Source organism: Rhodococcus sp. YH3-3 (assembly GCF_001653035.1).
GTDB classification, from domain to species: Bacteria; Actinomycetota; Actinomycetes; order Mycobacteriales; family Mycobacteriaceae; genus Rhodococcus_F; species Rhodococcus_F qingshengii.
Genome location: NZ_BCWH01000002.1, coordinates 1,387,275 through 1,471,071 on the forward strand (window position 1 = coordinate 1,387,275; position 83,797 = coordinate 1,471,071).

Genomic DNA, 83,797 nt, shown 5'->3' on the forward strand with positions numbered 1-83,797 from the left:
GCCCATGCAGTACCGCGAACGTGAAGTGGAAGGAATGGCAAACCTGGCGGCGTTTGCAGCATTTGTCACCGTACCCAGTTTTGGTGACAGACTCCCTGCTACGGAGATCGCTGCAATCAGATCCCGGATTCCCTCTCTGAGATCGGTGTTCGCCTACGCTCCCGCATCCGAGCTTCCGGCCCAGTTGCCCGCCGGTGTCGTGGGGCTGAGTCCTCGGGCGGCCACCGAAACACAGCGCAGTGAATTGGATGTACGAATCACCGAAGATCCCAACGACCCCAACGATGCGATGACGATCTGTTGGACCTCCGGGACCGAAAGCGAACCGAAGGGGGTCCCACGTTCGCACTACGAGTGGCTGGCCATCTGCTGGGCCACGATCGACGCTCCCGACATCGGAGTCGGCGACGTCTTGTTGAACCCGTTCCCGATGGTCAACATGGCCGGAATCAACGGAATGTTCCTGCCGTGGCTCCGCACGGGATGTGTACTGGTACAGCATCACCCGTTCGACCTTCGAGTATTCCTCGGGCAGATCGAGGCCGAGCGCGTGACGTACACGGTAGCGCCGCCTGCGCTGTTGTGGATGCTGCTCGCCGACGAGTCGATGCTCGCGGCGGTCGACCTGTCGAGCTTGACTCGGATCGGTTCGGGTTCGGTGCCACTGCAACCTCCGATGGTGCGGGGATGGCAGGAGCGATATGGAATCGGAGTCATCAACTTCTTCGGCTCCAACGAAGGCATCAGTCTGCTCTCCTCGCCTGCGGACATGCCGGATCCGGACGACCGCGCACGGTACTTCCCTCGTTTCGGTGTCGAGAACTTCCGCTGGAGCACCAGAATCTCGGACTGGATGGACGTTCGCTTGGTCGACGTGGTCACCGGCGAGGACATCACGGAAGTCGGGCACCCGGGTGAGTTGCGAATCAGCGGACCGACGGTCTTTGCCGGCTATCTCGGCGATCGGCCGTCTCCGTTCGACGAGCGCGGATTCCTCTGCACCGGAGACATCTTCGAGATTGCCGGTGATCACGGGCAGTTTCTCCGCTACCTGGACCGGGGTAAGGACCTCGTGATCCGCGGCGGAATGAACATCGCCCCAGCCGAACTGGAGGGATTGATCGCCGAGCATCCGGCCGTTGCGGACGTGGCCGTCATCGGCGACCCCGACGAAGTACTCGGTGAGCGCGTCGCAGCAGTGGTCACGCTGCGGCCCGAGACGGAACTCGAGCTGGACGCTCTGGTCGCGTTCCTGAAGGACAAGCGCATCGCGTCGTACAAACTTCCCGAGCGGCTGGAGATTCGGAAAGAACTGCCGCGCAATTCGACCGGAAAGATCCTCAAGCGTGAGCTTCGACAGAAGAGTGTGGCATGAGTGTGATGAACGACAGTGACAAGCTTGCGTTGGCGCGTGAGATGTTCCAGGCGTGGGACGTCATGGACTGGGCACGCGTCGTCGACCTGTTCGCCGAAGACGGTGTGCTCCACAGCGTGATGCAGGAACCTCTTGTCGGCAAGGAGGCTGTAGCGGGCCGAATTGCGTTACTGGCAAGCAAGTGTGAACGGATCACACTGAAGATCGAGTCTCTCGGCGTGATCGACGGAAGGGTATTTGTGCAGCGAGTGGACGACTTCCACTTCGACGGTACCCATGGCGTCGTTCCTGTTGTCGGAATCCTCAGCATGGCAAACGGACGGATCACCGAGTGGCTCGAGTACTACGACCGTCCGACACTGTTGGAGGGAATGGGTCTTGTCTCCGACTTCGAGTAGAGGTTTGCCGACCATCGACATCTCCCTGGGGTTGTGGCAGGACCGTCCGCCGCAGGAGGTGACCACTACCGCGCGCCTCGCCGACAAACTCGGGTTCGGCCGAGTGTGGGTGGGGGAGATGGCGACGTACGACGCCTTTGCGCTGGCGACGTCGGTCGGCGTCGGCTTCGAGTACTCCGAACTGGTGGTCGGCCCCCTCGCGGTGACGGTTCGTGATCCGGCGATGATCGCGATCGGGGCGGCGTCGGTGGCCGATCTCACCGGGCGCCACGTGTCGATCGCCTTGGGTACGTCCAGCACTGTCGTGGTCGAAAAATGGCATGGACGAAGCAGGTCCGGGGCAGCTCGGGCGCTCGCGGAGTCCGCCCGCGGTGTGCGAGCGCTCATGAACGGCGAGCGGGGCGAAGTCGCCGGAACGGTGATGCGCACCAGCGGATATCGGCTGCGACTTCAGCCGCCAGGTGGGCGGCTGATCGTTGCGGCATTCGGAGACAAGGCTCTTCGGGCCGCCGTGGAGTTGGGTGACGAACTGGTGCTCAATCTGGTGAGTGCGGAGCAGGCCGGTCGTCTGATCACTCGGTGCAAGGAAATCGCTGCCGAGTTGGAAACCGGCATGCCTTTCGTGTCGGTGTGGGCACCGGCTGCCGTCGCCGAGAATGGACCGTCACAGGTGTCGATCGATCAACTTCGACGCGGGCTCGTACCGTATCTGGCTGCTCCGGGGTACTCGGACATGTTCGTCCGCGCGGGCTTCGCTGATGTGATCGAGGCAGCCAGGGCCGGGGCCGCGCCGCGCGAGCTCTTGAGCCAGGTCTCGGACGCGATGGTGGCAACGGTGGGAATCGTCGGGACTCCGGCCGATGCCCGCGAGCAACTCGAGGCGTACCGAGCGGCGGGAGTGGACTCCGTCGTGGCCGTGCCTTCATCCACTGATTCGGATCCTGCCGGCAAAGTGACCATGGAACTTCTTGCGGAGATGGCATGACGGACCCCCGACGAACTTACTCTCAGGTAAGTTCGTCGGGGGTATGTCTAACCGAAGGAGTAGCCGTGAGTGATCGCGTTCGTGTCGAGGTAGTGCAGTCGGTGGCGTACGTGACGCTCAGCCGACCGGAGAAACTCAACGGTCTCGATCTGGACATGCTCGACGCCCTGGTGGACGCCGCTCGAACTATCGAAGCCGATCGTTCGATCCGGGGCGTGATTCTTCAAGGCGCGGGTGACGCGTTCTCGGCCGGGTTGGACTTCGCTTCTGCGGGCAAGCAGCCGAGGCGGATGGCAAAGGCCTTCGCGAAGTTTCCCGGTCAGAAGACCAACCTCTTCCAACGCGCGTGCTGGGTGTGGCGCGAATTGCCCGTGCCGGTCATCGCGGTCGTTCACGGGCACTGCTTCGGTGGGGGACTGCAATTGGCGCTCGCCGCAGACTTTCGATTCACCACCCCCGATTGCACGTTCTCGGTGATGGAGGCGAAGTGGGGATTGATCCCCGACATGACCGGAACGGTCACGATGCGCGAACTCGCGGCAATGGACGTCGTGAAACGCCTCGCCATGACTGCTGAACTGTTCGACGGAAATCAGGCTCTCGAGTGGGGGTTCGTGAGCGGAGTCAGCGACAATCCGATCAAGCCGGCGCAGGAACTGCTGTCGCAGATCGCGGTTCGCTCGCCGGACGCCGTCGCAGCGACGAAGACGTTGCTGCACAAGACCTGGAACCGCTCGCCTCGCGGCGCGTTCTGGATCGAATCGCGGATCCAACTGGCGCTGATGCGAGGCAAGAACCACAAGATCGTGCGTACAGCGAATGCTGCGAAGAAGTTGCCGGAGTTCGCCTTTCGAAAGTTCGGCTGACAAACTCCGGCATCGCGACGCCGTTGGGCGTCCACATTCAGGTCGATCACACCATCAGGTCTCGTCCTGATCGATCCTTGATGAGCATCGTGGCGACGAACGAGACCGCGGCCAGCAGGGCGAGGTAGATCGAGATGGCAAGGGTGCCACCGGTCTTGCCGAGGAGCCACTGTGCGACGGTGGGAGCAAAGGCGCCGCCGAAGATGGTGCCTACCGCGTAGGAGATCGACGCACCGCTGTAACGGATCGAAGCCGGGAACAGTTCGGCGAACAACGCGGGTTGAGGTCCGTACGACAGCCCGAGTCCGACCGAGAACAGGATCATCGCCACGTAGATCCAGCCGAGATTCCCGGTGTCGATGAGGAGGAAGAACGGCACCGCGAAGAGGACCATTGCGAGGTTGCCCACGTTCATCACCGTGGTGCGGCCGCGTCGATCCGACCAGTAGGCGCCGATCATGGTGAAAACGCCCCACGTGACGGCACTTGCGAGCGTGGCAATCAGTAGTTCGGTCTTACCCAGGCCATAGGTCTTGGTTGCGTACGCGACGATGAATCCGCCGATCACCATGTAGCCGTTGCCGTTTGTGCCGATGAAGGACAGCGCCGCGAGTACGACCTGCTTCGGGTGTTTCTTGAACAGAGTTCGGATAGGCGTGTTGCTCTCGGTGCGGCGTTCCTTGAGTTCGGCGAATACGGGTGACTCGCTGACCTTGCTTCGAATGTAGAAGCCGACGCCGATCAACACGACGCTGAGCAGGAACGGCACTCGCCATCCCCAGGTGGTGAACTGTTCGTCCGTGAGGGTGAACGTGCACAGTGCCAAAACGCCGGTGGCGAGCAACATTCCGAGCGGTACTCCCATCTGTACGAACGCTCCGAAGAATCCTCGACGCTTGGTGGGTGCGTGTTCGACGGCAAGAAGAGCGGCCCCGCCCCATTCGCCGCCCGTCGAGAATCCTTGGACGACGCGAAGCAGGATCAACAGGATCGGTGCCCAGATTCCGATCGATGCATACGTCGGCAGTACGCCGATGAGAACCGTCGCGGCACCCATCATCGCCAACGTCGCGACCAGGACACGTTTGCGGCCGATCCTGTCGCCGAGATAGCCGGCCACGATGGCACCGAGAGGACGGAAGACAAAGCTGATGCCGACCGTGACGTAGGAGACGATCTGGCCGGCCGAGCCCATCGGCTTGAAGAACAGGTCGGCAAAGATCAGGGCTGCAGCTTGGGCGTAGATGAAGAAGTCGTACCACTCGACGGTGGTGCCGACCATCGACGCCATCGCGGCGCGGTCGTATTCCTTCGCGGCGGGCTTGGTGCCAGTTCTGGTTGTGGTCATCGAGCTACTTTCTGCCAGTCACGTGGTTCACCGACACGGTGAAACTGCGAAGTCGGAACAGGGGAGAAACGCTGTTCGATCTGCGACGTTGCCGGTGTGCTCGGTGCATGCTTTTGGCTGACTCGGAGCGTTCCTGCGCGATCTCATCGTCGATATCGGCAACCGAATGATCGGTAGGTAATGAATTATGCAGAAGTGTGAGCGTCAACACAAGCGATGCCGGAAAAGTCTGATTGTTTGATGCGGAGCGTGCGAGAAGTCAGCGACTCACGTGTGGAGTGACGCCGCGATCCGCAGGTCGATTTCCCTGGCGCTGAGCAGATGGTCGAGGACGAGAACCGCACAACCGAGGATGCCGGATTGTGCGCCGTGGCTGACCGAAGCGATCTGAAGCTTTCGGGTGGCAAGCGCCGTTGCGTTGCCGTAGACGGACTCCCGAAGCCCGGCGAGGAAGAGTTCGTCCGCCTCGGCCATGTCGCCGCCGATGATCAGGACCTCGGGATTGAGGAGATTGACCGCGCCGGAAATGACGTCGCCGATCAGTCGGCCGCTGCTTCTGATGAGCCGGCGGGCTTCGCTGTCGCCGTCCAGGGCGAGGCGGACGACATCACGCACGTGACCGACGCTTCGGCCCTGATCTCGGAGGGCGTGCACGAGAGCCCAACCGCTGGCGACAGTTTCGACGCAGCCGACGTCGCCGCAGCGACACTTCATGCCCCGCGCTGCAGCGGTTTTGGTATGCCCGATCTCGCCGGACGCTCCGAGTGAACCGCGTTGGAGGACTCCGCCCATGACGATTCCTGCGCCGAGGCCGGTTGACGCCTTGATCATCAGGAGGTTGGGCGCACTCTCGCGTCGCTCGCTCAATTCGGCCAGAGCCATCACGTTGGCATCGTTGTCCGCGAACAGCGGAGCCGTGGTCACCGATGCCAGATAGGGGGCAAGCGCGACTCCGTCCCACCCCGCCATCATCGGAGAGTCGAGGCTTGCTCCCGCGGCGACGTCGACCGTTCCGGGAATGCTCAGTCCGATTCCGATGACCTCGGTAGACGCGCGGTGGACCTGGGCCAGTAGTGACGAAAGATGCTCGGCAATTTCGGGCATCAGTTCGTCGGGGCCGACCCCGACCGACTTGTCGATGTCTTCTGCCGCGAGGATCGTGCCCGCCAGGTCGGTGACGGCAAGTTGTGCCCGCGATCGACCGATTGCCACGACGAGAACCACGCCGGACGAGTTCGCGAAGGTGAGAGTGGACGGCGGCCGGCCGCCCGTCGACGGGCCCTCGTCGTCATCGGCGATCAAACCAAGCGATTGAAGTGCTGCAACCCTGGCCGATACCGCCGTCCTGGACAGGCCGGTGAGCTTCCCGATCTCGCTGCGCGTGGTTGCGGAACCGCTGCGTATCAGCGTGAATACCTCTCCCGCGGTAGCCGGAGTCGTGGACGGTCGGGTCATTGTCCTATTCAAGCATTCCTCGTCGGTAACTTCAGCGTGCGAAAGTTCGCATACTTTGTCCACAAAAAGACGTAAGTAGGTCTTGTGAAAAAGCAGAAGTAGGCATAGTCTGTGTCTTGACTCACTGCCACGGGCGTCCGAGGAGACGAGTCGCAGTTTCTGTGAAGCAGGGCGCACAAACAGGGGAGAACCTGATGAGCCGCACCGATACACAAGAGATCGTCGAGTTCGCACGTAAGTGGCAGCAGTTCGACGGTGGACCTGACGAAGAGATCTTTGTAACCTTCGGCCTCGCCCCGGACGAGTATTTCCGCAGGCTGCAGGCAATTCTCGACGACGGCGTCGTAGCGCTGACTCCGCCGGTCACCGGCGAACTCGCAACGGTCTGTGCACATCGACTCGGCCAATCGGTCAGGCGTCGATAAGTCCGACCCGGCGTCAGCCCAGAGTCACCCGAATCCGTGTCACCCGAGTAAGGAATTGAGGTCGCCATCATGCACAAGCACCTTCCGATGCCGTACCCGACCGCCGAAGTGTGGGACTGGCAGCTGCAGGGAGCGTGCCGCGGGCACGATTCCGCGGTGTACTTCCATCCGGACGGCGAGCGTGGACACGCCCGCGAGAACCGTGAACGCAACGCCAAGAAGGTCTGCGCGACGTGCCCTGTACTCCAGCAGTGCCGCGAACACGCACTCTCCGTCCACGAGCCGTACGGCATCTGGGGTGGAATGACGGAGACCGAGCGCGCAGAATATGTGCGATCGCTGCGTAAGCGCAGCAACCGGATGCCCGCGGTCGCCAACGCGAGCTGACGGTCCTTCGGAAAGGACGCCAGTGTGGCCCTCGTAGCCGGTATCGATTCGTCTACCCAGTCGTGCAAAGTCATTGTCCGTGATGCCGATTCGGGAGAGCTGGTACGAGAAGGGCGGGCGGCGCATCCCGTCGGTACCGAGATAGATCCGGCATGCTGGCTCGAGGCGATGGACAGTGCAATCGCCGCAGCGGGTGGGCTCGGCGACGTCGCAGCCGTATCGGTCGGAGCTCAACAGCACGGCATGGTGTGTCTGGACAGTGGCGGCGAGGTCGTCAGACCGGCGTTGCTGTGGAACGACACTCGCTCGGCGAAGGCTGCGACCGATCTGGTCGAAGAGCTCGGCGGACCCAAGGCGTGGGCCGACGCAGTTGGTGTAGTTCCGGTTGCCGCGGTCACGGCAAGCAAGCTTCGATGGCTCGCAGATCACGAACCCGGCAACGCCGATCGCACTGCCGCGGTGTGTCTTCCGCATGACTGGTTGTCCTGGAAGTTGGGTGGGTCCGGCTCAATCGAGGAGCTTGCCACCGACGCGGGCGACGCCAGTGGAACCGGCTATTATGCTGCCTCGACGCGCGAATATCGTAAAGATTTGCTGGCGTTGGCATTTCGCGGTCGAACCCCGCATGTTCCCCGAGTTGCATCGCCGAACGAAAAGATCGGAAGTACACGTTCCGGAGGTATTGTCGGGCCTGGCACCGGTGACAATGCCGCAGCCGCACTGGGTTTGGGGGCAGTTCCCGGTGACGTGATCATCTCGATCGGAACATCCGGCGTCGTCTCGGCTGTATCGGCCACCCCCACGCATGATCCCGGCGGGAACGTGGCAGGATTCGCGGACGCAACCGGCCTGCACTTGCCGCTGGTGTGCACTCTCAACGGCGCGCGCATTCTTGATGCGACGGCGTCCATTCTCGGTGTCGATCACGCCGAACTGTCGCGGTTGGCGTCGACGGCGCCCCTCGGAAACGACGGGCTGGTCATGATTCCGTACTTCGAGGGTGAACGGACGCCCAACCGCCCTGACGCCACGGGGGCCATGCACGGATTCCGGCTGCAGAACTCGACGCCTGCGCACTTTGCACGAGCCGCAATCGAAGGGCTCCTGTGCGGCTTGGCCGACGGCGTCGACGACCTGGTTCGTCAAGGCGTCGAGGTGAAGCGAGTTCTCCTCGTGGGAGGCGGAGCGAAGTCGCGCGCTCTCTGTGAGATCGCGCCGGCAATTCTCGGAGTGCCGGTCGTGATCCCTGCTCCGGGTGAGTACGTCGCCGAAGGGGCATGCAGGCAAGCAGCATGGGCACTGTCCGGGGACACGCAGCCGCCGGTGTGGCCGAAACCGGAAGAGCGACGATTCGACGCCGAACCAGCTCCCCACGTGCGCGAGCGCTACGCGTCGTTGCGCGAACTCACCGAAGGTGTCTGAGCGCTCCCTACAGAAGCCCGAACTTCCGCACTGCGTCGAGTAGCGCGTGCGGGCGTTCGGTCGTCGGCAGGGGATCGACGAGTGCGAACTGGCAACCGACGTCTCGGGCAGCGCCGTCGGCGATGTCGCTGTCACCGACCATCAGGGTCTGCGCCGCATCCACATCGAGTTGTGCGAGGGCGTACTCGAAGATCGCCGGTTCGGGCTTGACTGCACCTACCTCGAACGAGAGAACGAACTCGTCGACCCAGACGTCCCAGCCGCGGTCGGCGAACGCCGGACGGATGTCGAAGGCGATGTTGCTCAAGACGGCAGTGCGTATGCCCTTCTCCGACAGTGACTTCAGGACCTCGCCGGTATCCGGGTACGGCGACCACTGATCCGGATCGACCAGCAGGGCGTAGAAAGCTTCGGCCCGAACCGGATCGGGCACCCCAGACTTACTCAACACGTCGAGGTAAGCCTGACGATGCAACTTCGGATCCCGGTCGCGGTTCTCCCACGCGTAGATCCCCGCTTCGTCCATCTCCACGGTTCTGCCCACCGGCGCGGTCATCCGACGCATCAGCTCGGCTTGAGCGTGCACGTCGAGCGGATCGCCTTGGTGATCGACGAGGTGCTCGGTCCAATCGTCGCTCTCCTCCAAACGAAAGAGGGTTCCGGAGAAATCGAACAGCGTCGCGGCGATATGTCCGTCTTGATGGGCCGTGCTGTCAGTGTTCACCTCGACAGGTTATCGGCGTCCGCTTTCCGATGCGTGATGTGAGCCAGTGCACGCGTACTTTGAGAGAGCACATTTTCCGAGGTTCCCCCGACGGGCACGATTTCGATGCCCCGGATGAACCGTATTACGAGGGGGATCCTCCGTGTCCGACCACGCGAATACACCAGACCTGACGAAGCCGTCCGGCGAAGACCCCCACCTCTCACGTCAGCTGTCCAACCGGCATATCCAGCTGATCGCCATCGGTGGTGCCATCGGCACCGGACTGTTCATGGGATCGGGCAAGACGATCTCGCTCGCCGGGCCCTCCGTGATCTTCGTGTACATGATCATCGGATTCATGCTCTTCTTCGTCATGCGGGCGATGGGGGAGCTGCTGCTCTCGAACATGGCGTACAAGTCGTTCTCCGACTTCGCCGCGGATCTGCTGGGCCCCTGGGCGGGATTCTTCACCGGCTGGACCTACTGGTTCTGCTGGATCGTCACCGGCATCGCGGACGTCATCGCGATTTCCGGGTACTTCAAGTACTGGTGGCCAGGGCTCGCGGCGTGGATTCCTGCTTTGCTGACGATCGCGGCGCTGCTGCTCCTCAATCTCCCGACCGTTCGCGCCTTCGGTGAAACCGAGTTCTGGTTCGCGCTGATCAAGATCATCGCCATCGTCAGCCTGATCGTCGTCGGCATCGTCATGGTCGTCTCCGGGTTCACGGCGCCGAACGGTGCCACCTCCGGTATCGACAACCTCTGGAACGACGGCGGGATGTTCCCGACCGGATTCATGGGCTTCGTCGCCGGCTTCCAGATCGCCGTGTTCGCCTTCGTGGGTATCGAGCTCGTCGGTACGACGGCAGCCGAGGCGAAGGACCCGGAGAAGAACCTGCCGAAGGCCATCAACTCCATCCCCATTCGTGTCCTGCTGTTCTACGTCGTTGCACTGACCGTGATCATCGCGGTGACTCCGTGGCGTGAAATCAGCGCAGACAAGAGTCCGTTCGTCGCCATGTTCACACTCGCCGGCCTCGGCATCGCTGCTTCTGTCATCAACTTCGTCGTGCTGACCTCCGCTGCATCTTCGGCCAACTCGGGTATCTACTCCACCTCGCGCATGGTGTTCGGCCTTGCGCAGGAAGGCGACGCACCGAGGGCCCTCGGCAAGCTGAACTCACGCAAGGTCCCCGCGAACGCCCTGATGTTCTCGTGCATCTTCCTGCTGGCTTCGTTGATCCTGCTGTTCTCGGGCGATTCCGTGATCGAGGCCTTCACCGTCGTCACGACCATTTCGGCGCTGCTGTTCATGTTCGTATGGACGATCATCCTGGCGAGCTACATGGTGTACCGGAAGCGTCGTCCGCACCTGCACGAGGCGTCGAAGTTCAAGATGCCCGGCGGCATCGTGATGTGCTGGGTCGTGCTCGCGTTCTTCGTCTTCATTCTCTGGGCACTGACAACCAAGGACGACACCCTGCAGGCACTTCTCGTCACGCCGATCTGGTTCGTGGTTCTGGGCGTCGCGTGGGCGATCATCCGGCGTCGACCCGCTCACCGGGCACGATACGACGCATTCAAGTCAGAACTGGACGCCAGCCGACAGAACGGCGACAAATAATTTTGGTCAAGATCGGGTAACGGTGGCGGCCGCCTTGATCAAACTGTTACATTCTTCGGCAGACAGAGGAGCGGGCTTCATCAGAAGGACGCTGCACGCCGACGACTGACGGAGTACACACTGTGGGAAACCACCACCGCACGGGCAATGACGATGTTGTCTTCGAGATCGATCCCGAGGCAGCAAGCGGCCGCCACCGCACCCCGTCGGCTGGCCCTGGTGCCGGTGTCAAGGCAGGTGTCGTAGCTGCGGCTACCGGTGCACTCCTCGTCGGTGCAGGCCAGATGGGCGCAGGATCCGCTGCTGCGGCGCCGGCAACACAGACCATCGCCGGCATCGAAATCCCTCAGGGTCTGCTCCCCGAGGGCGTTGTCGTTCCGGCTGAATTGGCGGCACTTCCGGCTCTCGACATCCCCGAGCTTCCCGATTTTGCTGCCGACCTCAACACGCAGGCACAGCAGTTCCTCGCTGGGATCAACCCCGGCACCTCAGCTCGTACCGTGCAGCCGGTGTCCGGAACGCTGACCTCAACCTTCGGTTCGCGCTGGGGAGCACACCACGGTGGCCTCGACATCGCGGCTCCGATCGGTACGCCGATTCTGGCTGCAGCCGACGGCCAGGTCATCGACGCCGGCCCGGCGTCAGGTTTCGGCCTCTGGGTCCGCGTCCAGCACGACGACGGCACGGTCACCACGTACGGCCACGTCAACGACTACCAGGTCAACGTCGGCCAGCGCGTCAACGCCGGCCAGCAGATCGCCACCGTGGGTAACCGTGGCCAGTCCACCGGCCCGCACCTGCACTTCGAGGTTGCCGAGAACGGCGCAAAGGTCGATCCCGCAGCGTGGCTGCAGGCTCGCGGCGTAGCTGTCACCTGGGTCGACAACTCGTAGAAGAAACTTTCGGAGAACTGCGGTGGCGTCGGGAAATTCTTCCCGGTGCCACCGCAGTTCTCGTTTGTCGGTGACACCGGACGGATAGCCTTCAGTGACGTTGATCGTCGAAGGGGGAATGCGCAATGGGTGCAGAGGTCACGGCGCGAGAATTCACCAGAGCCGACCGTAGGCTCTTTCGTAAGAAGGTGCGCTCGTGCGTCGACGCCATGAAGCAGATGCTCGACGGTGGTGACTTCCGAGACGCCGTCGACAAGCCCGCTCCGCTGTTGGGCATGGAGATCGAGTTCAACCTCGTGACCGGCGACATGACGCCCGCGATGTCCAACCGTGAAGTGCTCGAATCCATCGACGACTCTGCGGTTTTCCAAACCGAGCTCGGACAGTTCAACGTCGAGATGAACGTCGAGCCCGGCCCACTCACCGGTGATGCGACTTTCGAATTGGAGAAGAAACTGCGGGCGTCCCTCGACGTCGCAGACGCGCGAATCCACGCGCACGACGCCGAGATGGTGATGATCGGGATGCTGCCGACCCTGCAGCTCGAGCATCTCGATCGTGAGTGGATCACCGCCAACCAGCGCTACGAATTGCTCAACGAGCAAATTTTTGCCGCGCGAGGAGAGGACATCGAACTCGACGTCGAAGGTGTCGCGCTACCCGGTGGCGACGTGGAAATCCTTCGGGCCGACACCAATTCGGTGGTGCCGGAGGCGGCTTGTACGTCCATGCAGTTGCACCTGCGCGTCGCGCCGGAAGAATTCGCAGCGCACTGGAATGCCGCGCAGTGTCTGGCCGGAGTACAGGTGGCGCTTGCGGCCAATTCTCCTTTCCTGGCAGGGAAGGCGCTTTGGCACGAATCACGCATTCCGATCTTCGAACAGGCAACGGACACCCGAACTTTCGAGCTCAAGAACCAAGGTGTGCGACCGCGAGTGTGGTTCGGTGAGCGGTGGATCCATTCGGTTCTCGACCTGTTCGAGGAGAATTCACGGTACTTCCCGGCGCTGCTCCCTGATGTCTCGGACACGGATCCGCTGGAAGTGCTCGCGGCGGGCGGGGTTCCGGAGTTGAGCGAGCTTCAGATGCACAACGGCACGGTCTATCGCTGGAATCGGCCCGTCTACGACTGCTCGGATGGCAAGCCGCACTTGCGTATCGAGAATCGGGTGTTGCCGGCCGGGCCGACCGTCGTCGACATCATGGCCAATGCGGCCTTCTACTACGGAACCGTCCGCGCATTGGTGAACGCGGAGCGGCCACTGTGGTCGCACATGTCGTTCCATGCGGCAGAAGAGAACCTGCACATCGGCGCCAAGTACGGACTCGACGCCACCCTGTACTGGCCGGAGATCGGTTGGGTCGGTGCCGACGAGTTGGTCCTGCGAAGGCTGCTGCCGTTGGCGGACGAGGGTTTGGCCGACTTCGGATTGTCTGCCGCGGCCCGCGATCGGTACCTCGGCGTGATCGAAGGGCGGTGCATGAATCGGCAGACCGGTGCCGCCTGGCAACGCGAGCAAGTGGCGCACGCGGAGGCCTCGGGCGCGGACCGCTCGACTGCGCTCACCGGAATGCTCCGCGGTTACGTGGAGAACATGCGGACGGGAGATCCTGTTCACACCTGGTCCTGATTGCTCTGCTAATTCTCCTATCCGTCAACAGTTTCGGGGACCTAAGTCCCCGAAATGAAGAGGGGGCGACCCCAAAAAAGCCGGACAAGTGGGATGGTTAGAGTGAAGGTGGCTCGGTTACTTCTTCAGGAAGGTGGGCACATGAGTTCACGCGAACATAACAGTGTTGTTGTCGGAGTCGAGGGTTCGGACACTGCGTCCACAGCGCTCCGCGAGGCCGCGAAAATCGCCGCCCAGCGCGAATTGCGACTCGACATCATCCACGCTCTCGACTTCGCGCCTTACGGTTTCGGCGGACCGTACGTCGACGCGGGTGGGGTGTACGAATGGGTCGAAGAGGCCGGAAAAGCGATCTTGGCGGAGGCGGAACAGTTCGCCCGTGAGATCGATCCGAAACTCGAAGTTCACACCGAAATCGCCATCGGCAGCGCAACTCAGTGGCTGATCGAGAGTTCGGCACAAGCCAGGCGGGTAGTCGTCGGAGCGTCGGCGTCAGGCAAGGCGGCGACAGCAGTCCTCGGCAATACCGCGGTCGGTGTGGCCAGTCACGGCAAGTGTCCGGTCATCGTCGTTCGGGACCGCGATGGTGCGGTGCCCTCGGAAGGACCCGTAGTGGTCGGCGTCGACGGCAGCGCGTTGAGCGCCCAGGCCGTCGGTGCGGCTTTCGAGGAAGCGTCGTTCCGCGGAGTCGAGTTGGTGGCGTTGCACGTGTGGAGTGACCTCGGCAGTGCGGCATTCGAAGACCCGAGGGCCGCTGCGCTTGCCCCGCAGTCTCTCGAAGAGGAAGAGCACGCGGTACTCAGCGAGAGCTTGGCTGGATGGTCCGAGCAATACCCGGACGTGAAGGTCCGGCGCGAGGTATACCTCGACAACCCACGCGGACGGCTGTTGGACTGGTCGGCAAAAGCGCAGCTCGTCGTAGTCGGAAGCCGTGGTCGCGGTGGATTCCGCGGCATGTTGCTCGGCTCGACCAGCAACACCCTGATCGCTTCGGCCAAGTGCCCCGTCATGGTGGTTCGCCCCGAAGAATCCTGACCCTCGACAGGCTCTCCCACTACCCCGTTCATTTCGGTCATCGAATATGAACGGGGTAGTCACATGAATGCGGACTCAGGTTCCGTAGTGTTCGATGTGAGTAAGTGTTCGATGGGAGTACCACTGCTCGTGTGCGCATCGCACACGGCAGCAATCGTCAGGATTGGGGTTACAACGTGCGTATCGGTATGGGTTTGAACTACAGCGGCGGGTTCGCCGAAACCGTCGAAGAGGTCGGTGACCTGGAGAAGGCGGGCCTCGACATCGCCTTCGTCCCGGAGGCGTATTCCTTCGACGCCGTCAGCCAGCTCGGTTACCTGGCGGCCAAGACGTCGACCATCGAACTCGCTTCGGGGATCTTTCAGATCTACACCCGTACCCCTTCGTTGACCGCCATGACGGCGGCGGGCCTGGACTTCGTCTCCAACGGTCGCTTCGTGATGGGACTGGGCGCTTCCGGACCGCAGGTGATCGAGGGGTTCCACGGCGTCAAGTACGACGCTCCGCTGGGACGCACACGTGAGGTCGTCGAGATCTGCCGTCAGGTATGGCGCCGCGAGAAGGTCGAGTACCAGGGCAAGTACTACCAGGTTCCCCTCCCCGCCGAGAAGGGCACCGGACTCGGAAAGCCGCTCAAGCTGATCAATCATCCTGTGCGTGAGCGCATCCCGATCCTGATCGCTTCGCTCGGACCCAAGAACGTCGAGCTGACGGCGGAAATCGCCGAAGGCTGGGAACCTATCTTCTTCCATCCGGAGAAGGCAGCAAGCGTGTGGGGTGAGCCGATCGCCAAGGGCAAGGCCAAGCGCGATCCGAGCCTCGGTGAGCTTCAGGTGTACGCGTCGCCGGCACTGGCCATCGGTGACGACGTCGACCACATGCTCGACTGGGTACGCCCGAGCCTTGCGCTCTACATCGGTGGCATGGGCGCCAAGGGCAAGAACTTCTACAACGATCTCGCGGTGCGCTACGGCTACGAAGAGGCCGCCGAGAAGATCCAGGATCTCTACCTCGCGGGCAAGAAGGACGAAGCCGCAGCAGCAGTGCCGGACGAACTGGTTCGCGCCGTGTCGTTGATCGGTCCCGAGAGCTACGTCAAGGAACGCGTCGCAGCCTTCGCCGAAGCCGGTGTCACGACGCTCAACGTCACGCCGTTGGCGGCCGACCGCAACGGCCGAGTGCAGCTGATCGAGAAGTTCCGCAAGATTTGTGACTGACCCTGCTGTGCGCCTTTATTAACCGCCGGCGGTTAACAAAGGCGCACAGCAGAGCAGGTGGTTCAGGATCTCCTGCGTACGAAACCCGATTTTGGGCGCTTGTTGACAGGACTTTTTTCACTTCTGACCGGTCGGGTTCTTCGCCTAACGTGGATCGAGTAGCCAGGGTTTGCGTGCGAATCCGGCACCGGTGGCCTCGTTGACGCCCGAAAGGGATGTTGGCGGGGCCGTTGCCGCAGTCCACCCGAACACCCAATGTCCGATTCGGGACTCGCGTCGGCTGATGAATCCTTTTTGCCGTCATTGGGCAATAGTGTGAGGGCGAAGAGATTCTGTGGTCGATTGTGGAGGGACGAACATGAGTGCAACCAAACCCGTCGTCGTAGCGGTAGACGGTTCGGAATCGGCGTCGTCGGCTGTCGTCTGGGCGGCGAGGACCGCGGTGGCGCTCGGTCGACCGCTCCACATCGCGACGGTGGTGCACATCCCAGCCTTCTACTACTCCGAGCCTTACCTCGCCGAGAGCTTCAAGGACGAACTGCGGCGCACTGCCACCGCTCGTCTGGACAGCGCACAGATTCTCGCGCGGCAAAGCATCGACGACGACCTCGAGATCGTCACCGAACTACTCGACGGCAGCGTCTCCGATCGCCTGATCGAATTGTCCAAGGGCGCGTACATCATTGCGCTCGGCCCTCGCGGGCACGGCGAATTCACCGGATTGGTCGTCGGTTCTGCGACGGTCTCGGTTGTCTCGCACGGCGAATCTCCGGTTGCAGTTGTCCGAGGACGGACGCTCGACGGTCGGCCGCCGACCGAGGGCCCCGTCGTCGTCGGTGTCGATGGATCCGAAAGCAGCATCGAGGCAGTCGAGCACGCTTTCGAGCAGGCCTCCGCGCGGGGCGCCACCTTGATTGCCGTCAACGTGTGGAGCGACGTGAGTGTGCAGCCCTCGTTGGGTGCCACCCCCGACGACCCCCTGTGGAGCAGCATCCAGACGGGTGAGGAAGTTGTCCTCGCCGAGCAATTGGCCGGATTCACCGAGCGTTACCCGGACGTCGTCGTCGAAAGAGTCGTCGCGCGTGACCGTCCGGTCCGAGTCCTGAGCGAATACGCGGAGACGGCGCAGTTGATAGTCGTCGGCAGTCGCGGGCGCGGCGGATTCGCAGGAATGCTCCTCGGATCGACCAGTCGGGCGCTCCTGCACACCGCGGATTGCCCGGTTCTCATCGTCCGGCACGTCAACAAGTGAAGAGAATGCATTCCATGAGTTCTGAGTCCACCGTCTCCGGTACCGTTCGACGTGAGATGTCTTTTGGAGGGGTTCGATGACAACGCGGATATTCCTGGTCGACGATCACGAGATCGTCAGACGCGGATTGTTCGACCTACTCGGTGGGGTCGAGGACTTCGTGGTGGTGGGCGAGGCGGCGTCCGTGGGGGAAGCGCTGGCCGCGGTACCGCAGAGCAACGCCGACGTCGCTGTTCTGGACGTACGCCTGCCTGACGGCAACGGCGTCGAACTGTGCCGAGAACTCCGCTCGATGCTTCCCGACCTCCGCTGCCTGATGCTCACGTCGTACGCCGACGACGAGGCGTTGCTCGACGCGATCATGGCGGGCGCCTCGGGATTCGTCCTCAAGCAGATTCTCGGAACCGATCTGGTCGCTGCAGTCCGCACAGTCGGGCGCGGCGGTTCACTGCTCGACAGTCGTGCAACCGAGGCGCTGATGCAGCGGATCCGCAGCGACCGTACAGCTGATCCGTTGGCCGAACTTTCCGATCAGGAGCGAGCAGTCTTCGACCTCATCGGAGAGGGGCTCACCAACCGGGAGATCGGCGCGCGATTGTTCCTCGCGGAGAAGACGGTCAAGAACTACGTGACGCGTCTGCTCTCGAAGCTGGGCATGCAGCGTCGTACTCAGGCTGCGGTGCTGGCGACCGAAATCCGTAGCGGCAGTCGCTAGGATCTAACGACCGGATTTCGGTCGATTCGAGTTGGTGCGACCGAGCGGTACTCGCCAGAGCAGGCGTGCACCGCTCGGATCGTGATTGACGATCGTGCACGTACCGCCGCAATGTTCGGCGCGGCGCTCCAGATTGTGCAGTCCACTCTTGTGGAAGTCGGAGGGGAGTCCGACGCCGTCGTCCTCGATCGTGATCGCAAATTCGAGGTCCGCGGTGACAGCGATGGTGATGTGGCGTGCGTGTGCATGCCGAAGGACGTTGCTCAACCCCTCACGCAGCACGGCTTCGGCGTGCTGGTGGATCCCGGGATTCACCAGAGTGTCGATGGCGCCGGAGAATTGGACGCTCGGGGTCACCGCGGACTGTGCGGTGGCGTCGCCGATGACATCGAGGAGGCGCCGGCGCAGGCTCGACGAATCGGTGGCTGTCGGAGTCTGCAGATCGAAGATGGTTGTCCGGATCTCGCGGACTGTCTTGTCGAGCTGTTCGAGAGATCGTTTGACAATCGCGCGCGCCGACTCCGGGAGGGTCTCGTCCGGAAGCGTGCTCTGCAGGCTCATTCCGCTCGCGAACAGTCGCTGGATGACGTTGTCGTGCAGGTCTCGTGCGATGCGGTCGCGGTCGGCGAGAACGGACAACAGGCGTTGCGCCTTTTGTTTCTCGTCGAACTCGATTGCAACGGAGCCGAGTTCGGCCATCGACTCGATCCGGGTCAGTTCGTCGTGATCCCAGTGTGTGTTGGTGGAATTCGACGCCACGATGACCGCGCCGACTACACCCGAGGCGACGCACATCGGTGCCACGACCGCACTCCCAGCCGACGGCACCAGTTCGGTGAGTGCGCCTAAAGTGGTGAGTACCTGTAGCTTTCGAGTGCTCCGCACCACGTCGAACGGATAAGTGGTCGCCGGGATTCTGACTCCACGTGACGTGGTCCGGGCGCTGGCCGCGGCGTGAACCTGTGCGTAGCCGTTCTCGCAGATCACCACGATCACGTCGTCGACGCCGGTCAGGTCCCGAACGCGACTGGCAAGAAGTTGCAGGCCGTCCTCGAGCGAGTCACCGGCCAGCAACCGCGAGCGGATGGCAGATGTTGCAGTGAGCCATCTTTCACGAGTTCGTGACTGCTCGAACAGTCGGGCGTTTTCCACAGCGATACCGGCTGCGATGGCGAGGGCTTCGAGAATGACCTCGTCTTCCTGGGTGAACTCGGCTTGTCCCCGTTTCTCGGTCAGGTAGATGCTTCCGAACACCTTTCCCCGCATCATGATCGGCGCTCCGAGGAAGCTCTCCATCGGTGGATGATTTGCGGGGAATCCCACCGATTCGGGATGGTCGCCGAGATGGGCCACACGCAAAGTCTGCGGGTGATTCATCAGAACACCCAGCACGCCATGACCTTCGGGGAAATGTCCCATGGTCGCGCGTTGGGACCCGGAGATTCCCTCGTACACGAATTCCGAGAGCCCGCCCCCCGGCGCCGCGACCCCCAGGGCGCCGTAGCGGCAATCCAGAACCGTTGTCGCAGAGGTGATGATCCGTTGAAGCGTCAGGTCGAGGTCCAGGCCGGAGCCGACCACCAGGACCGCCTCGAGCAGGCGGTGGAGTGTCGGTATGTCGGCATTGGAATCGCCCAGGCGGTCGAGCAACTCGCCGAACGTACGTGCCGGACTGTGACCCGAAGCTTCGACCATGGTCGAAGCATATCGCCTCACCGAACGTCAGCTCTCCTGGCGGCGACCTTCCCACCACGACGACCAGTGATGCTTGATCTCGTCGAACTCGTCATCGCTCAGGTCGTAGGTGGTCAGCAGGATGGACATGCCTCCGTCGGGCCGCTGCGCCGTCACCGACTGGGTGGCGACAGACAGCAGGCCAGGGCCGAGATCCTCGACTGTCAGCCCGAATTGGTGGTCGGTGACGTAGTCGACGACGCCTTCGAAATAGTCGCCGGGAGCGATTGTCACCGCGTACCGACTTCCCGCTTCCAATTCGATTTCGGTGAGCCCGAGGACGCTTGCCACGTTCTCACCGGGGAGCAGAAGGCCGTCGAGATAAATGGTTTTACGCTCGGCCAGTCCGTGGTGCTCCACTGCGAATCTGAGCAGCTGGAGGAATGTCGTCCAGCCCTCGGTGATGTCGTCGTACCAGTCGTCGTCGGCAGATTTGGCCGGCCGATCGATGCGGACGACCGTCTTGCCGTCCTGTTCGCGAAGTGAGAAACGGTCACCGTTTCCGAGTTTCAGCGTCAACGCTTCGGGGTCGGCCTCAGCGGTGGAGTAGATCTGGGTGATTTCGTCGTCGAGTCCGTCGTACTCCCAGCCGAACCAACGTCGAATCAGCGACGGGTCGCGCAGCGCGGGCCAGAGTACGGACGGGGCTGCGACGACGGACACTTCGATCACGGTTTCGCTCACGCGGAAGACGCTACCGATTTCAGCCCTTCATGGCGACGGTCAGTAGAAATGCAACGTCTTCGAGCGCTTCGACGCTGTGCCGGTCGGCCGGGACGGTCAGGAAATCACCCGTGGATCCTTTCCACTGGTCGCTCCCACATACAAGATTCAGCTTCCCGCTCAGTACCAACAACGTGGCTTCGCCCGGACTGTCGTGTTCGGCGAGGCTCTTGCCGGCGCTCAGCGCGATCACCGTTTGTCGCAGGCTGCGCTGGTGGCCGCCGTAGACGGTTTGTGAACTGCGACCGCTGGTCGCCGAGCCCGCCAGTTTCAACTGTTGGCGAGCGAGAGCGGTCAGTGACTTCTTGTCCATCGAAGACCTCTCGGAAGCGGTGAATGTCCTTCTTGGAGTATGACCGACTCACTCGCGAGGTGCCTCGTTATCGGCGGAAGTCGGTCAGCGCGTGTACTCCAACCAGCGGAAGCGCAGGCCGCTCTTCTCCGAGGTCTGCCAGGGCTCGTCGGATTTCAGGTTCCATTCGGGGCCGATCTCGGGAGCAAAAGCATCGCCGGCGATGTCGAGGTCGATCTCGGTCACCAGTAGATGCGTTGCGAATGGCAGTGCAGCCGAATAAATTTGCCCGCCACCGACGACGAAGACGTCACCGTCCGGCAACGCCAGGGCGTCGTCCAGCCTGTGGACTACCTCGGCGCCTTCGGCGTGCCATTGCGGATCGCGTGTGACGACGATGTTCCGACGCCCGCTGAACGGACGGAACTTCGATGGAATGGAGTCCCAGGTGCGCCGCCCCATGATTACCGGATGGCCCATGGTGACGCGTTTGAAGTAAGCCATGTCCTCGGACACGCGCCACGGGATCGAGTTGTCGGCGCCGATGACGCCGCCGTGGGCCTGCGCCCAGATGAGGGTGACTGTGCGATCGGTCATCGTCAGACCGCTACCGGTGCTTTGATCGCGGGGTGGTGCTGGTAGTCGACGATCTCCACGTCCTCGAAGGTGTAGTCGAAGATGGAGTCGCGCTTGTTCAGCTTCAGGGTCGGCAACGGCAGCGGTTCGCGGCCGAGCTGCTCGGTCACCTGGTCGACGTGATTGTCGTAGATGTGGCAGTCGCCGCCGGTCCAGACGAACTCGCCGACGTCGAGTCCGGCCTGCTGGGCCATCATGTGGGTGAGCAGCGCGTAGCTGGCGATGTTGAACGGAACGCCGAGGAACATGTCGGCGCTGCGCTGGTACAGCTGGCAGGAGAGCTTGCCGTCGGCGACGTAGAACTGGAAGAAAGCGTGGCACGGCGCCAGGGCCATCTGCGGAATGTCGGCGACGTTCCACGCCGAAACGATGATCCGCCGCGAATCGGGGTTGGAGCGCAGAGCCTCGACGGTCTGCGCGATCTGGTCGATGTGCTCGCCCGAAGGGGTGGGCCAGCTACGCCACTGGACGCCGTAGACGGGGCCGAGTTCACCGTTCTCGTCGGCCCACTCGTCCCAGATGGAGACGCCGTGCTCGTGCAGCCACGCCACGTTGGAGTCGCCGCGCAGGAACCACAGGAGTTCGTTGACTATCGACTTGAGGTGGACCTTCTTGGTGGTGACGAGCGGAAAGCCGTCGGCAAGATCGAAACGCATCTGGTGACCGAAGATGCTGCGGGTGCCGGTTCCGGTTCGATCGGATTTGGCGGTACCCGTCTCCATGACGAGCCGGAGGAGGTCTTCGTAAGCAGTGGAGACAGTCACGGGAATCAGTCTAGGGCCTGCCTTGCCGTGCGCCTTTATTAACCTCCGGCGGTTAATAAAGGCGCACGGCAATATAGCCTCGGCACATGCGCGAACTCTTGGTGATCGGTATCGGTGCTGGTGATCCCGACCAGGTGACGGTTCAGGCGATCAAGGCTATGAACAGGGCCGATACCTTCTTCATCATCGGAAAGGGTGACGAGAAGCAGGCCCTGGTCGACTTGCGCACCGGCATTCTCGACGAGCACGTTCACCTCGACTACAAGGTGGTCGAGATCACGGACCCGCCGCGGGACCGAACCCCCACCGATTACGAGGGGGTTGTCGAGGACTGGCACGAGCGTCGGGCCGCGAAATTCGAAGCGGAATTTGCGGCCGAACCTGGCGTCGGCGCGATTCTCGTCTGGGGTGATCCCTCCCTCTACGACAGCACTCTGCGGATCGTCGAGCGCGTGCTCGCTCGCGGGAGAGTTTCGTTCGACTACTCCGTCATCCCGGGAATCACCAGCGTGCAGTCGCTGGCTGCACAACACCGAATCGTCCTCAACCGAATCGGCGAACCCATCCACATCACGACCGGCCGCAAACTGGCCGAGGGATTGCCCGACGGCGTGGACAATGCCGTCGTGATGCTCGACGCGCATTGCACCTTCACTCAGGTAAGCGAAAACGACGCCGAGATCTGGTGGGGCGCGTACCTCGGGACCCCGGACGAGGAGTTGATTTCCGGCAAACTGCGTGACGTCGAAGATCGGATCGTCGCTCGCCGGGCGGAGTTGCGTGAGAAGCACGGTTGGATCATGGATACGTACCTCGTTCGGCGCTGACAACCGACCCTGGATTTGCCGCCTCGATCCTGCACTCTTGATCCCGAACGGCGGTCTGCGCACCTATGATCTGCGCATGACATCGTTCGGGCAGGACCGACTGCAGTCGATTCTGCCCGCGCCGCGTGGCCGTGAAAAATCAGCTGTGAAGTCGGCTTTCGACCTTCTGGTTCAGTGGTATCGGCGTCCTGATCAATTCGACAGTTTCAATCGATACCTCGCCACGAAGGGCCTGGAGCTAGCTGTCCGATTGCTGGTCATCGGCTCGCTGACGACGGTCATCATTGCGATGACTCTGCTGCGCTTCAGCGACGCTGGCGTGCACAACCACGTCACCAGCGTCGTCAACGCCGTTATCATCGCCGTCACGATTGCGGTGATCGTGCTCTTCTGCCTTCTGCCCGAAATCACGCGTCGGTGGTCGTACTTCTTTGTCGCCTACTGCGAGGTCGGCGTATTCGTCGGTGTGTTCTTGAACAACGACCCTTTCATCGGGTTGATCCAGTGTGTGCTCTTCGTACTGATCGGTGGTTACATCGCGTACTTTCACAACGCGAGACTCCAGGCGGTTCACATCGCGCTGTCCATCGTGGTTCTGGCAGTGGTCGGCCGAAAGGTTGCGGTCTACGCGGATCTTGCGTTGGCCACAGCACTGTGCCTGATCATCGCCACCGGGATCGTGGTCATCCCGTTCGCCTGCCAGTTCGTCCTCTCACTTCTCGGCTCCGACGCGGACAGTTCGGATGTGGATCCGTTGACAGGGCTTCTGAATCGGCGCGGGCTGCAGCGAGCTGTTGTCGAAATGGGGGCGACGGGGCATGCGTCGAGCAAGTCGTCGTATGTCGTCGCGATTGTCGATGTCGATTCGTTCAAGAGCGTCAACGACTCACAGGGGCACGAAGAAGGCGATCTCGTACTTCGCCAGATTGCTGATCGACTGCGGTGGTGCGGCGGCGAGAAGGCGCTCTTCGCCAGATTCGGTGGGGACGAGTTCGTGTTGGTAGACACGATAGACGTCGGCGCAGCGCCTGCGTTCGAAGACAATCTGCGAAGGCACTTGCGAATCGACGATCGTGATCCGGTAGTGACCACCAGCGTCGGAGTCGCGATCACCTCTGCCGAATGGTCGTCGATTATTTCCGACGAGGAGTTGACGGAATTGTTTCGAGTAGCCGATGCCTCGATGTACCGCGCGAAGGCCGCCGGCGGCGATCAGGTTGTGATGTGGGACGGCAAACAGTGAAAATTGTCTGATTGCGGGGAGTTGACTGGATTACCCTGACCCTATGGAATCTGCCGAGAGTGTTGAGCGTTCGGACGCCGTGGCGTCTCGACGACCGCTCTCGGGTCCCGCGTTCCGGCTGATCTCTTCTCAACTTGTCGATTGGTATCGGCGTCCGGACCAATTCGACACCTTCAATCGCTATCTCGCGGACAAAGGGTTGACCGTCGCCTCGCGGTTTCTCGTCGTCTGCTCGTTGGTGCTGGTCACCGTGATCATGTTCCTCACTCGCTTCAGTCCACAGGGACCGACCACTGCGCACGCGCGCACCGCGAACGCAGTCATCATGGTCATAACCGTGATGATGGCCGTCGCCCTCTCGACGAGGCGCAATCTCTCCCGTTCCTGGTCTTACGCCTTTGTGCTCTACTCGGAAGTGGGAATAGCGGCCGCAATGCTGCTGTACTCCAATCCACTTGCAGCACTGGCACACGCCGTGATGTTCTCGGTGATCGGCGGATACATCGCGTTCTTCCACAATGCTCGAATACAGAGCCTTCACATGTTGTGGGTATTCGTCGTGGTCATCGGCATCGTGACACGTACGGCCGTGGTCGAAAACGATGTGGATACTCCGGTTCTGGTCGCGTTGGTAGTACTGGTCGGCGCGGCAATCTACGTGATTCCCTTTGCCTGTCAGTTCATTTTCTCCATCCTCGGCACCGACGCGTTGAACTCGCAATTGGACCCACTGACGGGACTGCTCAACAGGAGGGGACTGGCCGACGAAGTGCGACTGTTGCTGGAGCGGTCGTACACGCACTCGGCGCTCTTGGTAGTCGCCGCCGTCGACATCAATCGATTCAAGGCCATCAACGACGAGTACGGACATACCGTCGGTGACGCTGTGATCGAAAAAGTCGGATCGAGACTGGTCGAATGCGCCGGCCCGGCGGCCTTGATCGCACGGATAGGCGGCGACGAGTTCGTCATCGTCGATTCGGTCGATCAACGCTCGTTCCATCGACTCGAACATGAGCTACTCCGTTCGACGATCACCTCGCCCGATCATCCCGAGGTGGCGATGAGCGTCGGAATCGCGAAGATCGCAGGGCCTTTCGAATCAGCGGATGATGCGCTGGTCGCCTACCCGACTCTGCTGCGGCGAGCGGATCGGGCGATGTACTCCGCGAAGGCACGCGGTGGGCATTCGGTGGTGCTGCAGACGGAAACGGACTGAGCGCGCTGTGAGTGTCCGTGGTCGGCGTTAGTCTGTTGCCATGCCTGAACTACCCGAGGTGGAAGCGCTGGCAGGGTTCCTTCGTCAGCACGCGGTCGGCGCAGTGGTGGGACGCGTCGACATCGCTGCATTGAGTGTGCTCAAGACCTTCGATCCGCCGATCACTGCTCTGCAGGGGCGTGACGTCACGGGCGCCGCCCGCTTCGGGAAGCATCTGGCTCTGGATTGCGACGGGTTGTGGTTGGTCACGCATCTCTCCCGTGCCGGCTGGATGCGCTGGCTGGACAATCCATCGGCGACGCCGCCGAAGCCGGGGAAGGGGCCGTTGGCGCTGCGCGTTCATTTCTTCACACCCGAAGGGTTGACGCCGGCATTCGATCTCACCGAAGCCGGCACCAAGAAACGCCTCGCCGTCTGGGTCGTGAACGATCCGCAGGAGGTTCCGGGCATCGCCCGGTTGGGGCCGGACGCGATGGCCGTGACCGAAGCCGAGTTCGCACAGATTCTGGGCGGAACGTCGGCGCGGATCAAGAACTCGATAGTCGAGCAGTCGTTGATCGCCGGTATCGGGAACGCGTACTCGGACGAGATCCTCCACACCGCGAAACTCTCGCCTTTCGCGACCTCGTCGCGGCTGACGCCGGATCAGATTTCGACGCTGTATGCCGTGATGCGATCCACGCTGGCCGACGCGATCGAGCGTTCGGAAGGTCAGGACGCGGCCCGGCTCAAAGGTGAGAAACGCTCGGGGATGCGAGTGCATGCTCGTACCGGACTTCCGTGCCCGGTGTGCGGTGACGTCGTACGCGAAGTGTCGTTCGCGGAGCGTTCTTTTCAATACTGCGCGACGTGCCAGACCGGCGGTAAGCCGTTGGCGGACAGGCGAATGTCGAAACTGCTCAAGTAGCGAACTGTGCTGCGAGTAGTTCGACGAACTCGCGGGCGAGTGCCGACGAATGGGTGGGTTCGGTTATTGCGTGGACGATCCGATGCGGCGCATCGGTGATCGGAATACAGACCAATTCGGGGTGCAGGGCGCTCATGGACTGGGGGAGCAAACCTACGCCCAGGCCGTTGGCGGTCAGTGAACAGATCAGGTCTACCGAGTTGGCTTCAAGTGTTTTTCCCCGAGGGACCTGTGATTCGGCGAAGGCTTGGTCGGTTTGGACACGGGCCTCGCTGCCGGAGGCGAAGTCCACGAGAGTGTGATCGCGTAGGTCTTCGAGCCTGATCGACGAAGCCTGGGCAAAGGGATGGTCAGGAGCAACGAACGCTGCGGTGGGTTCACTCCACAGCGGCGCGGCGGCAAAGCTCTTGGGTAGGCGACCTGCGGCCAATCCGACAATGCCGACGTCGATTGCACCGGACCGGACTCCTTCGATAACTACTTCACTGCCGTACGGTCGCGCGGTGATGTTGATTGCAGGGTGGCGCCGTGTCAGATCTGCCAGCGCGCGTCCGACGTCGACGCGCCCCGCCGAGGTGATGGTGCCGACCGTCAACCGCACTTGCTCGTTGCTCCGTGCGGAGACATCACTGACGAGTCTCGACACGGCGCCGAGTACCTCGCGGGAGCGGGCGACAAAAACCTCGCCTGCAGCAGTCAGGCCGACGTTTCGGCTGTTCCGGTTGAACAATTCGACTCCCAGTTCCTTTTCGAGGTCTCTGATCTGGGCACTCAAGGCGGACTGGGAAACGTGCAACCGCGACGCTGCTCGGCTGAAGTGTCTGTCTTCCGCGACTGCCAGGGCGTAGCGGATGTGACGTAGTTCCATCGCACCAATCTATCGTTTCTGGAGATAGATCATGCATATCTATCTATTGGACGCGCGTCGGTGTAGGCGGTCATGCTTGACGACATGATTTCAAGCGACGCGCGTCCGAGGCTCGGACTACCGATAGTGCTGCTGATGGCTGCAGCGACGGGCCTGTGCGCGGGCGGTAACTATTTCAACCAGCCACTCCTCGATTCCATCGCAGATCACCTGAATGTGTCGGCCTCCGCAGCGGCCGCGACGGTGACCATCGCGCAGGTCGCGTATGCACTCGGATTGATACTTCTGGTTCCGGTGGGCGACATGGTGGACCGACGCAAGCTGACGGTAGGGCTCATGCTGCTGGCGGCGACCGGTCAAGCGGTCAGCGGATTTGCGCCCAACTTTGCCACGCTTGCAGTGGGAATCGCTGTCGCTGGAGTCTTTTCGGTCGCCGCCCAGGTGTTGATTCCGTTTGCCGCCTCACTGGCCGAACCTGAGAGGTCCGGTCAGGTGGTCGGCACGATCATGAGTGGACTGCTGATCGGAATCCTGCTGGCGCGCAGCGTTGCCGGCGTCCTCTCCGGACTGGGAGGTTGGTCGACGGTATACAAGGTTGCGGCGGTGCTGATGGTGGTGATGGCCGTGGCATTGTGGCGATCTCTGCCTTCCGATTCCGCAGATCGCCCGAAGGCAAGCTACCGCGCAACGCTCGCTTCGGTAGGGAAGTTGGCTGCGACCTTGCCGCGCCTGAGAACCCGATCGGCCATGGGCGGACTGGCTTTTGCTGCTGTCAGCACCGTCTTCACGACGATGGCCTTTCTTCTGTCCGGCGAATTCGGCTACAGCGACACTCAAATCGGCTTGGTCGGACTACTCGGTGTGGCGGGAGCTTTGATGGCGACGGTGGCGGGCAGGCTGGCCGATCGGGGATTGGGTCAGCTGGCGACCGGCGGCGCCATCGCGATTCTCTTGGTGTCGTGGCTTCCCTTTGTCGCCGGTGCCACCCACGTGGTGTGGTTTCTCGTTGCCATCGTCCTTGCCGACCTCGCGCTGCAGGGAGTGCACGTCAGCAACCAGAACGTGATCTACGCCCTTGTCCCCGAAGCACGTTCGCGTGTGAATTCCGTGTACATGACCACCTACTTCGTCGGTGCTGCCGTGGGCTCGGCGGTGGGGTCAGTGGTGTGGAAGTCGTACGGCTGGAACGGAGTATGCATCGCCGGGTTGGTCTTCTCCGTTGCAACGGCGATGGTGTGGGTGCATGATCGCCGACTGGAGACGGCTGAACTGCGAATCCCGCAATCCCCTGTTGCAGTGGGGTAGGCACCCACACCTTCTCGGCTCCAGCACCTTTCAGATTTCGGCACCGTCCACCAGGATCTTGCCGATGCGTTCGGGATAGAACGACACGTGGTCGTCGATCCCGGACGCTTCGGCGGTAGTGAACGGATAGAACCACGCCAGATCCTCGATCGGAGCGAGTTCGGTTGTGCCGGTGAACGACAGATACGACGCAGTGCCCTTGTAGGGGCAGGCCGTGGTGGTCGGGGACGGCGCAAAGTACTCGCTGCGAACGTCGATTCTCGGAATGTAGTACCGCGTGGGCAGTCCGGTTTCGAAGAGCAGTCTGGGTCGTCTCGTCTCGGCGACCAGTACGTCGCCGACAAAGACCTGGACGTGGCGGGACGAGGGGAGTGCGTCGATACGTACGTATGGATCGCGGGCGTGGACAAAGACCTGTTGATCCTCCTCGTACCAGGCGTCCATGCGATCCCAATAGAAAGCGACGTACTCACTCAGATCCAGGGAACCGTCGAACTGTTCAGGGTAGGTCCAGACGGCGTCCTCGGCCCGGCGATCCCCGATCTCGATCGTCCAGTAGGTGGCGTCACCTTTCCATGGGCAATGGGTGGTCGTCGACGTCGGGACGAGGAATTCGGTACGAACGTCCGCGAGGGGGATGTAGTACATCGGCAGGCGGCCGCGTTCGAAAAGGTATACCGAACGAGTGGTGTCTGCGACGGCGTGACCAGCGAAGAAGGCTCGAATTCGGCGGGGGTTCGGCTCCAGTGCGATCCGCCCGTTGGAAGCTGTGATCTGTGTGTCTTCTGCGTGAGTCAGTGCTGTGGACATTCGCGAATGCTCCTGAGATCGGCAGGGTGGTCCTTCCCATCCTGCGCCCGGCAGCAGTTATTTGACAGGTTGGAGTCGAAATACGCGGATCTGGCGCCCGAATGCTCGATCGGCGTAGGTTTCGTACGGCGGCCACGTGGTGGTCGCGAGCTCCCACAGCTTCTTACGCGTGGCGCCCTCCGCCAGACTCGCACCGACCGGTATTTCGACGCCCTTCACTGTCACGATTGCGGTGGGGTTTGCCATCAAATTGAGTGTCCATGCTGGATGCGTATCCTGCCCCCAGTTCGAACCGACGACGACAAACGCATCGCCGTCAGGTGCGTACAGGAGTGGCGTGGTGCGAGAACGGCCGGTCTTACGGCCCGTCGTGGTGAGCAGTAGCTGAGTCACGGTGTTCTCTCCGACCAGCGAGAGCTTGCCTCCCGACACTCTCTGCACTGCTCGATCGAGCGGAACCAGATCCTTGCCGAGATCCGAGAACCATTGTGTATGGCCGACATTGCGCATCAATGACCGGTAGATATTGCGCATCGGACCCCTCGCATTCTCGGCACTGTTTCGAGGCTGGTGCACCTCGACTCGAAAGAGTCTGCCACGTCTGGTCACAGATACCTGAGTCCCAAGGTCCCGAAAGGAATGAAGCGGTCAGCCGAATTCGGTTTTGGTGGAGTAGAATTGGGGCATACCGCCGAAACCGTTCGTTTGTGCGCGTTGGACGGTCGTTGGAAGATCAACCCTCCGAGGTCAAGACATCAGGCTCTAGCCACTCGACGCCGAGCAGTTCGGACAGCGACCGCAGACCGGATCGATCACCACCTTTCAGACCTGTGACCGAATTGAGATTGCGCAACATGACCGTGGCGACGTCCTCTTCCTTGGTGCCCACGCCGAAGGGTATGACCCACGGGCACGTCTGGTAGTCGCGATGCGACCGACCGAACGTCTGTTCTGCCGCGATCCCTGAGTATCGCGGTTGATGAAAGATTCCCGTCCGTGGCAACGGGGACGCGTGAGTGCCGTCCGGGAGTGCTTCGTTGGCATGGAGCGAGATCGAGGTCGTGACATTGAAGACGATGACCGGTGCGTCCCCGCGTTGAAACCGCAGACGTTGACCCTCCTTGTCCGGCACCGCACCGAACAGTTTTGCCACCGAGATCCCGGCGTCTTCGATCATCTCGACCAGTGGATCACCTGCCGTGGAGACGAATTCGACGGCCACCAACACCTGCTTGCCTGCCTTGACCTGCGCCTGCGCCCACTGGGCCGTCGACTCGGCGCGGATCATGCCCGCTTTCTGTCGGTAGCGCAGAACCAGCGCACGGCCGCGCGCGATGTTGCGACTCTTGCGGGCCAATCCCATTTCGTAGGCGTACTCGGCCCACTCCGTCTCGTACTCGGCGCGCTGGGCATGGGTGAGGTCGATCGGCATACCGTCGAGCGGAACAGGTCCCCACGGAGTCGGTCGATGAATCATCAAGGGCGGTTTGCTGTTCGACATCCACCCACGCACGGTCTCGAGCGCTCGAGATTGCAGCGTAGGTGATTCCTTCGCCTCTGCGCTCCACGTCCACTTCCCGTAGGACTTGTCCAGCGGAAGGCCGGACTCGACCAGCCTGGCGCCCAGGTCGGACCAGTACTCCGAAGGTTCTGAATGCAGCTGCGCGAAAAGCGGTGCCAGGTAACGCTGATCGGCCGGCGTGTGTCCCGGTGTTGCCGTCACGGACAGGACGAACGGCGCTTGCTCGTGAGCATTCGAAAAGCGCGCGACCTTCTCGAATGCCGCCGTGCGCTGTGTGTCGTTGCTGTACAGCTGGGCCTCGTCGGCAATCACCACACCGAACGTGTACTTGGGGCGGCCGTTTCGCGCGATCAGCTTCTTCAATTGGTCAGGCGACATGATCAACCAGCGGAATCCACCGTCGCCCACCGAGGCGATGGAATAGCGCCAATGCGGAATGGTGATCTGTGCGGGTCGATCGACGAGGACGAGGATGTTGGTTTCGCCGCGCTCCTCGGCAATCGTCTTGGCAGACATCACTGCGATCAGCGTCTTACCCAGGCCTGCATTGTCTGCCAACAGAAATCCGCGTTTGCCGGCGCGAGCGGCATCGACGACGGCTGCAGCCCCCGAAACCTGCTCGGGCCGAGGAATTTTGGGTGCAGCAACGGGACGTTCACCGGTGCTGTCATTGATGTCGTCCTCTACCCACTGCTGATAAGAGTAGGGGAGTGCCTTGAATGGAGCGAGTTCTACGGGCAACTCCGTACCGACCCACGCGTAGCTCTTCCATTTCTTGACGAACTGCGCACCAGGCGCCGGCGTCCGAAAGGGAACGTCGAGGAGCCAGACTCTCTCACCAGGGCCGGCAGTCGGCACATCCGGCATCGTCGCGCGTGAGCTCTTCTTTGCGACAGTCTTCTTCGGGGCGGTCTTTCTGGTCGTGTTCCTCTTGGGTGCAGCCTTCTTCGGTGCAGCCTTCTTTGCGGCAGCCTTGCGTGCCGTGGTTGCTTTGCGTGGTGGCATCAGGCGGTTTCTGCTGTGAGGAATTCACGCAGCGTGAGCGCAGGCCGGCCGACAAGGTCCTCCACGGTGCCCGTGATCAGCGCCAATTCACCCTGCGCGATTGCGGTGTACGTCGACACCCATGCGTCGAGTTCCCAAGCGGGTGCGTTGTACGACGCCCGCGATTCGTAAGCTTCCTCGAGCGTTTCCTCGACGTACGTGGTTCGCTTGCCGGTGACTTCGGTGATGATGCTCGCGGCCTCGGAGAGCGTCAGTGCCTCCCGTCCGGTCAGGTTGTACGTCTGTCCGACATGAGAATCCAGATCCTGCAGAACCGACACAGCGACGGCAGCAATGTCGGAGCGCGCTACCGCGCCGACGAGACCGTCCCCTGCGGGTCCGCGGATCACACCGTCTTCACCGGCGAGAGCGGGTAGGAAATCGAGGTAGAAGCTGTCGCGCAGGAAGGTGAATGCGAGCCCGGAAGCGCGGATATGTTCTTCGGTGACCCAGTGATCGCGAGCGAGCGTGAACGTCGCGTCCGGAGCAGCGCCGAGGAAAGACGTGTACACGATGTGCCTGACCCCGGCCTCCGCTGCGGCGTCGATGAAGGTGCGGTGCTGATCCAGACGATCTGCGCTTTCGGCCGCCGAGACCATGAAGAGGGTGTCGATTCCGGCCAGAGCCGCGAGAGCGCGCTTCTGATCCCCGTACGTGGTCTCGGCCGAATCGGCACCGGGGAGCTGCGGTAATCGGTTGACCGACCGTGCGATCAGCCGCTGTGGGACACCGGCGTCGGCCAACGACCGGGCCACCAGTCCGCCGATATGACCGGTCGCGCCGGTGACGGCGATCCTCGCAGACCGTGAATCTACGGACATGGTGCCCCTCCTTCGGTCGGTGTGCATCCCATCTTGCCGGAACCCACTCCCACGTCAGGTCACGACGCGACGATTACACCGCGAGCCACCGACAGAGCGTCGGACAAAGCTGTCCTGGTGTTGTCGTCGAGGGACAGCAGGGGCCGGCGGGGAAGGCCGGCGTCGATGCCGAGAGATTCCAACCCGGCTTTGACCGTCGACGGCAGTCCGCGACTGACGAGGACCTTCAGTAGCGGCTCGATCTGTTCGAACACAGCGGCGGCACCCGACCGATCACCGGATTCGAGTAGACGCCAGAAGTGCACCACCTGTTCGGGGGCCAGACACGGGGCTGCCGTGCACCATCCGCTTGCACCGGCAGAGAAAGATTGCAGTGCAAGAGGATTGCTGCCGTTGAAGAAGGGGATCGTGCCACCGCTCAGTTCGTTGATGCGGTTCATCCGGGTGATGTCGCCGGTGGATTCCTTGATCATCGTGACGCCGTCGACGGTGGAGACGAGATCGACGAGAAATTCCGGCGACATGTCGATCCCGGTGGTGGCCGGATTGTTGTAGATCATCGTGGGAATGTCGACGGAATCGGCCACCGCGGTGACGTGTTCACGAATCTCCTGCTCACCCAGATGCCAGTACGACGTGGGGAGGATCATCATTGCGTCGGCTCCGGCGTCTGCCGCGATCGATGCTCGGCGGAGTGCTCCCGCCGTCGTCAGATCCGACACTCCGACGACGGTGGGGACTCGGCGGTCGACGTAGTCGACAGTCTCCCGAGCGACCGTCTCCCACTCTGCATCGTCGAGATAGGCGCTCTCGCCGGTACTGCCGAGTGGGGCTATCGCGTCGACACCACTGCTGATCATGCTGTCGAGGAGCGTGTGTAGCGGCTTGGGGTCGAATGCTCCGGTGTCCCGGTCGAACGGGGTGATGGGATAGGCGACGATTCCCTTGATGGTGCTGCTCATGAGGCTCTCAGTTCTGTTGGTGGGAAACAAAAGTCAGTTGGTCAGTGTGTCGGGATGATTGCGGAGAGCGCGACGGGCGTAGTAAGCGAAGTTCGCCTCGCTGCGCCGAGGAGTCAGTGTCCAATCGTGTGCCTCCTTCGCCAGGCGAGGCGGTAGCGGCTTGATGTCTCCGGCAGCCATCGCCAGCAACTGCAGTCTGGCCGCTCGCTCGATCAGATGCCCGAGAGAGCATGCCTCTTCGACCGTGTTGCCGACGACGAGTTGGCCGTGGTGGGCGAGCAGAATTGCCCGCTTGTCGCCGAGTGCAGCCGAAATGATCTCGCCCTCCTCGTTTCCCACGGGAACCCCGGGCCAGTCGGCGAGAAATGCGCAGTCGTCGTAGAGCGGCGCGATGTCCATTTGGGAGACGACGAGGGGAATCTCGAGCATCGACAGCGCCGTCGCATGTAGTGGGTGTGTGTGGACGATGCAGTTGACGTCGGGTCGTGCGCGGTAGATCCAACTGTGGAACCTGTTGGCGGGGTTCGGCATGCCCTCCCCGTCGAGGACTTCGAGATCCTCGTTGACGAGCAGGAGGTTGTCCTCGGTGATCTCGTCGAACCCGAGGCCGAGTCGCTGTGTGACAAACGTTCCTGGCTGCCCACCGCGGGCGGAGATCTGTCCGGCAAGGCCGGAGTCGTGGCCGGCGTCCGACAGTGCCCGGCAGGTCAGTGCGATCTTCTGTCGAAGAGTCCAACTACCTGTCGTTACTTCGGTGAGCATCTTCGTCTCGGCGGTGGCCATGAGTTCCTGCTTGCTCGCATGCATCGTGTCGGTCATGGGGTGTGCCTTTCTCGGGACCCGGAAATCAATGACATTCAGTCACCTATAAGACACAAAGTGTCATATAGGACGGAAATGCGCAACCCTCGATTCCTGCATCGCTGATCGCCGCAGGTCAATGTATTGGTAGGGTGATGACACAAAGTCTCGTGAGGGGAACCGAATGGCAGCGTTTTTGCGAACACATCGGCGTCGCGCCGGTCTGACGCTCGAGGGCCTGGCCGAGCAGACCGGTCTGACGAAGAGCTATCTCTCCAAGGTCGAGCGGGGTATCAGTACCCCGTCGATCGCGGTGGCACTCAAGATTGCGCGTGTGCTCGACGCCGATGTGGGGCAACTGTTCTCGGACAGTATGGAGGGAAATGCCATGACGATCGTGCGCGCGAAGGACCGCGTGATCGACCCGGCCAACTCCGTGCAGTCTTCCGTCTACGATCCGATCGCGCCCTCACTGGTCGGAAAGGCCATGCAGCCGTTCGTGGTTCATCCGGCCTCGGTGATGGGTCCCAAGTTCATGGACCACACGGGAGAGGAGTTCGTGTTCGTGCACTCCGGATCCGTAGAATTCGAAATCCCCGGGCAGACGATGCACCTCGACGCCGGCGACAGCTTGTACTTCGACGCGAATACGCCGCACCGGATGCGGTCGGTGTCGGCGGATCGTGCGGTGGTGCTGGTTGTCGTCTACGACAAGCCTTCGGCTGGATCACCCAGCGGTGACTCGCTGGAAACGCACTGCGGGGTGGGCAGATGACGCTGGGGATCGACACGACACTGACGCTTCTCGCGGCCGGTCTGATCTTCCTTCTCTCCCTGTGCCTGGGAATCTGGAAATACCGACAGATGGCCACTTCGGACAATCACCTCGCCCATCCGTATGTCGACATCGCACACCGCGCTGCCCTGATGTACTCGTTTGCGACGCTGCTGATCGCGGTGTTCGTCGAAATCAGTGCGTGGCCGACGTGGATCAACCTGACCAGTGCCGCAGTGGTCGTGTTCTTCTTTCTCGCAGCGATATTCAGCTACATCGCTCACGGTGCGATGAAGGACACCGACAATCAGTTCGAGTCCGCCGGTCCGCCCCTGCACCTCGGGATGTTTCTGCTGATTCTCGGCGAGGTGGGCGGATTTGCCGTCCTACTCGCAGGTTTCGTGAAAGGCCAGTTCTTCTGATCGGGCTTCAGCGCCTGTGCTCGTAGCCGATCCAAGCCCGTCGACGCTCACCCATCGGGTCGTTCTCCACTCGGGACGTCTCGTCGAAGATCATTGTTTGCCGCTCCGGTACGGAGTAGGCGGGCCAATCCCGGTCCGGCACTCCGTGGCGGGCGAAATGGATCCAGTGGCGCTGCATGGTGGAGGTCACCGCAGTCAGTCCGCGGCGCCCACCGACCGCTGTCAAGGCCGCGGTGAGTGCATCCGAACGCCCGAAGACCGCAAGCAATTCGGTGGCGTGGGTAGCGCCCATGCCGATGAGTCTGAGCAGGCGAGGCGCAAAATCGTAGCGGTAACTGTAGGTAGGAGCTACCTGGCAATGACCCTGTGCGCAGAGTATCGCGGGCTCCCAGAACGTGATGTCGCCGCCGAGATCTGCGGCAGCAAACCGGTGCGGATACGTGGGATACGCCGCGAGCGCACGTGCTTTCACTTCAGGGGTGGTGTGGGAGAACATCTTCTCGATCCGAACCGGGTCGGTAGGCAAGATGTCGAGAACGCGCGGGAAGATTCTTCCCTCGTGGAGATTCGAACCGACGAGCAGCGGAACGGGGTGGGCGCGTCCGGCGGCGAACACGTCGAGCGGGTGTTCGGGAAGGACGTCGTCACCCACCACGGGGGCAAATGCCCGCGTTCCGGGTTCTTCGTCCGCGCCGCGGCGCGCAAGTTCTTCGCCGGCATCGACCAGGTCCTTCACCGAAGCGGAGCGCAGCCACGATGCCGGATCGGCATCCGGAGCCTGTGCGATCTCGAGGAACTCGCGTGCCCAACGGTGCGCTCGCTCTTTTCCGTATGCCGAAGCAGCCGGCGGACTTTGAGCGATGGCCCGGGCGAACAGCCCTCGTGCCGCCGGCGTTGCCATCAGAGTGGTGACCGCGTTGGCGCCGGACGATTCACCGAAGACGGTGACGGCGTTCGGGTCGCCACCGAAAGCGGCGATGTTGCGTTGGACCCACGTCAGCGCGGCGATCTGATCGCGCAATCCGAGGTTCGTCTCGAATGATTGTTCCGCAGTGGAATATTCACTGAAATCGAGGTAGCCCAACGCGCCGAGACGATATTGGATCGAGACGTAGACGATGTCGCCACGTTCGACCAGGCTCGTTCCGCGGTACATGGGCGTCGACGGATTCCCGCCGTTGTACGCGCCGCCGTGAATGAAGACCATGACCGGTCGCAACGAATCCGACGGTACCTGCGGGGCCACGACATTGACGAAGAGTGAGTTCTCGTCGAAGTTGCTCTTGCGCTGCGGAGACGGAGAGCCGAATGCTTCCGCCGGGCGGACACCATGCCAAGCCTCGACCGGCTGCGGTGCGCGAAATCTCCAAGGACCGGTCGGGGCCGTTGCGTAGGGGATTGCTCGCCAGGTGCGCAGTCCTCGATCGAGGCGCCCGCGTACGACCCCGGAATCGAGAGTGATCTCGAGGGGGCTCGTCACGGTAGGGAGATGTCGGTGCCGTGGCTACGGTAACCGCTGTATCCCGCCCAGGCCAAGCGTTGTTCACGTCTGGGATCGTTCTCGACGCGGACGATCTCGTCGAAGATCATGGTCCGACGCTCCTGCCCCTCGTAGCGCGGCCACGATCCGCGCGGCGAGCCGTGCTCGGCGAAGTGAAGCCAGTGTCCCTGAACAGATTCGGTGACTGCGCGCAGTCCGCGTCGACCGCCGGGAAGGGTGAGGCCGCGCCCGACAAGGGTGTCACCGATGCCGAAGACTGCAAACATCTCGAATCCGTGTGTGGCGTCGAGGCCGAGCCAGCGCATCATCGTCGGCGCGAAGTCGAATCGGTAGGCGTATGTCGGCGCTGATTGTGCGTGCGCTTGCATCAACTCCACGGACGGGTGCCAGAACGTGACGTCTCCGCCGACGTCGATCGCGGACTGCTCGTCCGGGTAGCCGGGATAGGTTGCGAGGATGCGCTTCCCGGCCTCGGGATCGGTGAGGGCAAACATGGTGTCGATGCGCGACGGGTTGGTCGGAAGTGCGTCGAGCACCTTCGGGAACAGCGTCCCCTCCCGTCTGTTGGTGCCGATGATCATCGGCACCTGGTGTGCCGATCCTTCTTTGAATGCGTCCAAGGGGGAGCGCGGCAGGAAGTCGCCGTCGACGACCGGTCCGAAGGGATGTAGTCCAGGTGTGTTCGCGAGTACCTCGGCGCCCAGTCTGCTTCCGGCTCTGCCCAATTCGACGGCTGTCGCCGAGGTCAGGGCCTTCGCGGGTGGTAGGCCGGAATTGAGGATCTCGACGAAACGCGCGCCCCAGGCATGCGATCGCTGCGTGCTCGAGACCAGATCCGGAGCCGAACTCTCGGCGATAGCGCCGGCAAAGAGTCCCTTGGCGGCCGGAGTCGCCATCAGGGTGGTGACGGCGGTGGCTCCGGCGGATTCACCGAAAATCGTGACTTTTTCAGGATCCCCACCGAAGGCGGCGATGTTGCGTTGCACCCACTGCAGGGCCGCGACCTGATCGCGCAGTCCGAGGTTGGAGTCGAATACGCGCTCGGATGTGGAGAACGGGGTGAAATCGAGGTAGCCCAGAGCGCCGAGTCGGTAGTTGATCGAGACGTAGACGACGTCGCCGCGTTCGACGAGGGACACGCCCGAGTACAAGCCGGTGGCCGAGGTCCCGATGGTGTTTGCCCCACCGTGGATGAAAACCATGACGGGACGCGGAGTATTGCCGGTGTTCGCGGGGGCGAGCACGTTGAGCGTCAGGCAGTCCTCGCTGCTCGGCTGGTACTTCCCGGGCGCGAGCAACAGCCCCTTCTTGTGTTGGACAGACGCGTCGCCGAACCTGGTCGCGTCGCGTTCTCCGGTCCACGGCGTGACCGGCTGGGGTCGCGTCAGACGCAGTGTTCCGACCGGCGGCCGGGCGTAGGGAATTCCGCGCCAGGCACGAAGTTTTCCCACCCGGCGGCCGCGCAGGGTGCCGTCGGCCGTGGTCACAAGTATGTCGGACGCCATGTCGCGACTATACGTACTTCGGGAGCGCGTCAGCGGCGAGCCTCCAGCAATCGAAGCCAGACTTCACTGACCGTCGGATACGAGGGCACCGCATGCCAGAGAGTTTCCAGTGGTACGGCGCCGACGACCGCGATTGTCGCCGCATGCACCAGCTCGGATACTTCGGGCCCGGCGAAGGTAGCGCCGAGGATCACGTCGGTGGCCTTGTCGATCACCAACTTCGCGCGCCCCGAGTAGTCGTCGCGCAGCAGCGAAGATCCCGCGACTGCGAGTTCGATCTCCACGACTTCGACGTCGTAGCCGTCGTCGCGAGCTTTCTTCTCGGTGCGTCCCACCCAGGCGATTTCGGGTGAGGTGAACACCACCTGGGGGACCTGTCCATTGTCCGCCGACGCCGTGTACCGAGGTCCCCTGAGTCCGCGGCTCTCGGCCCGCGCGGCGATGACGTCTCCGCAGACTCTCGCCTGATACTTGCCCATGTGGGTGAGGGGAGAACGACCGTTGATGTCGCCGACGGCGTAGAGCCACTCACCTTGGGCACAGAGGTGATCGTCAGTGGTGACGTACTTGCCGTCCTCGAGGCCGATGACGGACAAGCCGAGATCGGCAGATGTCGGCCCGCGGCCCGCCGCGACGATGACCTCGTCGACTTCGATCACGCCGGACGATGTCTCGATGCTGACGGGTCCACCGTGGATGTGACCTTCGCCGGTGTCCTTGGCATCGGGGCGTGAGACCGAGTTGACGGCAGTGCTCAGTCGAACGTCCACACCGCGGGCACCGAGTGCTTCGGCCACCATCGTTCCGGCAAACGGTTCTGCTGATTTCAACAGAGCATCGCCCCTCACGAGCAACGTCACGTGAGCGCCGAACGACGACAACCACGTTGCGCACTCAGTTGCGACCACTCCGCCGCCGATGACCGCCACTCGCGACGGAACCTCGTGCAGGTTGGTGGCGTCGCGCGAGGTCCACGGGAGTGCCTCGCGCAATCCCGGTGTCTTCGGGACGGTGGCGGTCGTTCCCGTGGCGAGTACGACGGCACGGCGGGCACGGAGCTTACGGGTCCCGTCGACGGTCACTGCTCGCTCGCCGTCGATGACCCCGTGGCCTTTGATCACGGTGATGCCCGCGGAGGTTGCCCAGTCGACCTGGGACGAGTCGTCGTGGTTGTGGGTGAACGAGTCGCGCCGTTTCAGAACGGCATCGACGTCCAGCGGTCCGGCCGGGATCCCGGGCAAGGCGTCGGCCGCCTCGAGGACCTGCCCCGGGCGCAGTAGTGCCTTGCTGGGCATACAGGCCCAATACGAGCATTCACCGCCGACCAGTTCGTGTTCCACGATTGCGGCGGTGCGATTACTTCCGGCGATGGCGTATGCGGCGGCGTTCTCGCCGGCGGGTCCACCGCCGATCACGATGACATCGAATTCGTCGGTCATTGCTCCACGGTATGTCGGATCGGTCCGAGTTCGCTCGGTTACCGCCGGGTACGAGAACTCGATGATGGTTACAGTTGGACCCATGACGCGGCAGAAGATTTTGATCACCGGTGCCAGTTCGGGTCTGGGTGAGGAGATGGCCAGGAGATTCGCCGCGGCCGGTCGCGACCTCGCGTTGTGTGCCCGGCGGACGGATCGTCTCGACACGCTGCGTGGGGAGCTGGTGGCGCAGTACCCGTCGATCAGCGTCGCAGTGCGCGAACTCGATGTGACCGAACACGATTCCGTCGTCCGGGTTTTCGGTGAGCTGCGCGACGAGTTGGGTGGCCTGGACCGGGTGATCGTGAACGCCGGGCTCGGCAAGGGCGCCAAGATCGGAACCGGAAAAGCGCACGCGAATCTTGCAACAGCGCAGACGAATTTTGTCGGCGCGCTGTCGCAGTGTGAAGCTGCGCTCGAGATCTTCCGCGCGCAGGACTCCGGACACCTGGTTCTCGTGTCCTCGATAAGCGCGGATCGGGGGCTACCCGGGCCAAAAGCGGCCTATTCGGCGAGCAAGGCGGGAGTAGCGGCGCTGGGTGAGGCGCTCAGTATCGAGTTGGCGCGCACACCTATTCGGGTCACCACGCTGCTGCCGGGCTTCATCAAGACCGACATGTCCGCCGGCGCCGGCGACGACGCTGCGCTCATGGCCAGTCTGGACGAAGGCGTCAGTGCCATGGTCGACGCTATCGAGAAGGAAACCACCCGAGCGGCGCTACCCGGCCTCAAGTGGCAAGGGATAGATGCGGCCCTACGATTCCTGCCCAACTCCGTGACAGCGAGGTTTGTCTGATGAGCATCCACATCTCGAACGGTAAGCCCCGGGTAGTGATCGTCGGTGGCGGCTTCGGTGGACTGTATGCAGCGAGACGACTCAAGAAGGCTGACGTCGAGGTGGTTCTGATCGACCGAGGGACCAGCCACGTCTTCCAGCCCCTGCTCTACCAGTGCGCCACGGGTCTGCTCTCCGAAGGGCAGATCGCAAGTCCGCTGCGACATCTGCTCGAGGACAACAAGAACACGAACGTCGTTCTGGGCGAGGCCAAGTCGGTGGACGCCGACGCCGGGATACTGACTGCCAGTCGCTTCGACGGGTCGACCTTCGAATTGCCGTACGACTACCTGATCGTGGCGGCTGGAATGCGCCAGTCCTACCACGGCCAGGACGAGTTCATCAAATGGGCGCCCGGCATGAAAACCCTCGACGACGCTTTGGCGATCAGGCGCAGTCTCATTGCTGCGTTCGAGATGGCCGAATCGCTCCCGACTGCGGAAGAACGTCGACCGTGGCTGACATTCGCCGTGGCGGGCGGCGGACCCACCGGCGTCGAATTAGCCGGACAGATCCGCGAATTGGCGATGCACGCGCTCACCAACGAGTTCCGGTCCATCGACCCTGACGAGGCAAGGGTACTGCTCTTCCACGGCGACGATCGGGTGCTCCCTTCGTTCAGTCGCAAGCTCTCGGCCGCCGCCAAACGTACTCTCGACGGGATCGGCGTCGAGACTCACCTCGGCGTGCACGTCACCGACGTGTGCGAGACCAGCATCGAGACGACGGACAAGAAGACAAAAGAGAAGCGGCAGTACGAGACCCGCACGATTCTGTGGACCGCGGGCGTCGAAGCAGTGCCGTTCGCCGAGGCACTGGCCACGGCGCTGGGTGTGAAGCAGGTCGGCGGTGGCCGCATCGAGGTGGAAGCCGATCTGACCGTTCCCGGCCACCCGAACGTCTACGTGGTGGGCGACCTCATGTCGCGGGACAAACTTGCCGGGGTGGCCGAGGTCGCGATGCAGGGTGGTCGGCACGCCGGTGCCCGGATCGCTGCAACCGTGGAAAACGGAGTGCCCAGCCGAAAACCGTTCAAGTACCGCGATCTTGGAACCGCGGCCTACATTTCGCGACGCCACGCGTTGCTTCAGGCAGGGCCGGTCCAGTTGTCCGGGTTCATCGGATGGGTGTCATGGGGAATCATCCACATCGCGTTCCTCGCGGGGTTCCGCAATCGCGCCAGCACGGTGCTGAACTGGGGCGCAACCCTGGCGTCGAAGACGCGTCGGGAACGGGCAATCACGTACGGCGACCCCGAAACCGCTCGGCAGCCGTACAACTGAGGGTTACTCGGTCTTGAACACGGGGTTTCCGGCGGTGTCGATCATCCACCACAGGCTGCCGACGCTCTGTCCGAGCATGTCGCCGGGAACCTTGTCGTCGAGGTACCGATAGACGGGCTTGCCGTTGACGGTGATCTGGAAAGATCCTTCCGGCCCGTCGATGGTACCGATGACAGCGTCGATTCCTTCGACGATCGGCGAATCCGTGACCGAGGTGACCGCCGGCCAGTAACGCAGGCACGCTTCGTCGCACGACCCGGCTTGTGAGTTCTCCTCGTCCGGGTTGTAGACGTAGACGGTCATGCCTTCGCCGTCGACGGCGATCGTCCCGAGTGGGGAGTCGGCGGTCTTCAGCAGGGGTGCATCAGCGGCGGCGGGTGGCGACAGCGACGTCGAAATGGCAGTGACGTTGTCTGCGCTGTCCCCGGAATCGAGGGCGTCGGGCGAGCAACCGGTGAGGATCAGGGCGGTACTCGCAACTGTCGCGAACAACCACTGTCTGCGCATGACGTCTCCGTTCTGGGCGGGAGTGCTCGGGACAAGCAATCGGGGATACCCGTTGCGGACGAGCTGAAAACGCCGGGCGTCCGGATTCCTCGACAATAGCTCTGTTACAGAGCTATTGTGAGGTTGTGGATGGAAGCGGAGCAAATCTTGCGGATGACGTCCTGGAGACGCTCGGACAATTGCGCCGGGGCACGAGGAAGGCGTCGGGGCGGCCGTTTGCGGAACGACCGCTCGCCGGCGCCCAGATCGAACTCGTCAGGCTGCTACGACGCAACCCGGGTCTGTCGGTGGCCGAGGCTGCCGGGCGATTGGGTGTCGCGGCAAACACGGTGTCCACCTTGGTGCGGCAGCTCGTCGACGAGGGAGTGATCGAACGCGTTGCCGACGAGGCCGACCGCCGCGTCGCGCGATTGGTGCTCGCGGACGAGGCGCGCGCCCGCGTCGAGGTGTGGCGTGATCGCCGGAGCGTGATTGTCGGTCAGGCATTGTCGAGTCTGACCGGAGAAGACAGGGCGAGGATCGAGGCTGCGCTACCAGCCCTGTCGCGATTGGCGAGCGCTCTGGCAGCAGCCGGATCAGAAGGTGACGGGTAGTGAGATGCTGACACAGTGGTGGAAGAGCCGAGCGGCAGGTTCACCCGACCCCGGCGCACACGCGGTCGAGATCGACTCGGTTACATACAAGTTCGGCGACCACCGCGCGGTGGACAACCTGAGTCTGGTCATCAATGCGGGGGAGTGTTTCGGCCTGCTCGGTCCCAACGGCGCAGGAAAGACTACGACGATCAGGTTGCTCAACACGTTACTTCCTCTGCAAGACGGTGACATTCGGATTCTCGGTCGCTCAGTTCGTACCGAAGCGATGACCATTCGGCGCTACCTCGGGTACGTGCCACAACAGCTCTCGATCGAAAGCGCATTGACCGCACGCGAGAACGTGACCTGGTTCGCGCGACTGTACGACGTTCCGCGGTCCGAACGACGCGAGCGCGTCGACCAGGCGCTCGAGATGGTGGACCTACTCGATTCAGGTGATCGTCTGGCGTCGAGCTTCTCCGGCGGTATGGTGCGACGTCTCGAACTTGCGCAGGCGCTGGTGAACCGACCGTCGTTGCTGGTGCTCGACGAACCGACGGTGGGGCTGGATCCCATTGCCCGCGAATCCGTCTGGCAGCGAGTGGCGGAGATGCAGAAGCAGTACGGCATGACTGTGCTGCTCACGACGCACTACATGGAAGAAGCGGAGGAGTTGTGTGATCGTGTTGCGTTGATGCATCACGGTGAACTTCGTGCAGTGGGCGAGCCGAGCGCGTTGGCCGCCGAACTGGGGCCGGAGGCCACTCTCGAAGACGTGTTCCGTCACTACACCGGCGACGACCTCACCGGCGGCAAGTCAGGAGGTCTCCACGATGTCCGCAGTGCCCGTCGCACAGCGCGCCGCTTGGGCTGATCCCACTACCAACAGTCTTGCTCGATTGCTCTCGAGAATTTACACATTCTGCCTCGTGGAAGTTCAGAAGTTGCGGCACGACCGATCTGAATTGGTCACGCGCGCAATCCAGCCGATCCTCTGGTTGGTGATCTTCGGTCAGACGTTCAGTCATATCCGAGCGATCCCGACTGGCGACGTACCGTATCTCGACTTTCTCGCGCCGGGCATCATTGCGCAGTCCGCGCTTTTTGTTGCGATCTTCTACGGAATCCAGATCATCTGGGAGCGTGACGCGGGAGTCCTCACCAAACTCATGGTGACGCCGACGCCACGAGCCGCGCTGGTCACCGGAAAGGCATTTGCGGCCGGTATCCGTGCGGTCGCCCAGGCCGTGGTCGTAGTCGTTGTAGCGGCGCTGCTGGGCGTGAGCATGACGTGGAACCCGATCAAGCTGCTCGGCGTCGTGGCTGTCGTTGTCCTCGGCTCGGCGTTCTTCGCCTGTCTGTCGGTTGCGATCGCGGGGATCGTGCTCAAACGAGATCGATTGATGGGCATCGGCCAGGCGATCACCATGCCGTTGTTCTTCGCGTCCAACGCTCTGTACCCGGTCGAACTCATGCCGACGTGGGTTCAGTGGCTCAGTCGCATCAATCCGCTGAGTTACGAGGTGTCAGCGCTGCGCGGTCTGCTGATCGGAATGCCGACCGACTACCTCGTCGACTTCGGCGTGCTGATCGGGGCCGCGCTGCTCGGAATCATCACAGCTTCGGCACTATTGGGCCGCTTGACTCGCTGATCTGACTCGCTGAACTTCGCTCCGGACTAGTCGCGAGTGAACGGTGGGGTGTAGGTGCTGCAATCCGGAGGGACGGCCGGGAGTCCTTCGGACGAGCGAAGTTTCTCCGCAATCGATGAGAGCAAGTCCTGCGATTCAGGGGAGAGATCGACCGCTTTTATGGCCAGAGAACGTAATTCGCTGTCGTGGAACTCCTCGACAACCGAACGGTCTTCTTCCGGAATCAGTTCGGGATCTTGGCGAGGTGTCGGGCCGAAGAAGTACTCTGCTGCTACGCCGAAGTAATCGGCCAATGCCAAAACGACTTGCTCCGATGGATTCGTGCGCACACCGCTCCGGAGTTGCGAGAGGTACGGTGTCGAAATCTTGCATCCACGTTGCGAAAGGGCTTCCACAACTTGTGCGTTGGTGAGTCTCGGTGCTGTGGCCGGGTACAAGGCGTTCAAACGGTCCTTGAATGAATCGGTCACAATTCCTCCCTCGAGCGTGACCCAGCGTCACAGCTACTTCGCAGTTTTCACATAGTAGACGACACGGTTATTCTGGACTCTGGTCGAAAGTCCTTTCACCTGCGGATATTTGGCGCAGAAAAATTCCAAAGACTTTGTAAAGTATGTGATTTTCGCCGCGTACTGACCGTTCGTTTTGCCAAGGTGTACGGCGGTAGCGTATAAGCCGAACGGTGGTGGTTACGCCATTGTGCTGCAGGTTCTTTCAGCCGGTCCTATCCATTTTGTGTCGATGCATTCCTGCTCGGTCTGTAACGTGCGAAGCGCTGCCGCCGGGCACCGGGCGTCGTCGTGCCGGCGGTTGGCGCGCCGCGTGTTCGGGACTTCTTCTCGGTGCTCTGCTCGACGCTCGCGCGCAGTGGTGGGCCCGTATTTTGCTGCACTCGAGAGTGAGCGCTCAGGTGTGTCCACCTGCGAAAGTGACGCGCATTGAAAGCGGCCGATTGGTATGTCATCGACGTTGGAACACAGTGCTTATCGTCGGTCCCCATTTTTCATGCGGTGACATAAGGTTCATGCGGTGACATCAGCGCCGCCCGGGCGTGTTGCTGCGGCGGACCGGGCTCGAAGCGCAGCCGGTCGGCCGGACATGTCGAGCGTCGACTCTGCGTCTTTCGGATCGGAATTGCCCGCTGCGCCAGTAGTAGTCGACGTCGTCGCAGTCAGGTGCATGTCAGAACCATGTGGAGGATTACACGTCTTGCACACGGAGGGCGACAGTCCGGGCGGCAATTCTGTCGCACAGATCTACCATCCAGTCCCCGCCGCGCGCTGCTCAACCTGCGGCATGTGTGCCTCGGCCTCGGAAGCGCTTTATGGCACGGGGGTTGCTGACCGGCGCATACTGGTTACAACACAGTGTGTTCGAAGGGCAGGACTGACATGGTCAGTGTCGAGAAGTGGGCGATGTGGGATTCCGCCGTGGAGGTGGACGTCACCGAGGGCGCTGCGCTGCCTACTGCGCACGCGTTGATCGCAGCTGCCATCGACGAAACCGAAGCGGTCTGCGACCTTCGCCGGGGAGACGCCGAGATTCACGCCGTCAACCTCGCTCAGGGAACTCCGGTCAAAGTGACACGACGTATGTCGGCTCTGCTGCGGTCGGCGCTGTGGGCTGCCCGTATGACCGGCGGTGCAGTCAATCCGCTCGCCGACAACTACTCCGAGGACGAATCCATTCCTCCGGTGCACCCGACCCCGACGTTCGAGGACGTACAGCTCGACGGAGACGTGGTGTACGCGCCCTGGGGTGCGTCGTTCGACATCACCGGAGTTGCCAAGGCCGACACCGTCGATCGCGCCGCGCAGACCGTCGCCGCCGAATTACAATGCGGCGTTGCTGTGCGGATCGGCGACGTGATCGCCACGGCCGGCCATGCACCAGCTGGTGGCTGGCAGATTCCGGTGCCGGACAGCGAAGAAGTCGAACTGATCAACGGAACCGCGATGGCGACGGCGCGGGCGCTGGAGCTGCCCTCCTGGGAGCCGAACCAGGAGCGGCCCTCCACGGAATGGGCACAGGTCTCGGTGATTGCTGACGACGCGGTGTGGGCGTACGCCGCGAGCGAAGCTGCGTTGATCCGGGGGATAAGCGCCATCAAATGGGTTGAACAGCAAGAGCTTCGGGCTCGGCTCGTCGACCGATCCGGACGCGTGTACACAACGGAAAGTTGGTTCGGCCCGGCCGCCGCGTGAGTCAGGCCCGTCCGCGCTCTCTGCGGTACCACTGCACCAGAGCATCTGTGGATGTGTCGCCGAGGTCGCCGGGTGCTGCTTCGGAAGAGAGCGCAGGCCCCAGTTCCATGGCTTGTGTCTTGCCGAGTTCGACGCCCCACTGATCGAACGGATTGACACCCCACACAGCACCTTCGACAAATACCTGGTGCTCGTAAAGTGCGATCAGCTGACCGACGACCGAGGGGGTCAGCTCCTTCGCCAAGATAGTGCTCGAAGGCCGGTTGCCTGGCATCACCTTGTGTGGCACCAGCTCCGGAGCAGTGCCCTCTGACGCGATTTCTTCGGCAGTCTTGCCGAACGCGAGAACCTTTGTCTGAGCGAAGAAGTTACTCATGAGCAGATCGTGCATTGATCCCGTGCCGTCCGCAGTAGGCAGATCGTCGGTGGATTCCGCGAACCCGATGAAATCGGCAGGCACCAGCCAGGTGCCCTGATGCAGGAGTTGGTAGAAGGCGTGTTGGCCGTTGGTTCCGGGCTCGCCCCAGAAGATCTCACCGGTGGACGTGGTCACCGGTGAGCCGTCGGCGCGAACCGATTTGCCGTTGGACTCCATGGTCAGCTGCTGCAGGTAGGCGGGAAAGCGCAGCAAGTCGTTGGAGTAGGGCAGCACTGCGCGGGACTGTGCGCCGAAGAAGTTGGAATACCAGAGCCCGATGAGGCCGAGGAGGACCGGCGCGTTCTGCTCGAGCGGTTGGTTTCGGAAGTGCGTGTCGATCTGGTGGAAACCGTCGAGGAACTCCGCAAAGCGAACGGGTCCGACGGCACACATGACCGACAAGCCGATCGCCGAGTCGACGGAGTAGCGCCCGCCGACCCAATCCCAGAACCCGAACATGTTCGCGGTGTCGATGCCGAACTCCGCCACGCGGTCACCGTGGGTGGAGACTGCGACGAAATGCTTGGCTACGGCCGAGACGTCTTCGCTGCCCAGACCGGCGAACAGCCAACGCTTTGCCGCTGTCGCGTTGGTGAGAGTCTCGAGGGTGGAGAACGTCTTGGATGCGACGATGAAGAGCGTCGTCTCCGGATCGAGGTCGTCGAGCTGTCCGACCAGATCGACAGGGTCGATGTTGGAGACGAACCGGACGCTGATTCCGGCGTCGGCGTAATGCCGTAGTGCGCGGTAGACCATCACCGGCCCGAGGTCGGAACCGCCGATGCCGATGTTGACGATGGTGCGGATGCGCTTGCCGGTAGCTCCGGTCCACTCGCCGCTGCGCACACGGTCGGCAAAAGCGCCCATCGCGTCCAGAACTTCGTGAACGTCGGCGACGACGTCTTGACCGTCGACGGTCAGAGCAGAATCCTTCGGCAGACGCAGCGCTGTGTGCAGTACGGCGCGGTCTTCGGAAGTGTTGATGTGATCGCCCGCGAACATCGCGTCGCGTCGTGCCTCGACGCCGGCCTCGCGGGCCAGGTCGACGAGTAGCGCGAGAGTTTCGCGGCTGACGCGATGCTTGCTGTAGTCGATGTGAAGATCACCGGCGTCGATCGTCAGCTCTCGCCCGCGGGCTGGATCGTCCTGGAAGAGTTCTCGCAGGTGAACGCCTTCGATGTCGGCGTAATGAGCGCGCAGTTTCTGCCAGGCTGAGGTTCCGGTGATGTCAGTGCTCACGATCATCGACTTTAGTGGCACAAGCTGGAAACTTCCGCGTGAGTCTCGCTCGCGGGCAGACGGACGCGGCTCCGACGAGCATCATGGAACCCATGGACACATTCGAATTCATTCGATCAGTTCCCACCCAGTTGTTCGTCGGCGGTCGGTTCGTGCCCGCGGAGAACAACGCGACCTTCCCGGTGGCGGATCCGGCGACCGGGAAATCGTTGACCGATGTCGCCGATGCGAGCCCCGCGGACGCGCTGCGCGCTCTCGACGAAGCCGTCGCCGTCTCGTCGAAGTGGGCGAGCACACCTGCGCGCGAGCGTGGTGAAATCCTGCGAGCCGTCTTCGAGAAGATCACCGAGCGAGCCGAGGACGTGGCGCTGCTGATGACCCTCGAAATGGGCAAGGCACTCGCCGAAAGTCGCGCCGAGGTGAAGTACGGGGCTGAGTTCTTCCGGTGGTTCAGCGAGGAGGCCGTTCGCATCGGCGGGCGCTACACGCCGGCCCCGGCGGGCAACGGCCGGATCCTTGTCACCAAGGCGCCGGTCGGACCGTGTCTGGCCATCACTCCCTGGAATTTCCCGTTGGCGATGGGTACCCGCAAGATCGGCCCGGCGTTGGCCGCCGGCTGCACGATCATCGTCAAGCCTGCCTCGGAGACCCCGTTGACGATGTTGTTGCTTGCTCAGCTCATGGCCGAAGCCGGGTTGCCCGACGGAGTCCTCTCGGTGTTGCCGACATCGAAATCCGGTGAAGTGACCGGCCCTCTCATCGACGACCCTCGACTGCGCAAGCTCACCTTCACCGGGTCCACCGGCGTCGGCAAGATGCTGGTGGAGAAGTCCGCGAAGCGATTGCTCCGCACGTCGATGGAATTGGGTGGCAACGCACCCTTCGTGGTGTTCGACGACGCGGACGTCGACAAGGCAGTCGAGGGCGCGGTACTGGCGAAGCTTCGCAACGGAGGCGAAGCATGCACCGCCGCCAACCGGTTCCACGTCGCCAACGCCGTGCGTGAAGAGTTCACGACCAAGCTGACCGAGAAGATGGCGACTTTCACGATGGGACCCGGTACCGACCCGGAGACGAAGCTCGGCCCGCTGATCAACCAGAACCAACTCGACACGGTCGCGGAGTTGGTTGCAGATGCGGTGGATGCCGGGGCGAAGGTGCGATTGGGCGGCGAAGCGCCGGGTGGTGAAGGGTACTTCTATCCAGCCACGGTGTTGGCAGACGTTCCGGCCAGCGCGCGGATTCTGAAAGAAGAGGTGTTCGGACCCGTCGCCGCGATCACCGGCTTCGACACCGAAGCCGAGGGAATCGCAGCCGCCAACGACACCGAGTTCGGACTGGCCGCGTACATCTTCACGAGGGATCTCGACCGTGCGCTTCGGGTTTCCGACGCACTGGAATCAGGAATGATCGGCGTCAACCGCGGAGTGATCTCGGACGCGGCAGCGCCGTTCGGCGGCGTGAAGGAATCCGGATTCGGCCGCGAGGGCGGGACCGAGGGGATCGAGGAATACCTGAACACGAAGTACATCGCGCTCGAGAGCTGATACACACGCGAACGGCCACATCGGGACTGCCAGAGGCATCCGATGTGGCCGTTCGCAAGTGATCTGGGTGTGCGCTAGTGGCCCAGGCGTCCGCGGCCCAGGCGCAGGAGCAGCATCGCGAGAGTGTGGCCTTCCTGGCCCAGCTCGTTGAATCGTTCTAGGACCTTCATCTCGCGGCTGTGCACCAGACGCGGACCACCCGATGCCATCCGGGTACGGCCGATGATCTGGGAGACCTCGGAGCGGCGTTTGATGGCCGCGAGGATCTCGGCGTCGAGACGGTCGATTTCTTTCCGTAGTTCGTCGATCTCCGCCTCACTCTGGGGGATCTCGACGTCTGTCGGAGCAGTTTTTACAGTATCGACAGTATTTCCATGGGGGGCTGCAGCCTGGGTGCTCATTGCTATTCGTCTCCTCTTCCTACTGCGTGGATCGTGGTCTCGGCTCGGGTCGTTACCGATCCAGGCACACTGACGAAAATGCCCCGGATCCGATTCGGACCAGGGGCGGGTGAGCTGTTCAGATCACGTGCACCGAGGTCCGGGGCACGTAAAGTAACGCCACAGCGGGCCGACGGGGTCGGCCGTGTTGTCGCGAACGGAAATGCTGAACATAGCGTCCAGTTTGCCATGCTCGACACAGGTAATCCAAGTGCCTCTACCAGCAGGTGGACGCACTGACGACCGTGTCGGTGGACGCCGGTAGCGTGGACAGGCGATGAACACGTACCCAGCACTCGGTGAGCACGACGGACATTCCCAGCACGACGGGGGCGGCGCGCGGGGACACGACGCGGGTTCGGACGCCCTCCTCGAGGGTCTCAACCCGCAACAGCGCGAGGCCGTGGTCCATGCCGGTTCGCCGTTGCTGATAGTCGCGGGCGCCGGCTCGGGCAAGACTGCAGTGCTGACGCGTCGTATCGCCTATCTGCTGGCCGAACGGGGTGTCACCGCCGGTCAGATCCTGGCCATCACGTTCACCAACAAGGCTGCGGCCGAGATGCGCGAGCGTGTGGCAGCTCTTGTCGGACCGCGTGCCAACGCCATGTGGGTCTCGACGTTCCACTCCAGTTGCGTGCGGATTCTGCGAGCACAGGCGGCGCTCCTACCCGGTTTGAACTCGAATTTCTCGATCTACGATTCCGACGATTCGCGTCGACTGCTGACGATGATCTCGAAGGACCTCGAGCTCGACACCAAACGATTCTCCGCGCGGCTTCTCGCTACGCATATCTCCAATCTGAAGAACGAACTCGTCGGACCGGAAGAGGCGGTTGTCGCAGCCGATCAGGATCCGGCCGAACTTCCGCGACTGATCGCCAAGGTCTACGGCCACTACCAACAGCGGCTGCGTGCGGCGAACGCACTCGACTTCGACGATCTCATCGGTGAGACCGTCGCGCTTCTTCAGGCGTTTCCACAGATCGCCGAGTACTACCGCCGCCGCTTCCGTCACGTGCTCGTCGACGAGTACCAGGACACCAACCACGCGCAATACATGCTTGTGCGTGAACTGGTCGGCGGTGCCGGCGAGTCCGACCACGCCGTTGCCCCGGCCGAACTGTGCGTCGTCGGTGACGCCGATCAGTCGATCTACGCATTCCGCGGAGCCACTATCCGCAACATCGAAGAGTTCGAACGCGACTACCCGGATGCTCGGACCATCCTTCTCGAACAGAACTACCGTTCGACGCAGAACATTCTGTCTGCGGCCAACTCCGTGATTTCCAAGAACACCGGCCGACGAGAAAAGCGTCTGTGGACCGATTCGGGTGAAGGCGAACTGATCGTCGGCTACGTTGCAGACAACGAGCACGACGAAGCATCGTTTGTCGCCTCGGAGATCGATCGGCTGGTGGACCAGGGCGAGACCAAGTTCGCCGACATCGCGGTGTTCTACCGGACCAACAACTCCTCACGCGCGCTCGAGGAGATCTTCATTCGACTCGGAGTGCCGTACAAGGTGGTCGGCGGCGTTCGCTTCTACGAGCGCAAGGAAGTTCGGGACATCGTCGCGTATCTGCGCGTCCTCGCCAACGAGGACGACACCGTGAGCCTGCGACGCATTCTCAACACGCCCCGACGCGGTATCGGTGATCGAGCCGAAGCCTGCGTCGCCGTGCACTCCGAGCATCGCAACATCAGCTTCGCCGCCGCTCTCCGTGACGGCGCGGAAGGCAAAGTGGCGCTGCTCAATACGCGGTCACAGAAGGCCATCGCGTCGTTCCTCGAGATGATGGACGGGCTGCGGGCCCTGCTACCGACAGCGGCCGCCGACGAGGACGAACCGTTCGAGCTCGGTGACATCGGTGAGGTTGCCGAGGCGGTGCTCGAGCGCACCGGCTACCGCGCCGAGCTTGCGGCGAGCAGCGATCCGCAGGATGGCGCGCGACTCGACAACTTGAACGAACTCGTCAGCGTGGCAAGGGAATTCAGTTCCGACGCGCGAAACGCGGCCGGGCTGATCGATCCGGACGACGAGGAAACCGCAGCAATGCGTGAAGGTGAACCCGATCCGGGTTCGCTTGCCGCCTTCCTCGAACGGGTATCGCTTGTCGCCGACGCCGATCAACTGCCGGACTCCGACGACGGCGTCGTGACCATGATGACGCTTCACACCGCCAAGGGCCTCGAGTTCCCGGTCGTCTTCGTCACCGGTTGGGAGGACGGGCAGTTCCCGCACATGCGCGCCCTCGGCGATCCGGCGGAGCTGTCCGAAGAGCGTCGACTTGCTTACGTCGGCATCACCCGTGCCAGGCAGCGCCTGTACCTGACGCGCGCGATCATGCGTTCGGCGTGGGGGCAACCGATCCAGAACCCGGCGTCGCGGTTCATCCAGGAGATCCCGGAGGACCTGATCAACTGGCGCCGTGAGGATCCGGGCACCGGTGGCGGATTCGGAAGCGGCAGGCCGGGTTACGGCAGCGGAAGCCGCTACGGCAGCCAGGGCGGCCAGGGATACGGCGGCGGGCAGAACTACGGGGGAGGGTCCGGCAAGGCCGCGTCGACTCCCAGTTTCGGTGCCGCGCGTGGCCGCAACAACGTTCTGGTCCTCGCCACGGGTGACCGCGTCAGTCACGACAAGTACGGTCTGGGCACCGTGTTGGAAACCAAGGGCACTGGCCCCACCGCGACGGTCACCATCGACTTCGGTAGCGCGGGCAAGGTGCGGTTGATGCTCATCGGCGGTGTGCCGATGGTCAAGCTGTAGAAGACAGGCAAAAACTTCCGGCCCGTACCTGGAAAGGTACGGGCCGGAAGTTTTTCATCAGAAGCGTTGGGCTTGCGATCAGTCCTGCTCGACGCCGAGGCTGATGCCGCGTGAGGCGAGCCAGGGGAGGGGATCGATCTTGTTCTCGCCGGCGAGATGAACCTCGAAGTGAAGGTGCGGGCCGGTGGAGAAGCCGCGGTTGCCGACAGTGGCGATCTGGTCGCCGGCCATGACCTGCTGACCGACCGTGACGGTGGACGTGTCGATGTGGCCGTAGACGGTGATCGTTCCGTCTGCGTGCTGTAGGCGTACCCACATGCCGAACCCGGAAGCCGGACCTGAATCGATGACCTTGCCGTCGGCGACGGCGACGATGGGCGTCCCGATCGGGGCGGCGATGTCGACGCCGGCGTGCAGGGTGCCCCAGCGGGTGCCGAAATTGGACGTGAACGTGCCAACTGCCGGCAGGACGAACAGCGGGCGACGGGCAGCGGCTTCGCGTGCTGCGCGCTCGTCACTGAAACGCTGGCCCTTGGCAAGCAGGTTGCTGAACTGGGAGAGGTCGGTCGGCGCTGCGACGTTGAGGACCTGCGGAGCGTCGGCCTCGGTGGTGGCTGCCGTGGAGGTGGCCGGAGCGAACTGAGCGGCCTGCGGTTCTGCGGTGGTACCGATCGCGGAGGACTCGTTGGCGAGTGCAACTTCCGAGTGGTCGGCGGCAGAAGAGGAACCGTCGTTGACAACTGCCTGGCCCGCGGCGACAACCGCGCCGGCTGCAACTGCCAGAACGGCGGCGCGGCCCTTGAGAGCGGAGGGAGGGGTGGGGAGTCGGTGAGCACCGCTGCGGCGAACCGGAGATTCGACATCGACTGTCGGTGCGGAGGAAGCGTAAGTGGGGGTGCTGATCACGTCGGACTCGACGAACTCGTGAGAGTCGGAATCTGACGACGTGGAGGATGAATTTCGAGTGAACATATCGGTAGAGATCTCAGAACTTTTGGTCTCGGTGTAACGCCTGGCCGAGTGCGTTGGATAAGTGGTCGTGACCTCGTCTGGAGCTGAGTTCGAGAACCTACTAGCGGTGAACTGGCTGCGGTGATGCATATGCCGGTTCTCTCCTCGAGTTCGTGATCAGCCCGTGACTTAGACCGACTGACGGTAACGAAATGATTGCGATGGGCGCAAGCCGTAGCGGAAACCTGTCCGATTATGTGACGTGCCTCACAGCTTGACCTGGGAATATGTCGATCCGGGCAAAACGGACGAATCATCTCGTTTCGTGATCACGCGTGTCACAACCGGATCACCGGTCCATTCAGGCACTACCGTCGATCGAGTGTCCACAACACCTGGAACTACGTCGCAGGCGCGTATCGACGACCCCGGAGTGAAGTCCGGGGCGCCACTCGCGGCGGTAATCGGACTGCTCGGTGCCGTCGGAGTGGCAGCCAGTCCCGTCGTCGGAGTCGGGAGTGGCCGCGGGGTCGACACGACGGGGGCTCTTGCTTTCGCCGCTCTCTTCGCTGCCGTCTGCACGATCGTCGTGCCGCTGGTTGCGGTGCTCACCTCGGGGCGCAGGCCCGCCTTCGCAGGTGGACTCCTGGCAGGTATCGGCGCGGTGTCCCTCGGCGCGGCGATCCTCGACGTTCAGTTGTTCGTCGACGCAATCGATGCAAACCGCTTGGACCTTTTCCGTCCGATTTCGGCGGGTTCGATCGATGCGGGTCCGGGCGCTTATCTCGCGCTCGCGGGCCACGGACTTCTTGTGGTGTCCGGTGTCCTCGGCTTCATGGTCGTCCATCGTGAATCAGAGCGGGACGGATACGGCAGCGCTCGCGCCGCGGAATTCGACGGGCGATCGGTTGGCGGGCGGACCGGTGGGTGGCCGACAGCGCTGCTGATTCTGGCCGCGGTGGTGTTCGTGCTCTCCCTGTTCGGTCCTTCCTTCAGTTCGCAGGATCCGATCTTTCTGGTCAAACCGCTCGTCGACTCGGCGGCGGCTACCGCCGTCGGTACGGGATTGGTCGGCGTCGCGGTACTCGTTGCGGTCGCGGCGGCATTGACGTCCATCTCGCTACCGGTGGGCTGCGGCGCCCTGATCGGTGTCGGTCTCGGCGCACTCGCAGTCAGTGGAACCAGGGTGATGGCTGGGTTCGCGGCCGGCGATCGGATCGGCGTCGGTTCGGGATCGGTGGTCGGGGCACTGGCCGCCGTGGTCATCGCCGTGATCGGCGTTTCAGCTCCCTACCTCGCTTCCAGGCGTGAAAAAGATGCGATTCCCGCTGAAAGTGTGGTTCGCGCACCCGCGAAGACGACAAAGGGTGCGCTGAAAGCGGCGATGGTGGCTCAGTCCCGGGCGGCGCAAGCGCGGGTGAACAGACTTCACCGCGTTGCCGGTATCGGCGCAGTTGTCACCGCAGCAGTGGCAGCCCTGGGGGTGGCACTTCCGGTCCTGTCGTTGCCGGAGAACATCCCCGAACCGTCCATGCTTTCGTCTCGAGTTGTCCTGCTTGCGGCTGCTGTACTGCTGGTCGCCGGTCTGGGCCTGTTCGCCCCGGGCCGCGCCGCGGTGGTGCGGCCGGCCGTCGGCGTGTTGTGGACCACGGTCGTGATGGGAGTCGCCGCTGTCATGCAGTCGGCTGTCATCGCCACGGACGTGCCGGGTGTCGGGTTGGGGGCCGGTGCCTTCGTGCTCTGCGGCGCGGCTTTCCTCGCTGCGGCGACGGGACTGCTCGTCTGGCTGGCGGGAAGCGCCGAGCGTGAGGATGTCGACACGTCGGTAGGTGGCGGTTCGCGAGGGCTGGTGCTTCTCGTCGGTGGGATCGGCGCCGTCGCTGTCCTGATCGGAACCGCGCTTCCCCTCTATCAGGGCGACGCCTATACGGCGGCCTCAGTTCTGGAGTGGCCGTGGGGAATTGACGTCTGGGGTCAACTGCTCGTCGGCGTCACCGTCGTGATCGCCGCTGTGATCGCAGCGTCCGCGCGGCCGTCGCGGGGCGCGGCATTGCTGATCGGATCTGCCGTGGCAGCTCTGGTGTACGTCGGTGAGTGGCCACTCACGTCATCGCGCATATCGGACGCAACCGTGGGGGTGGGTGCGATCACAGCGGCCACGGGCATAGTGTTGCTTCTCGTTGCAGCGTTCTCGAGCGCAAGAATCAGTGAGACTGATGCTTGACAAATTCGGTGTGGCCACCTTGCCGAATCGGTGAGGCATGCCTCATCGAGCAATTGCGCGTGACTTGGGCCACATAGCATCAATGCGGGCGCAAACCGAACGCGGCAACTGGTTAAAGTCCAGAACAGACCCGCTCCTACCCCTCGAGCGGGTGACAACGCAGACGAGACGGTGAGCAGATGGATCTCTTCGAATACCAGGCGAAGGAACTCTTCGCCAAGCACGGAGTGCCGACTTCGGCTGGACGTGTTACAGACACAGTCGCCGGCGCACGCGAGATTGCCGAAGAAATCGGTAAGCCCGTGATGGTGAAGGCACAGGTCAAGGTAGGCGGCCGCGGCAAGGCCGGTGGCGTCAAGTACTCGCCCGACGTGGATGCCGCAGTGGCAAACGCCGAGGCAATCCTGGGCCTGGACATCAAGGGCCATGTCGTCAAGAAGCTGCTGGTCGCAGAGGCAAGTGACATTGCCGAGGAGTACTACATCTCCTTCCTGCTCGACCGCACCAACCGCACCTACCTGGCCATGTGCTCGGTAGAGGGTGGCGTCGAGATCGAGGTCACCGCCGAGGAGAACCCCGACGCTCTCGCCAAGATCCCCGTCGACGCAGTCAAGGGCGTCGACCTCGCGTTCGCGCGCAGCATCGCCGAGGCAGGAAAGCTGCCCGCAGAGGTGCTCGACGCAGCGGCCGTGACGATCCAGAAGCTGTGGGAGGTCTTCATCGGCGAAGACGCACTCCTCGTCGAGGTCAACCCCCTCGTTCGTACGCCTGACGATCAGATCCTCGCCCTCGACGGCAAGGTCACCCTCGACGAGAACGCAGCGTTCCGTCAGCCCGGCCACGAGGTATTCGAGGATCGCGACGCTACCGATCCCCTCGAGCTCAAGGCCAAGGAAAACGACCTCAACTACGTCAAGCTCGACGGTGAGGTCGGAATCATCGGCAACGGCGCAGGCCTGGTCATGTCCACGCTGGACGTCGTCGCATACGCCGGCGAGAACCACGGTGGCGTCAAGCCCGCCAACTTCCTCGACATCGGCGGCGGAGCTTCCGCTGCAGTCATGGCTGCCGGCCTGGATGTCATCCTCAACGATGCACAGGTCAAGAGCGTGTTCGTCAACGTCTTCGGCGGCATCACCGCGTGTGACGCAGTTGCCAACGGCATCGTCGGCGCACTGAAGACCCTGGGTGACGAGGCCAACAAGCCGCTCGTCGTTCGCCTGGACGGAAACAACGTCGAAGAGGGTCGTCGCATCCTCGCCGAGGCCAACCACCCGCTGGTCACGGTCGTCGCAACCATGGACGAGGCCGCCGACAAGGCCGCCGAACTCGCTCACGCAGCGAAGTAAGGGACTCACAGAACAATGGCAATCTTCCTCACCAAGGATTCAAAGGTCATCGTCCAGGGCATCACCGGCGGCGAGGGCACCAAGCACACCGCTCTGATGCTCAAGGCCGGCACCCAGGTCGTCGGCGGCGTCAACGCTCGCAAGGCCGGCACCACGGTCTCGCACGTTGCAGCTGACGGTTCCCCTGTCGAGCTCCCCGTCTTCGCGACGGTCGAAGAGGCAATCAAGGAGACCGGCGCAGACGTCTCCATCGCATTCGTTCCCCCGGCCTTCTCGAAGGACGCCATCGTCGAGGCCATCGACGCGGAGATCCCGCTCCTCGTGGTCATCACCGAGGGCATCCCGGTTCAGGACTCCGCTTACGCTTGGGCGTACAACGAGTCCAAGGGCAAGAAGACCCGCATCATCGGACCGAACTGCCCCGGCATCATCACCCCGGGTGAGGCTCTCGTCGGCATCACGCCCGCCAACATTGCAGGCACCGGCCCCATCGGCCTGGTCTCCAAGTCGGGCACCCTGACCTACCAGATGATGTACGAACTCCGTGACTTCGGCTTCTCCACCGCCATCGGCATCGGCGGCGACCCGGTCATCGGAACCACCCACATCGACGCCATCGAGGCGTTCGAGAAGGATCCCGAGACCAAGGTCATCGTGATGATCGGTGAAATCGGTGGCGACGCCGAAGAGCGTGCAGCCGATTACATCAAGGCCAACGTCACCAAGCCGGTCGTCGGCTACGTGGCAGGCTTCACCGCTCCCGAAGGCAAGACCATGGGCCACGCCGGTGCCATCGTCTCCGGTTCCTCGGGAACTGCTCAGGCAAAGCAGGAAGCTCTCGAAGCTGCAGGCGTGAAGGTCGGCAAGACGCCGTCCGCTACCGCTGCTCTCGCTCGCGAGATTCTTCAGTCCCTGTAAGGGGCTTCGCCCCCGTGCGTGGTTAGGGAGTCTCCGGACTCCTTAACCACGCACAGTGGTATCGACCCACATCGACCCGGCAGGTTCCAACTGCCCGGCACCGGATGTGATGGATGCGACGATCGAATCGAGATCGTCGGCGTCACCGGCGGCGAGCGTCATCACCGCCTTCGATCCATACGTAGTTCCGAGCACCGAGACGCCCCGCGCTCTCAGCTCCGCTTCCACCCGACCGGCCTCTGAGTGCCGGATCGCCAAAGTGCGCAGGACCTTTCTCTCCCTGGCCACAAGCTCGGCCGAATCGAGAGCCACCGAGACCGCTCCCGAATACGCGCGGACCAATCCACCGGCGCCGAGCTTGATTCCGCCGAAATAGCGCGTGACGACAACAATCACATCGACCAGATCTCGAGACTTGAGAACTTGAAGCATCGGCACCCCGGCAGTGCCGCCCGGTTCACCGTCGTCGTGTGCACGCTCGACGCGTGAGTTCGCCTCGTATCCGATCACGAAAGCCGAACAATGATGGCGCGCATCGGGATACAGCGATTTCTGCTCCGCGACGAACTCCGTGGCGGCTTCGGCGTCGTCTACCCGGTGAAGCGCGGCGATGAATCGTGAGTGCTTCACCTCGGTTTCGACGACGTGGTCGGCGCCGGGCGCGAGGGTGAAGGGCATCTGCCCATTGTCTCCTGTCGGTGTTAGCGTGCGAAGTCGAGACACATACGCTGGTAACCATCGAAGACCGTCTACGAGGAGAAGTCATGACGTTCACGCCGCAAGGGCCCAGCTTCGGGCCACCGAATCAGCCGGCAGCGGGCGGTGGAACCAAGAATCTCGGATTCATCCTGCTCATCGCCGTCGCGGCACTCGGCCTGATCAATTTCCTGCTCGGTTTTGCGCCCTTCACGTCGATCAGTGGAAGCAGCAGCGGCATCGGTAGCGGCCTGGATACCAGTTCGAGTTTCTTCGAATCGAGCATCTACGGCCTCGGATTCGTTTTCGCCGGCGGTGTGGTCGCAGGCGTCTCGCTGCTCCCGAAGCAGTCGTATGCAGGCATTGCCGCAGCGCTCACCCTCACGGGTTTCTTCGCTTTGGTGTTCGCCGCGTTCTCCGTCGGTACCAGCGACTACGTCGACATCAGCCTCGGTTGGGGCCTGATCATCGTGCTGATCCTCTCGTTCGTGCAGACCGTCGTCGCAGTCGCCGCGTTGTTGTTCGAGATCGGAATCCTGAAGGCGCCCGCGCCCCGACCGGTAGCTCAGCAGTACGGTCAGCAGCAGCCTTACGGCCAGGCGCCGGGGCAGGCGCCAGGTCAGCCACAGGGATACGGACAGGCTCAGTACGGCCAGCCTCAGCAGGCTCAGCAGCCGGGCCAGTACCAGCAGAATCCGCAGTACGGGCAGGCGCAGCAGCAGGGATACGGGGGAGCGCACGCCGCCCCCACAGACCCGACCGCTTCGCAGCCTTACGGCCAGACTGCGCCTCCATACGGTCAGAACCCTGTGCAGAATCCCGGACAGACCGACTCGTCGGCCGCGACGACGTCGTCTTACTATCCGCTGACCTCTCAGCCCGGTGGCCAGCCGAACCCGAGTTACTCGTCGGATCAGTTCACCGCTCCACGCGGTTACGGCCAGCCGTACAACCAGCAGCAGACTGGCTCGACCGAGCAGCCGACGGGCTTCGAGCCGCCCACTTTCGAAGCGCCGACGCCGTCTGCGGAACCTGACCAGGGCAGCAGCGATTCCGCGGCCGAGACCAAGGTCTTCGGCTCGCAGAACCCCGACGAGCGTCAGCAGTAGTACTTCTTCGTTTCACGAACATGAATGTGGCCTCCGACCCGCTGCGGGTGGAGGCCACATTCCGTGAGCCCGACGGCGCGCCTGAGTGCGCGGCGCACTGTCGAGTGAAACCCTCGAGGGGATGAGTTCTTTGATTGATGGCACCCGGTCCCGTCCCACGTCCTCACGACCCGGACGTGGTCGTACTGGCAGCGGCCGCGTCGGCGGCGGTCGCCCGGGACCGAACCCGGACCTGGCGCGCAAGCTGCTGACCGTCGCCTTCCGACCGTCGGGCCTGACGATGCTGCTGATCGCGGCTGTCGTCGTGGTCACTTTGGTATCGGCGAGCAGCGATCTGACCGGAACCTTCGGCGCCATTGCCACCACCTGGTTGGTCATCCACCAGGTGCCGGCGACTATCAGCGGCGTCCAACTCGGTGTACTGCCACTGCTTCCAACGGCGGTCATGATGTGGGTGGTCGCACGCCGATGCGCGTCGACTGCGGTGCACACCGACTCCCGTGACGACACCCTCCGCCTGGTGGGGGCGGCAGTAGCCGGGCCGTTGACTATCACGGCAATCGCTCTCGCCGTTGTCGCCGACGCCTCCGCGGCAATTCCGCTGTCGAGCCCCAACACGTTGGCCGCTTTCGGCTGGGTCGCCGGGATTCACCTGATCGCCGCGTCCGTCGGTGTTGCTGCTGCGCACTGGGATCGCGTCGTCGCCGAGATTCCGCCGTGGGCATCTGCCGCTGTTCGTCCGGCCGCGGCCGCGTCGGCAGCGCTGCTGGCTGCGGGCGCCGTGGCCGTCGTGGTGTCACTACTCGTGTCGTGGTCGACGGTCGGTGACCTACTCGCACGCGGCAACGGGTTTGTCGGCGTACTGGGATTGACGGTGTTGTCGCTGCTCTATCTGCCGAACCTCGTGGTCGGTGCAGCCGCGGTGATGACGGGATCGACGGCCGATTTCGGAAACGTCTCCATCAGCGTGTTCGGCAACATCGGTGGAGATCTGCCACCCTTGCCCCTTCTCGGAGCGGTTCCGGAAGGCGTCGCCGGCGGAATCTGGCCGGTGCTGTTGATCGTTCCGGCTGCGGTGGGTGTGATGCTCGGCCGTGATTGCGCTCGACGCATCGCCGGGCAGGACAGTGTGCTCGCAGTGCTGACGGCAGCTGCCGGTGCCGGCGTCGTCATGGCTCTGCTTGCCCTTGCTGCGGGGGGAGACCTCGGGCAGTTCGGCACCGTCGAGGTCCTGTGGTGGGGCTTCGGTCTTCTAACTTTTGCGTGGCTGGGATTGTTCGGAACCGTCTCGGCGCTGTTCGCGATGTGGTTCTCACACCGCGGACACATGAAGGACGAGGTTGCGCCGCCGACGGCTGAACCGGCTCGAGAATCCGAGCCCGAACTTGCGATCACGGCCGCGGCCACAACGGATGGCGAGGACGACGAAAACGCCGACGAAGTGCTCGCCCAGGAATCTGCGGTGGTAGTGACCAAGGTCGTCGAAGCCGAAATTGTCGAAGAATCAGGCGAACCCGTGCAGGTAGTGACAGAGGAAACCGTCGAGATCGAAGTAGTCGACGCGGAGGTTGTCGCGGCACCCGAGGCGGACCCCACAGCCGGGGCCGAGCCGGAGACCGACCTGCCCTCGAAGCCGCAGGAGTCCAGCGACTAGGCTGTCATGCGGCCGATACTCCGGCCGCATCATCTTCCAGTTCTCAGGAGTAGTGCGCTGACTGCCTCGGCCGACAATCCGCAGCCGACAATGCCCGACAGGGTCCAATTTCGCGACTCTGTCGCGCGGGTAGTCGTACTCGCTTCCGGCGCGGGAACCCTGCTGACTTCGCTGATCGACGCTTCGCATGCCGAGGGATACCCCGCCGAGATCGTTGCCGTCGGTGTAGATCGTGACTGCCTCGCCGCCGAGCACGCTGCGGATTCGAAGATCCCGTCCTTCAAGGTCTCGATCAAGACCTACGAAAATCGTGCCGCCTGGGACGAGGCGCTGACAGCAGCAGTGGCCGAGTACGAACCCGATCTCGTGGTCAGTGCAGGCTTCATGAAAATCCTCGGCCCCAGCTTTCTCGAGCGTTTCGGCGGCCGAATCATCAACACTCATCCCGCGTTGCTGCCTGCCTTTCCCGGCGCGCACGCGGTTCCCGACGCTCTGGCGTACGGCGTGAAGGTCACCGGTTCCACGGTGCATCTCGTCGACGGCGGAGTTGATACCGGGCCGATCTTGGCGCAGGAAGCTGTGCCGGTGCATGACGACGACACCGAGTCTTCGTTGCATGAACGCATCAAAATTGTGGAGCGACGGTTGTTGGCGGACGTCATCGCCGCTGTTGCTACGCGCGGAGTGGTTTCCGATGGACGAAAGGCCGTGATCCCCAGTGAGTGAACGCAAGGCTGTGCGCCGTGCACTTGTCAGCGTCTACGACAAGAGTGGTCTGATCGAGCTGGCCACGGGCCTGCACGAGGCCGGTGTCGAGTTGGTCTCGACCGGTTCGACCGCGTCGAAGATCGCCGACGCCGGAATCCCCGTGACCCCGGTCGAGGCTCTGACCGGATTCCCGGAATGCCTCGAAGGCCGTGTGAAGACGCTGCATCCGCGCGTCCACGCCGGCGTTCTCGCCGATACCCGCAAGCCGGATCACCTCGCTCAGCTCGAGGAACTCGGCATCGCGACCTTCGAATTGGTGGTCGTGAACCTGTACCCCTTCACCGAGACGGTTGCCTCGGGCGCTAGCCCGGACGAGTGCGTCGAGCAGATCGACATCGGCGGCCCGTCGATGGTGCGTGCTGCAGCCAAGAACCATCCGTCGGTTGCCGTCGTGGTCGATCCGGCTCGGTACGCCGACGTCCTGACTGCCGTTGCCGGTGGCGGATTCACCTTGCGTGAGCGCACTGTGCTTGCGGCGCAGGCTTTCCAGCACACTGCGTCGTACGACGTCGCGGTTGCGAGCTGGATGACGAGCACGATCGCAGCTGACGAGGACGGTTCGCTGTTCCCGGCCTGGGTCGGTGCGACCTGGAACCGCAGCGCTGTTCTTCGCTACGGCGAGAACCCGCACCAGGACGCCGCGCTGTACGAAAACCCGGCTGCGCCTGCAGGTTTGGCTCAGGCGGAGCAGTTGCACGGCAAGGAGATGTCGTACAACAACTACACGGACTCCGACGCAGCGTGGCGCGCAGCGTACGACTTCACTGATCCGGCCGTCGCAATCATCAAGCACGCCAACCCGTGTGGCATCGCCATCGGCACCGACATCGCCGACGCCCACCGCAAGGCGCATGCATGCGATCCGGTCAGTGCTTTCGGTGGTGTGATCGCTGCCAACCGCGAGGTCACCGTCGAACTGGCCGAGCAGATCGCCGACATCTTCACCGAGGTCGTCATCGCGCCCTCGTACGAAGACGGAGCTGTCGAGGTTCTGCAGCGTAAGAAGAACATTCGTGTTCTGAAGGCAGCCGCTCCGACAGCTACCGGAATCGAACTGCGTCCGATCTCCGGCGGTACCTTGCTCCAGCAGCGCGACGTCCTGGACGCCGACGGCGACAACCCGGCCAACTGGACTCTCGCCAACGGTGAGGCCGCCGATGCCGAGACTCTCGCAGACCTCGAATTTGCTTGGCGCGCCAGCCGTTCGGTGAAGTCAAACGCGATCCTGCTGGCCTCCGGCGGCGCGTCCGTCGGCGTCGGTATGGGCCAGGTCAACCGCGTCGACGCAGCGCATCTTGCTGTTCAGCGAGCCGGTGACCGCGTCGTAGGTTCGGTTGCAGCTTCGGACGCGTTCTTCCCGTTCCCTGACGGTCTGCAGGTGCTGCTCAACGCCGGCGTCAAGGCTGTTGTGCAGCCGGGTGGTTCGGTTCGCGACAACGAAGTGATTGCCGCAGCCAAGGAAGCCGGTGTCACTCTCTATCTGACCGGTGCGCGCCACTTCGCGCACTGACTCCTACGTCGGTAGCGGGCCTCGACTCCTCAACGGGAGTTCGGGGCCCGTTCTGCATTCAGGCCGCCCGGGTCTTTCAGGCGGCGCTGCTGTGGGTGCCCTGGAGTTCGCGCGGTGAGCCGGTGATGACGACGCGTGAGGCTCCGCGACTGCGGATCTCGCTGATCAATGCGCCGAGGGTAGCTTCGTGGGCCGCATCGGAGTGTGAAAGATCCAGGGTGACGGCGTATCCGGTGAGGTCACCGGGCAGATCGACATACGGCGGCGCGATGGACAGTTGGTTGACTCGAAGTTTCATGTGGTGCTCCTGCGTGTGAAAGGTAAAAGAAAAGGCACCCGAGGCGTTTGCCCTGGGTGCCCGAGAACGAATCCGGTGAAACTGGGGATCATTCTCGGGGTACACCGCGCTTGTTGCCCATGTGCTTGGCCGACATTGCGACCGAAAAAATGTGCTTGTCTGCGGTGCAGCTGCGCCACGAAGGTACGGATACGACGTGCGGGTGTAGCGACATGATGTCCGTTCCTTTCTGTGTGGCGTTGCTGGTTAATGGATGACCGTACAGCACGGATCGAGGGTTCGCACCAATAAAAAGCGCCGCGAACTTAAACTCCGGGTGACTTCTGTCCCCAGGTTCGCCGGATTGAAAGAGTCTCCATTGCAGGTCAGGCGTAGAAAGCAGAATTCCCTCCGCGATGGTTCGCGGAGGGAACTTTCTACCTGAAAAAGAGGACGTTCGGTCTGTACGTGATCAGGAGAACGAACGGACCCACGCTGTGAAGGGCTCCGAGAACTCTGCCGAGTACGGAAGCGGCGCGACGTAGTCGGCGCCGGTGGACTGTTCGTCGCCGATGTCCTTGAGTACGAAGTTGGCGTTGCGCATCCGCACGGAAGTCAGCGCTGTATGTGAGAGCGCGGCGTCGAGTGCCGCGACATCGGCGGGAATGACTTGGATGTCCTTGTCCGAGCAGCTCGTGAGAACGGGCATGCCCGCCGGTAGCGCCGCCACGAGCGCAACCGGGTCCAATGCGTCTTCCTCGGCGAGTGCCTTGGCGTTGGCGTGTACGAGTCCCGCATTCTGCAGCGGCTCGGGCAGGTCATCCGGAACAGTGCCCTCGGATCGCAGCGACTCGACGGCATCGGCGAGCGCGACGCGCAGTTCGTCAGCCAGTTCGACCGGCAACTGACCGGCGCCGACGACCGCATCGAGCTGGCGGTGAATCTGCGTCGTGAGTAGATCGAGAAGTCTGACGCTCAGTGGCTCGAGCAGTGCGAGGGCACTGACTCTGGCGCCCTCCTTCGCGGTGGCGAGAGCCAGTGCGACTACGGCGCCGTCGCTGTGTCCGACCACGAACAAGCGCTCGGGATCGACACCGGGTTGCCCGGCGAGGTAGTCCAGTCCGTCGGAGGCGGCGTCGACAAAAGTGTTGAAGCCGAGATCGGCGATGTCCTCGATGTCGTAGTCGCCGAGGGCGGTTTCGCCACTGCCGAGCTTGTCGTAACGCAGGCTTGAAATCCCTTGTTTTTCAAGAAGATCCGCGATGAACCGCAGAGTTCCGATGTCGCCTTCGAGGAGGGCGCTGTCGCCGTTGCGATCGGTGGGGCCGCTGCCGGCCAGAATCAGCGCGGCCGGGGCAGGGGCGTCGGGTGAGGCGGCCAGGCGAAGACTCCCGTACAGGGTGACGTCGCCGGATTGGAACGAGATCTCGGTGTCGGACATGACGACTTGTCTACCAGGTCGGTGCGGTCAGGCGGTGCGCAGACTCCGGACACGACGCCAGCCACGCCAGCTGAACCACAAGAGCGCGGCGAGCAGGGGAATGATCAGGAGCGGCAAGATCATCGCGATCAAGGAAGTGAAGAAAGTCAGCACATCCTCGATGACGGAAACGACGGGATTTGCCAGCCCACCGGTAGTGGCCGTACTGACCGCGCGAGTGCCGGTCTGCGCGGCGCTGAACGTCAACGCCGTCGGCGCTCCGACGATGATGCCCGCCAACGCGGCCATCGCAGGGTCGAGATGACTGAATGCCGCCCAGGCGGCGATCACTCCGGCGATCGGCCCCGTGACGTTCCCGATCACCGAGAGTGCGTTGTCCACGAACGGAATGAGGTCGGCACCCAGTTCGACCACCGCGGCGATTGCCAATGCCACCAGCGCGCCGGTCGATCCGATCCACCGCATCGACTCGCCGACGGTGATCCCGAACAGTTCGAAGTGGACGGCAGCGCTGAGCATCAGCAGGGGCAGGAAGGTTCGCATTCCGGACGCTGCGGCGAGTCCGAGGCCGAGCATGGCCGGCAACACCCAGGTATCCATGGGTGGAGTTTAGGTCTACTGTGCGCCTTTATTAACCGCCGGCGGTTAATAAAGGCGCACAGCAAAGTCTCGGAAAGGACCTTTCATGGCGACAAACCCGCAGCCGATGTTCTTCCTCAACCTGCCCGTCAAGGACCTCGGCAAGGCCACCACCTTCTACGAGGGCCTCGGATACTCCAAGAACACGCAGTTCTCCGACGAGAATGCGTCGTCGATGGTCATCAGTGACACCATCGTTGTGATGCTGTTGGCCGAGCCCTTCTTCAAGACCTTCACCACCAAGGGCATCGCCGACACCTCGACGTCGACGGAAGCGCTGCTCGGTCTCTCGGCCGAGACCCGTGAGGCCGTCGACGCCCTCGTCGACAAGGCGCTCGAGACCGGCGGTTCCGAAGGTAACGCGACGCAGGATCACGGCTTCATGTACAGCCGCAGCTTCCAGGATCCCGACGGCCACATCTGGGAAATCATCTGGATGAATCCCGAGAACATCGAGGGCTGAGCGACCGAACTTCCTCGGCGAGAGGCGAAACCCCGCAAACACTCGTAGCGTGGAGTGGTGACTGTCGCAAAAACCCTCGGAGAGCTACGCGCCTCCGGACACGTACAGCGAAGTGTCAAGGAAGAACTACGAGAGAATCTTCTCGCCGCGTTGCGGGACGGCCGTGACCCCTGGCCCGGGATAGTCGGGTTCGAGGACACGGTCGCCCCGCAACTCGAGCGGGCGCTGATCGCCGGCCACGACGTGGTTCTGCTCGGCGAACGAGGTCAGGGAAAGACGAGGTTGCTTCGCACTCTCGGGCTCCTGCTCGACGAGTGGACGCCCGTCATCGAAGGCTCGGAACTGGGGGAGCACCCGTACGAGCCGATCACCCCGGCTTCGATACGTCGAGCCAAGGAACTGGGCGACGACCTCCCGATCGCCTGGCGCCACCGCAGCGAGCGGTACTCCGAGAAGTTGGCGACGCCGGATACCTCGGTCGCCGACCTGATCGGCGACGTCGATCCGGTCAAGGTTGCCGAAGGCCGGAGCCTCGGCGATCCGGAGACCATTCACTTCGGCCTCGTGCCTCGCGCGCATCGCGGAATCGTGGCCATCAACGAGCTCCCCGACCTCGCCGAACGCATCCAGGTCTCTTTGCTCAACGTGATGGAAGAGCGGGACATCCAGGTCCGCGGGTACACGCTTCGGCTTCCGTTGGACGTTCTTCTGGTCGCGAGCGCCAACCCCGAGGACTACACCAACCGCGGGCGCATCATCACACCACTCAAGGACCGCTTTGGCGCCGAGATCCGCACTCACTACCCCGTCGAGCTGGCGGGCGAGATCGCGGTGATCGAGCAGGAGGCGCACCTGGCCGCGGAGGTGCCCGACTACCTTCTCGAAATTCTTGCCAGATTCACGCGCTTGCTACGCGAATCCACCTCGGTGGACCAGCGATCGGGTGTGTCGGCACGCTTTGCCGTCGCCGGCGCGGAAACCGTCAGTGCCGCCGCGGTACGACGGGCAGCGGTGCTCGGCGAAGCCGATCCTGTTGCACGGCCCGTCGATCTCGAGTCCGTGGTCGAGGTTCTTCGCGGCAAGGTCGAGTTCGAATCCGGTGAAGAGGGACGGGAACTGGAGGTGCTCGAGCACCTGCTGCGTCGCGCGACCGCCGATACGGTTCGGGTACGTCTCGGCGGGATCGACCTGGGGATGCTGGTTGCTGCGGTGGAGATGGGCAACACGATCGTCACCGGTGAATCTGTCACGGCCAAGGCATTTCTCGACGAGCTTCCGGACCTCGAGGTCCTGGACGAAGTAGCCGAACGTCTCGGTGCGCAATCCGACGGCGAGCGTGCCGCCGGTGCCGAACTTGCCCTCGAAGGGCTTTACCTCGCGCGCCGGATCTCCAAAGATCAAGGCCCGGGCGGCCGCTCGGTATATTCGTAAGGGGCAGTGATGATCCACAATCCGCGGTACGGGCCTTACGACGGTGGTCCCGATCCGCTCGCGCCTCCCGTGGATCTGCGCGAGGCCCTGGCAGCAATCGGCGACGACGTGTTGTCGGGCACGTCGCCGCGCCATGCCCTCCGAGAGCTCCTGCGCCGAGGCAACCGGGACATGCGCGGGCTCGACGACCTTGCTGCCCAGGCGAACCGGCGCCGACGTGAGTTGCTACGCCGCAACAATCTCGACGGAACGCTCGACGAGGTTCGTAAGCTTCTCGACAAGGCGGTGCTCGAAGAGCGCAAAGAACTGGCACGTGCTCTCGACGACGACGCACGATTCAACGAAATGCGGATCGAGGAGTTACCGCCGTCGACAGCTCAGGCCGTGCAAGATCTGGCCGACTACAACTGGCGCAGCGAACAGGCTCGCGCGGATTACGAGAAGATTCGTGATCTGCTCGGACGTGAGGTTCTCGATCAACGCTTCTCGGGAATGAAGCAGGCACTCGAGGGCGCCACCGACGAGGATCGTGAGCAGATACGCCAGATGCTGGCTGATCTGAATCAACTGCTCGACGCGCACTCTCGCGGGGTCGACACTGCGGAGCAGTTCGCGGAGTTCATGGACAAGCACGGGCAGTATTTCCCGGACAACCCGCGCAACGTCGAGGAACTTCTGGATTCTTTGGCGCAGCGCGCGGCGGCTGCACAACGATTGCGGAACTCGCTCTCGCAGGAGCAGCGTGACGAGTTGGATGCGTTGGCGCAGCAGGCATTCGGTGATCCGAGCCTGATGAGTGAGCTGAGTCAACTCGACCAGTTCCTTCAGGCGGCTCGGCCGGGTGAGGACTGGGAAGGTTCGCAACAGTTCCGCGGCGAGAACGGTATGGGTTTGGGTGAGGGGACCGGTGCCCTGCAGGACATCGCCGAGCTGGAATCCTTGGCGGATCAACTGTCGCAGCAATACGCGGGCGCGGCGCTCGACGACATCGACCCCGAGCTACTCGCGCGGCAACTCGGCGACGAAGCCGCCGCTGATGCTCGCACCCTGGCTGATCTCGAAAAGGCTTTGCAGGAACAGGGTTTCTTCGATCGTGCACCGGATGGTCAATGGCGCTTGTCGCCCAAAGCCATGCGACAGCTCGGGCAGACTGCTCTGCGCGATGTCGCCGGGCAACTGTCGTCGCGAACCGGTCAACGCGATACGCGTCGGGCCGGTGCGATGGGTGAACCGACCGGAGCGTCCCGCGAATGGGAATTCGGGGACACGGAACCGTGGGACGTCACGAGAACCATCACCAACGCCGTCCTGCGTGACCCGGGCCGAATGCCGGTGCGGCTGAGCGTCGTCGACGTCGAGGTGGCCGAAACCGAACAGCGCAGTCAGGCTGCGGTTGCTCTCCTGGTGGACACGTCGTTCTCGATGGTGATGGAAGATCGCTGGGTGCCGATGAAGCGCACCGCTCTGGCACTCAATCATCTGGTGAGTACGCGATTTCGCAGCGACGAACTCCAGTTGATCGCCTTCGGACGCCACGCGCACGTGCTGAGCCCGTCGGAGCTCGCTGGTTTGGACGGCGCGTGGGACCAGGGAACCAACCTGCACCACGCACTGTTGTTGGCGGCCAGGCATCTTCGACGCCACTCCAACGCACAGCCGGTGGTACTGATCGTCACCGACGGTGAGCCGACGGCTCATCTCGAAGCGGACGGAGAAGCCAGGTTCGACTACCCGCCGAGTGCGCGAACCCTCGGTTTGACGGTTCGAGCACTCGACGCGGTGGCCAGGCTGGGCGCCAAGGTCACGTTCTTCCGCCTCGGTGAGGATCCAGGTCTGGCCAGGGTGGTCGACCGGATGGCGCACCGGGTGGGTGGACGCGTCATCGCGCCGGACCTGGACGGCCTCGGCGCCGCGGTCGTGAGTGACTACATGCGAGGTCGCCGCTAATTCTGCCGCCGTCAGTCTTGTTCAGCGGGCTGGTGCTGGGTGATGCAGTGGATGCCGCCGCCACGTTCGAACAGCGGTCTGGCGTCGACGGTGACGACGGTGCGCCCGGGGTAGGCGGCCGCAAGGATCCGGGCCGCTTCGGCGTCGGCCGGATCGTCGAAGCTGCAGGCGATCACTCCGCGATTGACCACGAGATGGTTGATGTAGCTGTAGTCGACGAATCCCTCGTCGTCGCGCAGGATCTCGGGCGCAGGTACCCGAATGACCTTCCACGGCCGACCGCCGACGTCCGTCGAGCTTTCGAACAACTCGATGATCGTCTTGCTGACGGCGTAGTCGGGGTGCACCGGATTGCGTTGGTCATGGACGAGTACAACTCCGGGGGAAGAGATGGCAGCGACGATGTCGACGTGTCCGCGCGTTCCGTACGTCTCCTGATCGCGAGTCAATCCGCGGGGAAGCCAGATCACGTGCTTGGCGCCGATGGTGCGGGCGAGTTCGGCCTCGATGTCGGCCTTCGTCAGGTCGGGGTTTCGTCCCGGATCGAGTTGGACGGTGTCGGTGACCAAGACGGTGCCGAGACCGTCGACCGCAATACCGCCGCCCTCGTTGACGATTGGTGAGTCGATCAACTGGGCACCGGATTGTTCGACGACAAATGCGCCGATCTTCGAGTCCTTGTCCCACTGCGCCCAATCCTGTGCACCCCAGCCGTTGAACACCCAGTCGACTCCGCCGAGACGGCCTTCGTCGGACAGGACGAACGTCGGCCCGATGTCGCGCATCCACGCGTCGTTGAGAGGTGCCTCGACGATGTCGACCTTCTCGGACAGGTACTTTCGTGCTTCTTCGACTTCGGCGGGATCGACGACGACGGTGACCGGCTCGAATTCGGCGACGGCGTGGGCGACGGCCGCCCACGTCGAGCGCGCTTCGTGCTGCTCTTCCGCAGTGTCCCCGAGAGAGTATCCGGCGCTCGGGTACGCCATCCAGGTACGTTCGTGCGGCTCACTTTCCGCGGGCATGCGCCAGGTCATCGGTTGGCTCCTGCAGTGTTCACCGGTGCGGTCAGGGCCGAGTAGGTGTCGGGTCGGCGAGTGGCCAGGAACGGGAACAGCGCAAGCCAGTCTTCACGGTGCTGCAGGTCGAGATCTGCGACCAGGACGGCTGATTCGTCGCGCGGAGCCTGAACGAGGATGCGTCCGTACGGGTCCGAGATGAACGACGAACCGTAGAAGGTGATGAGACCTTCACTGCCGTGGCGATTGGGGACAACCATGAAAGTGCCGTTGGCGACACCGTTTCCGACGATCACTTGCTGCCACAGCGGTTGGGTGTCGAAGTTCGGGTGATCGGGTTCCGAGCCGATCGCCGTCGGGTACACCAGGACCTGGGCACCGGCGAGGGAGTATGCACGTGCGACCTCGGGGAACCACTCGTCCCAGCATGTCGGGAGTCCGAACTTGGCGCCGAGTGCCTCGTGAACGGGGTATGCGTCCTCGGACGGACCGCCGCGAAAGTACGTGTCCTCGTAGTACCCGGCCGTCACCGGAATGTGGAGCTTGCGGGTACGACCGAGAAGTTCACCCCCGGGCGAGACCAGGATCGCGGTGTTGAAGCCCAGGCCGTCCTCGGCCTCGCTGCGCTCGTACAACGACGCGTGAACGAGAACCTGGTTCTCCGCGGCGGCCTTGGTGGCGAAGGCGAAAGTGGGTCCGGTGAGCAGGTCTTCCGCCGCGCGTCCGGGATTGTCGCCGGCCGGGGTGGAGGCGGGGTAGCGGCTGAGCGTCAGCTCCGGAAGAAAGACCACGGAGGCGCCCAGCTTCGCTGCGGACGCAATGCCTTCGCTCAATTCAGCGTGGAGGTCGTCTTGGTCCTCGTGCCAGCGATGTTGGACGAGACCTACACGCAGAGGGGTGGACGTGGACGGCGAAGTCGCGGCCGGTGACTCGGGTGGGGTGAGGGCGGTGATCGTCAGCATGGGGTTTCCTCGGTGCTCGGGTATTCGACGTTCGACGTAAAACGAATGTGATTCGTTAAGTATGGTGGGTGAGCGCTGATTGATCAAGGACTTTCGAGGAATTGTTTTTTGCAGCGCCCCGAACGGTGTGGATCACTACAGGAGGACATATGCCGCGGCCATCGCAACGACTGCTCTCACCGGCGATCATCACCGAGGCAGCGATCGAGTCGGTGGACGAATCCGGCGACTTCACCATGCCGGGACTCGCCGCAAGACTGAAGGTTCGACCGTCCTCGCTCTACAACCACGTTTCCGGACGAGCCGAGATCGTCGAACTGATGAGGGCTCAGCTGATGGCAGGAATCGACGTCGAGTCGGCCTCGGGGACCTGGAGTGAGACCGTCGCGGCGCTGGCAGCCGAGTACCGGCGAAGCTACGCCGCGCATCCTCGTCTGATTCCGCTCTTCACGGCCCAGACGGTGCAGGCCGGTGTGGCGTTCACTCTGTACAACGCATTGGCGCAGGCATTTGACGATGGTGGCTTCGACCCGACCGAAACACTGCACGCGATCACGACCGTCGACAGTTTTGTTCTCGGTTCGGCCTTGGACCTGGCGGCGCCGGACGTCCAGTGGGCGTCGGGACCCGAAGCCAACGACGCGATGAAGGCGGCGTTGGCAACATCCGGGAAAAATCCCGAACGTGCCGACGCCGCCTTCGAATTCGGCTTGCGCGTATTGATGGCGGGCCTGATCGCTCAGGCCCCCGAACCTACTGTCTCCTAAGACACGCTGAGGTCGTTCTCGTCGCGCAGAGCCTCTGTGTCGCGGTTGAGGGTTTTGCCCTCGAAGAACTCGGGATTGCGCACTCGCATGACCATCATCAGTACCGCGCCGAGGATGAGGATTCCGAAGCCGAGGAAGAAGACCAGGCCGATTCCGCCGATGGATGCTCCGCTGGCGTTGTCCGGATTCATACTCTCCTGGACCGAAATGACGAACACCGCAAGCAGCATGAGACCACCGATGAGTGGGAACGCGAGCCGGAAGACGAAGTTTCGTACGCTCTCGAAAAGCGTCTTGCGGAAGTACCACACGCACGCGAATGCGGTGATGCCGTAGTACCAGCAGATCATGATGCCGAGTGCGGCGATCGTGTCGAGCAGAGCACTTTCGGACAGGAACGTGACGACGCTGTAGAACACTGCGGTTACCGCGCCTGCCACGACGGTCGCGTACGACGGCACCAGGAACCGAGGCGAGACCTCGGCGAGCTTCTTGGGGAAAGCTCCGTATGCACCCATGGCGAGCATGGTTCGTGCCGCGGGCAGGAACGTGGTCTGCAGGCTGGCGACTGAAGAGACGAAGACCGCGAGGAACAGAAGCATTCCGCCCCAGTTGCCCAGGACCGGGTCGGCCAGAGCGCCGAAGACGTTCTCGGAGTTGTCGGGATTGCCGAGGCCGAGGCCTTCCTCGCCGACGCCGGCGTACATCATCGCGGCAACGGCGACCAGCAGGTAGGTCAGGAGAATGGTTGCGACACAGAGCAAACCGGCGCGACCGGGGGTCTTCTTGGGGTTCTTCGACTCCTCGCCCAGCGTGAGACAGGTATCCCAGCCCCAGAACGCGAAGATCGATCCGGTGAGTCCGATGACAAACGCACCGATGGCGAGTCCGCTGAACGGGTTGAACCAACTCAGGTCGAAGGACAATCCGGCCGGGGCGTCGCCGGCGCCGACGTGAACCAGTGCAACGACGGCGAAGACGACCAGCAGCACCATCTGGAAGCCGACGAGCGCGAACTGTACGCGCTCGCTGGTGGTGATTCCCCGACTGGCAATCCAGGTGGCCAACGCGATGAACACCAGCGTGGTGCCGACGTTGACGAATTTATTGCCCGGCAGATCGGCGATGGAGGGATTGTCGGCCACCCGCGCGATGAACAGATAGAAGAAGTCGACGGCAATTGCAGCGAGGTTCGAGAGCACGATGATGGTGGCGATCACCATGCCCCAGCCGCACATCCAGCCGACGTACGGTCCGAATGCCTTGGTGGACCACGTGAATGACGCTCCGCAGTCAGGTGTGTCGGAGTTCAGTTCGCGGTACGCGTACGCGGTGAGGAACATCGGGATGAAGCCGGCGATGAAGATGGCGGGCATCTTGAGACCGACCGCGGCGACGATCAATCCGATGCTGGCCGTCAGGGTGTAACCCGGTGCCACGGAGGAGATTCCGAGCACCGCGCCGGAGATCATGCCGATCTTGCCGGTGGCGAGGCCTTTGGAACTCAGTTCGGTGCTGGTCATGACAGTGCCTCCGGCTGGGTGAATTCGTGCTTGGGCACTACGACCATGGGTACGGGCAGTACGCGCAGCATCTTGGCGGCGGTGGAGCCCAGGAACAGTTTGCGGGGCTGTGCGAGGCGACTTGAACCGACCATCACGAGGTCGCCGTCCTGCCAGTCCAGTTGACGCACTGCCGATTCCACGGTAGATCCGTCGGCAATGATGACCTCGATGGGGAACTCCGCGGGGAGCGCGGCTCTTGCGACGTCGAGTGTGTCCTGAGCGTGATTTCGTGCACGCTCCCTGGCCGACTCGGCGGTGTCGCGATGATCTCGCAGATCGTTCTGGGGGTCGAGCGCTACCAGTGAGACCAGTCGGAGCGGAACCTGCATCAGTTCGCTGGCGCGCACGGCGGTGTTCAAGACGATGTCGGCGCCGACACGGGTGCCGAGTGCACAGGTGACCTCTCGTATCGCAGTGGCCGCCGAGTGCCGCGTTCCGCGAGGCGCCAGTGCTACCGGGACGTGGGCGGAGTGAAGCAGTTCGGTCGAGACCGAACCTATCGCGTGACGGCCGAGCAAACCGTCGCCGGAAGCTCCCACCACGATCGCGAGCGCATTCAGTCGGTCCACTTCGTCGAGCAGGCCCTGAGCGAACGACTCGTGGAAGCTCAGGTGTACTTCCACCTGGATGTCCTCGGGCACCGACGCTTTCGCCTCGGCGAGCCAGTCGTGTGCACGCGCGGCGAGGATGTCGTCGTAGCCGGCTTCCGAGGGAACCTTGGCCGGCAGTGTCCGATCCGGTGGGAGGACCATGCAGATGTCGAGTTGCGCGCCGAGACTGCGCGCGAGCTGGGCCCCGAGGACCAGCCCGTCTTTACCGCTGGGCGTGGCGAGGTATCCGACGATAAGGCGCATGGTGGCTCTTTTCCGGATTGGAGGAATCTGCTGTGCGCCTTTATTAACCGCGGGGGGTTGATAAAGGCGCACAGCAGGAGGGGCGGCGACTCAGTCGTGCGAACTCATGACGTGCTTGAGACGGGTGTAGTCCTCGACTCCGTAGGCCGAGAGATCCTTGCCGTAACCGGAATACTTGAAGCCGCCGTGCGGCATTTCGGCGACGAGCGGGATGTGGCAGTTGATCCACACCGCACCGAAGTCGAGAGCAGCGGAGACGCGTTGCGTGACACCGTGATCCTTGGTCCAGATGCTCGAGGCCAGGCCGAACCGAACGTCGTTGGCAAGCGTGATCGCCTCCTTCTCGTCGGAGAAGCTCTGGACTGTGAGGATAGGACCGAAAGTCTCTTCCTGCACGATGTCGTCCGATTGCGCGACGCCGGTGATGACGGTCGGCTCGAAGAAGAATCCGGTTTCGCCCGAACGCTTTCCGCCGGTAACGATCTTGGCCGACGCCGGCAGGTTCGCGATCTTGTCGCTCACGGCGTTGAAGTGATTGATGTTGTTGAGCGGGCCGTAGAAGGCATCAGGATCGGAAGGCGCTCCGGGGCGCAGCTTCTCGGCGTTCCGGACGAGGGCTTCGACGAGCTGATCGTGGATGGACTCGTGAACGATCACGCGAGTGGCCGCGGTGCAATCCTGGCCGCCGTTGAAGAACGCTGCCTCGGCGATGCCGGTGGCGGTCTTCTCGATGTCGACGTCGCCGAAGACGATCGCCGGCGCTTTGCCGCCCAGTTCGAGGTGCGCGCGCTTGAGTTGCTGTGCTGCGGACACGGCGACAGCGATGCCCGCCCGCACCGAACCGGTGATCGAGACGAGACCGAGGGCCGGGTTCTCCACCAACGTCGCTCCGGTTCCGCCGTTGCCGAGCACGACGTTGAACACGCCGTCCGGCAGGATGCCCTTCGAGAGCTTCGCCAGGACCAGCGTGCTGCCCGGTGTGGTGTCGCTGGGCTTGAGGACGATCGTGTTGCCGGCCGCGAGGGCGGGCCCGATCTTCCACAGCGCCATCATGAACGGGTAGTTCCAGGGCGTGACCTGACCGACGACGCCGATCGGCTCACGACGGACGTAGGAGGTGAAACCCTCCATGTACTCTCCGGCCGCCTTGCCCTCGAGAAGTCGTGCGGCTCCGGCGAAGAACCGCATCTGATCGGCTCCGACCTTGACCTCTTCGTCGGCGATCATCTGGTGGGCCTGGCCGGTGTTGGCGCTTTCGGCTGCGACGATTTCGTCGCTGTGCGCTTCGATGGCGTCGGCGAGCTTGAGGAGTGCAGCCTGCCGCACGCTCGGCGTCGTCTTGCCCCAGGTCTCGAATGCTCTCTGTGCGGCTTCGACGGCGGCGTCGACGTCTTCCTTCGTGGAGACCGGCGTACGCCCGACCACACTCTCGTCCACGGGGTTGATCAGGTCGAGTGTTTCCGTCGCGGCTGAGGCGACGAATTCACCGTTGATGTAGTTCTCGAGTACGACGATCGACATCGGTACCGGTTCCTCTCGAGGTCGAACGAGTTCCGGCCGAGGTGATCAGCACGGAACTCGCACTTTGTGGGGCGTGTGTGAGCAAGTGTGCGCTGACTCACAAGTAAAGGCAGCTGCCAAAAAGGTGAAATCTTTGATCGCCGACGCGCCGAGTTGTACAGTCCAGCCCATGACGATCGCTGTGCGGTGGATGTTGGCGCAGCCGGACCTCGCGCTGGAACTCAAAGGCGGCGCCCAGGGCGTCGGTCGCGAAATCACATTTGCGCACGCCACGGAGTTGCTCGACCCTTTCCGGTGGTTGACCGGCGGCGAATTCATCCTCACCACCGGCATCCGATTGCCGTCCACTCAGCAAAAGCGCGGCCGCTATCTCCGAATGCTCGACGCGGCAGGTGTGGCGGCGGTGGGATTCGGAACCGGGCTCTCGTACCCCGAGGTCCCGGCCGATCTGGTGGCCGTCGCCGACGAGATCGGACTCCCGCTGATCGAGGTGCCGCTGCCGACGCCTTTTGCTGCCGTCGTCAAGCGCGTAATGAGCCGGTTGGCAGAGCAGGAATATGAAGCTGTCCTCCGGGCGTCGCGGGCGCAACCGCGGATGACGCGTGCCGTCATTTCCGGCGGAACGGCTGCGACCGTGCGTGAACTGGCGATCGCGACTTCGGCGACGGTGCTTCTTCTCGACGTCGCCGGAAGAGTTCTCGAGAGCTCACCTCAACTGCCGACGGACGACGTGATCGACGAACTGCGAGCAACTCTCGGGGGCGGTGCCTCCAGTAGCGTGACGCTCGCAAGGTCTGGAGCGTCGATCGCGGTGCAGCAGATCAGCGTCGGGCGAACGCCGTACGGATACCTGGCGGTGATCAGTGCTTCGGCGCTCAGCTACGTCGATCAGATACTGCTCGGTCACGCGAACTCGTTGTTGGCATTGGACTTCGAGAAACCCGCGCGCCTGCGTGCTACTCAGGATCAGTTGAATTCGCACGCCCTCGGACTGCTGCTCACCGAGGATCGCGACCCGGCGCCGGCGTGGCAACAGATCAGGCAGGCCGCCGACGGCGAGGGAATGATCCGAGGATTGACAGTTCTTGCCGACACGTCCGACGTAGCGGGACGCGTCGGAGCCGAGATTGCCGAGTTCATGAACAAGGCAGGGCGGCAGTTGTTCTCGCGGATCAACGACACTCGCGTCACGGTGCTGCTGCGTGGAACCGACGACGTCGAGTTCGCCCGAGAGCTGCTCGGCGGGGTATCGAGGTCGGATCTTCGCGCGCTTCGTGTCGGCTTGAGCGCGCGACGGGTGGTCGCTGCGCTGGCGGTCGCCGTCGAACAGTCCCAGCTGTGTGCGTCGGCGGCCGAAATCGGTGGCGAACCTTTGGAATTCGCGGCGCTGACCGGAAGTGTGCTGCTGTCTTTCGATTCGACGCGTGAAGTGCTCAACACGTTGGCGGAAACGATGATCACACCGATCGAGGACTACGACCGTGACAACGGCACCGAACTGCTGGCGTCGTTGCGGGCATTTCTCGAGGCCAACGGACACTGGGAAGCGGCCGCCATCACGATGGGCGTTCACCGGCACACACTGCGGAGCCGAATGGCGAAGGTGGAGAGCCTGATCGACTGTCGGCTGGAAGTGGCCAGGGTTCGGGCCGAACTACTGCTCTCGATCATTGCCCGGCAATCGTGACTGCCGGGCAATGATCGAGACTTGGCAAAGCGGCCGTCAGGCTTTGCTGCGAGCGATGATGTCGGCTGCGGTTCGCTGACCCATCCGAACGGCACCGTCGACGTGCTGGTACCCCTCGGCCGCAATGTCGGAGCACGAGAAGTGAATCGGGCCGACGGGCGTGCGGGAATCCGCGCCGTAGCGGTGCAGGCCTCCGAGGTCGAAGCTCGCTGCATACGCACCGCGGGTCCATTCCTCCGAGCCCCAGTCGGATTCGTAGTACACAACCGGCTCTTCGGCCTTCGGGCCGAGATAGCGGGCAAGTGAGGCCAGAATCGTGGCCTTACGCTCCTCGACGGAAAGCTCGAACATCGCGTCGGCCTTCTCGTCGGAGACGAACGCGACCAGGGTGCCGCGATCGTCCTCGTGGTTGGTGTTGTCGTACACCTCCTGCACTACCTCGGACGCGCCGAAGCCGGTGCCGGAGAGGCCGTCTTCGCGCCAGAAAGGCGTCTCGTACACCGCGTGAACCTTGATGACGAGGCCGAGGGACTGGTGCTGGTGCATCTGGTGCTGACGACGCGGCAGCGGGGGATCGTACGAGATTCGGGAGTAGAGGTTGGGCGGTACGGCCAGGATCACTCGGCTTGCCTCGACGCGAACATCGCCGTCCGCCAACACCGTTGCACCGGATTCGTTCCACTTCACCGTTCGCACGGGTGCGTTGAGGAAGACGTCGTCACCGAGGGCCTCCGCCATGCGGATCGATACCTGCTGCATTCCGCCGATCACTCGCTTGTCGAGAATGAAGTCCTCGTCGACAAGGTGGGAGAACGAACCTGCGGAAGCGGCCATGAGTACGGCCTGCAGGGCAGAGAACGAGTGGGCGGGCTTGGTGAGCATGCCACCGGCGATGAAGAGGCCGATGTTGTCACGTGCCTCGGCGTCGTCGGACTGATTGATCAGCCACTGCTTGAAGGAGACTGTGTCGAGATCGCGGGCGAGGGGATGTGCCCACGGTTCCTCGGCGCCGATCTGTGCTGCGAGATCGTCCATCTCGTCGATGAGACGGTCCATCTCCTTCTTCGTGGTGTCGTTCGTGGGGAAGGAATCACCCGTGTACTGCGTCCGCTCACCTGCCGACGAGATGTAGACGGACTCGCCCTCGCGGTAGCGCTCGAAAGTTTTCAGGCCGAGTTCGTCGAGCAAGGAGATCAGCGCGGTCTGGTCGGGGGAGACCCACTGGCCGCCGATTTCCAGAACTGCTCCGTCGATGGTGTCGGTCCACGTGCGGCCGCCGACGCGGTCGCGCGCTTCGATCACAGCGACGGTCAAACCGGCCTTGCGCAGCGCGGTTGCAGCTGCCAGGCCAGAGGGGCCGGCACCGACGATTGCAACGTCTCTCTGGAGAGTAGGCACTTGCGAGCTCCTTCATGTTGAGCACCGCTCGAGTCGAAAGCTGCCGACGAGCGAGTGAACGGGTGTCGGTTTTCAGTCTGTCCCGAGGAGACGCACACCACACCTGACGAAACGGCGTGTTCGATCGTCGAACTTGTGCCGTTTAGGCGCGCAGCTAGCCGTTGATGACGTGACGATCGCCGAGCGGTCGGCTCAGCGGGACATCCAAGCTGCCGAACACGGCAACCAGAATGCACATCTTGTCCGCGGCCTCGGGCAGTGCCCCGGTTCGGAGCGTGACGATCACCGTCGTATCGGTCTCTTCGACGGTTGCGTACGCGCCGTAGCACTCCGGAGTGCCGGTCACGAAGTGGACGGCCACCGTGTGATCGTCGACCTCGGACCACGATTCGAACATCGTGGCCGTCGCACCCACGATGTCGGTGCGGCTGTCGAACTCCGTGCCCATCTCGCTGTCGTCGACCTCGTCGGGAACGGGGGTTCCGAGCGACCAGTCGGCGGGACTTGCTTCGTTGGCCGCCATCGGATTCGGTGCGGCAACCGGCCCCGTGGTCTGGGCCCCGACGGAGCATCCGGCCACAGCAAGGCAGGCCAGAACGGCGAGGGTTAGTACACGCATGAATCCACCGTAACCCTGCTCAAGCGAGTAGCGCTGTGACCAGCGCAATTGCCGGAATTGACGCCAAAGTGGTGACAAAGGCACTGTCTCGGGCGAGGACCATTCCGCGCCGATAGCGGCTTGCGTAGATGAAGACGTTCTGCGCCGTCGGCAACGTCGAGACGACCACGATGGCGAACAACTGATGACCGTCGATGTCGAGGAGGAAATGCGCCATCAGATAGGCCAGCACAGGTTGGACCACGATCTTGAGCGTCGACGCCAGCGCGACGTCGCGGCGTGGACTCGAGCCCTTCTCCAGCACCCGCACGCCGTAGAGCGAGAGCCCGAATGCCAACAGCGCACCGGGTACCGACGTCGCGCCGATCAATTCGAAAGGCTGCATCAGCGGCCGGGGCGGTACCCAACCGATCAACGCGACGATCAACCCCGCAGCGCCCGCGAGCACGATCGGATTCTTGAACGGGGCGGTGACGGTGTCGATCAACGAGAGCTTCTCGGCATCCGCGCCGCGAAGGGCCGTCAGATCGAGGATCGTCAAGGCGATCGGGGAGTACACGACGATCTGGAAGAGCAGGAGCGGCGCGACGAACGTGGCATCGCCGAGCACGAACACCGCGATCGGGATTCCGAGGTTGGCTGAATTCACGTACGAAGCCGACAGCGCGCCGATGGTCAGTTCGGGTAGCGGCCGGTTGAGCCAGATCTTTGCGACGACGACGTACAGAGCGCCGACGGCAAAGGCAGTAGCCGACGCAACGGCGAGCGTCGGCGAGAAGATCACCGAAAGATCGGACGACGCGAGGGTGGTGAACAGCAGGGCAGGCGTCGCGACGAAGAAGACGAGTCGACCGAGAACGAACTGTCCTTGGCTACCGAGGGTGCCGAGACGGCCGAGGAGATACCCGACCGCGATGACAACAAAAATTACGGTGAAACCCGCAACAACTCCCGACACGCTGCGGGCACCTCTCGACTGGAATGAACGACTTCGGGAAAATCTTAGTCAGGGCAACAAAAAGGCCGCGCAGTCGAGTGACTGCGCGACCTCTTCGGTACTTCTACGTGTGACTACTGAGCACGTATGACTACCGGGCGGCGGTGAAGGGGAGCAACGCCATTTCGCGTGCGTTCTTCACTGCAACGGCGACCTGACGCTGCTGCTGCGGGGTCAGGCCCGTGACGCGACGGCTGCGGATCTTGCCGCGGTCCGAGATGAACGTGCGAAGCAAGTTGATGTCCTTGTAATCGACATGCGTGATCTTCGCTGCGAACAACGGGTTCTTCTTGGGCTTACGACCCTCTACGGGGCGTGGCTTCTTCGACGGTGAACGCTTGACTGCCATCCGACTTCCTTACCAGCTCGACTTGTGTACGCCAGGCAGTTCCCCACGGTGCGCCATTTCTCGCACGCGAATCCGGGAGAGCCCGAACTTCCGCAGGTGGCCGCGCGGACGTCCATCCGCAGCGTCTCGATTGCGCAATCGTACCGGACTGGCGTCGCGTGGTAGACGTTGCAGGGTCGCTTGGGCCTTCGCGCGCTCCTCTGCCGAGCTTTTCGGGGAGCGGATCGTCTCCTTGAGAGCGGACCGCTGCTCCGCGTACCGCTCGACGACGACCCGTCGCTGGTTGTTCTTCGCGATCTTCGACTTCTTGGCCATGCCTACTTCTCTTCTCGGAAATCGACGTGCTTTCGCAGCACTGGGTCGTACTTCTTCAGTACGAGTCGATCGGGGTCGTTACGACGGTTCTTGCGGGTCACGTACGTGTACCCGGTGCCCGCGGTGGACTTGAGTTTCACGATCGGGCGGATCTCGTTGCGTGCCATCTGCTCAGACCTTCTCGCCGCGCGCGCGGATCCGGGCGACGACGGATTCGATGCCGTCGCGGTCGATCGTCTTGATGCCCTTGGTCGAGAGCGTGAGTGTGATGCGACGCCCCTCGCTGGGCAGGAGGTAGGTCTTGCGCTGGATGTTCGGGTTCCAGCGACGGTTCGAACGCTTGTGAGAGTGCGAGACGGATTTTCCGAACCCCGGCACACGTCCGGTCACTTGGCAGTGAGCCGACATGGGTGTTCCTTTCAACTTGCAGATGACAATCATTTTCGACAATGCGGTGAGATCAATGTACCGTTCAACCTCGGTAATGACAATCATTCCCAGAAAGGCCCGCTGTGAACACGATCTTGGACGGCAGGACTCCGCTGGTCCTGGTCGCCGGCATGAGCGAATCCACCCCACACACCGCACGAGCGTTGCTGAGAACCGGAACTGTTCTGGTCCACCACGACCTGAGCCACGTCCGTGAAGGGGTGGTCCGGCGGACGGTCACCTCGATGACCGGGAGTGCCGGGTCTGCCGGCACTGTGTCCGAGCGCGAGACGATCCTCGAGCTCGCGCACGGCTGCGTCTCCTGCACCCTGCGCGAAGACTTGCTGCCGCTCCTGCGCCGGCTTCACTCGCACAGTTCGGTGCAGCGGATCGTGTTGCTGTTGGACCGGCAACTCGAGCCCGAGGCGCTGTGCTGGGCGATCGAGCACGTCGTCGTGACCGGCGTCGTCGGCCAACTGGACGGACCGGCGCAGCGGGACGTCCGCGTCGACGCCGTCGTGACGTGCATCGACGCGGTGACCTGGCTGGCAGACGCCACCGGCGACGAAGCCCTC

82 protein-coding genes (1 of these 82 running past the window's edge) are annotated in these 83,797 nt (G+C 63.0%); 42 read left to right on the plus strand and 40 right to left on the minus strand.

The features are described from left to right. The 4 genes from YH3_RS19370 to YH3_RS19385 all read left to right on the plus strand — a co-directional run. Positions 1-1,375: the 3' portion of a class I adenylate-forming enzyme family protein gene (locus YH3_RS19370; RefSeq protein ID WP_064443884.1), read on the plus strand. The gene continues 347 nt to the left of window position 1, outside the view; the window shows 1,375 of its 1,722 coding nt (coding positions 348-1,722); its start codon lies beyond the left edge, outside the window; the stop codon is at positions 1,373-1,375. Continuing rightward, positions 1,372-1,773: a nuclear transport factor 2 family protein gene (locus tag YH3_RS19375; RefSeq protein WP_064443885.1), complete on the plus strand. Its 402-nt coding sequence runs from the start codon at positions 1,372-1,374 to the stop codon at positions 1,771-1,773. The genes YH3_RS19370 and YH3_RS19375 overlap by 4 nt, the downstream gene beginning before the upstream one ends. Positions 1,774-1,777: 4 nt before the next feature. Further along, positions 1,778-2,758 carry an LLM class F420-dependent oxidoreductase gene (locus YH3_RS19380; protein ID WP_238592654.1) on the plus strand — a complete coding sequence of 327 codons (981 nt, stop codon included), beginning with the start codon at positions 1,778-1,780 and terminating at the stop codon, positions 2,756-2,758. A 65-nt stretch (positions 2,759-2,823) separates the two neighbouring features. Next, positions 2,824-3,624, plus strand: coding sequence for a crotonase/enoyl-CoA hydratase family protein (locus YH3_RS19385; RefSeq protein WP_042451070.1), 801 nt, complete (start codon positions 2,824-2,826; stop codon positions 3,622-3,624). A gap of 46 nt (positions 3,625-3,670) precedes the next feature. On the opposite strand, the gene YH3_RS19390 is transcribed toward YH3_RS19385, so the two are convergent. Next, on the minus strand, positions 3,671-4,972 hold the full coding sequence (locus YH3_RS19390; protein ID WP_064443886.1) for an MFS transporter: 1,302 nt from the start codon (positions 4,970-4,972) through the stop codon (positions 3,671-3,673). 267 nt (positions 4,973-5,239) lie between these two features. Continuing rightward, positions 5,240-6,427 carry an ROK family transcriptional regulator gene (locus tag YH3_RS19395; RefSeq protein WP_003946405.1) on the minus strand — a complete coding sequence of 396 codons (1,188 nt, stop codon included), beginning with the start codon at positions 6,425-6,427 and terminating at the stop codon, positions 5,240-5,242. A gap of 194 nt (positions 6,428-6,621) precedes the next feature. On the opposite strand from YH3_RS19395, the gene YH3_RS19400 reads away from it, so the two are divergent. From YH3_RS19400 to xylB, 3 genes are all read left to right on the plus strand, one after another. After that, positions 6,622-6,852 carry a DUF3263 domain-containing protein gene (locus YH3_RS19400; RefSeq protein WP_030534904.1) on the plus strand — a complete coding sequence of 77 codons (231 nt, stop codon included), beginning with the start codon at positions 6,622-6,624 and terminating at the stop codon, positions 6,850-6,852. 69 nt (positions 6,853-6,921) lie between these two features. Then, on the plus strand, positions 6,922-7,239 hold the full coding sequence (locus YH3_RS19405) for a WhiB family transcriptional regulator (protein WP_003946343.1): 318 nt from the start codon (positions 6,922-6,924) through the stop codon (positions 7,237-7,239). Between the two features lie 24 nt (positions 7,240-7,263). Beyond that, positions 7,264-8,661, plus strand: a complete 1,398-nt coding sequence (xylB, locus tag YH3_RS19410) for a xylulokinase (RefSeq protein ID WP_064443887.1) — start codon at positions 7,264-7,266, stop codon at positions 8,659-8,661. A 7-nt stretch (positions 8,662-8,668) separates the two neighbouring features. Here xylB and YH3_RS19415 read toward each other — a convergent pair whose 3' ends face one another. Next, entirely contained in the window at positions 8,669-9,385 is a 717-nt protein-coding gene (locus YH3_RS19415; RefSeq protein ID WP_007727677.1) for an HAD family hydrolase, read from the minus strand. Positions 9,386-9,527: 142 nt separating this feature from the next. Between YH3_RS19415 and cycA the strand changes: the two genes are divergently transcribed. The 7 genes from cycA to YH3_RS19450 all read left to right on the plus strand — a co-directional run bounded on the left by cycA (position 9,528) and on the right by YH3_RS19450 (position 17,734). Further along, positions 9,528-10,991, plus strand: coding sequence for a D-serine/D-alanine/glycine transporter (gene cycA / locus YH3_RS19420; protein WP_064443888.1), 1,464 nt, complete (start codon positions 9,528-9,530; stop codon positions 10,989-10,991). A 122-nt stretch (positions 10,992-11,113) separates the two neighbouring features. Next, positions 11,114-11,884: a M23 family metallopeptidase gene (locus tag YH3_RS19425; RefSeq protein WP_064443889.1), complete on the plus strand. Its 771-nt coding sequence runs from the start codon at positions 11,114-11,116 to the stop codon at positions 11,882-11,884. A gap of 125 nt (positions 11,885-12,009) precedes the next feature. Then, positions 12,010-13,515 carry a glutamate-cysteine ligase family protein gene (locus YH3_RS19430; RefSeq protein ID WP_042451063.1) on the plus strand — a complete coding sequence of 502 codons (1,506 nt, stop codon included), beginning with the start codon at positions 12,010-12,012 and terminating at the stop codon, positions 13,513-13,515. A gap of 141 nt (positions 13,516-13,656) precedes the next feature. Then, positions 13,657-14,550, plus strand: coding sequence for a universal stress protein (locus YH3_RS19435; protein ID WP_007727672.1), 894 nt, complete (start codon positions 13,657-13,659; stop codon positions 14,548-14,550). Between the two features lie 176 nt (positions 14,551-14,726). Continuing rightward, on the plus strand, positions 14,727-15,767 hold the full coding sequence (locus tag YH3_RS19440) for an LLM class F420-dependent oxidoreductase (RefSeq protein ID WP_007727670.1): 1,041 nt from the start codon (positions 14,727-14,729) through the stop codon (positions 15,765-15,767). A gap of 358 nt (positions 15,768-16,125) precedes the next feature. After that, positions 16,126-17,019 carry a universal stress protein gene (locus YH3_RS19445; RefSeq protein WP_003946389.1) on the plus strand — a complete coding sequence of 298 codons (894 nt, stop codon included), beginning with the start codon at positions 16,126-16,128 and terminating at the stop codon, positions 17,017-17,019. Positions 17,020-17,095: 76 nt separating this feature from the next. Continuing rightward, on the plus strand, positions 17,096-17,734 hold the full coding sequence (locus tag YH3_RS19450) for a response regulator transcription factor (RefSeq protein ID WP_003946380.1): 639 nt from the start codon (positions 17,096-17,098) through the stop codon (positions 17,732-17,734). Positions 17,735-17,737: 3 nt separating this feature from the next. Here YH3_RS19450 and YH3_RS19455 read toward each other — a convergent pair whose 3' ends face one another. From YH3_RS19455 to YH3_RS19475, 5 genes are all read right to left on the minus strand, one after another. Further along, positions 17,738-19,429: a GAF domain-containing protein gene (locus YH3_RS19455; RefSeq protein ID WP_064443890.1), complete on the minus strand. Its 1,692-nt coding sequence runs from the start codon at positions 19,427-19,429 to the stop codon at positions 17,738-17,740. A gap of 27 nt (positions 19,430-19,456) precedes the next feature. Further along, entirely contained in the window at positions 19,457-20,152 is a 696-nt protein-coding gene (locus YH3_RS19460) for a hypothetical protein (protein ID WP_042921344.1), read from the minus strand. A 19-nt stretch (positions 20,153-20,171) separates the two neighbouring features. Next, positions 20,172-20,504, minus strand: coding sequence for a cupin domain-containing protein (locus tag YH3_RS19465; protein ID WP_003946336.1), 333 nt, complete (start codon positions 20,502-20,504; stop codon positions 20,172-20,174). A gap of 84 nt (positions 20,505-20,588) precedes the next feature. Further along, positions 20,589-21,080 carry a dihydrofolate reductase gene (locus YH3_RS19470; RefSeq protein WP_047272583.1) on the minus strand — a complete coding sequence of 164 codons (492 nt, stop codon included), beginning with the start codon at positions 21,078-21,080 and terminating at the stop codon, positions 20,589-20,591. Between the two features lie 2 nt (positions 21,081-21,082). Then, positions 21,083-21,883 (minus strand): thymidylate synthase, encoded by an 801-nt coding sequence (locus tag YH3_RS19475; protein WP_064443891.1) that lies wholly within the window; start codon positions 21,881-21,883, stop codon positions 21,083-21,085. An 86-nt stretch (positions 21,884-21,969) separates the two neighbouring features. Here YH3_RS19475 and cobF point away from each other — a divergent pair, with 86 nt between their 5' ends. From cobF to YH3_RS19495, 4 genes are all read left to right on the plus strand, one after another. Continuing rightward, on the plus strand, positions 21,970-22,710 hold the full coding sequence (cobF, locus tag YH3_RS19480; RefSeq protein ID WP_003946376.1) for a precorrin-6A synthase (deacetylating): 741 nt from the start codon (positions 21,970-21,972) through the stop codon (positions 22,708-22,710). A 76-nt stretch (positions 22,711-22,786) separates the two neighbouring features. Next, positions 22,787-23,953 carry a GGDEF domain-containing protein gene (locus tag YH3_RS19485; protein WP_238592655.1) on the plus strand — a complete coding sequence of 389 codons (1,167 nt, stop codon included), beginning with the start codon at positions 22,787-22,789 and terminating at the stop codon, positions 23,951-23,953. A gap of 43 nt (positions 23,954-23,996) precedes the next feature. Next, a complete protein-coding gene (locus YH3_RS19490) occupies positions 23,997-25,172 on the plus strand; it encodes a diguanylate cyclase (RefSeq protein WP_064443893.1) in 1,176 nt (391 codons plus the stop codon). Between the two features lie 40 nt (positions 25,173-25,212). Further along, complete coding sequence (locus YH3_RS19495) at positions 25,213-26,079, plus strand: Fpg/Nei family DNA glycosylase (protein WP_007727653.1); 867 nt, start codon at positions 25,213-25,215, stop codon at positions 26,077-26,079. Here the strand turns inward: YH3_RS19495 and YH3_RS19500 are convergent. After that, positions 26,072-26,947 carry a LysR family transcriptional regulator gene (locus tag YH3_RS19500; protein ID WP_007727651.1) on the minus strand — a complete coding sequence of 292 codons (876 nt, stop codon included), beginning with the start codon at positions 26,945-26,947 and terminating at the stop codon, positions 26,072-26,074. The two genes, YH3_RS19495 and YH3_RS19500, sit on opposite strands and share 8 nt — an antisense overlap. A gap of 72 nt (positions 26,948-27,019) precedes the next feature. On the opposite strand from YH3_RS19500, the gene YH3_RS19505 reads away from it, so the two are divergent. Continuing rightward, positions 27,020-28,252: an MFS transporter gene (locus tag YH3_RS19505; protein ID WP_030534893.1), complete on the plus strand. Its 1,233-nt coding sequence runs from the start codon at positions 27,020-27,022 to the stop codon at positions 28,250-28,252. 30 nt (positions 28,253-28,282) lie between these two features. On the opposite strand, the gene YH3_RS19510 is transcribed toward YH3_RS19505, so the two are convergent. The 6 genes from YH3_RS19510 to YH3_RS19535 all read right to left on the minus strand — a co-directional run bounded on the left by YH3_RS19510 (position 28,283) and on the right by YH3_RS19535 (position 34,230). After that, positions 28,283-29,062 (minus strand): DUF427 domain-containing protein, encoded by a 780-nt coding sequence (locus YH3_RS19510; RefSeq protein ID WP_064443894.1) that lies wholly within the window; start codon positions 29,060-29,062, stop codon positions 28,283-28,285. Positions 29,063-29,119: 57 nt separating this feature from the next. Next, entirely contained in the window at positions 29,120-29,596 is a 477-nt protein-coding gene (locus YH3_RS19515) for a nitroreductase/quinone reductase family protein (RefSeq protein WP_003946395.1), read from the minus strand. A gap of 199 nt (positions 29,597-29,795) precedes the next feature. Next, the gene (locus YH3_RS19520; RefSeq protein ID WP_064443895.1) at positions 29,796-31,589 is read right to left on the minus strand and encodes a DEAD/DEAH box helicase family protein; all 1,794 of its coding nucleotides are present in this window, start codon (positions 31,587-31,589) and stop codon (positions 29,796-29,798) included. Next, positions 31,589-32,449 carry an SDR family oxidoreductase gene (locus YH3_RS19525; RefSeq protein WP_054188823.1) on the minus strand — a complete coding sequence of 287 codons (861 nt, stop codon included), beginning with the start codon at positions 32,447-32,449 and terminating at the stop codon, positions 31,589-31,591. The genes YH3_RS19520 and YH3_RS19525 overlap by 1 nt, the downstream gene beginning before the upstream one ends. A gap of 59 nt (positions 32,450-32,508) precedes the next feature. Next, a complete protein-coding gene (locus YH3_RS19530; RefSeq protein WP_007727643.1) occupies positions 32,509-33,411 on the minus strand; it encodes a dihydrodipicolinate synthase family protein in 903 nt (300 codons plus the stop codon). A 33-nt stretch (positions 33,412-33,444) separates the two neighbouring features. Continuing rightward, the gene (locus YH3_RS19535) at positions 33,445-34,230 is read right to left on the minus strand and encodes an aldolase (protein WP_030534888.1); all 786 of its coding nucleotides are present in this window, start codon (positions 34,228-34,230) and stop codon (positions 33,445-33,447) included. Positions 34,231-34,396: 166 nt separating this feature from the next. Between YH3_RS19535 and YH3_RS19540 the strand changes: the two genes are divergently transcribed. Continuing rightward, positions 34,397-34,987 (plus strand): helix-turn-helix domain-containing protein, encoded by a 591-nt coding sequence (locus YH3_RS19540; protein WP_003946400.1) that lies wholly within the window; start codon positions 34,397-34,399, stop codon positions 34,985-34,987. Next, positions 34,984-35,409, plus strand: a complete 426-nt coding sequence (locus YH3_RS19545; protein WP_054188822.1) for a hypothetical protein — start codon at positions 34,984-34,986, stop codon at positions 35,407-35,409. Before YH3_RS19540 ends, YH3_RS19545 begins: the two co-directional genes overlap by 4 nt. A gap of 7 nt (positions 35,410-35,416) precedes the next feature. On the opposite strand, the gene YH3_RS19550 is transcribed toward YH3_RS19545, so the two are convergent. From YH3_RS19550 to YH3_RS19560, 3 genes are read right to left on the minus strand one after another with little or no spacing between them, the layout of a single operon-like run. Next, the gene (locus YH3_RS19550; RefSeq protein WP_064443896.1) at positions 35,417-36,889 is read right to left on the minus strand and encodes a carboxylesterase/lipase family protein; all 1,473 of its coding nucleotides are present in this window, start codon (positions 36,887-36,889) and stop codon (positions 35,417-35,419) included. After that, complete coding sequence (locus tag YH3_RS19555) at positions 36,886-38,415, minus strand: carboxylesterase/lipase family protein (protein ID WP_003946388.1); 1,530 nt, start codon at positions 38,413-38,415, stop codon at positions 36,886-36,888. Before YH3_RS19555 ends, YH3_RS19550 begins: the two co-directional genes overlap by 4 nt. Before the next feature lie 29 nt (positions 38,416-38,444). Continuing rightward, the gene (locus YH3_RS19560; RefSeq protein WP_030534884.1) at positions 38,445-39,854 is read right to left on the minus strand and encodes an NAD(P)/FAD-dependent oxidoreductase; all 1,410 of its coding nucleotides are present in this window, start codon (positions 39,852-39,854) and stop codon (positions 38,445-38,447) included. 82 nt (positions 39,855-39,936) lie between these two features. Between YH3_RS19560 and YH3_RS19565 the strand changes: the two genes are divergently transcribed. Together YH3_RS19565 and YH3_RS19570 are read left to right on the plus strand one after the other, a co-directional pair. After that, positions 39,937-40,689: an SDR family oxidoreductase gene (locus tag YH3_RS19565; RefSeq protein WP_007727631.1), complete on the plus strand. Its 753-nt coding sequence runs from the start codon at positions 39,937-39,939 to the stop codon at positions 40,687-40,689. Continuing rightward, complete coding sequence (locus YH3_RS19570) at positions 40,689-42,011, plus strand: NAD(P)/FAD-dependent oxidoreductase (protein ID WP_003946361.1); 1,323 nt, start codon at positions 40,689-40,691, stop codon at positions 42,009-42,011. Before YH3_RS19565 ends, YH3_RS19570 begins: the two co-directional genes overlap by 1 nt. A gap of 3 nt (positions 42,012-42,014) precedes the next feature. Here YH3_RS19570 and YH3_RS19575 read toward each other — a convergent pair whose 3' ends face one another. After that, positions 42,015-42,518 carry a hypothetical protein gene (locus tag YH3_RS19575; protein ID WP_007727629.1) on the minus strand — a complete coding sequence of 168 codons (504 nt, stop codon included), beginning with the start codon at positions 42,516-42,518 and terminating at the stop codon, positions 42,015-42,017. 125 nt (positions 42,519-42,643) lie between these two features. On the opposite strand from YH3_RS19575, the gene YH3_RS19580 reads away from it, so the two are divergent. From YH3_RS19580 to YH3_RS19590, 3 genes are read left to right on the plus strand one after another with little or no spacing between them, the layout of a single operon-like run. Next, complete coding sequence (locus YH3_RS19580) at positions 42,644-43,111, plus strand: MarR family winged helix-turn-helix transcriptional regulator (protein WP_064443897.1); 468 nt, start codon at positions 42,644-42,646, stop codon at positions 43,109-43,111. 4 nt (positions 43,112-43,115) lie between these two features. Further along, the gene (locus YH3_RS19585) at positions 43,116-43,967 is read left to right on the plus strand and encodes an ABC transporter ATP-binding protein (RefSeq protein ID WP_064444233.1); all 852 of its coding nucleotides are present in this window, start codon (positions 43,116-43,118) and stop codon (positions 43,965-43,967) included. Further along, positions 43,927-44,745, plus strand: coding sequence for an ABC transporter permease (locus YH3_RS19590; RefSeq protein ID WP_007727621.1), 819 nt, complete (start codon positions 43,927-43,929; stop codon positions 44,743-44,745). The genes YH3_RS19585 and YH3_RS19590 overlap by 41 nt, the downstream gene beginning before the upstream one ends. A gap of 26 nt (positions 44,746-44,771) precedes the next feature. Here YH3_RS19590 and YH3_RS19595 read toward each other — a convergent pair whose 3' ends face one another. Together YH3_RS19595 and YH3_RS36090 are read right to left on the minus strand one after the other, a co-directional pair. Beyond that, a complete protein-coding gene (locus tag YH3_RS19595; protein ID WP_003946341.1) occupies positions 44,772-45,215 on the minus strand; it encodes a helix-turn-helix domain-containing protein in 444 nt (147 codons plus the stop codon). Between the two features lie 552 nt (positions 45,216-45,767). Next, complete coding sequence (locus YH3_RS36090) at positions 45,768-45,926, minus strand: hypothetical protein (RefSeq protein WP_155277906.1); 159 nt, start codon at positions 45,924-45,926, stop codon at positions 45,768-45,770. 210 nt (positions 45,927-46,136) lie between these two features. Here YH3_RS36090 and YH3_RS19600 point away from each other — a divergent pair, with 210 nt between their 5' ends. Next, positions 46,137-46,949, plus strand: a complete 813-nt coding sequence (locus YH3_RS19600) for an FAD:protein FMN transferase (RefSeq protein ID WP_064443898.1) — start codon at positions 46,137-46,139, stop codon at positions 46,947-46,949. A gap of 1 nt (position 46,950) precedes the next feature. Here YH3_RS19600 and pgi read toward each other — a convergent pair whose 3' ends face one another. After that, positions 46,951-48,606, minus strand: a complete 1,656-nt coding sequence (gene pgi / locus YH3_RS19605) for a glucose-6-phosphate isomerase (RefSeq protein ID WP_007727615.1) — start codon at positions 48,604-48,606, stop codon at positions 46,951-46,953. 92 nt (positions 48,607-48,698) lie between these two features. Here pgi and YH3_RS19610 point away from each other — a divergent pair, with 92 nt between their 5' ends. Continuing rightward, the gene (locus tag YH3_RS19610) at positions 48,699-50,153 is read left to right on the plus strand and encodes an NAD-dependent succinate-semialdehyde dehydrogenase (RefSeq protein ID WP_007727613.1); all 1,455 of its coding nucleotides are present in this window, start codon (positions 48,699-48,701) and stop codon (positions 50,151-50,153) included. A gap of 74 nt (positions 50,154-50,227) precedes the next feature. On the opposite strand, the gene YH3_RS19615 is transcribed toward YH3_RS19610, so the two are convergent. Continuing rightward, positions 50,228-50,554, minus strand: a complete 327-nt coding sequence (locus YH3_RS19615) for a chorismate mutase (protein ID WP_003946362.1) — start codon at positions 50,552-50,554, stop codon at positions 50,228-50,230. A gap of 316 nt (positions 50,555-50,870) precedes the next feature. Here YH3_RS19615 and pcrA point away from each other — a divergent pair, with 316 nt between their 5' ends. Beyond that, the gene (gene pcrA, locus YH3_RS19620; RefSeq protein ID WP_064443899.1) at positions 50,871-53,363 is read left to right on the plus strand and encodes a DNA helicase PcrA; all 2,493 of its coding nucleotides are present in this window, start codon (positions 50,871-50,873) and stop codon (positions 53,361-53,363) included. Positions 53,364-53,441: 78 nt separating this feature from the next. Here the strand turns inward: pcrA and YH3_RS19625 are convergent, their stop codons facing one another. Further along, positions 53,442-54,464 (minus strand): M23 family metallopeptidase, encoded by a 1,023-nt coding sequence (locus tag YH3_RS19625; protein ID WP_030534879.1) that lies wholly within the window; start codon positions 54,462-54,464, stop codon positions 53,442-53,444. Between the two features lie 232 nt (positions 54,465-54,696). Between YH3_RS19625 and YH3_RS19630 the strand changes: the two genes are divergently transcribed. From YH3_RS19630 to sucD, 3 genes are all read left to right on the plus strand, one after another. Beyond that, the gene (locus YH3_RS19630; RefSeq protein ID WP_238592656.1) at positions 54,697-56,538 is read left to right on the plus strand and encodes a hypothetical protein; all 1,842 of its coding nucleotides are present in this window, start codon (positions 54,697-54,699) and stop codon (positions 56,536-56,538) included. Between the two features lie 179 nt (positions 56,539-56,717). Then, on the plus strand, positions 56,718-57,887 hold the full coding sequence (gene sucC, locus YH3_RS19635; protein ID WP_064443901.1) for an ADP-forming succinate--CoA ligase subunit beta: 1,170 nt from the start codon (positions 56,718-56,720) through the stop codon (positions 57,885-57,887). Between the two features lie 15 nt (positions 57,888-57,902). After that, positions 57,903-58,805 carry a succinate--CoA ligase subunit alpha gene (sucD, locus tag YH3_RS19640; RefSeq protein ID WP_003946432.1) on the plus strand — a complete coding sequence of 301 codons (903 nt, stop codon included), beginning with the start codon at positions 57,903-57,905 and terminating at the stop codon, positions 58,803-58,805. Positions 58,806-58,847: 42 nt separating this feature from the next. On the opposite strand, the gene YH3_RS19645 is transcribed toward sucD, so the two are convergent. Next, a complete protein-coding gene (locus tag YH3_RS19645; protein ID WP_003946418.1) occupies positions 58,848-59,483 on the minus strand; it encodes a YigZ family protein in 636 nt (211 codons plus the stop codon). 86 nt (positions 59,484-59,569) lie between these two features. Between YH3_RS19645 and YH3_RS19650 the strand changes: the two genes are divergently transcribed. The 4 genes from YH3_RS19650 (at position 59,570) to purH (ending at position 64,542) form a co-directional block, all read left to right on the plus strand. Further along, entirely contained in the window at positions 59,570-60,610 is a 1,041-nt protein-coding gene (locus YH3_RS19650) for a DUF5336 domain-containing protein (RefSeq protein ID WP_030534877.1), read from the plus strand. A gap of 121 nt (positions 60,611-60,731) precedes the next feature. Beyond that, positions 60,732-62,264: a DUF6350 family protein gene (locus YH3_RS19655; RefSeq protein ID WP_064444234.1), complete on the plus strand. Its 1,533-nt coding sequence runs from the start codon at positions 60,732-60,734 to the stop codon at positions 62,262-62,264. Between the two features lie 6 nt (positions 62,265-62,270). Then, entirely contained in the window at positions 62,271-62,990 is a 720-nt protein-coding gene (gene purN, locus YH3_RS19660; RefSeq protein ID WP_030534875.1) for a phosphoribosylglycinamide formyltransferase, read from the plus strand. Further along, positions 62,983-64,542: a bifunctional phosphoribosylaminoimidazolecarboxamide formyltransferase/IMP cyclohydrolase gene (gene purH / locus YH3_RS19665; protein WP_003946407.1), complete on the plus strand. Its 1,560-nt coding sequence runs from the start codon at positions 62,983-62,985 to the stop codon at positions 64,540-64,542. Before purN ends, purH begins: the two co-directional genes overlap by 8 nt. 76 nt (positions 64,543-64,618) lie before the next feature. Here purH and YH3_RS19670 read toward each other — a convergent pair whose 3' ends face one another. The 3 genes from YH3_RS19670 to YH3_RS19680 form a co-directional block, all read right to left on the minus strand. Further along, positions 64,619-64,840, minus strand: a complete 222-nt coding sequence (locus tag YH3_RS19670) for a hypothetical protein (RefSeq protein ID WP_003946391.1) — start codon at positions 64,838-64,840, stop codon at positions 64,619-64,621. A 451-nt stretch (positions 64,841-65,291) separates the two neighbouring features. Then, entirely contained in the window at positions 65,292-66,260 is a 969-nt protein-coding gene (locus tag YH3_RS19675) for a S9 family peptidase (RefSeq protein ID WP_003946348.1), read from the minus strand. Between the two features lie 27 nt (positions 66,261-66,287). Further along, positions 66,288-66,860: a DUF4126 domain-containing protein gene (locus tag YH3_RS19680; RefSeq protein WP_007727593.1), complete on the minus strand. Its 573-nt coding sequence runs from the start codon at positions 66,858-66,860 to the stop codon at positions 66,288-66,290. A gap of 85 nt (positions 66,861-66,945) precedes the next feature. On the opposite strand from YH3_RS19680, the gene YH3_RS19685 reads away from it, so the two are divergent. From YH3_RS19685 to YH3_RS19695, 3 genes are read left to right on the plus strand one after another with little or no spacing between them, the layout of a single operon-like run. Beyond that, the gene (locus YH3_RS19685) at positions 66,946-67,362 is read left to right on the plus strand and encodes a VOC family protein (RefSeq protein WP_003946398.1); all 417 of its coding nucleotides are present in this window, start codon (positions 66,946-66,948) and stop codon (positions 67,360-67,362) included. Between the two features lie 54 nt (positions 67,363-67,416). Beyond that, complete coding sequence (locus YH3_RS19690; RefSeq protein WP_102999408.1) at positions 67,417-68,793, plus strand: ATP-binding protein; 1,377 nt, start codon at positions 67,417-67,419, stop codon at positions 68,791-68,793. Between the two features lie 9 nt (positions 68,794-68,802). Then, positions 68,803-70,740 (plus strand): VWA domain-containing protein, encoded by a 1,938-nt coding sequence (locus tag YH3_RS19695; protein ID WP_042921318.1) that lies wholly within the window; start codon positions 68,803-68,805, stop codon positions 70,738-70,740. A gap of 11 nt (positions 70,741-70,751) precedes the next feature. On the opposite strand, the gene YH3_RS19700 is transcribed toward YH3_RS19695, so the two are convergent. Both YH3_RS19700 and YH3_RS19705 read right to left on the minus strand, forming a co-directional pair. Then, positions 70,752-71,777, minus strand: coding sequence for an agmatine/peptidylarginine deiminase (locus YH3_RS19700; RefSeq protein WP_042921315.1), 1,026 nt, complete (start codon positions 71,775-71,777; stop codon positions 70,752-70,754). Then, positions 71,774-72,721 (minus strand): nitrilase-related carbon-nitrogen hydrolase, encoded by a 948-nt coding sequence (locus YH3_RS19705; RefSeq protein WP_064443902.1) that lies wholly within the window; start codon positions 72,719-72,721, stop codon positions 71,774-71,776. Before YH3_RS19705 ends, YH3_RS19700 begins: the two co-directional genes overlap by 4 nt. Positions 72,722-72,870: 149 nt before the next feature. Between YH3_RS19705 and YH3_RS19710 the strand changes: the two genes are divergently transcribed. Continuing rightward, positions 72,871-73,488, plus strand: a complete 618-nt coding sequence (locus tag YH3_RS19710) for a TetR/AcrR family transcriptional regulator C-terminal domain-containing protein (protein WP_064443903.1) — start codon at positions 72,871-72,873, stop codon at positions 73,486-73,488. On the opposite strand, the gene YH3_RS19715 is transcribed toward YH3_RS19710, so the two are convergent. The 3 genes from YH3_RS19715 to YH3_RS19725 all read right to left on the minus strand — a co-directional run bounded on the left by YH3_RS19715 (position 73,485) and on the right by YH3_RS19725 (position 77,428). After that, positions 73,485-75,011, minus strand: coding sequence for an APC family permease (locus tag YH3_RS19715; protein ID WP_003946397.1), 1,527 nt, complete (start codon positions 75,009-75,011; stop codon positions 73,485-73,487). The genes YH3_RS19710 and YH3_RS19715 overlap by 4 nt on opposite strands. Continuing rightward, a complete protein-coding gene (locus YH3_RS19720) occupies positions 75,008-75,907 on the minus strand; it encodes a universal stress protein (protein WP_007727555.1) in 900 nt (299 codons plus the stop codon). Before YH3_RS19720 ends, YH3_RS19715 begins: the two co-directional genes overlap by 4 nt. Before the next feature lie 90 nt (positions 75,908-75,997). Then, positions 75,998-77,428 (minus strand): gamma-aminobutyraldehyde dehydrogenase, encoded by a 1,431-nt coding sequence (locus tag YH3_RS19725; protein ID WP_003946421.1) that lies wholly within the window; start codon positions 77,426-77,428, stop codon positions 75,998-76,000. Positions 77,429-77,597: 169 nt separating this feature from the next. Between YH3_RS19725 and YH3_RS19730 the strand changes: the two genes are divergently transcribed. Next, complete coding sequence (locus YH3_RS19730; protein ID WP_003946355.1) at positions 77,598-79,115, plus strand: PucR family transcriptional regulator; 1,518 nt, start codon at positions 77,598-77,600, stop codon at positions 79,113-79,115. Between the two features lie 36 nt (positions 79,116-79,151). Here the strand turns inward: YH3_RS19730 and YH3_RS19735 are convergent, their stop codons facing one another. The 7 genes from YH3_RS19735 to rpmB all read right to left on the minus strand — a co-directional run bounded on the left by YH3_RS19735 (position 79,152) and on the right by rpmB (position 83,201). Next, entirely contained in the window at positions 79,152-80,513 is a 1,362-nt protein-coding gene (locus YH3_RS19735) for an NAD(P)/FAD-dependent oxidoreductase (RefSeq protein ID WP_007727552.1), read from the minus strand. A gap of 154 nt (positions 80,514-80,667) precedes the next feature. Next, the gene (locus YH3_RS19740) at positions 80,668-81,132 is read right to left on the minus strand and encodes a hypothetical protein (protein ID WP_007727550.1); all 465 of its coding nucleotides are present in this window, start codon (positions 81,130-81,132) and stop codon (positions 80,668-80,670) included. Positions 81,133-81,151: 19 nt separating this feature from the next. After that, positions 81,152-82,090, minus strand: coding sequence for an AEC family transporter (locus tag YH3_RS19745; protein ID WP_007727548.1), 939 nt, complete (start codon positions 82,088-82,090; stop codon positions 81,152-81,154). A 130-nt stretch (positions 82,091-82,220) separates the two neighbouring features. After that, positions 82,221-82,478: a 30S ribosomal protein S18 gene (gene rpsR / locus YH3_RS19750; RefSeq protein WP_003946414.1), complete on the minus strand. Its 258-nt coding sequence runs from the start codon at positions 82,476-82,478 to the stop codon at positions 82,221-82,223. A 9-nt stretch (positions 82,479-82,487) separates the two neighbouring features. Beyond that, entirely contained in the window at positions 82,488-82,793 is a 306-nt protein-coding gene (gene rpsN / locus YH3_RS19755) for a 30S ribosomal protein S14 (RefSeq protein WP_003946379.1), read from the minus strand. Between the two features lie 2 nt (positions 82,794-82,795). Beyond that, positions 82,796-82,960 carry a 50S ribosomal protein L33 gene (rpmG, locus tag YH3_RS19760; protein ID WP_003946358.1) on the minus strand — a complete coding sequence of 55 codons (165 nt, stop codon included), beginning with the start codon at positions 82,958-82,960 and terminating at the stop codon, positions 82,796-82,798. A 4-nt stretch (positions 82,961-82,964) separates the two neighbouring features. Next, positions 82,965-83,201, minus strand: a complete 237-nt coding sequence (gene rpmB / locus YH3_RS19765; RefSeq protein ID WP_003946346.1) for a 50S ribosomal protein L28 — start codon at positions 83,199-83,201, stop codon at positions 82,965-82,967. 104 nt (positions 83,202-83,305) lie between these two features. Here rpmB and YH3_RS19770 point away from each other — a divergent pair. Next, positions 83,306-83,797, plus strand: a 492-nt coding sequence (locus YH3_RS19770) for a GTP-binding protein (protein ID WP_371595159.1), incomplete at its 3' end; no start/stop codon positions are given.

Excerpts from the sequence above, each read along its gene's own strand:
- YH3_RS19375 (WP_064443885.1), top strand. The coding sequence starts at position 1,372 with ATGAGTGTGATGAACGACAGTGACAAGCTTGCGTTGGCGCGTGAGATG.
- YH3_RS19390 (WP_064443886.1), bottom strand. The coding sequence starts at position 4,972 with ATGACCACAACCAGAACTGGCACCAAGCCCGCCGCGAAGGAATACGAC.
- YH3_RS19395 (WP_003946405.1), bottom strand. The coding sequence starts at position 6,427 with ATGACCCGACCGTCCACGACTCCGGCTACCGCGGGAGAGGTATTCACG.
- YH3_RS19400 (WP_030534904.1), top strand. The coding sequence starts at position 6,622 with ATGAGCCGCACCGATACACAAGAGATCGTCGAGTTCGCACGTAAGTGG.
- YH3_RS19405 (WP_003946343.1), top strand. The coding sequence starts at position 6,922 with ATGCACAAGCACCTTCCGATGCCGTACCCGACCGCCGAAGTGTGGGAC.
- YH3_RS19430 (WP_042451063.1), top strand. The coding sequence starts at position 12,010 with ATGGGTGCAGAGGTCACGGCGCGAGAATTCACCAGAGCCGACCGTAGG.
- YH3_RS19435 (WP_007727672.1), top strand. The coding sequence starts at position 13,657 with ATGAGTTCACGCGAACATAACAGTGTTGTTGTCGGAGTCGAGGGTTCG.
- YH3_RS19445 (WP_003946389.1), top strand. The coding sequence starts at position 16,126 with ATGAGTGCAACCAAACCCGTCGTCGTAGCGGTAGACGGTTCGGAATCG.
- YH3_RS19450 (WP_003946380.1), top strand. The coding sequence starts at position 17,096 with ATGACAACGCGGATATTCCTGGTCGACGATCACGAGATCGTCAGACGC.
- YH3_RS19455 (WP_064443890.1), bottom strand. The coding sequence starts at position 19,429 with ATGGTCGAAGCTTCGGGTCACAGTCCGGCACGTACGTTCGGCGAGTTG.
- YH3_RS19465 (WP_003946336.1), bottom strand. The coding sequence starts at position 20,504 with ATGGACAAGAAGTCACTGACCGCTCTCGCTCGCCAACAGTTGAAACTG.
- YH3_RS19470 (WP_047272583.1), bottom strand. The coding sequence starts at position 21,080 with ATGACCGATCGCACAGTCACCCTCATCTGGGCGCAGGCCCACGGCGGC.
- cobF (WP_003946376.1), top strand. The coding sequence starts at position 21,970 with ATGCGCGAACTCTTGGTGATCGGTATCGGTGCTGGTGATCCCGACCAG.
- YH3_RS19485 (WP_238592655.1), top strand. The coding sequence starts at position 22,787 with ATGACATCGTTCGGGCAGGACCGACTGCAGTCGATTCTGCCCGCGCCG.
- YH3_RS19490 (WP_064443893.1), top strand. The coding sequence starts at position 23,997 with ATGGAATCTGCCGAGAGTGTTGAGCGTTCGGACGCCGTGGCGTCTCGA.
- YH3_RS19495 (WP_007727653.1), top strand. The coding sequence starts at position 25,213 with ATGCCTGAACTACCCGAGGTGGAAGCGCTGGCAGGGTTCCTTCGTCAG.
- YH3_RS19500 (WP_007727651.1), bottom strand. The coding sequence starts at position 26,947 with ATGGAACTACGTCACATCCGCTACGCCCTGGCAGTCGCGGAAGACAGA.
- YH3_RS19505 (WP_030534893.1), top strand. The coding sequence starts at position 27,020 with ATGCTTGACGACATGATTTCAAGCGACGCGCGTCCGAGGCTCGGACTA.
- YH3_RS19510 (WP_064443894.1), bottom strand. The coding sequence starts at position 29,062 with ATGTCCACAGCACTGACTCACGCAGAAGACACACAGATCACAGCTTCC.
- YH3_RS19515 (WP_003946395.1), bottom strand. The coding sequence starts at position 29,596 with ATGCGCAATATCTACCGGTCATTGATGCGCAATGTCGGCCATACACAA.
- YH3_RS19520 (WP_064443895.1), bottom strand. The coding sequence starts at position 31,589 with ATGCCACCACGCAAAGCAACCACGGCACGCAAGGCTGCCGCAAAGAAG.
- YH3_RS19525 (WP_054188823.1), bottom strand. The coding sequence starts at position 32,449 with ATGTCCGTAGATTCACGGTCTGCGAGGATCGCCGTCACCGGCGCGACC.
- YH3_RS19530 (WP_007727643.1), bottom strand. The coding sequence starts at position 33,411 with ATGAGCAGCACCATCAAGGGAATCGTCGCCTATCCCATCACCCCGTTC.
- YH3_RS19535 (WP_030534888.1), bottom strand. The coding sequence starts at position 34,230 with ATGACCGACACGATGCATGCGAGCAAGCAGGAACTCATGGCCACCGCC.
- YH3_RS19540 (WP_003946400.1), top strand. The coding sequence starts at position 34,397 with ATGGCAGCGTTTTTGCGAACACATCGGCGTCGCGCCGGTCTGACGCTC.
- YH3_RS19545 (WP_054188822.1), top strand. The coding sequence starts at position 34,984 with ATGACGCTGGGGATCGACACGACACTGACGCTTCTCGCGGCCGGTCTG.
- YH3_RS19555 (WP_003946388.1), bottom strand. The coding sequence starts at position 38,415 with ATGGCGTCCGACATACTTGTGACCACGGCCGACGGCACCCTGCGCGGC.
- YH3_RS19560 (WP_030534884.1), bottom strand. The coding sequence starts at position 39,854 with ATGACCGACGAATTCGATGTCATCGTGATCGGCGGTGGACCCGCCGGC.
- YH3_RS19565 (WP_007727631.1), top strand. The coding sequence starts at position 39,937 with ATGACGCGGCAGAAGATTTTGATCACCGGTGCCAGTTCGGGTCTGGGT.
- YH3_RS19570 (WP_003946361.1), top strand. The coding sequence starts at position 40,689 with ATGAGCATCCACATCTCGAACGGTAAGCCCCGGGTAGTGATCGTCGGT.
- YH3_RS19575 (WP_007727629.1), bottom strand. The coding sequence starts at position 42,518 with ATGCGCAGACAGTGGTTGTTCGCGACAGTTGCGAGTACCGCCCTGATC.
- YH3_RS19585 (WP_064444233.1), top strand. The coding sequence starts at position 43,116 with ATGCTGACACAGTGGTGGAAGAGCCGAGCGGCAGGTTCACCCGACCCC.
- YH3_RS19590 (WP_007727621.1), top strand. The coding sequence starts at position 43,927 with ATGTCCGCAGTGCCCGTCGCACAGCGCGCCGCTTGGGCTGATCCCACT.
- YH3_RS36090 (WP_155277906.1), bottom strand. The coding sequence starts at position 45,926 with ATGCACCTGACTGCGACGACGTCGACTACTACTGGCGCAGCGGGCAAT.
- YH3_RS19600 (WP_064443898.1), top strand. The coding sequence starts at position 46,137 with ATGGTCAGTGTCGAGAAGTGGGCGATGTGGGATTCCGCCGTGGAGGTG.
- YH3_RS19610 (WP_007727613.1), top strand. The coding sequence starts at position 48,699 with ATGGACACATTCGAATTCATTCGATCAGTTCCCACCCAGTTGTTCGTC.
- YH3_RS19615 (WP_003946362.1), bottom strand. The coding sequence starts at position 50,554 with ATGAGCACCCAGGCTGCAGCCCCCCATGGAAATACTGTCGATACTGTA.
- pcrA (WP_064443899.1), top strand. The coding sequence starts at position 50,871 with ATGAACACGTACCCAGCACTCGGTGAGCACGACGGACATTCCCAGCAC.
- YH3_RS19625 (WP_030534879.1), bottom strand. The coding sequence starts at position 54,464 with ATGCATCACCGCAGCCAGTTCACCGCTAGTAGGTTCTCGAACTCAGCT.
- sucC (WP_064443901.1), top strand. The coding sequence starts at position 56,718 with ATGGATCTCTTCGAATACCAGGCGAAGGAACTCTTCGCCAAGCACGGA.
- sucD (WP_003946432.1), top strand. The coding sequence starts at position 57,903 with ATGGCAATCTTCCTCACCAAGGATTCAAAGGTCATCGTCCAGGGCATC.
- YH3_RS19645 (WP_003946418.1), bottom strand. The coding sequence starts at position 59,483 with ATGCCCTTCACCCTCGCGCCCGGCGCCGACCACGTCGTCGAAACCGAG.
- YH3_RS19650 (WP_030534877.1), top strand. The coding sequence starts at position 59,570 with ATGACGTTCACGCCGCAAGGGCCCAGCTTCGGGCCACCGAATCAGCCG.
- YH3_RS19655 (WP_064444234.1), top strand. The coding sequence starts at position 60,732 with ATGAGTTCTTTGATTGATGGCACCCGGTCCCGTCCCACGTCCTCACGA.
- purN (WP_030534875.1), top strand. The coding sequence starts at position 62,271 with ATGCGGCCGATACTCCGGCCGCATCATCTTCCAGTTCTCAGGAGTAGT.
- YH3_RS19670 (WP_003946391.1), bottom strand. The coding sequence starts at position 64,840 with ATGAAACTTCGAGTCAACCAACTGTCCATCGCGCCGCCGTATGTCGAT.
- YH3_RS19675 (WP_003946348.1), bottom strand. The coding sequence starts at position 66,260 with ATGTCCGACACCGAGATCTCGTTCCAATCCGGCGACGTCACCCTGTAC.
- YH3_RS19680 (WP_007727593.1), bottom strand. The coding sequence starts at position 66,860 with ATGGATACCTGGGTGTTGCCGGCCATGCTCGGCCTCGGACTCGCCGCA.
- YH3_RS19685 (WP_003946398.1), top strand. The coding sequence starts at position 66,946 with ATGGCGACAAACCCGCAGCCGATGTTCTTCCTCAACCTGCCCGTCAAG.
- YH3_RS19695 (WP_042921318.1), top strand. The coding sequence starts at position 68,803 with ATGATCCACAATCCGCGGTACGGGCCTTACGACGGTGGTCCCGATCCG.
- YH3_RS19700 (WP_042921315.1), bottom strand. The coding sequence starts at position 71,777 with ATGACCTGGCGCATGCCCGCGGAAAGTGAGCCGCACGAACGTACCTGG.
- YH3_RS19705 (WP_064443902.1), bottom strand. The coding sequence starts at position 72,721 with ATGCTGACGATCACCGCCCTCACCCCACCCGAGTCACCGGCCGCGACT.
- YH3_RS19710 (WP_064443903.1), top strand. The coding sequence starts at position 72,871 with ATGCCGCGGCCATCGCAACGACTGCTCTCACCGGCGATCATCACCGAG.
- YH3_RS19715 (WP_003946397.1), bottom strand. The coding sequence starts at position 75,011 with ATGACCAGCACCGAACTGAGTTCCAAAGGCCTCGCCACCGGCAAGATC.
- YH3_RS19720 (WP_007727555.1), bottom strand. The coding sequence starts at position 75,907 with ATGCGCCTTATCGTCGGATACCTCGCCACGCCCAGCGGTAAAGACGGG.
- YH3_RS19725 (WP_003946421.1), bottom strand. The coding sequence starts at position 77,428 with ATGTCGATCGTCGTACTCGAGAACTACATCAACGGTGAATTCGTCGCC.
- YH3_RS19730 (WP_003946355.1), top strand. The coding sequence starts at position 77,598 with ATGACGATCGCTGTGCGGTGGATGTTGGCGCAGCCGGACCTCGCGCTG.
- YH3_RS19740 (WP_007727550.1), bottom strand. The coding sequence starts at position 81,132 with ATGCGTGTACTAACCCTCGCCGTTCTGGCCTGCCTTGCTGTGGCCGGA.
- rpsR (WP_003946414.1), bottom strand. The coding sequence starts at position 82,478 with ATGGCAGTCAAGCGTTCACCGTCGAAGAAGCCACGCCCCGTAGAGGGT.
- rpsN (WP_003946379.1), bottom strand. The coding sequence starts at position 82,793 with ATGGCCAAGAAGTCGAAGATCGCGAAGAACAACCAGCGACGGGTCGTC.
- rpmG (WP_003946358.1), bottom strand. The coding sequence starts at position 82,960 with ATGGCACGCAACGAGATCCGCCCGATCGTGAAACTCAAGTCCACCGCG.
- rpmB (WP_003946346.1), bottom strand. The coding sequence starts at position 83,201 with ATGTCGGCTCACTGCCAAGTGACCGGACGTGTGCCGGGGTTCGGAAAA.